The following is a 115,343-nucleotide window of genomic DNA, read 5'->3' on the forward strand; positions in this document are numbered from 1 at the left end:
GGAGCCTCATGAAATGGCCAACGTGTTTGGCCTGGACGGAGTAAAGGAAATGATCAAGGCGAGCCGGGAATGCGTAGCGGACATGTTCTACGCCATTCCGAGCTCGGTGCCTGCAACGGGAATGGAGACGACGGGCGGTTCGATTGAAATCGCGGACATGGATGAGCTGCTGCGCACGGAGCGCATCATTTGCCTCGGGGAGATCATGAATTATGTCGATGTGATCACCGATCCGGACTGCAAGACAAATCACATCCTGAGGCACATTCGAGAGAACTATCCTCAGCTGATCATTGAGGGGCATGTACCGAAGCTGCTGGATCTTGAGCTGCATCAGATGATCTTCAGTGGAGTGGACTCCGATCATACGCATCAAACGATTGAGGGGATGGAGGCGCGGATCGGCGCCGGCATGTTCATTGAGATCCAGGAAAAATCGATGACGCCGGAAGTCGTCGATTACTTGATCCAGCATGACGTTTCCGAGCATTTCTGCTTCGTGACCGACGATGTGATGCCCGACTCGTTCCAGCGGCGGGGACATCTCAACCATATCGTGCGTAAAGCGATCCGCATGGGCATGAAACCAGAGATGGCGATTTATGCCAGCACGTTCACGCCGGCCCGAAGAATGCGCATGCATGACCGGGGAGCTGTCGCGCCAGGGAAGATTGCCGATTTTTCACTTGTTTCCGATCTTCGGGAATTAACCGTGGAACAAGTTTATAAGCGCGGCCGCAAAGTGTATGACGTGACCGAGCCTTACGAGCCGAAAGCAAGCGAGCGCGCTTTCCCGCAGCACTTTTACGAAAGCGTGAAGCTGACGCAGCTTGCCGTAACCGATTTTGTGGTCCCGGCTGCAGAGGGCGGAGATGGGCGGTATACCGGCCGGGTCATGATGGTGAAGGATGGTTCGACCTTCATCGAGGAGCATCAAGCCGAAGTTGAGGTTCGGGGCGGGCATGTGATGTGGCAGGAAAGCGGCTGCGGTCTGATTGCCACGTTCGAACGTTATGGGAGAAACGGCAATCGCGCCTACGGCCTGATCGGTGGAGATACGATCCAGCGGGGAGCGGTGGCGACGACGTACTCCCATGATAATCATAATCTGCTTGTCGTCGGCCATAACCCGACGGATATGATGCTCGCGGCCAATGAGGTTATTGCCAATCAGGGCGGCTTTTGCGTGGTCGAAGGGGGAAAGGTGCTGGCCAGTCTACGGCTGCCTGTAGGCGGCATCTTGACCGAGGCTCCGCTTGAGCAGACGGCTGAAGAGGTAGAGCGGCTGCTCAGCGCTATGAAATCATTAGGTTATCGCCATTATAACCCGATTATGTCGCTCAGCACCCATTCCCTTGCGGTTAGCCCGGCGCTCAAAATTACCGATCACGGCTTAATCGATGTGAATAAAGGGAAGGTTATTCCTCTGCTTATTCAAGCTCTTTAATTGAATCTGATGACGACAAAGAAGCTAACCGAGCTGTTCACGCTCGAATTAGCTTCTTTTTCTTTTTGCAAGCAGGGGATGATTTTCAGAGCTGAAGGCGCGTTTAACCTCATCGGGCAACTTCATCCCCGTTTGTGGTTTTACTCCATCCCCGATTGCAGCGTCACTTCATGCCATGCCTGCTCTGCGAGCCGTTTCAAAACAAGGGCTTGCTGCCAACGGTCGGAGATTTCAGGCCCGGTCCCGTCCGGACCTTGAACAATCGCATAAGGCGGAGGACCAAGCTCGCTGACGAAAGGCAGGACGTCTCCGGGCTGCGCACCTTGAAGCCAGCATGACATTCCTTGCTTCCACCAGGCTGCGAAAGGTGATGCCATCGGGTGTTCAGCTTCTCCGATATCTGCTTGAATTTGTTGACCGCTGGACACTCTGCCATGGATGGAGGACGTACGCTGCAGCAGCACATCAAGAGCCGGGTTCAGCTCAGCCGCCATAGATGGCGACGATACTTCACATGAAAGCACATAGTGGGAAATATCGATTGTCAGCCGTAAATGGGGCAGTTGGTTTACATAATCGACAGTCCGAAGCAAATCTTGAGTGATACGCCCGCGATGCGTTTCCACAAAATAAGGAATCCCGGTTTCGGCCGCCGCTCCCAGTAAATCTTGCAGCAATTGCACGGCTGCTTCATCCCGCAGCATATTGCCCATCACTTGTGAATTTACGTACGCAACGCCAAAGTCTTTTGCTTCTTTCAGCAACGACTCCAAATCTGCCCGCGAAGAAGGGAAAGAATGAATACCGAAGCTGAGCTTATAGTCGCTTAACAGCCGATGCCATTGCTCGCGGTCACGAGGTTCGGGAAGACGGCCCAAAATCCCGGTGAACCCTGCTGCCGCAATTCGTTCCAGCTTTTGTTCCATGGACCATTCCACGCCGTTCTCGCCAATACCGATCATGCCCCACCACGATTGATGAGTTTCCAGGGCCGGAGGTCTGTCTGTTCCGTTATTTACTCTTGTGAGATCGTTCAATGGACTTCACCTTCCATTTCTATTAATCAGCCGTTCCATTCCGCAAGGGAATGTCTCGCCGCCTCAACCATTTGTATTGAATGTTGTCTATGTATAGATGACACAACTTATATGTAATATAGTAGATACAAACTATGGTGAACAAAATGCACTAAAAGCCTAATGATTTGCATTTTTCTACATTTGGTACCAATGCAAGTGAGGCCAACAAAAAAGCGGCAGTCAAGGATGGAAGCTGAAGTGCCTATCCCTGAACTGCCGCTCATTATTATGATGCGGATCTATAAGTGCTATTTCTGTTGAATCATCGATTTCCAAACGTCGGCAGGGTCGTAGCCGAGACGCCACATAGCTACGCCGGCCAAATTGTAGTTTTTGGCGAGCTCGACGCGAGCGTTAAGCGTGTCTTCGTTTTCCAGCCAGAATACGTAGCTGTAGCCGTCTTCGCTATAGTCCACACGGTACTGATTATGATTTTTGTCCCAAGTGAGAGTAGCTTTTTTGCTGCTGATCAACGCCGGGAGGTCTTTCATCAGCAGGGCTTTGTTACTTTCCAATTTACCGTTTGCATCTATTTTCCACTGACGAACGTACATCGGGATACCCATAATCAGTTTGTCGCGGGGGATGCCGTAACTCAGGAACTCCTGAACGCCTTCCTCCACCCACTTCAGGCCGGCTACCGGTCCGGCTTCCGTGCTGCCGCTCCAATATTGGTCGTATGTCATCGTCACGATATAATCGACGATATCGGCCAGCTTCTCATGGTCGAATGCGGTCTGCGCGTTCCACTTGATGCTGCCCCGCGGCAGGTCAACGGAAATGATCAGGTTTTTGGCATGTGCCGCATCGGTGAGATTTTTCATAAAAGCGGTGAAAGCCGCGCGGTCTTTCCCGTTTAAACTTTCGAAGTCAATGTTTAATCCGTCGACGCCAAGCTCGGAAGCCCGTTTGACCAGCGCTTGAATAAATTTGTTCTGCGCGTCTTTGTTCGCGAGAAATTGCGTCGTTAACGTCGCGTTAAACTGGTTGCTGACAAGCGGGTGAACGGCGTATCCTTGGCTTTTCAGCCAAGCGACGGTATCTTTATTTGATTTGTCCGTCAGATTGCCTGAATTGTCCGCCAGCTCGAAATAGGAAGGGGAGTCGACATCAAGCCCCGTCGTATTGTTGACGTGCCCGCGGATCGTCGTGTCACCCGAGCTGCCGTTCCAGCCCCAGAATTGCAGCTTGCGGAAATTGTCCCAGATGCTTGTGCCGTCCAAGAGACGGATCGAAGCGTTACTGTAGCCCATCGCGTAAGATAACGCGTCCGGAATCGTGTTGAAATCGTTGATCAGATTATCGCTCTGGTATACCTGATAGTAAGGTGAATTCGTCCATAAGCCGACACGGCCGGATGAACCCGGCTGCTGCAGATCGACGACTTTGGCATGCGCCCATTGCTTCGCGTATGCAACGGCATCGTCAAGACTGATGAATGATTGCAATAAAGCGTTGTTCTGATATACTCCGTAAGACGGAACATTGGTGAAGACGATCTGGCCGGCTTTGTCGTTATTGATGACAATGGAGTTGCCCCATTTCAAGCTTTCGGCGATAGCATCTTCCAAATAAGAGAATTTCCAGGCGTCCATCGTAGCCGTTCCTTGAAATACTTGATAGACTGCGCTGCCGGAGGAACGGGCTTCTTGCTTGGCCGCGGCAGAGATGTTATCCCATACCCAGCTGTGATCCTTCAAATCGATAATGTGAGCGTTGCCCCATTTTCGGGCTTCGGCCGTGGCCTGACTTAAGGTGGCGAATTCCCAGCCGCCCATGGTGCTATCGCCTTGGTATACTTGGTATCTCGGATAGTTGTTCCACACCCATCCGCTGGACTGCAGATCGCGGATGCTCGCATGAGTCCACTTGCTTGCTTCGCGCATCGCCTGATCGAGCGTGGCGAATTCCCAACTGGAGCTGCTGTAGTCGTTTTGATACAATTTATATCTGGGATAATTGTTCCATAGCCACTTTCTTGTGGCGATATCTTCTACGTGACTGGACGTAAATTGCTTCGCATAATTTTCAGCTGATTTATAATCCGAAGTTTCGAGCAAAATTTTATCGTCTTGGTACACGCGGTATTTCGTCGTCTTATCTGCGGCCATCGCCGACGGGGAAGCTGATAGCACAAGTGTCAGCAGGGATAATGCGATAACCGTTTTTTTCACAAACATGTATCACGCCTCTTTCTATGTAGTCTACTCTATTAAACGCTCGCGGCAATTAATAGTTGCGATAGATACATAGAGAAAAAGCGCAAAAAACCACTTTCCGGCTAGGAAAGTGGTGGGAATGGCGGAAATACTTTGGTTTTTAAGCGAATTTAAAGGATATCGGCGACAATTTCTTCCTCAAGGGAAAGTCTGATCTGGTCGCGGAACACGCGGAGCTGCTGTTCTGTAAGCAGATACCGCTCGATCGCTTCGAGAATGTTCGCTTCGATCAGAATTTGCGATCGGCCTTGAATATGAACCTCCGCCGAAAATCCGTAATCTTCGTCCCATTTCATTTCAACTTCGACATCCGTGGGGCGAAGCTGTTTACGCTGCGCCATATGGAGGCAGATCGCATTGACGATCTCTTGTTCCCCAAGCCTCATCCGTTACTCCTCCGTCCGTTAGTTGCGATGCGGTTCGTTGTTCAGCTTCTTACGGTCGCGGAAGTACACGTAAATACGGCGAATGAGCACAACGACTACAACGACGGCAAGCACATTGATGATTAGGCCGAGCAAGTTGCCAAGCATGCCCATGTTGCCGAACATACTGCCGAACAGAAGACCGGCCAGACCGCCCATAATCATGCCTTTCATAAATCCGCCGCCGCTGAATAATCCGCCGCGTTGTTGTTGAGGCGTATTGGTTGTTGCGCCTGGCGTTTTTGTTGCAGAAGAATTCGCGTCAGGTCTTGTCGTTTGCGAATCGGTCGGCGATTTCGACGGCGTTGAAGGCGAGAAGCTCTTCTTCGGCGAAGAATAGCCTTTTGCGTCGACGGCTGCAGGCAATGTCACAGCAAAGACAAGCAGCGCGGTCATGAGCAGAAGCGTAAATTTTTTGAGCAAATAAATCCCCTCCGTTATATACTTAAATGGATTCCGCACTTTTTAATACGGGCGGATATCGTCTTGGTTTCAGTTTTGGACGGAACTTGTTAAAATATACGATATACCAAGAAAAAAGAGGGAGACAAACGTGTCAAAGTATCCTCAAGCTTATGTAGAATATCTCGTTTTTTTTCACGCGCACCGCGATTACTTCGAATGTCATGAGGTTATGGAGGAGTATTGGAAAAACCACCCGGAAGATCCGCTGAGCCGTGCCTATGTCGGATTGATCCAAACGGCGGTTGCGATGTATCACCAGCGGCGGGGCAATTTCAAAGGCGCGGTCAAAATGCTGGACAGCGCGCGAGAACTGCTGACGAAGGATAGATTGGAGCGGCTTGGCATCGATGCTGACGCTTTTACCACTATCTTGGAGCAGCGTTCCAAGCAGCTTCACAGCAAAGAACCGGCACCGTTTACCGATCTGGACATCCCGCTGGCGGACGATGAGCTTTACCGCGAATGTCTGGAGCAATGCGGCAAGCAGCAGCTTATATGGAGCGCGCCGAGCAACGGGGACAATGAGTCTTTAATCCACAAGCATACGCTGCGAGACCGTTCCGATGTGATTGAGGCAAGAGCCCGAGAACTATATTTGCGCCAAAAGAGGGGTTAACTTGGAAAGGTCAGAAAAAATACTTGTCGTTGACGACGAGCTTAATATAGTAGAAGTCATCCGGTTATATTTGGAGCATGCCGATTTTGAGCCGGTCATTCTGTACCGGGGAGGGCAGGTTGTTGAAACGCTGCGGGAAACGAAACCGGCGCTTGTGCTGCTGGATGTGATGATGCCCGATTTGTCGGGCTTCGAGTTGTGTCAAATCATTCGTTCCATGGAAGACCCGTACCGGATGACACCGATTATTTTTTTAACGGCAAAAGGTGAAGCGATCGACAAGCTGCGCGGCTTTAATCTGGGGGTGGACGATTACATCGTCAAGCCGTTTGATCCCAATGAGCTGGTAGCGAGAATCAAGGCGGTGCTGAGACGGACCCAGCTGCCCCAGCAGCTTCCGGTGCCGAAGCCTTACGATGAGAAGAAAAAAGTGCTGCGCATCGGCTCGCTGATGATCGATCAGGAGCAGTACCGGGTCACGGTGCAGGGAACCAAAATTGATTTGACCCCCAAAGAAGTGGACCTGCTGTATTTTCTCGCCAGCAATCACGACAGGGTGTATACACGTGAAGATCTGCTCGGCTATGTGTGGAATTTCGATTTTAACGGCGGCACGCGGACGGTGGACGCTCATGTGAAAAATTTACGCAAAAAGTTGGGCGTACATAAGGAATGGACGATCCAGACATTATGGGGGATCGGTTATTCCTTCGAGGTGCACCATGGTTAAGCGCTGGCTTGGCAGCTTATATTTGAAAATCTTTTTATCTTTTTTGGCCACGTGCGTATTATTTTTTATTGGTCTGGCGGTATTTTGGAATTATTATTTTACGGAGCTGTTTTATAAGGATAAAAAAAATCTGCTGCAGTCGCGCTTCACGGAAATCACCAGAATCCTGCCTTCGTTTCAGGAGGGGACGATGTCCACACGGGAGCTTCGTTTCGGGTTGCGGATTATCGCCCGCAGCATCAACGGGCAAGTCTGGCTGGTCGATTCCAAAGGAAACATCCTGAACGGTTCCTCGGAGCTGGAAAATACGCTGATTCCCCAATCGATGGATCAGCTGTTCATCGAAGGATTGAAGGGACGCAGCGGATTTACGGGCAGTTCAAGCTTGTTCGGCGGCAAAACCCGTGACGGCACGCTTACGTTTTACGCGCCTGAGCGGTTGAACGGTCAGCCGATCGTGGTGTTTTTGCAAGCGCCTGCGGTGGAATTAAGCGATGCGATCGCCGCCGTCCGTGTGAATATTGTCGTGCCGCTCATATTTTCGCTTATTGCCGTGGCGGTCGTGCTGTACAGCTTGTCGCGGAAGCTAGCGGGTCCGCTGCAGCAGATGAATCAGGCGGCCATCGACTTGGCCAACGGCGACTTCACGACGCGGGTGCCCGTCACATCGACGGGAGAAATCGGCCAACTGGCGCGAAGCTTCAATTTCATGGTCGATCAGCTGGAAAATTGGGAGAACAGCCGGCAGGAATTTTTGGCCAACGTGTCTCATGAGCTGCGTTCTCCGCTGACCACACTCCGCGGCCTGATCGTGGCGATGAACGATAAAGTGATTCCCGAGGAGAAATACTCCTATTATTTAAAATTATGCGAGCACGAAATGCAGCGGCTGCAGCGGCTGGTCGTCGATTTGCTCGATTTGGCACGCATTCAGAACGGAAACGATGTTTTCCTGACCCGTCCTGTCCTGTTGAAGCATAAAATTGAAGAAGTGCTGGAAGTGATTCACAAGCGGGTGGAGGAAAAAGGCATTACCGTGCGAACCGAGCTGGGGGACGGTATCCATGGCCCGCTTCAGGCGCTGCTGGATCCTGATCGCTTTGCGCAAATTTTGCAAAACCTGCTGTATAATGCGATTCAATTTACACCTGCGGGCGGATATATCGATGTGCGTCTGTTCGAGGAGGAAGACAACGCCGTCATTGTGCTTAAAGACAGCGGTATCGGCATGACCAAAGAAGAGCTGGTGCGGATCTGGGAGCGCTTCTACAAAGCAGAACAGTCCCGCTTGTCGCAGTCTGACGGTACCGGGCTTGGGTTGACGATCGTGAAGCATTTGGTAGGAGGCATGGGCGGGCACATCTATGTAAACAGCGAAGTAGGGCACGGAACGGAATTTACAGTCGTTTTTCCGCAGTGGAGCGATGCGCACCTTCTCCATATGGAAGACTGAATTAACGAAGGTTTCACACTTTTTTTACAAACTATCCACAGTTTCATCAAGATTAGCCGTTATTGTTGATCTTAAGAAACACGGCAGCCTGAGAGTGGAGGGTTGGTGCGGATGTCTCTTGTGCGTTGGCTCATCCTAATGATAAATATGACTTTGTTGTTGACCGGCTGTGTCCAGCATGGGACCGTAACCGGCCCGGCCGCTCCCGAAACCGAGGCTGCGGATATGCAGACGTTAACCGAAAAGCAGCTTGTCTTCCTGTTTCAAACGTTAATGCAGATGGATAAGCGAGACGGGCTGGCGATTACAAGAAGCCAGGCACAGCAGCTGCTTCCGATTATCCGCAAAAACAGCACCGAGGGCGAACTGACCAGCGCGGATCAGAAAAAAATTATGGATTTGTTGTCCCCGGCGCAGAAACAAGCTTACGATGATTACCAGGAGCGGATGAGGAAGCGAATTCAATCGCTGGATAAAGACAAATCCCGATTGGATGAATTGTCGGAAAGCGATCGGGACCGGATCATCAATGAATTCAAGCAGCGCAGGACGGATAAGGAGAATGAACTTTCCGAACCTCCGATGCCGCCGCCGCGAAAGCCGGGATTTGACGAATTATCCGGCAAAAATGTGGAGCAGCAGCTGATTGAGCTGCTTGAGGCCCGCGCGGCCAAATAAATGAGGATAATAAAAGGAAGCGCCGGTTGCTGTGCATCACAGCGTCGGCGCTTCCTTTGTTTATGAATATGGCTCTTACTCCACAGCAGCCGTGGAGGCATAACCTTCAAGCACGATTTCCAGCTCGCCTGTTTCAGGGCTGATGATGAGCCCGTGGACCGGTAAGTTTCTGGGCAGCAGCGGGTGGTTTCTGATGATGTTGACACTGCCGATGACGCTGTCTCTGACATAATCGAAGCCGGTCAGCCAACGGTTCAAATCGATGCCGGCATGCTGCAGCGTTTCGATGGTGATGTCGGATACGCCGCGTTCTTTGGCTTTATGAACGACTTCGTCCGGGTTTAAGCCTGTCATCCCGCAGCCATGATGGCCGATGACGAATATTTCTTCCGCTTCGAGCTGGTACACAGCGACGAGAATACTCCGCATGACGCTCCCGAACGGGTGAGAGACGACCGCGCCGGCGTTTTTGATGATTTTGGCATCGCCATTGTGCAGATTGAGCGCTTTAGGCATCAGTTCGGTCAACCGGGCGTCCATACAAGTGATGATCGCCATTTTTTTATCCGGAAACTTGGTTGTTCGGTAAGGCTCGTAAGATTTGCTTTCCACAAATTTTTGGTTATAATCGATCAGTTCGGCTAGTAATGTCATCTATAAAGTCCCCTTCTTTATCGGTATCGTTGTTATCCAATTTTACTTGCAAAGGCTCCATGCCGGCGCTTAAGGCTGCGGAACGGATTCGTACAACTTCATATTGGTCGAATAAATTTGCTGGCTGCTTTTCAGTTCAAAGCTGCGCCGCGCATCATTGTAATCGATCTTCATCTTGTCCTCGAAAAATACTTCGTCTCTCGTTTTGTACGAAACGGCAAAAGGCTCCGATATCGCGGCGATATCGTCCGGATCGGCATGATGCGCAATGCGCAGGGCGGGCACTCCGTTAACGGCGCATCCGCAGCCCTCCGTGTCGTATACGAGCCTCAGCCGGGATCCGGGTTCCGCCAGCTTGGGGGCCAGCTCTTTAACGGCAGATTCCGTGAACGTAATATACATGGCACTTCACTCCTTTTTCTGAAAAATAGTATACCACAAATGGCGAACTATTTGCTTCTGTCCGAAGCGCAAAGTATCATCATAAGTAGTAAAATATCTCATTTGCGAAAGGAGCCGCAACGATGACCGAATACGATGCAAACAAACTTAAGGAGTTTCGCAGCTTTCTCAAAAAAATCAAAAGCTATGAAGAGGCCGTTGGCCTGATGTATTGGGATTTGCGGACCGGCGCCCCGAAAAAAGGCGTCGAGATGCGTTCGGAGGTGATCGGCGTATTGTCGGGAGAGGCATTCCGCCTTTCGACGTCGGAGCAAATGGCCGATTATCTCGACTATTTTTCCGAACCGGGACGCCTTGCCGAATTGGGCTCGATCGATCAGCGCATCGTAACGGAATCGAAAAAAGATTACGAGCGCAGCAAAAAAATCCCGCCCGAAAAATATGAAGCTTACGTGGTGCTGACTTCGCAAGCCGAATCCGTCTGGGAAGAAGCAAAAGAAGCCGGCGACTGGGACATGTTCAAACCGTATTTGGAAAAAGTGGTGGAAGTCAACCTGGAGTTTATCGAGTTATGGGGTTATGAGGGGCATAAATATAATACGCTGCTCGACATGTACGAGCCCGGCATGACGGTGGAGAAGCTGGATCAAGTGTTTGGCGCGCTGCGCGAGAAAGCGGTGCCGCTGCTCTCCGCTTTGCAGTCCTCGCCTGATCAGCCGGACACGTCTTTTATGCACCAGCAATTCGATAAGGAGAAGCAGCGCCAATTCAGCCTGTTTATTCTGGGCCAGATGGGCTACGATTTCAACGCGGGACGGCTTGACGAGACCGTACATCCGTTTGCGACGGGACTGAATCCGGGTGATGTGCGGATCACGACCCGTTTTCTGCCCGACGATGTGAACAGCGCGTTGTTTGGCACGATCCACGAAGGCGGACATGCGCTCTATGAGCAAAATATTTCGACCGAGCTGAACGGTACGCCGCTATCCACCGGCACATCGATGGGTATTCACGAATCGCAGTCGCGTTTCTGGGAAAACATGATCGGCCGCAGCAAGGAGTTTTGGAGCCGTTATTACGGCGATTTGCAGAAGAATTACCCGGGGCAATTCGATGATGTGTCGGTGGAGCAATTTTACCGTGCGACCAATCAGGTTCAGCCTTCGCTGATTCGTATTGAAGCCGACGAGCTTACATACAATTTGCATATCATGGTCCGTTATGAGATCGAGAAAGCGCTGTTCAGCGGCGCTGCCAAAGTCGCCGATCTGCCCGAGCTGTGGAATGCCAAATATAAAGAGTATCTCGGCGTAGAGCCGGCGAATAATGGGGAAGGCGTGCTCCAGGATGTCCATTGGTCGAGCGGCGCGTTTGGTTACTTTCCGTCCTATGCGCTGGGCAATATCTACGCGGCTCAGTTCATGAACACGATGAAAAAGGAACTGCCCAACCTGGATAAGTTAATTGCCGAAGGCAATCTGCTGCCGATCAAGGAATGGCTTACCGAGAAGGTATATCGTCACGGCAAAGCGCTGAATCCGGGCGAAATCATGCTGCAAGTCACCGGCGAAGAGCTGAATCCGGATTATTTGGTCCAATATTTGGAGCAAAAATATAAAGAGATCTATCGCTTATAATCGAATGGTTTAACTAACTAAACCGCAGCACCTGCACTTCCATGCGCAGGTGCTGCGGTTTTTTTGTATTCGCAACGCACTGAAGTCGAGCGTGTCCCGCCAATGCCAAGCGCCAGCGATGGCAAGGCGGGACAAACGCGGGCCAAGAGGCACGCAGGAGCTCCTCGCATCATCGCGCCGCAGTGAAGCGCAGTTGCGCCAAAGCCAAGCGCTAGCGATGGCAGGGCGCAACAATGCGCGAGCCCGAGGCACGTAGCTGCACCCACATCATCGCGCCGCAGTGAAGCGCAGTTGCACCAAAGCCAAGCGCCAGCGATGGCAAGGCGCAACAATGCGCGAGCCCGAGGCACACAGGAGCTCCCCACATCACCGCGCCGCAGTGAAGCGCAGTTGCGCCAAAGCCAAACGTCAGCGATGGCAAGGCGCAACAATGCGCGGGCTCGCGGCACACAGCCGCACCACCGACGGGCGGGTCCAGGGCGCAGCGCCTGGGGTCCCCCTGCTAGGGGGATTGAGGGGGTCACATCTGACTGGGCTCGCGCATACGCTATTACAACTCAAATACCAATTACAGGAGGGACTTGCATCATGAACAAACGGAAGTGGGCCGCATGGCTGGCCATATTGCTTGCGGTCATGGCGGTGTTGTCGGCGTGCGGTAACAACGCAGGCGGTGTAACCAAGGTGCGGATCGGAGAAGTGACACGGTCCATATTTTACGCTCCGGAGTACGTAGCGATCTCCCAGGGCTTTTTTAAAGAGCAAGGACTTGATGTTGAACTTAGCACCATCCCCGGCGGGGATAAAACGATGACAGCGCTGCTTACGAACAACATCGATGTGGCGCTGGTCGGCTCGGAAACGTCGATTTTTGTGTACCAGCAAGGCTCCGACGATCCGGTCATCAACTTCTCGCAGCTGACGCAAACCGACGGAACGTTCCTGGTGGCGCGCAAACAGGTGGCCAATTTTGACTGGAACTCGTTGAAAGGCTCGACTTTCTTGGGGCAACGCAAAGGCGGCATGCCGCAGATGGCCGGCGAATTCACGCTGAAGAAGAAAGGCATCAACCCGCAGAAGGATCTGAACCTGATCCAAAACGTCGATTTCGCCAACATTCCTTCGGCCTTCTTGTCCGGCACCGGCGATTATGTGCAGATGTTTGAACCCCAAGCCACCGTCATCGAGAAACAAGGCAAAGGTTTCGTTATCGCTTCTTTTGGCGTTGAAAGCGGGCATCTTCCTTATACGGTGTTTATGGCGAAGAAAAGTTTTATCGGCAAAAATCCCGATACGATTCAGAAGTTTGCCAACGCCATCCAGAAGGCTCAAAACTGGGTGCAAGCCAAAAGCGTAAACGAGATCAGCGACGCCATCGCGTCTTATTTTCAGGATACCGACAAAGAGATCATTCAAGGTGTCGTCAAGCGTTATAAGGACCAGGGCTCTTTCTCGACGGACGGGATCATCGAAGAGCAGGAATGGAACAACCTGCAGGATGTCATGCAGACGGCGGGAGAATTGAAGGAAAGAACGGATTATAAAGCACTGGTGAACAATCAATTTGCCGAAAAAGCGAAACAGTCGATCAAGTAGCCGCTGAGTTATAACCGAAACCGGATGTGAGGAGGGAACCAGATGAACAGTGCGGTGCAGCTGGAAGGGGTAACCCATGTGTATGTAGGGGACGGGGGCGCTTCATTGGCTGTGGAAAATGTGATGCTGGATGTGGCGCCCGGCGAGTTTGTCAGTCTGATCGGCCCAAGCGGCTGCGGCAAAACAACGATTCTTTCGCTGATTGCCGGACTGCTGGAGCCTACAGTGGGGACGGTGCGAATCGGCGGGGAAGTGATTAGCGAACCGACACGCAAGGTGGGATACATGCTGCAGCAGGATTATTTGTTCCCATGGCGCACCATTTATGAGAATTGCCTGATCGGTCTTGAGTTAACCGGCAAAATAACCGAGCAGCAGCAGTATTATGTCCTTCAGCTGCTTGAGGAAATGGGGCTGGCCGATGCCGCGCACAAATATCCTCATCAGTTATCGGGCGGCATGAGGCAGCGTGTCGCGCTCGTACGGACACTTGCGACCAGGCCGGATATTTTGCTGCTCGACGAACCGTTCTCCGCGCTGGACTACCAGACCAAGCTCACCCTGGAGGATCTTGTCTCGGAAACGCTCAAAGCGCATCACAAAACGGCGGTGCTGGTCACACACGACATTTCCGAAGCGATTGCAATGAGCGACAGGGTTATTGTGCTGCAGCCCAGTCCCGGCAAAATCCGCAAAGCCGTGTCCGTGCCGGCGACCATTCGTGCGGCTACGCCGTTTACGGCACGTGAGCTGGCGGGTTTCCACGATTTGTTCCACGTTTTGTGGAGCGAGTTCGAGCAGATGGAGCAGAAGGGAGGCAGGGAATTGTGAAAACCAATCCGCATGCTGCCCCTGCGGGACTGACGGCGCGGGTGTACAGCGAATACATGCAGGTACAGCGAAAATTAACGTGGAAAGTCCGAAGCGTGCAGTTATTGCTGCTGGTCGTTTTTCTCGCGGTATGGGAAGTGGCAGGCAGGCTCAAGTGGATTGATGTGCTGCTGTTCAGCTACCCAAGCAAAATCATGCAGCTGTTGATCGATAAAACGCTGGATGGCACATTGCTGCTGCACGTAGGGGTTACATTTTGGGAAACCGTTGTCGGTTTTGTGCTTGGCACGCTGCTTGGTACGGTCATCGCTATGGCTATCTGGTGGTTTCCATTTCTGTCGCGGGTGTTGGATCCGTATATCGTGGTCTTGAACAGCTTGCCGAAAGTGGCGCTGGGCCCGCTGTTTATCGTGGCGCTTGGACCGGGAATGATTTCGATTATTGCCACAACGCTTTCGATAACGGTCATCATTACGACACTTGTCGTATATAACAGCTTTAAGGAAGTGGACCCCAACTACACAAAGGTGATCCGGGTGTTCGGAGGCGGCAAGCCGGATATTTTCCGCAAGGTGGTGCTGCGGGCGTCTTATCCGACCATCGTTTCTACATTAAAAGTGAACGTCGGGTTGTCATGGGTCGGGGTGATCGTCGGCGAATTTCTCGTATCCAAGGAAGGACTGGGTTATTTAATCATTTACGGATTTCAAGTATTCAACTTTACGTTAGTCATCGGCAGCGTGTTTATCATCGCCATAGCGGCAACTCTTATGTACGAAGCGGTCGCTTATTTGGAAAAACGTTTGTTTGCTCGTAAATAACCGAATCCCGGGAACATGTTTGACACAAAAACCCCTGAAGCTGAGCTTTGCCGCAACCGGCAGCCGCGCCCCAGGGGTTTAAACATATTGAAAGAGATTGGGCAAATGGAGTACACTATCGGTACTGCCGATAGTTACTTACAGAAAGAGGTTTGCTCGTGGGCATTCGCATTCTAAAAACAGCATTAGCCGTCGTGCTCGCCATTTATATCGCCCAAGCGGTTCAGCTGCATTCACCGGTATCGGCCGGGCTGCTGGCCATTCTCGGAATTGAGGTCACGAAGAGAAAAGGGCTAAACAGCGTGTTCCAGCGGACCACCGCTTCGGTGCTCGGATTGTTATACGCTTCCTTGCTGTTCTGGATATTCGGCTTTCACGTTTGGGTGATTGCTATTTATATTCTCGGTTTGTATCCGATCTTGTCCAGGCTGAAGCTGCGCGACGGCGTCGTCACCAGTTCGGTGGTGATGTTCCATCTGTACCTCGCGGAATCGGTGGAGCCGTGGCTTATTTTTAACGAAATTGGCCTGTTAATTGTAGGTTTGGGCGTTTCCACGCTGATTAACATTATTTATATGCCTAATGCGGATAAAGATCTGACGCAGCTCAGGACGGAATTGGAAGCGTCGTTTTCCGTGATTTTCAAGGAGTTTTCCATGCATCTCAAAGAATCGGCTCATATTTGGTCCGGTCACGAGCTGCTGGACGCCCATCGGATCGTGGAGAAAGGCAAATTGCTTGCGCGGCGCTCGATTGAGAATGCGCTGTTTGGGGCGGATACGCAGTGGCTGATTTATTTTGAAATGCGCGACACCCAGCTGGACCAGGTCGACCGCATGCTTCAACTGATCGCCCAAATTTATGAAACGATGCCGTACGGCACGCTGCTTGCAGAAATTTTCGAAGAATTAAGCCATGACGTGAAGGTAGAATACTATACCGGAAGGTCCGAAGAAAGATTGATTGCGCTTGAGGCGCAGTACAGGCAGATGCCGCTTCCCGCAACCCGCGAGGAGTTTGAAATCCGCTCGGCCCTGCTGCAATTATGTATGGAGCTCAGTACATATTTGTCCGTATCTCGAAGAGACAAGAAAAAAATATTAAAGAAAAACGATTCTTAAAAAGTTTTTGTCACCCTAGACGAATGTCCTGCATACAAATGTAATGAATGATTGTATGGAGGAGGTTGAAAGGATGTCGTTAGATAAAGATTTACAGTGCAGAGAGATCTATACGAAAGCAGTATGCGGCAGAGGACGGCGATTTTCGCAAGTCAGCCACACGGTAACTCCGCCATATGCGCCATCCAGCATTTTAGGTGCCTGGATCATCAACAATCAATATGAAGCGGTGAAGTCCGGGGATAGCGTGGAAGTGGTGGGTACTTACGACATCAATATTTGGTATTCCTATGACAGAAATACTAAAACGGATGTTGCGAAAGAAACAGTTTCCTATGTAGAAGCCGTCCCTCTCTCTTTTCTCGACAAGAAACATAAGCCGGCTTCGGCCGAAGTTGCCGCTAACGCCACGCAAGAGCCCAACTGTGTGGAAGCGAGTGTTTCCTCCAACGGAAGCAGTGTCGTGATTCGTGTTGAGCGCGAGTTCAAGGTGGAGATGATCGCCGAAACAAAAGTTTGCGTTGTCGTTTGCCCGGGCGGATGCGGGGATGATGACGACAAATCGGTTGATTTTGCTTATGGCGGCGAAGAGGGCGATTTTGAAGATCTCGATCCGGATATGCTGGATGAGGACTTAAGTTAACCCGGCTGCTCTTTATCTTTACCACATTGTATGCCGAGAAGGGCTTTTCGGCAGGGGGCATTAGCCCTCTTTTTGCAACAAGCAACAATTTGGGCATAGGCGCGAAATTCATAACTTATTTTTAAAAAAGCAACCTCTAAATCGCGGCCGTCCTATGCCCTGCGGCCAAGTTAGAGGTTTTCTTGTTCATGTCGCCAAGTAGGGAGGCCTGTGATGACCGTAGCCTTTATTCATTCCAATGAACCCCGGCTCAGGCAATTTCTCAAGTGCCTTGCCATTCCGCATACGTCGCTTACGCCGGAGCCGGGTACCTACGAGACGCTTATCCAATGGGGCGGCTTCGTGCAGGAGCAGCCCGGCCAGCGCAGGCTTCAGCCCGTGCAAAGCGTTCTCCGCACGCGTAATGCCGCAAAGACGTCGCAGTTATTGCGATTGCACGGGATGAAGCCGGAGTTGGACAAGGAACCTTCGGCTGCCGGTTACGCTTATTTGTACCAGATTCCTGTGTTCCACCTGGAGCCGCTTGCCGTATTTGAAAGAAGACATACCGCCACCTTCTATCACAGCTCTAAGCCCCAACCGGTTCGCTACATCGAGATGGAGGGGGCTTCCGGTTTCCATGCCGGAAGAGCCAAACGGGAGGCGGTGAAGGCGATTTATGCGCTTGGGCTTGATTACGGTATCGTGACCGTCGGTGTACGGGATGCGATGGAGCCGGTGGATATTGTGCGTGTCGATGCCGAGCCGAAGCTGACGGGCCGGTGGGCTGAATTGTTCGCGGATGCCATGTTCAGGTACGGGGAGGAACTGCAGCGGGAGCGCGAACTGCGCGAGCGTCCGCTGACCATCGGGATGGACCCCGAGTTCCTGTTAAGGGACCATGCCGGTGAAGTCGTTTTTGCATCGCAATTTATGGACAAAGAAGGCAAGGCGGGCTGCGATTCGATTGTGCTGCCGGACCGGAGCAAGGTGTATCCGCTTGTCGAGCTGAGGCCGCTGCCAAGCCCCGATATCCGCGAATTGATCATCAACCTTCAGCGCACGATGCAGCTGGCTGCGCGCAAAATCGGCGACTCCTCGCTGGAGTGGCTTGCCGGAGGCATGCCTGTTAAAGGTTTTCCGCTGGGAGGCCATATTCATTTTGGCAATGTGCAGCTTAACGTGCATTTGCTGAGGGCGCTTGACAATTATGTGGCGCTGCCGCTGCTTTTGCTGGAGGACGTCACGACCGGACAAAGACGCCCGAAATACGGGTTTTTGGGCGATTTCCGCCGAAAGTCCTCTCTCAGGTTCGAATACCGGACGCTGCCAAGCTGGATCCTGTCGCCTGCCGTCACCAAGGGGACGTTGGCTTTGGCAAAGCTGGTCGCGACTCATTACCTGGAGCTTACGCGTCTGCCGCTGCAGTATGCGGATGTGCAAGTCTCTTATTATAACGGCGACAAAGCGGCCTTGCGGGACATCGTGACAGGTCTGTGGGGCGAGCTCGAGGCACTGCCTTCTTATGCGCAGTACCGGGCTTATCTTGAGCCTTTTAAAAAGCTGGTCATGGATATGAAGAGCTGGGACGAACAAGTTGATTTCCGCAAACGGTGGAAAATAACGCCCGCAAACGAGAAAAGCTCCGCGGACTATCAAATCATGGTATAATAGATGATATACGGCCGCGGGAAGTTGGCTGTGTCGGCAGTTGCTGCTGTTATTTTTTTGAACGTGCTGGAGGAAGTCGGATGGCTAAGTATACGCCTATGATAGAGCAATACCTTGGCGTCAAGGCCGAGGTGCCTGATGCTTTTTTGTTTTTCCGTTTAGGCGATTTCTATGAAATGTTTTTTGAGGATGCGGTTAACGCGTCCAGAGAGCTGGAAATTACGCTGACCGGCCGCGAAGGCGGGATGGAGGAACGCATTCCGATGTGCGGCGTACCCTATCATTCCGCGGAGAACTATATCGCCAAACTGGTAGAAAAAGGTTACAAGGTTGCGATATGCGAGCAGGTCGAGAATCCCGCCGAAGCCAAAGGAGTGGTCCGCCGGGAAATTGTGCGGATCGTAACGCCCGGCACGGTTATGGATGCGAGATCGCTGGGGGAAACCGCGAACAATTACATTATTGCCATCGCCGAGCAGGCCGGCAATTTCGGTTTGACCGCCTGCGACATATCGACCGGAGAGCTTCATACGACGCTGCTGGAAGGCTCGCTGGAGCTGCTGCTTGATGAAATCAACGTCTACAATCCGTCGGAGGTGCTTGGCTCCGAGCAGCTTCTGGAGACGATTCGCGGGCAAGCGGCGGCTTGGATGAAAGGCGTATCGTGGACGCCTTGGACTAAGCAGGAATTTAACGTGGACGGGCATTTTGCCGAAGGCGAGCGCCAGAGGGTCGAACCGCTGTCGCTGCATGCAATCAGTCTGCTGATGAGTTATTTGCAGGAGACGCAAAAACGGTCGCTTACGCATATTAAGCATATCCGGCGTTACGAGCAAAGCCAATACATGATTATGGACCCGTTTACCCGGCGCAATCTGGAGCTTGTCGAAACGGTATGGGACCGCGGCAAAAAAGGCACGCTGCTGTGGCTGCTCGACAAAACCGTCACCGCCATGGGGGGACGCTTGCTTCGCCGCTGGATCGAGAAACCGCTGATGAGCATGGTCAAAATCAATGAGCGGCTGGAAGCGGTGGATAAGCTGTACAGCCAGTTGATCGTACGCGAGGAGCTGCGGCAGCAGCTTAAGCTGGTGTATGATCTGGAGCGCCTTACGGCGCGGATCGCATACGGCAGCGCAAATGCGCGCGACCTGCTCGCTTTGAAGGTATCGCTGCTGCAGATGCCCGGGCTTAAGGAGCTGTGCGCAACGTCCGGCTCGGAAACGCTAGCCCGGCTGAGCGCCGGGATGGACGTCTGCGACGATATCGCCGGGTGGATTGAGACCGCCATTGTGGACGAGCCTCCGGTTTCCGTGCGCGACGGCGGGATGCTGAAGATGGGTTACCATGAACGTCTCGACCAATTAAAGGAAGCGAATATCAGCGGCAAAGTATGGATCGCCGAGCTGGAGCGGAAGGAACGTGAAGCGACCGGCGTCAAATCGCTCAAGATCGGGTTTAATAAGGTGTTTGGTTATTACATTGAAGTGACCCGGTCCAATCTTGGAGTGCTCCCGGAGGGGCGGTACGAGCGCAAGCAGACGCTCGCCGGCGCGGAACGGTTCGTCACACCCGAGCTGAAGGAAAAAGAAGCGCTGATTCTCGAAGCCGAAGATAAAATGGTCGATTTGGAATATGAGCTTTTCGTTGAGCTGCGGGACAAGCTGGCTTCACAAGTATCTCGCCTGCAGCAGTTGGCGGAAATCGTCGCTTCGATCGACGTGCTGCAATCGTTTGGCACTGTCAGCGCGTCGCATCAATTCAGAAAACCCGAGGTCGACGGCGGTTTCGAGCTGCTGATCGAAGAGGGCCGCCACCCGGTCGTCGAAGCGGTGATGACCGGCGGGTTATTTATCGCCAATGAAACCAAGCTGTCGCAAGAGGCGGGCAGCATGCTGCTGATCACCGGTCCCAACATGGCCGGTAAAAGCACCTACATGAGGCAGGTTGCGATTATATGCATCATGGCGCAAATCGGCTGCTTTGTCCCTTCCCTGAAGGCGCGAGTTCCGGTCATCGACCGCATCTTCACGCGTATTGGGGCGGCAGACGACTTGATCGGCGGGCAAAGCACGTTTATGGTCGAAATGATGGACATTCAAGTGATGTGCGAAAAAGCGACAGCGCGCAGTCTTGTCATTATCGACGAGCTGGGCCGGGGTACCTCGACCGGCGAAGGCATGGCGATCGCCCAGGCGGTTATCGAGCATCTTCACGATAAAGTCGGCTGCAAGACGCTTGTATCGACGCATTTTCACGAGCTGGCGCATCTGGAAGAGAGCCTCGGTCAACTGCGCAATTACTGTATGGCGGTCAAAGAAAGCGGCCGCCAGGTGACGTTCCTGCGCAAGCTGATTCCCGGCGCCGCAAGCACCAGCTACGGCATTTATTGCGCGCAAATCGCCGGGCTGCCGGACTCGATCATTCAGCGCTCGTATGACCTGCTGAATTCGTTCGAAGCGCGCGCCGAGCTGGCTGTCGCACAATCGCAGACGGCTGCCGCGGATAGCCAGGCGACCGCCGGGCTGTTATCGGCGGAGCCGGCGGTTTCGCCGCAGGCGCGGCATACGGCGCAAGAGCCGCCGCTCGCCTATAAGACGGACAGCAGCCAGACGACTGCGGCGGAAGCATCCGCACAGCAGCTGCACAATGCGGTGCAGCTGAGCTTGTTCAGCGACGAGCAGCCACCGGCCAAGGGGCAGCGCGGCAAGCACGATCCGGCGCGCGACCGCAAAGCGGACGAGCTGCTGGAGAAGGTGAAGATGGCCGATTTGATCAATATGACGCCACTTCAGGCAATGAACTTTTTATATGAACTGAAACAAAAAATATAAAGCGGCTTTTTGAACAACCTTTAAGAGTTAATGGCATTAATAATAAATCATATAAAGGATGACTTCCGATGAAAAAATTAACGATGGCTTCCCGATTGAAAAAATCGGTATCGGCTGCGATTGTATTGATGATGCTGACTCCTTTCTCCGCTTTTGCCGCGGATGCAAACGCCACCTCCAGTTCGGCGGACCAGGTGAAGGAAATCTTGGACATGCTGCAGCAAAACCATGTCAGCGCCCCAAGTGCGGACAATTTGTCGACGGCCGCGATTAAAGGCATGGTCGATTCGCTGAAAGACCCTTATACCGTTTACTTTACCAAAAACGAATGGCAGCAATTTACCGACAGCCTGGAGCAAAACTATGTCGGGATTGGTGTCCGCGTTGGTGAAGATAAAGACGGCATTCTGATCGTGCAAGTATTCGGCGGCTCCTCCGCCGAAGCAGCGGGCATCAAACGCGGCGATATTATTACCAAGGTGGAGGGCGCTGCTACCGCAGGGAAGAAGCTGGACGACGTCATCAGCACCATCTTGGGCACGGCCGGCACGGAAGTCAATTTGACAATCAAACGGGGAGACAGCAGCTTTGATGTAAAAACAACCCGCAAGCAGGTGCAAATTCCCGTCGTGACCAGCCATATGTTCGCTAACGGCGTTGGGTATATCAATGTGAGCAGCTTTTCGGCCGAAGCGGACGAGCTGTTTGCCAGCAATTTGGACACTTTGAAGCAGCAGGGCTTAAAGACGCTGCTTATCGATTTGCGTAACAATCCGGGTGGACTGCTCGATTCGGCGCTTAATATTTCCAAGCTGTTCATTAAAGAAGGCGTGTTGATTCATACCAAAGACCGCGACAACGTCGACGATCCGGTGCTGATCCAAGGAGGCGCAACACAGCCATTTCCGGTCGTCATGCTGGTTGACGAATACAGCGCCAGTGCTTCTGAAGTGCTGACCGGCGCGCTGCAGGATTACAATCATGTGAAAGTCGTCGGCACCAAAACGTTCGGCAAAGGCAGCGTGCAGTCCGTTTATCCGCTGGCGAACGGCGGCGCTCTGAAAGTAACGATCGAAGAGTATTTGACGCCAAATATGCGCAAGGTGAACAAAGTCGGCTTGACTCCGGACATTGAGTCTCAAGGAGAAGTGCCGCAGTTGATTACGGCCCTTCGCACTGCAGGGCTGACCAGCTTTACTTTGGAGCAGAACCGCAGAAACACGTCGCTAAATAGCTATGAATTAAACGACAGCTTTAATATCGTCAGCCAAAATGGACGCACTTATATTCCGTCACGCGTGCTGGCGGCGCTTGTGGGAGCGGACGTCAGCTGGAACGAAGCGGACAAGTCCGTGGTTGTTGCGGCTGGGGATATCAGCGCCGCATTTTCCACTGCCGAGTCCGGCGATTCGTTGAATCAGGAAGGCACCAGCTTTATTGACGTCAGCAAGTTCGCGGATACATTCAAGCAATTGAAATGGTCGCAGGACGGCGGAGTGCTGAAGTTATCCGTCCAGTAAGTTCTTAAGAAATTATTGGCGCGGGCGACTATTTTCGGAAAGGAAATGCTTCCGCTATGGGAAAAATTCAAATATTGGACGAGCATGTCGCCAACCAGATCGCGGCGGGCGAGGTGGTGGAACGCCCCTCGTCTGTCGTCAAGGAATTGGTCGAAAATGCGATCGACGCCGGCAGCACGAAAATTGACGTGGCCATTGAGGAAGGCGGACTTACGCTGATCCGCGTCACCGATAACGGGACAGGCATGGACGCGGCCGACAGCGAAGTGGCTTTCTTCCGCCATGCCACAAGCAAAATCGCCAGCGGCAAAGACTTGTTTTCGATCCGGACATTGGGATTCCGCGGCGAGGCTTTGCCCAGTATCGCAGCTGTCTCGAAGGTGGAATGTACGACTTCATCCGATCAATCGGGGCTTGGACGCAAAATCGTGATCGAAGGCGGAACGATTCGCAGCGTAGGGGAAACCGCTTCGCCGCGCGGGACCGATATCGCGGTGCGCGAGTTGTTCTACAACACTCCGGCGCGGTTGAAATATATGAAAACGATCCAGACGGAGTTAAGCCATGTCTCGGATTATATGTACCGGCTTGCGCTTGCCCATCCGGGTATTGCCTTCACTTTGCGCCACAATGGCAATACGCTGCTGCAGACGCTTGGCAACGGCGATGTCCTGCAGGTCATCGCTGCCGTGTACGGCACGTCCACTGCCAAAAACATGCTGCCCATACAAGGCGAAAACCTGGATTATACGATCCGGGGTTACATATCGAAACCGGAGTTTACCCGCGCAAGCCGCAGCGGCATCTCTACGGTCATCAACGGCAGATATATTCGCAATTACGCCGTCGCCCAGGCGCTGCTGACAGGGTATCACACCTTGCTGCCGATCAACCGGTTCCCGCTTGCGGTACTGCATGTGAACATGTCTCCCGAGCTCGTCGACGTCAACGTGCACCCGTCCAAACTGGAGGTGCGCTTCAGTAAAGAGCAGGAGCTGATTCAATTTATCAGCCAGCAGGCGCACGCGCTGCTGAACAAGCAGGTGCTTATACCCAGCGTGCAGCAAAAGCCAAAAGCGGCGGCGATACAAGAGCAGATGGAATTGTACCGTCCGCAGCAGATGGACTCTCCTCAAGGAGACGTGTTTGCGAACGGCAGGGCAGATCAGGAGCGGGGAACCGGAGGATACGCGGGTTCAGCTCCGTCTAAGCTTGCCGCCGAACAGCGGGACGAGCCGGTCTCGCCCCGGTCCTACAGTTCCTTCGGCCAGCAGGCGGGAGAGGGGCGGCAAGCCCCGGAGCAGCCGGGAGCGGCCGCTTCAAGCTTTGTCCGCAACGAAGGCAGCCGCGAGGGCAAGTTCAACGGCGATTCCTATCGGCAGTCAGGCCCAGGCAGAACAGCCGAGTCATTCGCTCGAAATACGGCGCCTGCTGCCGCGACATCGGCGGTTAGAGCTAACGAGGCGTTTCTGCAGGCGGTTGCGCCCGATCCGGAGGAAGCTCCTCCGGCATTGCCGGCTTTTCCCGTTCTGACTCCGATTGGTCAACTGCACGGAACGTATATCGTGGCGCAAAACGAAGAAGGCTTGTTTCTTATGGACCAGCATGCGGCCCATGAGCGGATCAATTATGAAAAGTATTACGAGCTGTTCGGCCGCCCGCAGACGGCCAGCCAGGAGCTGCTTGTGCCGATTACGCTGGAATTTACGTCGGCGGAAGCCGAACGGTTGAAAAGCAAATTGCAATTATTTGAGCAGGCCGGGGTTTACCTTGACTATTTCGGGGGCAATACCTTTATAGTGAGGGCTTATCCCCATTGGATGCCTCAAGGCGAAGAGCAGGCCATCATCGAAGAAATGGTGGAATGGGCGCTTTCGGAGCGGAAGTCGCTTGATATTGCCAAGCTGCGCGAGAAAGCGGCCATCATGTGCTCCTGCAAGGCTTCGATCAAAGCCAACTTCTCTTTAAGTTTATTGGAGATGGAGGCGCTGTTCGACAAGCTCGCAGCCTGCAAAAATCCTTATACTTGTCCTCACGGGAGGCCGATTGTGATCAGCTTCTCTACTTATGAGCTGGAAAAAATGTTTAAGCGGGTGATGTAAGACATGCTTGTTACAACATCTTCCGATCCGACGGAGCAAGTGACGGCTTCCGCCCAAGCGGCGGCAGCCGAACTGCATGCCAAGTGGGTCGCAAGAGGCCGCAATTCGCTTGCCAAGCTGATGGCCCATCATGATGACAGAGCCATCCTGCTTGTGTCGAGAGAGCGGTTAGAGTATCATCAGAATGATCAGCCGGTTTTTTATTTCCATCCGAGCATGGCCGCCGTTCGCGTAAAACGGCTGCTGCGCGGGGAAGGAGATACGCTGCTTACCGCCGCAGACGTCAGGAAGGGTGACACCGTGCTGGACTGCACGGCCGGTCTTGCTTCCGATTCCATCGTCTTAGCTCACGCGGTTGGCCCCGAAGGGCGCGTGACCGCGCTCGAAAGCGAGCAGGTGATTCAATATGTCGTGCGCGAAGGCTTGAAGCGGTACGTGTACGAAGTCAAGGCGTTGAACGAAGCGATGAGGCGGGTGGAGCTGCTGCATGCCAACCATGACGATTATTTGCGTCAGGCGGACAGCAAAAGCGTCGATATCGTCTATTTTGATCCGATGTTCAGACAGCCGATTCATGAATCCAGCTCGATTAGTCCGCTGCGCGGGCTGGCTAACGGCGGAGAACTGGCGAGCCGGACGCTGGAAGAGGCGTGCCGTGTCGCGCGCAAGGCGGTTGTGATGAAAGAGATCACCCGAAGCAGCGAATGGAAACGGCTGAATTTTACCGATTTTGTGAAAGCATCGCCGAAAATAGCATTTGGAGTGATCCGTCTTTGAGTAATGCAGCAAAACTTCTCGTATTGGTCGGTCCGACGGCCGTCGGGAAAACCAGATTGAGCCTGGAATTGGCGCAAACCTACAACTGTGAAATTATTTCCGGCGATTCGATGCAGGTGTACCGCGGAATGGATATCGGGACTGCCAAAGCGACCGAGGAAGAGCGCAGTCTTATTCCTCATCATCTGATCGACATTCATATGCCGGATTATCCGTTTTCGGTTGCCGAATTTCAGGAACGCGCGCGAACGCTGATTGACGAAATCAGCGGCCGAGGAAAGCTGCCATTTATTGTGGGCGGCACTGGCTTGTACGTCGAATCGGTATGTTACGATTACCAATTTGCCGAGCGCGGGATGGATGAGGCGTTTCGCGAGGAGCAGCGGCTGTATGCGCTTGAACATGGAGATGAGGCGCTGCACCGCAAGCTGCAGGAGATCGATCCGGAGACGGCGCAGCGGATTCATCCGAATGATCAGCGGCGCGTAATCCGCGCACTGGAAATGTTTCACACGACTGGAATGAAAATGTCGGAGCAGCTCGCCGGCCAGAAAAAAGAGTCTCCTTACGAACTATGTATCGTCGGGTTGACAATGGACCGCGATTTGCTATATAAACGTATTGAACAGCGCATTGACGGAATGCTGGAGCAAGGATTAGTCGGTGAAGTGAAGCAGCTTCTTGACCAGGGATACGGGATGGACCTGATCTCTATGCAAGGGCTAGGCTATAAGGAAATCGCCGCCTATTTACACGGAACGTATTCCCTGGAGGAAGCCGTGACACTGCTGAAACGCGATACGCGTCATTTTGCCAAAAGGCAGCTGTCCTGGTTTCGTCATATGAAGGATATACAGTGGGTGGATGTAACCGACCAGGCAAATTTTTCTGCCCATATCGAGGCGATACATGCTATAATAGCAGAAAAGCTGACATGACCAATTTGAAGGGGGCCCCTTTATTTATGAACAAATCGATCAATATTCAAGACACATTTTTGAACCAGCTGCGCAAAGACAATATACCGGTAACCGTTTACTTGACGAACGGTTTCCAAATTCGGGGCCTGATTCGCGCTTTTGATAACTTCACCATCATTATCGACAGTGAAGGACGTCAGCAAATGGTATACAAGCATGCGATTTCTACGTTTACACCGCAAAGACCCGTATCTTTGATGCAGCAGCAGGACAATTCTGATCATTAATGCGTTATCCTTGCGAGCCGCCATTTTAAGCAACTTTTTAATGCGTTGGCACGTCTATATTAGGCAAGAGCAGAGCAACCTTAAATCTTAGGGTTGTTCTTTTGCTTCAAGGGGAGCGCGGAGGGGAGTCTTGGATTATGGCGGAGAAGAAAAAACAGACAACCGCAAAGAAACCGAAGAAAAAAACGAAAATTACTGCAGGCAAGGTAGTTGCCGGTCTCGTCGTCGCAGGTGCGCTTGGCGTGATTGGCGCGCTTGGATTATATGCGGTCATCATTTATAACGGCAACACCATTCTGAAACAAAATATCGATAAGCTGGATATGGACGAAGCCTCGCATTTATATGATGTCAACGGAAATGAAATGACCGTGATGTACAGGGAGAACCGCGAGCTTGTGACGTTCAGCGAAATACCGGATAAATTGCAGCAGGCGTTCAAAGCGACCGAGGACCGCAGGTTCGATCAGCACTCCGGCATCGATTTTGTGGCGGTGGGCCGGGCGCTGGTCAAGGACGTTGTGAACCGCAGCGCCGTTGAAGGCGGCAGTACGATTACACAGCAGCTGGCCAAAAACGTATTTTTGAGTTCCAACAAAACGTTTTTCCGTAAAGCGACGGAAATGTCGATTGCGGTGGCGCTGGAGGGCAATTTTACCAAGGACGAGATATTGGAGAAATATTTGAACCGGATCTTTTTTGCCAATGGCGCTTATGGAGTGAAGGCGGCGGCGAAAAAGTATTTTGGCGTGTCCGATTTGAAGAAACTTGAGCTGTGGCAGATGGCGACGCTGGCCGCCATACCGAAATCTCCGGGCAATTTCAACCCGATCGACAGTCCGGAGAAGTCGAAGGAGCGGCGCGGGGTCGTGCTGAAGCTGATGTTCGATCAGGGATATATTACGGAGGACGAGAAAAACAAGGCCGCAGCTGTCGAATATGTGCCTCCGAAAGATACGGGCAAAAAGGATTATTTGACGGTCACTGATTATGTCCTGAAGGAAGCGACCGAACAGTATGGTCTGTCGGAGGACGATCTGCTGCGCAGCGGCTACAAAATCTATACGACGATCGATGCGAACGCCCAGAAAATCATGGAAACGACGTATGCAAACGAAAAGTTCTTTCAAAAGGACGGTCCGGAGCAAAAAATTCAAAGCTCCATGGCGATCGTCAATAACAAAGACGGCGGCATCGTGGCGATGATCGGCGGACGGGATTATGTGAAGAAGGGCCTGAACCGCGCGGCCGATCCGCGGGGAGCACGCCAGCCGGGATCTTCGTTTAAGCCGATCATCGATTACGGCCCGGCGCTGGAGAGCGGCAAGTACACGCCTTACAGCAAGCTGAAAGATGAAGAGACGACTTACGGCGGCAGTTATTCTCCGCGCAACTATGACGGGGTGTATCAAGGCGAAGTCGATATGTTCGAATCAGTGCGCCGTTCCATCAACGCGCCGGCGGTCTGGCTGCTGAACGAGATTAAGATCAGCACGGCCAAGGCGTTTGCCAGCAAGCTGGGCATCACGTTTGATCCGCAGGACAACAACCTCGCTATCGCGCTTGGCGGTATGACCAAAGGCGTAACCCCTCTGCAGTTGGCTGCGGCTTATGCCGCATTTCCCAATCAGGGGTATTACAACAAACCTCATGCCGTTCTGAAAATTGTCGACGGCGACGGTACGGAGGTTGCATCGTACAAGGCCAAACGCGATGCCCCGGCGATGAGCGCCAAAACGGCATGGTACATGACGCAGCTGCTGCAAGGGGTTGTCGAGCCGGGCGGCACCGGTACGGCGGCCAAATTCGACCGGCCGGTTGCGGGCAAGACGGGCACAACCCAGCTTGACCTGAAGGGTCTTGAGAAGTTCAACCGCGACGTCTGGTTTGCCGGCTATACGCCGGAGTGGAGCGCTGCGGTGTGGATGGGCTTTGAGAAGACGGATACGAAACATTACGTGCTGACAACCAGCGGTTCGATGCCGGCGGCGATTTTTAAAGAAGTGATGTCCAAGGCGCTGGCCGGGCGGCCGAAAACCCAGTTCGTCAAACCGGATGGCGTAGCGGATTTAACGGCGCCGCCGAAAGCGATCGGCGATTTGAAAGCCGAACTGGTGATAGAGCAGAAGCCTTCCGTGAAGCTGACCTGGTCGGGGCTTGGCGATAAATTAAGCTATAAGTTGTACCGCAAGGAAGAGAAAGAGAAAGATTTTCAACTGGTCACAACGACAACGGGAACCGAGATTCGCGATATTACGGTAAACCCGGGCTCCTACCAGTATTACGTAACGGCATTTAATCCCGAAAACAATACGGATAGCGATAAATCCAATGTGGAAAAGGTAGATGTGCCGCAAAACGCGCTTGATCCGTTAAATCCGGGTAACGGTGTACCGGGAGCCAACGGCCAGCCTGGCGGCGCCGGCAACACACAGCCCGGAGACGGGAAGAAACCGGGCAATGGCGCCGGCAATAACGGAGCGCAGCCGGGGACAATTGGTCCCGGTTCTGGAGCCGGCGCGGGTCAAGGAAACGGCAATGGCGGCAACGGTAACGGTGCCTCCGGAACGGGGCAACCGGCACCCGGCGGCGGGCCAGCGGGCGCCGGCCAGACTGCGCCTGGAGGCGGTGCAGGCGGCAACGGGACGGCTCAGCCTGGAGGCGGTTCGCCGAAACCCGGCGCCGGAGGGAACAACGGCAACGGCAGCGGGGCTAACGGGGCCGGGCATGGGACCGGTGGAGCAGGCAACGGTGCCAACAACGGCAATGGCGGCGGCAACACCGGTACGGCGCAGCCAGGCACCGGTGCGGGAGCAACGAATCCGCCTGCCGCAGGCAGCGGCACACCGGCTTCAACCCCCGCTACAACGCCGGGCGCCGGCGGCGCCACACAGCCGCAGACGGAGAAGCTGCCGCAGGCACAGCAGCCTGCCCGATAATTTCCGATTTTTTCTTGTCTGTTGTATAATGGAAATTACAAATCGACAGATTGGAGTTGACACTAGTTAGATGAAAGCAGTTCGATCATGGAAATTCATTGCAGCAGTTACGGTATTAGCGCTTGCGCTTTCGGCCTGCGGAACAAAAAACGCCGAAAAAAACCAGACGCTTGCCGGAGGAGGCGGCGCCTCAGGGCAAACTTCCGGCAGTCAAACAAGTACTCAAGGTCAGGCGGGCGGGGCCGCCAGCGGCGGTCAACAAACCGGCGCACAGTCCCAGCAGCCTGCAAACAATAATGCGCAAAGCCAGTCCAAAAGCTGGACTACACCGCCGGCGATGCAGATCGATGCGAATAAGACGTACCAGGCAACGGTCACGACATCCAAAGGCACGTTTAAAATCGATTTGTTTGCCAAAGATGCTCCTAAAACGGTTAACAACTTCGTGTTTTTATCGAAGGAAGGGTTCTATAACAACGTTGTGTTCCACCGCATCATCAAAACGTTTATGGTGCAAACGGGCGATCCTACGGGAACGGGCCGCGGCGGTCCCGGCTATAAATTCGAAGATGAGCTGAAAACAACGACCCATAAATACGAACCGGGCATCGTCGCGATGGCCAATGCAGGTCCGAACACCAACGGAAGCCAGTTTTTCATCTGTACCGGCGATGACAGCAAAAACTTGAACCAAATGCCGAACTACACGATTTTTGGCAAAGTGGTGGAAGGCATGGACGTTGTGCAGAAGATTGCGGAAACTCCGGTTGATCCTTCGGGAGAAGGCAGCACGCCAAAAGAAAAAGTAACCATTCAATCGGTCAGCATCGCTGAGAAATAAAACGGCAAGCCAAGAAGCAGCGCAGCTCATAGCGCTGCTTTTTTGCACCTGGATGGCGGACTAAACGGCCGCTGATACGAAAATCGCTAGCTTAGGTGATGCAACACAAGAGGCTGGGGAAAAAGCGAGCCAAGCGGCCGCTGACACGGACACGTCGTCCCGCCGATGAGGGATGGATTTTCGGGAAGTATTCTGTATCGGGCTGCAGAAGAATAAACTGCTTTTGACAGGAAACAGTGAGGTCAGCCAGGGAGAGGAGACTTGACTTAAGATGAATAACACGTTAACGCGTTCAGAAAGATACCGCGGTTGCTTGCTTGGCCTGGCTGTGGGGGACGCAGTCGGGACAACGCTGGAATTTCGCGAGCCGGGGAGTTTTGAGCCCATACGGGATATGATCGGCGGAGGGCCGTTTAATTTGCTCCCGGGACAATGGACGGACGATACGTCGATGGCGTTATGTTTGGCGGAGAGCTTGCTGGCATGCGGCGGTTTTCACCCGCTGGATCAAATGCAGCGCTACGTCAAATGGTATCGCGAAGGTTACCTAAGCAGCACCGGCGAGTGCTTCGACATTGGCAATACGGTACGTACCGCCTTGGAGCGCTTTGAACGGACCGGCGAGCCTTTCTGCGGCTCGCTCAGCCCGCTGACCGCAGGCAACGGCTCGTTGATGCGGCTTGCTCCGGCCGCTATGTTTTACGCGGCAGATCCGCACGCGGCGATTATCAAATGCGGCGACAGCTCGCTCACGACCCATGGCGCCGCCGCAGCTATCGATGCATGCCGGTTTTTCGGCGGCCTGCTGGTAGGGGCCTTGTCGGGGGAAAGCAAAGAAGAACTGCTGGCCGACCGGTACGCTCCGCTGCCGGGGATTTGGGATACATACAGGTTAGTGCCGGAAATCGGAGAGGTCGCTTCCGGTTCGTATAAACGCCGGAATCCGCCGGAGATTAAAGGTTCGGGTTATGTCGTTCAATCGCTGGAAGCGGCGTTATGGGCATTTTACAACAGCGGCGATTTCCGGGAAGGCTGCCATCTCGCGGCCAATCTGGGAGACGACGCGGATACGACGGCGGCAATCTACGGGCAATTGGCAGGCGCATATTATGGGGAAGCGGCGATTCCGGCCGATTGGATAGCCAAGCTGGCGAAACGCGAATTCATTGAACGGCTTGCCGACAGGCTGCTGGAAGGCGAGCAGGAGGCTGCGTTATGAACGGTTCGCAGACGCCTTGTTTGCTCATTCACGGATTTACCGGCGGTCCGTATGAAGTGGAGCCTTTGGCCCGTTATTTGGAAACAAACGGCACTTATTGCCGCTTGTACACATTGCCCGGCCACGACAGGCAGCTCCATGGGTTAAAAACGGCGGGATGGCAGGAATGGGTTCGCGCTTCGGAAATCGAAGCGGAGCAATTGAGCTTCCGTTACGGCCAGTTTGATGTCGTCGGTTTTTCGATGGGCGGTCTACTAGCCGCTTATTTGGCGAACCGCTATCCGGTGCGGAGGCTCGTTCTGCTGAACGCCGCCGTCATTTATGTAAGCCCGCGCCGCATGGTCAACGAGATCGGCAGCCGCATACTGCGCGGAGACCGCTTCCGCGATTGGAATAAAGCGACCCGAACGCCGCTGCGCGCGCTTCATCAATTTATGCAGCTTGGACATGCGCTGCGGCCTGAATTTGCCGAGGTGACGGTACCTACGCTGGTCGCTCAAGGGGAGCTGGACCCGATCATCCATCCGCGGAGCGCCCATTACATTATGAACAGGCTGGCAGGTCCGAAGCAGCTGTATATGTATCCGAACTCCAGGCATATGATTTGTTACGAGGCGGAAGCGGAATCGCTTTTTCGAACGGTAGGGTTGTTTTTGGGACAGGAGCGTGAATTACGCCGTGAAAGGTTTTAACCATGTTACGATCCGCGTGTCCGATTTGACCGCGTCTCTTGCATTTTACTGCGGTATACTTGGGATGGAACTCGTGCACCAAGGACGGACCGACGCTTACCTGGAGTGGGGTGCCGCATGGATTTGCTTGCTTGAGCGCAAGCAGCTGCAGCCGATGCCGGGGGAAGAGGCGTATGGAGTGGATCATGTCGCATTATCGATCGAGAACAGCGGGTTCGATGCCGCGGTAGAGAGGTTGAAGCAAGCGGCCGTTCCGATTGTTAGAGGGCCGATCGAACGGGGAGGCGGCCGTGTCGTCAACTTCTTGGACCCTGACGGAACACAGCTGGAGTGGAATACCGGCAGTTTAGCCGGGCGTATGAAAGTTTGGAACTAATTTTGAAACTAACCAGGGGTTTATGAAATGGAGAGCAGTCGCTGCTTTTAGGGGCGGGCTGTTCTTTTTTTTGCAAAAAAACCTTGCATTGAATATATGTATGCGATATATTGCATATAACAAATGAATCAGAAAGGATGATCATATGCCGATTCCTAAAAATTTTTCCACGCCGATTCGCATGTCTGCTAAGGAAAGAGCTTTTTCACAAATACAGAGATGGATCATCGACGGAACGCTTGGACCGGGGGAGAAGTTAATTGACGCCGAACTCGCGGAATCTTTGGCTGTCAGCCGGACCCCGATCCGTGAAGCGCTGCAGCTGCTCGAAGTGCAAGGACTAGTGACGATGCAGCCGGGCAAGGAAACCAAGGTCACCGGCATCGAGAAAGACGATGTGCTGCACATGTATCCGACACTGGCGGCTCTCCATTCGCTTGCTACCGAAAGCGCGGCGCCCGTTATCACGCCGGATCAAATTGAGACGCTGAAGCGGTTAAACGCGCAGTTTGCCCAGGCGATTGAAAACGCGCAGCCGTATCAGGCGATGGAGCTCGATGAGCAGTTTCATAACCTGATCGTGGAAGCATCGGACAATCCTTACGTTGCTTCATTCAGCGCGTCGCTGCAGATCCATATTCGGCGGTTCAAATACGTGTTCCTCAAGCAGGCGATGACGTCGACCCGAACGTCGGTCGAAGAACACGCTTTGATTATTCAAGCCTTGGAGAACAAAGATGGAGCTGCGGCTGCCGCCATGATGAAGCAAAATTTAATCAGGCCGATGCACGAATTGTACGCTTTGATCTGAAGGTGAAAGGGTGAGCGGGATGGAAGAAGATAAGGATTTGAGAATCCGCAGTAAAGTGATCAGCGAAGGGGTAAACCGGGTTCCGAACCGTGCGATGCTGCGTGCGGTCGGCTTCCAGGACGAAGACTTCAAAAAGCCGATGATCGGCGTGGCCAGCACCTGGAGCGAGGTAACCCCCTGCAATATGCATATCGACGGACTTGCTGTTGCGGCAAAAGAAGGCGTCAGGGAGCATAACGGGGCGCCGCTTATTTTTAATACGATTACGGTTTCCGACGGGATTTCGATGGGCCATGAAGGGATGTCCTATTCGCTGCCCAGCCGCGAGGCGATTGCGGACTCCATCGAAATTGTCACCCAGGCCGAACGTTTTGACGGGCTTGTGGCGATCGGCGGCTGCGATAAAAATACCCCGGCATGTTTAATGGCAATTGGGCGTATGAACATCCCTGCGGTGTATGTCTACGGAGGTACGATTCAACCCGGCCGGCTGGACGGGAAACAAGTGGATATTGTCAGCGCCTTCGAAGCGGTGGGTCAATACCATGAGGGCAAAATATCGGAGGAGCAGCTGCACAAGGTGGAATGTACGGCTTGTCCGGGAGCGGGAGCTTGCGGCGGGATGTATACGGCCAATACGATGGCCGCTGCGGCGGAGGCGATGGGAATCAGCCTTCCGGGTTCATCGTCGACACCAGCCATTTCGCCAGGCAAAGCAGTGGAATGTGCGGAAGCCGGTAAACGAGTCATGGAATTGCTTGCAAAAGGAATCCGTCCGCGGGATATTATGACCAAACAAGCTTTCGAAAACGCCATTACCGTAGTGATGGCTCTTGGAGGCTCCACCAACGCTTTTCTGCATCTGATCGCTATTGCGCATTCGGTGCAGGTGGAGTTAACGTATGACGATTTCGAGCGCATTCGCGTCAAAGTGCCGCATCTGGCCGATCTTAAGCCTAGCGGCAAATACGCGATGCAGGATCTAAACGATGTCGGCGGTGTCCCCGGTGTCATGAAGCTGCTTTTGGAACAAGGTTTTCTTCATGGGGACTGTTTAACCGTTACAGGCAAAACATTAGCAGAAAATTTGGCGGAAGCGGAACCTTTGCATAAAGGGCAAGATGTGATTCGTCCGTTGGACGCTCCACTGAAGCTGAATGGTCCGCTTGTCGTGCTGAAGGGCAATTTGGCGCCGGAAGGTGCGATCGCGAAAATGTCGGGCATGAAAAAGCTGCGTTTCACCGGACCCGCCCGTGTATATGACAGCGAAGAAGCGGCGACGGAAGCGATCATGCGAAATGACATTCGCAAAGGCGATGTGCTGGTAATCCGTTACTGTGGACCAAAGGGCGGACCCGGCATGCCGGAGATGTTGTCCGTAACGGCGCTCATTGTCGGCAAAGGGCTTGGCGGCGAAGTCGCGCTGCTCACTGACGGCAGATTTTCCGGCGGCTCTCATGGCTTCGTAGTAGGCCATGTTGCACCTGAGGCGCAGGTTGGCGGACCCATCGCTCTGCTGCAGGAAGGCGATAACGTAACCATCGACAGCGAAACGCAAGAGCTGTCGTTTCAAGTGACGCCGGAGGAGCTGCATCGCCGGCGCCAATCTTGGAGCGCACCTCCGCTTAAGGCCGCATCGGGGGTTCTGGCAAAGTATGCGAGGCTGGTTTCATCCGCTTCAAAAGGCGCGGTCACGGACTTGTTCGAATAAAGGCTGCATATAGAATAGCCAGACCGGAGCTTGACGACTAGGCTTCGGTCTGGCTTTTGTATTACATCATAGTTACTCTACCCGTTGACAATCGTGCCCCCGTTGACGTGCAAAATTTGCCCCGCCATATACGAGGAATCGTCGCAGGCCAGAAATACGTAGCTTGGCGCCAGCTCTTCCGGCTGGCCTGCCCGTTTCATCGGTGATGTCGAGCCGAAGACGGACACCTGCTGCTCATTAAAGGTGGAAGGGATGAGCGGCGTCCAAATCGGTCCCGGAGCGACTCCATTGACACGAATGCCTTGCCCGATCACCTGCTGCGATAACGAGCGGGTGAACGAAACAACAGCGCCTTTGGTCGCCGAATAATCGATTAACTGCTCGTTGCCCTCGTATGCCGTAATCGACGCCGTGTTAATAATGGCCGCACCTTGTCTCAAGTGGGGCAGCGCGGCTTTGGTCATGTAGAACATACCGAACACGTTGGTACGGAACGTGCGTTCAAGCTGAGCGGCCGTCACATCTTCCAGCTTCGGCTGCGGATGCTGTTCGGCGGCGTTATTGACCAGAATGTCGAGCCGGCCGAACTGTTTGACCGTCTGTTCGATCACCTGCTTGCAGAAGCTTTCGTCGCCGATGTCGCCGGCCATAGCGTGACATTTGCGCTGCTCTTCTTCGATTTGGCGTTTCGTTTCTTTGGCATCGTCATGTTCATTTAAATATACAATGACGACATCGGCGCCTTCCTTGGCATAAGTAACGGCAACTGCCCGTCCGATACCGCTGTCCCCTCCGGTAATGACGGCCACTTTGCCGAGCAGCTTGCCGGCCGGCTTATATTTGGCGTCCTCGAAGACGGGGGCCGGGTTCATCTGGGATTCGATACCGGGCTGCCGGTTTTGATGCTGGGCGGGAAAGGTCGGTTTTTCTTGTGTAGTTGTTGGCATAAGGCGAACTCCTCTTTTGCAAAATTGTACATTCTTGGTTAGCGTGTGCAAAAAGGGGAGGAAGTATCAGCCGGATCGGAAGAATTGAAGCCGACGTTTGAACGGAACGTTGTGTTCGACAGGCCGCTGCGCAGGCCGCAAAGCAGTGTTTGGGAATCACGCGTGTTGGGAAATGTTACCTGCCGCGGTATTTACCAATTACCTCGGAGTCTGTACAGCGGGTACAAACCAGCATTCGGCGGCAGGTTATGTAACGCTCTTGACCCGGTAATGATAGTCGTACGCCCAGGTGAAACCCAACTTTTGGTATAACGCAATAGCGGGTGCATTATCGGCGACCACTTGCAAATACAAACGTTGGGCCCCTAGCAAAAGCGCTTCTGCTGCGAGCTGTTGAACGATCTGTTTGCCGATGCCTTGTCCGCGGAATGCCGGATGGGTCACCACGTTGATAAAACCCGCCCAACCACGCTCGATGACTACGGTGCCGAGGCCGGCGGTGCGGCCGTCAGCAACAACGGTGATAAAGCGGGAACGGGGCGCGATACGTGCGAACAAGCCTTCATAGAAGGGCCGCCGCGCTTCGGGAAACCCCTCTGCCTCCAAAAAGCCGCCGATCCAAGCAGCATTGGGCTGATCCGAGATCAGCACTTCTATAGTCGTATTAAGCCGAGATGTCCCCGGCAATGATTCAGCGGCAGCCCGGCAATCGGCGATATACACCGATGTGACCGTATCTTTGTTGTAACCGCACCGTTCCAGCAATTCATCCAAGCCGACAGGGGATGCGGGACTTAAGTGGAATTGCGGCGGCAAATCCTGGCGCTTATAAAATGTTTCGATTTCCTCCAGCCAGCCGTCATGGCCGGGAAGCGGCCCGGCTGTGAATACGCTGTTGGCGCGTTTGGTGAACGCACCGGAACAGCGAACCGTCCAATCCCCATAACGCCACTGCATGGCGGCAGGCCAGGTGTTAAAAGCCAACTGCTCAAGCAATTGGACGGTGTTTGTATCGATACCGTTTGCTATCAAAGTCATAATCTCCTTTCCGTTTATAATAAAAATACATAATAATGAATAAATATACAACATAAATTTTGGCAAATAAAAAGCCTCAGGCACTGTAGTAAGCGCCTGAGGCTTGAATAACTGAAGGTTCCCCGTATTGTAGCGTCTTTTACACGCGGAAGTGATCGCCTTTCCAGTCTTTAACCGCACGTTTGATAGCGTCGGGGGCCATATTTTTGTTGGCGGCTTTTTCGCAAAGCGCGGGAAATTCCGCATCGCTTGCAAAACGCAGAGCGATCGCTTGTTTGTAAGTAATGCGCGCATCGAGCCAGCGCCCGGTCAGCTTGAAATGGCGTAAGTCTTCTTCCGTGCGGATCAGCCGGTCCTGTACCCGGATCGCCGAGGAGCGCGTTGTGATAATGCTCAGCACCATCAACACCGCTGAAACGAGCAGCAGCAGCGATATGAAGATCGGCCCGCCTTGTGCGATCGACATGATCGCATAAACGATGGATGCAAGTGCAGCAATGATGCTTAGCGGTAACATAAACTGATGAATGAGCGGAACAATTTGCTTATGATTGGCATAATTTTGCTGCTGTGGTTGACTCATGAACAGATCACCGGTCCTTTTTATTTGGTTCGGGTACTCCGGTTAGTCCGGCCCCGTTACTCCCATTTAAACGTAAAACTTGCGATGACAAACGCGACGATCATCCAGCCGCCGAGCAGCAGCGCTTCCGACCATAAGGCACTAAGGTCGGCGCCGACGTTCATGATTTGCCGCAGCGCGGTCGATAGATGAGTGATCGGCAGCAGCTTGACGAAAGGCTGAAGCAAATCGGGCATGTTTTTGACAGGGAAAAATACGCCGCCGAGAAACATCAGCGGGAAGGAAATAAAACCGGCGATCGGTCCGGCGCTTTCCGGCGTCTTCGCCAGTCCGGCGATAATAAAGCCGATCGACATAAACGTCAGTGTTCCGAGAATCAGGAAAGCAATCAGCAGCAGCCAGGAGCCGTTCACCTGGGTGCCAAAAAATAAATTGCCGATCACCAGCACAAGCAGCGCCTGAAAACCGTTTAAGATCAATCTTGCGGTAATTTGCGCGGCGATGAAGGTGGAAGCTTTCAGCGTCGTACTTTGCATCCGGCGTAAAATCCCGCGTTCCCGCCAAGCGGCGATTTGTCCGGCGACACCGTTGAGATTGGTGGACATAATCATCATGGCGACTACACCAGGAACCAGAAAGTCGATATACTTCAGCTTGATCGCTTGAATCCCCTTGGCGTCGACAGTGACAAGCTGCTTGTACTGGACCATCTTTTTGCTGATCGCATCCGCCACTTGATCGACGATGGTAAGCCCCATTTGTGATGCGGTCATGTTGGTCTCGTCGTAATAGACGGTCACTTTGGGAGCGGCTTCGGCCGATGTACCGGACGGATTGCCGCCTGCCGCTTGGATTGCGGCTCCGTAACCGGACGGGACGACGATCACCAGTTGGGTGTCGCCTTTTTTCAAATCGCTCATCGCTTGCTGCTCATCCGCATTTTCGGCAAATGTGATGATCTTAAGTTCGTTCAGCGTATCGGTAAATTGCTTGGAAGCTGCCGATCGGTCCTGATCGATGAGGGAGGCATTCAGCGATATGCCACCGCCGTTTCCGAGCAAAGAGCCCAGGCCAACCATCATCAATATCGGGAACAAAACGGTAAAAAAGATGACGGAGCGATTTCTGACAAATATGCGGAGCTGTGCAAGCGTTAGTTGAATATATGCGTTCATGCTTCCCGTAAGCTCCTTCCCGTCATATGTAAAAATACATCCTCCAGCGTGGCTGTTCTTGTCTGCAGGTCCGAAAATGACAGTTCCCGTTCCTTGGCGAACTGAATGAAATCGAGCAGGGAGGCCTGCAAATGATCCGTGTACAAGGTGAACACATCCTCGCGGCGGTCAGCCTGCTTTACTTCGTCCAGCTGTTCCAGCTGTCTGAGCAAATCATCGCTTGCGTCCTGCACGGTTTCGGCAGCCAGCCGGAATTCGATGGCGCTGTCGGACTGCAAGCTGCGCACCAGATTGCGCGGCGTATCGAGGGCGATGATGCGGCCTTGATCCATCAGGCAGATCCGGTCGCACAGCACATGCGCTTCATCCATATAATGCGTGGAAAGCACGATGGTTTTGCCTTGCTCTTTCATGCGCAGCACGATGTCCCATAAGGTGCGTCTTGCTTGCGGATCGAGGCCGGTGGTCGGTTCGTCGAGAAATACAACCTTCGGGTCGTTCAGCAGCGCCAGCGCAATCGCAAGTCTTTGTTTTTGGCCGCCGGATAAGCTTTTGACTCTTCCTTTGGCTTTGTCGGTCAGCAGCATCTGCTCCAGCAGCGGCTCTACCGGCAGCGACTTCTTGTAAAAGCTGGCGTACATGTTCATGATTTCCCGCACGGTCAGCAGCTCGAACAGCGATGTCGACTGCAGCTGCACGCCGATGACTTCCTTCACCTTGTTCAGCGACGTCAGCGTGTCGAAGCCGGCGACCTTGGCGAAGCCTTCATCGGGCTTGCGAAGCCCTTCAATCATTTCCATCGTTGTTGTTTTTCCAGCCCCGTTGGGACCGAGCAGTCCGAAGATTTCACCTTGCATAACGGTAAAATCGATGCCTTTCACCGCCGTATGGTCTTCATACCGCTTCAGCAATCCTTGAACTTCAATAATCGGCACATGATTGCCGTTGGGTGCCGTCTCATGCTGCAGTTGGCTTTCTGCCATCCCATCTCACCTCGTAATGCGATTTCATTTCTTTATAAAATAATTTCTATATGGTAGTATTTCGGATTATTCGGATCGGCTGATCATGGTGGCTTTCATCTTGGCAAACAGCTCCAGAAGGATCAGTCTTTCGGCTACGGTAAGCGAATCCAGCATTTCCAGAGCGATCTTGTTCATCTGAGCGGGGAACGTTTCAAGCATCCGCTCTGCGTCGGCGGTCAGCGTGATAATAAAGCTCCGCCGATCCTTCGGGTCCATATTGCGTTTGACATAGCCGGTCTGCTCCAAGCTGTCCAGAATGCGGGTCAGCGTGCTTAAACTGACTTCCAGCCGTGCGGCGATATCTTTGACGGCCAGCGGACCGTCCTGCATGAGCGCAAACAGCACGCTGCTTTCGTGGTGCGATAGCCGGCAGTCCTGTTCAAAGCTTTGCGAGCATTGTTTCACCCTGTCCCCGATGAACAAAATGAACTCGCGCACCCGGTCTGCCTGCACGTGATTCGTGAGTTCTTCCACTTGAACCTCCCTTTCTTTCAAGAATAAATATTTTCAAAATGGTAATAAATCGATTGTATCGATTTTCCAAATCAAAGTCAACCACAGACGTGTTCATTGAAAGTATGGTGCCCGGAAGGTATACTCAGTGATAATAACAATCGGCAAAAACGCTGCATTTTCGCCGATAATTTAAGTTTAGAAATTTTTTCTTAATGTTTCCGCTTTGGGCGGGGTATAATCAATCATGAAAATATTTTGGCATAATGGGCGAACCACTCACAAATATCTGGGCTCATGCGTATAATGCTATGACCAAGTAAAGAGGGAGTGGCGTGTAATGGCCGAATACATCAACATCACCAGAAATGCCCGCCAAATTAACGTGGTGCTGCGCAACCCCGAATCCGTTGCGGCGTCTGTCGAATCGGAAACGCCGTTTCCGGCAAAACCGCTTTCCCAGCAAGGGCAGTTCGGCGAAATTATGAAAGAGCTGGACCGGATGATCGGTTTGGATAACGTGAAAGAAATCGTTTTTGAAATTTACGCATTGCTGCAAATCGGCAGTTATCGTGCGGTGGCGGGACTTGCTTCGGGTTCGCAAGTTTACCATATGGTGTTTAAGGGCAATCCGGGAACCGGCAAGACGACGGTGGCGCGGATGATCGCCAAGCTGTTTCAGACGATGGGCGTGCTCAGCAAAGGGCATCTGATCGAGGTGGAGCGGGCCGATCTCGTCGGCGAATATATTGGGCACACCGCGCAAAAAACACGGGATATGGTGAAAAAAGCGCTCGGCGGCATTTTGTTCATCGATGAAGCTTACAGCTTAGCACGCGGCGGCGAAAAAGATTTCGGCAAAGAAGCGATCGATACGTTAGTGAAGGCAATGGAGGACCATAAAAATCAGTTCATTCTGATTTTGGCCGGCTACTCCGAGGAAATGGAGTTTTTTTTGCGGACCAATCCGGGGCTGCCTTCGCGTTTTCCGATCCAAATCGATTTTCCCGACTATACCGTCGACCAGCTGATGCAAATCGCCGAATTGATGATAAAGGAAAGGGAGTATGTGCTTGTGCCGCAGACGGAGATGAAGCTGCGCCAGCATATTACGCAGGAGAAGATGAACGATTCCATGTCGTTCAGCAATGCGCGGTATGTGCGCAATATTATCGAGAAAGCGATGCGGCATCACGCGGTGCGGTTGCTTAATCAGCATACGCAGCAGCCGTCAAGGCAGGAATTGATGACCATTCGTCCCGAGGACGTCCGATTTGACAAAAAATAAGGAGATCCGTTAACTTATATGAAAAAAACGAGCCACGAAACAAACGAAACGATGGAAGACAAAGCAATTTTGGTCAGCTTGATTACGAATAACTTGAGGTTGAGCGACGAGGAAGCGGCTTATTCACTGCACGAACTGATTAGCCTAGCCGAAACGGCGGGCGTAACGGTATTGGATACGATGTCGCAAAATAAAGAATCGCCGGATACGAAATGGTTTGTCGGCAAAGGGAAAGCAGAGGAGCTGAAGGCGAAGATTGGGGAGCTTGGGGCCACCACGGCGATTTTCGACCAAGAGCTTTCCGGCGCTCAGGTTCGCAACCTGGAGGCGTTCCTGGACGTCAAAATAATTGACCGCACCCAGCTGATTCTCGATATTTTTGCGCAGCGCGCCCGCACCCGCGAGGGGATTCTGCAGGTGGAACTAGCTCAGCTTAGCTACTTGCTGCCGCGGCTTTCGGGGCAAGGCAAAAACTTGTCGCGTCTGGGGGGCGGCATCGGTACCCGCGGTCCCGGCGAAACCAAGCTGGAAACCGACCGCCGGCACATCCGCGACCGCATCAGCGAGCTGAAACGCCAGCTCCAGGAAGTCAAACGCCACCGTACCTTACATAGGGAACGCCGTAAGAAAACGGGCATTTTTCAAGTCGCTTTGGTGGGCTACACCAATGCCGGCAAATCGACGCTGCTCAAGCAATTGACCCATGCCGACGTATACGTCGAAAACCAGCTGTTTGCGACGCTGGATCCGACCTCGCGTACGATGGAGCTGCCTAGCGGCAAAGAAATCGTGCTGACCGATACGGTCGGTTTTATCCAGAATTTACCTCATGACCTGATTGCGGCGTTTCGGGCGACGCTGGAAGAGGTGTGCGAAGCCGATCTGATTTTACACGTTGTTGACAGCTCGGCGGAAATGCGCCAAGTTCAGATGAAGGTGGTCGATCAAGTATTGGCCGAACTGGGTGCGCATCAGGAGCGGCTCACGTTGTTTAATAAACTCGATCTGTGCGATCCCGCGGAAGTGGAACTGCTGTCGACGGAGGGCGATTTCCTGAAAATATCGGCTTACGTTGCCGCGGATTTGGATAAGCTGAAGTTCGCCGTTCAGGAGAAGCTGATGGGGGACAATAAAACGTTCCGTATCCCGGCGGAAAAAGGCGATGTCATCTCCCTCGTATACCGCGTGGGCGACGTGCTGGAAAACGGGCTGGACGGCGACGACATGCTGTTTAAAGTCAGAGTCAATAACAAGGAATACGAAAAACATGGCTACATGTTAGCCAAATACGACGAATCGACGATACGAGATAAGGGAGAGCTAGTGGATCATGAAGTTTAATGAGCGCATCAGCTCGCTGCAGGAGCGGGCTGAGCGTTTGATCGAACCGAAATTGCGGGACATCGAACGCATTATTGATTTTAACCAGTGGAAGGTGATCCGCGCTTTCCAGCAGCATAAAGTGAGCGATTATCATTTCTCCGGGTCAACCGGATACGGATACAACGATCGCGGACGCGAAGTGCTCGACCTCGTCTACGCGGATGTTTTCGGGGCCGAAGCCGCTCTGGTGCGGCCTCATTTTGTTTCCGGCACTCATACGATAGGCACGGCTTTGTTTGGCGTGCTGCGTCCCGGCGACCAGCTGTTGTCCATAACGGGGCGGCCCTACGATACATTGCACAAGGTAATCGGTAAGCCGGGCGACGGGAAAGGCTCGCTGCAGGACTTTGGCATCCGTTACGACGAGGTGGCATTGCTTGCAGACGGAGCTCCCGATTACCCGGCTATTCAACGTGCGATCACGCCGCAAACGAAGGTAGTGGCGATTCAGCGTTCGCGCGGCTACTCTTGGCGGCCTTCTTTTACGGTGGAACAGATCGGTGAGATGGTCCGGTTTGTGAAGGAAATCAAATCCGATGTCATCGTGTTTGTCGACAACTGCTACGGCGAATTTACCGAACAGACGGAGCCGACAGAGGTTGGGGCGGATCTGATAGCAGGTTCGCTGATTAAAAATCCGGGAGGCGGTATCGCGCCTACCGGCGGTTATGTCGCCGGGAAAAGCCGCTATGTGGAGCTCGCCTCGTACAGGCTAACCGCGCCGGGAATCGGCGGCGAGGTCGGAGCCATGCTGGGCACGACCCGTTCTATGTTCCAGGGCTTGTTCCTGGCGCCGCATTTGGTTGGGCAAGCCGTGAAAGGTTCGGTGTTTGCCGCGGCTTTGTTTGAGCAGCTTGGTTTTGAAAGCCATCCCCGCTGGAACGATCCGCGCACCGACCTGATTCAGGCCGTCCGGTTTACCAGCGCGTCGCATCTGATCGCGTTCGTGCAGGGGATACAGCAAGCTGCGGCCGTTGATTCCCATGTTACACCGGAACCGTGGGACATGCCCGGTTACGAGCATCCTGTCATCATGGCGGCAGGAACGTTCATTCAAGGCGGCAGTCTTGAGCTTTCCGCGGACGCCCCGATTCGGGAGCCTTATATCGCATACATGCAAGGCGGGTTAACTTATTCCCATTGTAAGCTTGGGGTACTCACCGCGCTGCAAAAGTTGATTGACCGTGGCCTGCTGTAATTTTTACTATTGTAATTTAATATCACATAGTCCAAAAACCTAACATATGTTGACACGTTTTTGTGAGAGGGTTACAATAGGAATACGTTCTCACTACACAGGAGTGATAGGTTATGGGTGATGATATCCGCAGAAATATGGCGTTATTTCCGATTGGCATCGTAATGAAGCTGACGGACTTGACGGCCAGGCAAATCCGGTATTACGAGCAGCATGAATTGGTTATACCTGCCCGTACGGCAGGCAATCAACGCCTATACTCATTTAACGATGTCGAGCGTCTGCTCGAAATCAAAGATTTGATTGAAAAAGGCGTTAACATCGCGGGAATTAAGCAAGTGCTTCTGCCGGTATCCAAGGATTCGGAGGAAGCGACCGTCATTACCGAGCAAACGGAAGTCAAACGCAAGGAAATGACCGATTCCCAACTTCACAAGATGCTCAAGCAGCAACTGCTCGGCGGCGGCAAGCGTCCCGGCCAAGTTTCTCTCATCCAAGGGGAGCTATCCCGGTTCTTTCATTAAAAAAGCTCACGTGTTCATGAGGGCATGTACCTGCGGTTCGATTGCTTCGGGCATGCTCTCTATTGTACATACTTGCTAAGCCAATTCTTACAATTCTAGTGTTCATACCTTAAGTTTGACACAAGCGCATGTGCAATAATTCAGCGGCATCTACGCAGCTGTTTTTTTGACAGGCGCAGAGCACATTCATGCTTACACGGCCAGTTTTACTGGCGCAAAACTCAGCAACGCTTACGCAGCCAGTTTTGCTGGCGCAAAACTCTCAGGAGGAGATTTTACAATGAGTGACAAAAAGTTTACCAAAGAAGATATACTGCGCATCGCCAAGGAAGAGAACGTCAGATTTATTCGCCTTCAGTTTACCGACCTGTTGGGGACGATCAAAAACGTGGAAATTCCCGTAAGCCAGCTGGAGAAGGCAATCAACAACAAGATGATGTTTGACGGCTCCTCGATTGAAGGATACGTTCGTATCGAGGAATCCGATATGTATTTATATCCCGATCTGGACACATGGGTCATTTTCCCATGGGTTACTGAAGATCGCGTAGCCCGTCTGATCTGCGATATTTATATGCCGGACGGAAATCCTTTTGCCGGTGATCCCCGCGGTATCTTGAGAAATGCGCTCCGTGAAGCTGAAGCAATGGGCTATACGGCGATGAACGTTGGTCCTGAGCCGGAATTTTTCTTATTTAAAACCGACGAGAAGGGTAACCCGACGCTAGAGCTTAATGACCAGGGGGGATATTTTGACCTGGCGCCTACCGACCTTGGCGAAAATTGCCGCCGTGAAATCGTCTTGACCTTGGAAGAAATGGGCTTCGAAATCGAAGCTTCCCACCACGAAGTGGCTCCGGGCCAACACGAGATCGACTTTAAATATGCCGACGCTTTGAAGGCGGCGGACCAGATTCAAACATTCAAGCTTGTCGTCAAAACGATTGCCCGCAAGCACGGCTTGCATGCAACTTTTATGCCGAAGCCGCTGTTTGGCGTAAATGGTTCGGGCATGCACTGCCATCAGTCGCTTTTCCGCGGCAAAGTCAACGCTTTTTACGATGAAAGCGACAAGCTGGGCTTAAGCGCCGAAGCCAGATATTACATGGCGGGTATTTTGCGCCATGCGCGTGCTTTCGCGGCTGTGACGAACCCGACCGTCAACTCGTACAAGCGGCTTGTACCGGGCTACGAAGCTCCTTGTTACGTAGCTTGGTCGGCAAGCAACCGCAGTCCGATGATCCGTATTCCGGCATCCAGAGGCATCAGCACCCGTGTTGAAGTGCGCAATCCCGATCCTGCCGCCAACCCTTATTTGGCTTTGGCCGTTATGCTGAAAGCAGGACTGGACGGCATCAACAATAAAATGCATCTGCCGGCTCCTACGGACCGCAATATTTATGTGATGTCCGAAGAAGAACGCGAAGACCAGGGCATTCCGAGCCTTCCGCTTGATCTCAAGCAAGCGCTTGACGAAATGCTGCGCGACGATGTGATTTGCGATGCGCTTGGCGAACACGCTTTGGCTCATTTTATCGAGTTGAAAGAAATCGAATGGGATATTTACCGTACGCAAGTTCACACTTGGGAACGGGATCAGTACATGTCGCTTTATTAATTGGGCAAAACCAGTATGAATAAATGCAAAAAAGCAGGAGGGATTCCTCACTGCTTTTTTTTGTTCTGTAACTAATACATTTGAACACTAATCAATGTAAAGATTATCGCGCTTGGTATGGTTTGCTTTTGTGCGGTCATAAGACTTTACCTGCGTGCCATTTTTCTTTGTATACCCGCTTACTTTATGGGTGGGACCATGATTCGGGTTATACCGTTTAGCTTCAGCAGCTGTTGGTACGAGTAAAGAGGAAACAATCGCAATGCCTAATAAATATCCGATAGGCTTTTTCAATATAGTTCACCTCCAATCTTATAGCCTAGTTCAAATTATCCATATTTAGGTAAAAAAGTCTATATTAAATTATAGATAAAGTGAAGCTTCCTGTTCATCTAGCTCCGAGACAATTATTTTATGAAACTTTTAGCCTTTCTTGTCGTTTATAAATTATAATATATAGGAAAATATAACCAAACAAGGGAGTTGTAATCATTGAAAAAAATTATCGCAGTTGGACTTATTACATCTGTGGCTGTCGTCTCAATGTCGATAGGCGCTTTTGCTGCAACAAACTTGGAGGAAATTAGAGCTTATGTTAACAAAGGGCTGAATATTTCGCTTAACGGTAAATTGTGGACAGCTATCGACGAAGAAGGCAAGATACTTTATCCAATTACGTATAACGGCAGCACGTATTTGCCGGCAAGAGCGGTCGGGGAAGCATTTGGAGTCAAAGTAGGCTGGGATGATGTTACACAGACGATGTCCCTTGCTAGATCCGATGCGGCCACGAAAGCAGCCCCCCAGGAAACTAACATTAAAACGGATTCGAATACAGCAAAAACATCTCGGACAAATCCGGGGAAGATGGGGAGCGCTTTCAATTATGATGTGGATAGCTTGCTGGATAGCTATAAAGGCACTATTTCCATAGACGCAGTAATTCGTGGTGAAGAGGCTTGGAAAAAAGTTTATACCGACAACAAATTTAATAGCAAGCCAAAAGACGGTTACGAATATCTCCTCGCGAAAGTATCGATTAAAGTAGATGAGAATAAAAAGGAAGGCGCGAAAATCGATATATCCTCTGTAAACTTTACACTTGTATCTAGTGAGGGGAGAGACTATGAGCAGGTAATAGCAAGTTTAGAGCCTGGCATCAGAACAAGCTTGTATTCCGGTGCATCACATAGCGGTTGGGTGGCATTCCAGGTTAAAAAAGATGATGCAAGTCCAGTAATCACGTTTGGTCGAAAATACGACGGGACAGGTGGAGTATGGTTTTCTACTAAATAATTTTACCCTAAAGTTTCGGCGTCGGAGTGATTTTTCGTTTAAACAACAAAGCCCTCCACCGGAGCTTGTCCGGCCGAGGGCTTCTTGTAATTAGCGGTGGCTGATATTTAATGAATGTCTCTAAAAAGTCCGATGACTTTACCTAAAATCGTGACGTTCTTCAAAAGGATCGGTTGAAGGGAAGCGTTCTCCGGCTGCAATCTAAAATGATCCTTCTCCTTATAGAAGCGCTTAACCGTTGCTTCGTCATCTTCGGTCATGGCAACGACAATGTCTCCGTTATTGGCGGTTTGCTGCTGGCGTACGATCACGTAATCGCCGTTATGAATGCCTGCCTCAATCATACTGTCTCCGATAACACTGAGCATAAAGACGGTGTCGTCGTTCACGTAATGGTTAGGCAGCGGGAAATAATCTTCGATGTTCTCGGTGGCTGTGATAGGAATGCCCGCAGTAACTCGGCCGATAAGCGGCACTCTAGTTACCGACAGCGAGAAATCGACCAAACCGGAAGAATCGCTGTCCAAAATCTCGATCGCGCGGGGTTTAGTAGGGTCGCGCCGGATCAGCCCTTTCTTCTCCAGACGCTCCAAGTGACCGTGAACGGTCGAACTGGACGCAAGCCCTACAGCTTCTCCGATTTCCCTGACGGATGGCGGATAGCCCTTATCCTTAACCTCGGTTTTAATAAAGTCCAGGATTGCATGCTGACGATTAGAAAGCTTGCCCACGTTCATCACTCCACTGTTCAAATAATTATCCAAAGTATACCACAGAACCGGAGTTCGTACAAACATAAGTTCGAAAAAACCATTGACACAAACGTTTGTTCGCTATATGATGAAAACAGAACAAATGTTTGGGGGATGTGTAACATGGTATATCGGTCCGCATTTCAACAAGAAACGGTCAAAAATCGCGACAAACAATTCATTCGGTTTTTAGTTGTGTTTTGCTTTATCGCTGTGCTGTTTACCTTTTTCGCTATCGTTTCGGTATACGCCGGAAGCGACGGGCCGGAAGAAGCTTCTTCTTCCGCGAAACCTGCAAATACCGTTTCGGTTGAACAGGGCGATACGTTGTGGTCGATTGCTGCTATCAACAAACCGCAACACCAAGACATACGTCTATATATAGAGGAAATCAAGAAGCTGAACGGCATGAAGTCAAGCATGCTGCGCGAAGGGCAATCCTTACAATTGCCTTAACGTTATGATCATGCCCGATAGGAATACGACTATGCGATTACGAACATCATAATGGCTGAATGTGTGACACCATGTTGGGCAACTGTTAGATTCGCATATAACTGATTGAATTTTCATGGGGATTTTGGCCGTGGCATAGGAATTGCCCCTCGTTTCATATATAGAAGGCGACTCTCGATGTGAGGGTCTTTTTTGTTTTTGCAAGAGATCTTGACATTATGTATTCCAGATGTCAAAGTATAATCTGTATTTTGAAATTGCGGCTTATTGAAACTAAACTAAATGCATCAGGAGGATAGCATGAGCGAAGGCAATTTGGATTATATTGAACGGATCAACGAATTGGCAAGAAAAGCGAAAACCGTCGGGCTTACGGACGAAGAAATCGTTGAACGCAACGAGCTGAGAAAAAGATACATTAACGCTTTTAAAAATTCTTTGCGAGATCAGCTGGACAATATTAAGTTTGTCGATAAAGACGAGCCGGATTCCGATCCCAATTAAATCTTCGAATTAGAAGTTTATCTTAACTTAAAAAGTAGCAGGGGGAACATATGTCGCGTAAATGGGAGCGCATGGTTGAAAAAAACACGAAGCAATTAAACAAAACACGAGCCAAACAAGGGAAAAAGCCGATTTCCGAAACTTCCTCGGAGTCGGGATTTGTGATGAAGGGAAGAAGCTGGTTATTTCCGCTGCTTCTTATTTTTGTAGGTATTTTTTGCTTCATCTCGTTCCGCGGCGCCAATCAGGATGAGACGATGTATTGGGTCACCGGCGGGAGTTACGTCGCTTTAGGCGTGTTTACTTATTTTGTCCGCCGCCCCTATTTGAAAATATCTAAGAAAGCGTTGACTACTCGCCGTTTTTCAGGCAATCGCACACTGGAAGCCGAAGATGTAACGGCAATTACGATCTTAAAAGACGCAGTTGTGATTGAAGGCGCAAACAAGCAGCGTTGGATGTTTTCACGTATTTACCATCTAATGAACATTACCGAAGTAGGGGAGCGTCTTGCTGCTTTTGCCAAAACGCACAACATTACGGTGAAGGACAACTGACAGAGAGGGAGAACTCGACTAATGGCTATTCAAGCGGTGTTATTTGATCTTGACGATACTTTATTATGGGACGAGCGCAGCGTGAGAGAAGCTTTTCGCGCGACTTGCGAGGCAGCTTCCAAGCAAACTGGCGTCGACCCGGACAAGCTGGAGGAAGAAGTCCGCAAAACGGCGCGTTCATTATATGAATCGTATGAAACGTTTCCTTTCACCAAGATGATCGGCATCAATCCGTTCGAGGGACTGTGGGCCCGGTTTGAGGAAGGGAAGCAAGAGGAGTTTCGCAAGCTGCAAAGTTTGGTGCCAGCATACCGCAGCCAATCTTGGACCGGCGGCTTGAAAGCTCTTGGCGTTGACAACCCGGAGCTTGGACGGCAATTAGGCGAGCAGTTCGCTGCGGAGCGCCGTTCGCGTCCGATCGTATACGAAGAAACGTTCGAAGTGCTAGATCAATTGAAGAAGCGGTACAAGCTGCTGCTGCTGACCAACGGTTCACCCGATTTGCAAAAAGAAAAACTGGCAGGCGTCCCGCTGCTTGCGCCATATTTTGACCATATTGTCATTTCGGGCGATTTTGGCGAAGGGAAACCGGCCAGCTCGATTTTCCGCCATGCGGCGGAACTGCTGGGCATTGACGCTTCCGAAGGGGTTATGATCGGGGACAAGCTGACCACCGATATTCTCGGCTCCAATAATATCGGCATGCGGAACATGTGGATTAACCGCCACGGCATGCAGCGTACGGACGAAATCATTCCCGCTTACGAAATTCAAAACTTGCGTGAAATTCAAGGAATTATCGATACTTTATCTTAAGATAAAAAACCCGCCGGTTCGTTAACAGCCGCCGGGTTTTTGGTTGTATGAAGCTTTTTGAAAGGAAGAGATCGTTGGAAGGCTGAGCCGCCCAGCCGGCCGGTTCGATGAACAGTATACGAATTTCAGCCAAAGCCATCCGTACTTTTAATTGATAAGTATTTTTATCTGTATTATAGTAATTAAATTGTTGGTATCGATGAAAAATTGCCTTGTACTAGTTTACATTATTCGTTGAAAATCGCTATAATAAGCTGATAACAGCAATCGAAAGCGAAATGGTTGCAAGGGATGGAAAGGAATTGATTAACATTACTAAACCTTCAATACAAGAACAAATGAAGAACAAAATATTGATCCTTGACGGCGCTATGGGGACGATGATTCAGCAGGAGGATCTGACGGCCGATGACTTCGGCGGCGAAGATCTTGAAGGCTGCAACGAATATTTGTCCATCACGAGACCGGATGTCATCTCGAAAATTCATGAAGCTTATTTCGCCGCAGGCTGCGATATCGTAGAAACAAATACGTTTGGCTCGACGAGTGTAGTTTTGGCCGAATACGGGCTAGAGGACCGCTCAAGAGAGCTCAACTTGGTTGCGGCAAAGCTGGCGGTGGACGCAGCCAATAAGTACAGCACGCCGGAGTGGCCAAGATATGTGGCTGGTGCTCTGGGACCGACAACAAAGACCTTGTCCGTTACGGGCGGCGTTACATTTGACCAATTGGTGGATAGCTACTACGAGCAGGCGCTTGCATTGATGGAAGCCGACGTCGATGCGCTGCTGCTTGAAACGTCGCAGGATACGCTGAACGTGAAGGCGGGCAGCATTGGGATCCGCAAAGCTTTTGACACGCTTGGACGGAAACTTCCGATTATGATTTCGGGCACGATCGAGCCGATGGGCACTACGCTCGCGGGGCAAAACATCGAATCATTCTATATTTCGCTTGAGCATCTGGAGCCAATCTCGATTGGTTTGAACTGCGCAACGGGACCGGAATTTATGCGCGATCATATTCGCACATTGTCCGACATCGCCAAAACGGCGGTAAGCTGTTACCCCAATGCGGGATTGCCGGATGAGAACGGCAAATACCACGAGTCTCCCGAGTCTCTTGCCAAAAAAATGGCCGGGTTTGCCGAACAGGGCTGGTTGAATATTGCCGGCGGCTGCTGCGGTACAACACCTGCCCATATTCAAGCGATGGCCGAAACACTCAGCGAATACAAGCCGCGTACCCAGTTTGGCGATCACCCAGCTGCAGTGTCGGGGATCGAGACGGTATATATTGAAGATGCCAACCGTCCGTATATGGTGGGCGAGAGAACGAATGTACTCGGCTCGCGCAAGTTCAAGCGTTTGATTGCCGAAGGCAAATATGAAGAAGCTTCCGAGATCGCCAGAGCCCAGGTGAAAAATGGGGCCCATGTTATCGACGTCTGTCTGCAGGACCCGGACCGCGACGAAATCAGCGATATGCTGAATTTTTTGGGGCTGGTTGTCAAAAAAGTCAAAGTGCCTCTGATGGTCGATTCCACCGATATACGGGTTATTGAGCTTGGGCTGAAGCATTCTCAAGGCAAGGCGATTATTAACTCCATTAACCTTGAGGACGGGGAAGAGAAATTCGAGAAGGTCGTGCCGTTAATCCACAGATACGGCGCAGCTTCCGTCGTCGGAACGATCGACGAAAGAGGCCAGGCGATTACCCGCGAAGACAAGCTGGAAGTAGCGAAACGCTCGCACGATCTGCTTGTTCATAAGTACGGCATGAAGCCGTCGGATATTATTTTTGACCCGCTTGTATTTCCGGTAGGCACGGGTGACCAGCAGTACATTGGTTCGGCTAAAGAAACAATCGAAGGCATACGTCTGATTAAAGAAGCGATGCCGGAAACTAAGACGATTCTCGGATTAAGCAACGTTTCGTTTGGTCTGCCTACCGCAGGCCGCGAGGTGTTGAATGCCGTGTATTTGTATCATTGCACCAAAGCGGGACTGGACTATGCGATCGTCAACACGGAAGCGCTGGAGCGTTATGCATCCATTCCGGAGGAAGAACGCAAGCTGGCCGAAGATCTGATTTATGAAACAAACGACGACACATTAGCCGCTTTTGTTGCGCATTTCCGGGAAAAGAAAGTGGAGAAGAAAGAAAAGGTGTCCAACCTTTCTTTAGAGGAGAGACTTGCTTCCTACGTGGTTGAAGGAACCAAGGAAGGACTTGTCCCCGATCTTAACGCCATGCTGGAAAAAGCAGTGCCGCTGGACATTATCAACGGACCTCTGATGAAGGGTATGGCGGAAGTCGGCCGTTTGTTCAATAACAACGAGCTGATTGTGGCCGAAGTGCTGCAAAGCGCGGAAGTGATGAAGGCATCGGTAACCCACCTGGAGCAATTTATGGAGAAATCCGAATCGGCGGTTAAAGGGAAAATTATTTTGGCCACCGTCAAAGGTGATGTGCATGATATTGGGAAAAACCTGGTGGAAATCATTTTGTCCAACAACGGTTATCAGATCGTAAACTTGGGCATTAAAGTACCGCCGGAGCAGTTGATTGAAGCGTACCACCGGGAAAAACCGGATGCCATCGGCTTGTCCGGTCTGCTTGTCAAATCGGCTCAGCAAATGGTCGTTACCGCCCAGGATATGAAAAACGCCGGCATCGATGTGCCGATTCTGGTCGGTGGAGCGGCGTTGACGCGCAAATTTACGAAGACTCGTATTGCCCCTGAATACGAAGGGTTGGTGTTGTATGCGAAGGATGCCATGGATGGGCTGGATATTGCCAACAAGCTGAGCGATCCCGATCAACGCCAGAACTTGATTCGCGAGCTTCGTGAAAGCAAGGAGTCCGACGTTATGGAAGCGGGCAAAAAAGAAAGCATGCCGGCGCTGACCCGGGTCAAAACCTCATCCGTCAACCGCAGCCTCCCTGTTCAGCTGCCGCCGGATTGTGAACGCCATGTGCTCAGAGACTATCCGCTTGGCCATATTATGCCTTATATTAATATGCAAATGCTGCTTGGACACCATTTGGGGCTGAAAGGCAAAGTCGAGAAGCTGCTTGCGGATAAAGACGATAAAGCCGTTCAATTAAAAGAAACGGTGGATGATATTTTGCTGCAAGCGCAGCGTGACGGGATCATTAAAGCGCATGGCATGTACCAGTTCTTCCCGGCGCAATCCAGCGGCAACGAAATTTTCATCTACGATCCGCAGGATCATAGCAAGGTGCTGCAAACATTTGCTTTCCCGCGGCAGGATACGGAGCCGTTCTTATGTTTGGCTGACTATCTCAAGTCGGTGGAAAGCGGCGAGATGGATTATGTCGGTTTCTTGGTCGTCACGGCCGGACATCACATCAGCGAGAAAGCGGCCGAGTGGCGCGCCAAAGGAGATTATTTGCGTTCCCACGCTCTGCAGGCGACGGCCTTGGAAACGGCTGAAGCGTTCGCCGAACGGATACACCAGATGATGCGCGATACGTGGGGGTTCCCGGATCCTGCCGAAATGACGATGCAGGAACGCTTTGGCGCCAAATACAGAGGACAGCGGTTCTCGTTTGGTTATCCGGCTTGCCCGAATCTGGACGACCAGCAGCAGCTTTTCGCTTTGCTGAAACCGGAGGATATCGGTGTCGAACTGACTGAAGGCAGTATGATGGAACCGGAAGCGTCCGTATCCGCGATTGTGTTCGCACATCCGGAGGCGCGGTATTTTAACGTGGATAAAGCATAAGGTACGTTGAATAAAAAGGTGCGGGCATGTGCCACGCGCCTTTTTTTCGGCGCTTCCTCATCAAGGCGCAAGGTTTTGGCAAAACTAACAAATAAAGCGGTTTGAGTGGTTTAGGGCACATAGTTGAGGAGGGATCGGTTTGGAAGTTTATTTTCTCGGAACAGGGGCCGGTATGCCTTCGCGTGAACGGAATGTAACTGCGATCATCTTAAATTTGCTGGTTGAACGCGGAGTTTATTGGCTGTTTGATTGCGGGGAAGGGACACAACATCAAATTTTAAAATCTCCGGTGCGCATCGGCAAGGTGGAAAAGTTGTTCATCACGCATCTGCACGGGGACCATATATACGGTATCCCCGGCCTACTGACAAGCCGCTCGTATCAAGGCGGGGATACGCCGCTGACGATCTACGGACCCAGAGGAATCAAGCAGCTCGTCGAGCTGCTGCTTGAAACAAGCGGCGCCCACTTATCGTATGAGCTTCATATCGTTGAACAAGCGGACGGGGTTATTTTTGAAGATGATCAATTTAAGGTGGAGACGGCCGTACTGGATCATCGCATCACCAGTTATGGTTTCCGTGTTACCGAAAAAGATCAGGCAGGCAAACTGCAAGCGGATAAACTAAAGCAGCTGGGCATCGAATCCGGTCCGTTATTCGGCCGGCTTAAGCGAGGCGAAACCGTCGAACTGCCGGATGGGCGCGTGTTGAACGGCGCTGATTATCTCGGTCCCCCTTGTAAGGGGCGAATCGTCACCATTCTTGGCGATACGAAACCGTGTCCCAATGTGGCGCCGCTGTCGCTGCATGCCCATGTGCTGGTCCATGAGGCGACATTCGCAGAGGATCGGAAAGAACTTGCCATGCAATACGATCATTCGACTACGATGGATGCGGCGCGAGCCGCAGAAGAAGCCGGGGCGGATGCGCTGATCCTCACCCACATCAGCTCCAGATATCAAGGTGACGATACGGATATGCTGTTAGAAGAAGCCAAGAAGCTGCACCATCATACGTACATTGCACGCGATTTCTGGGGATATGTGGTGCCGCGGCCGGTCAGCTAATAAAAGGTTGGAGAATAAGGTTTCGCTGGAAACTAAAAAAGCCGCCTTCCTGTAAGAAGGAAGGGGCTTGAAATAAAAGTTCAAATATCGCCGTCGGTCGCTTCGTCTTCAAGTTCGCTGCGGAACGATTGAAGGCTGCTGCGCCGGCCTGCATTTTTTTGCTGGATGTCTTCTTTTTCCTGAGTGCTGATTTCGTCGGCATGCTCATCGAGATAATCTTCAGCTTCTTCCAGGTTCTCCAAAGTATTGTTGATATGCTGCTGAAGATGTTCCGCATTGTCTGCGCGATTGTCCGGTTTAGCCATCGTGATAGTTCCTCCTTAAGGACATAGGTATTGTACGGATTGGCATAAGATGCCTCCTTTAAAGTCCCACGGAACGCAGGCGAATATACATGCTTTTCATGGATTAAACGCTTTTGACACGACTATAGCGCTCGGGAAAGGCATAATGATTAACCACAGAACGAAGGTTTTGGGGGGATCATATGCCGATCGCGGCCGAACTGCTCATTTCGCTATTTATCGCAACGGTGCTGTTTATTTGGATTAAGGAGCTTTTTTCTTCCGGATCTTAACCAACTGTCATAAATTCGATTTATTGAACAAACCTCATGAAGGGGGCTCATCATGCTTGGGTTTGCTATATTGCTCGCCTTTCATCTTGTAGGATTAGCTTTTCAGCATTTGCTGCATGTGCCATTGCCTGCTAATGTGATCGGATTGGCGTTGTTTACGTTGTCGTTATTTTTAAAATGGATTAAGCTCGAATGGGTGGAAAATACGGCTATGTTCTTCAATAAACATATGCTGCTGTTTTTTGCCCCCGTCGTCGTTGGAACGATGGCGGTGTTTCCGATGATCCGAGAACAGGCGCTCACGATCATTGTAACCACGTTTGTGAGTTGGATATCGGTTTTGCTTGCCACCGGATGGACGGTTAAGCTGCTCGGCAAGAAGGAAACGTCATCCTCCGCGCAGCGGACATGGCCGTCGTCAGGGAGGGAACGAAGCTTATGAATGTGTCGGAATTTGTGCAAAATCCGTTATTTGGCATTGCTCTGACCGTGCTTGCTTACGTGCTGGCGCTTGGTTTGCAGCGCCGCTGGCGGTGGCTCCATCCTTTATTTGTTTGCGCGGGAGTGGTCATCGTCATTTTGCTTGTATCGGGCGTGTCGTATAGCGATTATCATATCGGCGGCAGTTATATTGAATTTTTTCTGGGGCCGGCGACGGTCGCATTGGGTGTTCCCTTATATAAAAATGCGCAAAAAATTAAAAAAGGCATCGGTTCGATTTTGGCGGGAATTACCGTCGGTTCCGTAGCCGGAATTGCCAGCAGCGCGGCGTTGGTTTGGGCGTTTGGCGGCACCCGAGAATTGATGCTGACGATGATGCCTAAATCGGTCTCCACGCCGATTTCCATTGAAATCGTGAGGGCCGCCGGAGGCATTCCCGAGCTGGGGGCGGTGCTGACGGTGTTAACCGGGCTGATTGGCAGCATGATCGGTCCGGAAGTGCTCAAATGGTTTGGCATAAGCGGCGATATGGCGATCGGCACAGCCATCGGCACGTCGGCACACGGCATCGGTACGGCGCGTCTGATCCGCGAATCGGAGCTGAAAGGCGGGATCAGCGGATTTTCCATGGGACTGGCAGGCATCATTACGTCGATTTTGTTTATCCCGTTGTACCGGCTGTTCCATTAACTTGAATGCAAGCGGCGGCGCAAGTCTGTTTCGGCAGATTGCGTCTTTTTTGCATGCAGCGCGGCCCCGCGAATAACACAAAACCTTAACACCGCGAAAACGCCATCTTAATACTTGTTTGTTACCGTGGAGGTAGTAAACAAGAAAACGGTATCAACCGTAGCGAAAGGGTGGATTCAAGGTGATGCAAACAGCCGCGCAAATGAATCAACAGGTAAACCTTTCTGTCAGTTTGGCAGCGACCGCCGCTGAAATCGAGCAGGCAATGAAGCTGCGGTACGAAGTATTTGTGGAAGAAGAAAAAAATATGAGGATGCTGAATGAAAACGGCTTGGAGAAAGACCAATTCGACGTTTACTGCGATCATTTAATTGTCAAAGATCTTGATACCGAATGTGTAGTGGGCACTTATCGGATGCTTCCCGGCGATCGGGCACTCACCAGCGAAGGATTTTATTCCGAAACCGAATTTGACTTGACGTTTTTTGCGCCGTTCAAACCCCAAGCGCTTGAGCTGGGACGCAGCTGTGTGGCACGCGAGTACCGCGGCGGCAAAGCGATCCAGTTGTTGTGGGAAGGCATCGCCGCTTATATTCAGGAGAGGGATTACCGGTATTTGATCGGCTGTGCCAGTCTTCATCTGAACAGCATGGAAGAACTGAACCGGATTTACACCATGCTGTTGAACAAACAAATCATTTCTCATCGTTATGGCGTCCAGCCGCTTGCAACCCACCGTGTTCAAGGATTGTCCCGGGTAGAGGAAGACATCAACGAAAAAGAAGTGTTCCGCAACCTGCCCCCACTCATGAAGGGTTACCAATGGCTAGGCGCAGAAATCGGCGGAGATCCGGCATACGATGAAATATTTAACACCGTTGATTTTTTTATCGTATTGGAAAAAGACCGGGTAACACGCCGTTATAAGCGGCACTTTTTGAACGGGTAGGTGGATTGCGCTTGTACGAATGGATAGGCAAAATATCAGGCGACAGCGCGGCCTTAAACCGGATCGCCAAATGGTGCGGAATGCTGCCCAGACCGATGATGTTCGGGTTGTGCAGAGCCGCCGCGGCACTGCTATACCTCATGGCCGGAAAAACGGTAAAATCACGCATATGCGCCAATATGCAGGACGTGATGCCGGATAAAAATAAACGGCAGCTTAAAGCTTATTGCAAAAATTATATAAGCAATGTCGTGATGAGTTTATACGAGATTATGATTGATTCGTCTTCCCTGGATACCCATCCCCAAAATGTGTTTTCCGTTCACGGCGAACGGCATTTGGAAGCTGCATTAAAGTTGGGGCGAGGCGTCATTGTGTATACCCCCCATGTGGGCAACTTCTTTTATTACTATTGGTATTTGGCGCAAAAATATCGTTGTCTCACCGTGGCGACAGGGAGCAGCCCCGAACTGAGGCCACTCTACTTGAAATTTCAAGAGATGGGCTGCGAAGGACTGGACTATGACAGCACCCCGCCGATTGAGCTGCTGCGGAAATTAAGAAAACATTTGGCCGGCAACGGCATCGTGTTTATTTTAGGGGATTTTTACCGTCCCGCTTTTCCGCGCAGCACATTTTTTGGAAGGATGACCCGCATGCCGGAAGGAGCGGCCATGTTGTCGATCGAATATGGCGCACCGGTGGTGCCTTTTTCCGGAAGGAGGCTGAATGGGGAGCATCATAAACTCGTATTTGAGCAGCCGCTCCGTTTATACGAGTTATATGATCGTTCGCAGCGGGAACGCGCGAGCCGCCACCTCAGCTTGTTTATGGAAAAAGTGATCTGCAGACATCCAGAACAATGGTTTTATTGGTTTAATATGGATGAGCGCTGGGAATCTTCGTCAGAAACAGGCTAAATGTGATGTGTTTACAGCTTGTTAATGTTGTTTTTAACAAAAGTTTAGATTATTTTAATACAAAACGGTTCAATACAGTTATTGACCGTATTGAAAATAATATAAATAATATGATTAAATAGGTTTGTCGAAAATTCGATCGTAACTGAATCAGGTGGTAATGATCCGCTGTCTGTAATGTGGGCACTTGGGCAGCGGGGAACCAGTAGTGCAACCGACCTTCTCTTTCTGATAAGGTCTTTTTCCTTTTTTTAACAATTCGATCCGGGGGGACGCTCGCCAATATGGTTGTACGTAAGCGGATAGGCGATTTGCTTGTGGAAGCGGGATTGCTCACGGATGAGCAACTGAAAACCGCACTCAAGGAACAGCGGGAGACGAAAATGCGTCTTGGTGAGTTTCTCATTGAGCGCAATTATATTACGGAACAGCAGTTCATTGAGGTGCTGGAGTTTCAGCTGGGCATACCGCATGTTCAGCTGTACAGGCAGAAAATCGACCAGAAGGTTATCAACATTATTCCCCAGCGGCTTGCCGAACAACATCAGGTACTGCCGATTCGCACCGAAGGCAATAAGCTGATCTTGGCCATGGCCGATCCGCTTGATTATTTTGCGATTGACGAACTCCGAATGAGCACCGGCTTCCGGATTGAGCCGACTATTGCGGCTCGCGAAGAGCTCGGCCGTGCCATTAAACGTTATTATGGGCTGCAGGAGACCGTCGAGCAGATCAGCCAAATTTTACAGACACGTGAAACGGAAGAAACGAAACCGCAGCAAGAGGAAGAAGATTCGCCTGTCGTCAAGACGGTCAACCAGATCATTATCCAAGCCGTGCAGATGGGCGCAAGCGACATCCACTTTGACCCGCAGGAAGACAGCTTGCGCATACGTTATAGGGTGGACGGCGTGATGCGGACCGAACGTTCGCTGCCGCCGCATATGCAAAGCGTGATCGTTGCGCGGATTAAAGTGATGGGCAATCTGAACGTGGCGGAACGCAGGCTTCCGCAGGACGGCCGGGTGGAAATGGATGTCGAGTTCCGCAAAATCGATATCCGGATCTCGACGCTTCCCACGATTTATGGGGAAAAGGTCGTCATGCGTGTGCTGGATCTCGGGAACACCTTAAAAGAAATCGAAAAGCTCGGTTTATCCGAACACAACCAGCAGCAATTTCTCAGAGGCATTCACAGCTCGCATGGCGTCGTGCTCATTACCGGACCGACCGGCAGCGGGAAAACAACCACATTGTATTCCGCTTTATCCAGATTAAACAGTGAGGATGTTAACATCATTACCGTCGAAGATCCGGTAGAGTATCAATTGCAGGGGATCAATCAGGTGCAGGTTAATCCGGTGACGGGCCTGACCTTTGCCCGCGGGCTACGGACGATTCTGCGGCAGGACCCAAATATTGTCATGATCGGAGAAATCCGCGACAATGAAACTGCGGAAATCGCTGTCCGCGCGGCTATGACAGGGCATCTGGTGCTTAGCACGCTGCATACGAACAGTGCGGTGAACGCGATCACGCGGTTGATCGATATGGGGGTCGAGCCGTTCCTGGTCTCCTCATCGGTTCATTGTATTGTTGCGCAGCGGCTGGTCAGAAAAATATGTTCCGCCTGTTCGGGCGAATATGTACCTTCGGAAGAAGAGTCGAAGCTGCTGCAGCTTCACGGACTGCATGTTCATAAGCTGAAAAGAGGAGCAGGCTGCAGCGAATGCGGCCGAAGCGGCTACAAAGGGCGTTTGGCCGTTCATGAGGTACTGATGATCGACGACACGTTGCGGACGATGATTTTGCAGCGGCGATCGGATAGCGAATATAAGGCGTATGCGGTTCAGAACGGGTACATTCCGATGATGCAGGATGGTTTGGCGAAGGTGGCGGCGGGTCAGACGACGTTTGCCGAGGTGTTCCGGGTAACAAGTAAAGATATTTGACATTTAATGCAATTAAATGGGACTTTTGTATTATAATTCACATAAAATGTAGGTCTAATTAACTGAAAATGCCTATATTTTCTTGTTTTCCTATTGTATAATCAAAGAAAATATCGTTGCAGATCAAGGATAAGCTGCAAGCGGAAGGGGCTGTTATTGCACGTTGGACATGATCGAATTGCTCAAATTCGCGTTTCAGCAAAAAGCTTCGGACATACATATTACGGCTCATTCCCCCGCGATGCTCCGCATCCACGGCAGCTTGAAGGCGGTCGGCGACCAGCCTTTAGCGCCTCTTGATACGCTGGACATGGCAAAGCAGCTTACGACAAGCGAGCAATATGAAACTTTTATGGAGAAAGGCGATCTCGACTTCTCTTACGGAATTCCGGATGTATCGCGTTATCGGGTCAATATTTTCCGCCAAAAGGGGAATGTGAGTCTGACGATCCGGCTTATTCCGACTAAAGTACCGGCCATGGAATCGCTCGGATTGCCGCCGATCGCGGAAGAGTTCGCCAAAAAGCCGCAAGGCCTGCTGCTTGTCACCGGACCGACGGGAAGCGGGAAATCGACGACGCTTGCCGCCATGCTGGATTACATCAACCGCACACGCCACGATCACATTATCACGCTTGAAGATCCGATCGAGTTTGTTCACAGCCATAAGTCCTGCATCGTGAATCAACGCGAAATCGGCGTAGACACGAATTCTTTCGGAACGGGCTTACGAGCGGCGCTGCGTCAAGACCCGGATGTGATATTGGTCGGGGAAATGCGCGATCTGGAGACGATCAGCACAGCGATCACGGCGGCCGAGACGGGGCATCTGGTGTTTGGCACGCTGCACACCGCCGATGCGCCGCAAACGATCGATCGTGTCATCGACGTGTTCCCTCCCGAAGCGCAGCAGCAGATTCGCGTACAGCTGGCATCGGTATTGCTTGGCGTTATGGCCCAGAGGTTGCTCCCGACGGTAGACGGAAACGGCAGGGTAGCTGCGATCGAGGTTATGGTCAATACGCCCGCTGTCGCCAATCTGATCCGCTCCGAGAAGGTGCATCAAGTTCGCTCGGCCATGCAGACAGGCAAAGCTCAAGGCATGCAGACGATGGAGATGTCGCTGCGTGAACTGCTGCAGCAGCGGAAAATTACGGTGGAAGCAGCAAAAGAAGCGTTGTTTGGGTTTGCCGATCTGCAGTAATGAAGCCGTGCCGGCATCTAAGAATAATCTATCAAGCTGTCGGAGTTGATGATCCATGCCCAAGTTTATATACAAGGCCGTCGACGACTACGGCAAGTTTACCAAAGGCACGCTGGAAGCGCAGACGTTTCAGCAGGCGGTTGAAGAGCTGAAAAACAACGGATTGTGGGTCATGCAGCTGTTCGATAAGAACAGCAGTCTGCTGCATAAGGAGTTAACTTTTGGCGGATCCCGGGTGAAGACGGAGCATTTTACGGTGTTCTGCCGGCAGCTCGCGACTTTATACAAGGCCGGCGTTAATCTTGTCGAGTCCATTCGTGTATTAAGCGAGCAGGCCGCCAGCAAGGAATTTAAAAAAATCCTTGCCGAAATGTCCAATGAAATGCAGCGTGGCACCCAGCTTTCCATGGCGGCAGCTCAATACCCAACGGTGTTTTCCAATATTTTTATCAATATGATTCGAGCAGGGGAAGCCAGCGGCAACTTGGATGAAATGCTGGCCCGGATTGCGATTTTTTACGAGAAAGAATACTACACGAAGCAAAAAGTCAAATCGGCCATGGTGTACCCGACCATTATGGGGATAGTGACCGTGATCGTTGTCATTATTTTAATGACCTTTGTCGTACCACGGCTTGCCGGTAATTTTTCCTCCATGGGCCTCGAGCTTCCGCTTCCCACCCTGATCGTTATCGCTGTCAGCGATTGGATGAAGATCTATTGGTTTCTCGTGTTGATTTCATTATTTATTCCTCCAGTCGTGCTGAAGATGATCAAGCGAAATCCCAAAGGGCTGTATTATCTTGATTACGTGAAGCTGAAAATTCCGGTTTTCGGGATGCTCTGGCATAAGCAGGCGTTATCCCGTTTCAGCCGCACTTTCTGTTCGCTGTTTGCAGCCGCCATTCCGATGCTGCAGACGATGACGATTGTATCTTCCGTCGTGGGTAATGAGGTAATGGCCAAGCTGATTCAGCAGTCGCGCGAAGGACTCCGGGGAGGCAACTCGATCGCCGAGCCGTTCAAGAACAGTTGGCTGTTTCCGCCGATGGTCGTGCAAATGCTAGCGGTCGGCGAACGCACCGGGGCGCTGGATACGATGCTGGAGAAAGTAGCCGACTTTTACGAAGCCGATGTGGACGCCATGGCCGACAGGCTGAAGGCGCTGCTGGAGCCGATCATGATTTTGATCCTGGCTGTGATTGTAGGCACGATTGTGCTGGCGGTTATGCTGCCGTCGTTTAAACTTATCGAAAATCTGCATTAATACACGGTTTTAACGGTGTTAAAACATAAATAAAACAACATTTCGGGGAGGAAATGCGATGCAAGCAATCATGAGAACAAAGCTGAAGTTGTCGAAAAATCAAAAAGGGATGACGTTGATCGAGTTAATGGCGGTGGTCGTGATTTTGGGGATTTTGGCTGCCGTGGCAGGGGCGGCAGTGACGAAGGGATTTGATGCTTCCAAAACGAATGCGGATGCAGCTTCCAAAAAGATTATTATTGATGCCGCTCAAAGATACATTATGGATAAATCAACGACTCCGGCAATGGCGGATTTGGTATCAGGAGGATATTTAAACTCAGAACCACTTCCACAAGTTTCCCCAACCACTAATAAGCATTTTACTATTTCGGTGGATGCATCTACGGGGGCAGTTACAGTAGCCTACTCTGCTTCATAATAAATAAAACATAAGCTCATTAAACCTAGAAAGGTAACTCCTGCCGAGTTACCTTTCTTATAACATCATAAAATGCGCGTTTTTAATTTTCATACAATCATCGAGGGGAGCGCTCTATGAGCCTGCTAAAAGATATCTACATCATGTACCGAGACCTCTTCATTAGTGCTCCTTACTTTTTCGTACTTGCCAACTTCATATTCGGGCTATTGGTCGGCAGCTTTCTCAACGTCGTTGCCATCCGTGTTCCGCTGAAACGGTCGGTCATTACGCCTCCGTCTCATTGTACGAGCTGCAAACATCGGCTTGGCATCATCGATTTAATTCCGGTTATAAGTTATTTGCTGTTAGGCCGCAAATGCCGTTATTGCGGGCAGCCGATATCGGCACAATACGCGGTTTGGGAGGCGGCTGCAGGGTTGCTTTTTGCCGTCGTTTCACTCGCATATGGCCCAAGCAAGGAATGGCTGGTAGCTTTATTTTTCGTATCGATTCTTATTGTGATTACGCAAACGGACTTGCGACATATGCTGATTCCTGATAAAGTGGTTTTTTTCGGGGTCGCCGTCTCGTTTATGTTAAGAATTTGGAACCATCCGCTGCCATTCAGTCAATACATCTGGGGCATGGTGACAGGGTTCGGATTGCTGTTTTTGATCGCTCTGGTCAGCGTCGCGATTGTAAAGAAAGAAGCGATGGGCGGGGGAGATATTAAGCTTTTTGCATTTATTGGGCTCACTTTGGGGCTAAAGTTAACGTTATTAACCTTATTTTTTGCCTGCTTGATAGGCACACTGTTTGGTATGGTGCTGCTTTCGAGCGGTGTTTGGAAAAGAGATCAATATATTCCGTTTGGACCGTATATCGCTTTGGGGGCTCTCCTATCATTGCTTGCCGGGGACCGGCTGATTGACTGGTATATGGGATTGCTCGTTTAACGTGTGAATACCGCTGCAATTCACTTTTGTAAACTGAATTGTGTTACTATAAATAGAGACAGATTGGGATTTAAGGGGGACAACTGGCATAATGTCGAAACATGTATACACACTTCTAAGTCGGTTCATGCCAGACCGTTACTCCATTGGAATCGAAATTACGGACCACGCGGTGAAAACCGTTGAGATGGAGCTTAAGTCCAGAAGAAATCCTCATATCCTGTGTTACGGCTCCGAGTCGCTGCCTCTGAACTGTGTCGACGACGGAAAAATCATTGAGCCATACAAGGTCATACAGTCGATTCAAACGCTGTTTGCGCGCTTAAATATAAAGTCGAAAAGGGTTCATCTCGTCGTTCCCAGCCAATCGATCATGGTTCGCTTTTTGAAATTGCCGGACATTCCTCTCAAAGATTTAAGGAAGCTGATCGATTTTGAGGTGAAGCATAATATTCATCTTCCGTTTGAAAATCCGGTATACGATTTCGTGAAACTAAACGGGTCGGAAAGACCGGCGAAGAAAAGCTCCAAACCGCCTAAAAAAGACAGCGGGGCGGCCTCATTGGCGGAGCCGGACCTGTTAGGACTAAGAGAAGCGGCTTCTACTTCCAACTTCGGTTTGGATCTGAAAGGGATTAACTTGTTTGGCGAAGATACTTCAGCGCCCGAGGAAACGCCGGAAGCGGTTCAATGCGATGTTATGCTGGTGGCCGGCCCGAAAGAGCTGATTGAACAATATTTGGAAATCATTCGTTCGGCTGGTCTAAAGCCGATTTCGATGGAGTTTAAAGCGCTAAGCTTATATAGATTGATGGAAAAAACGGAGTTTGCCGATCCCAAGGCTACTTGCCTTGTTGTGGATATCAATGAGAATGTAACGGATATCAGCATCTTTCACGATTGTTTGTTGAAGATCACCCGTACGGTTCCGATCCATTTCAAGAAACCTGCGGATCCGCAGCAGACTTCGGACACACCCATACCGCCGGAAGAGGAAGTCAGTTTGTTTTCGCTGTTTCAATCCAACGATAAAGAAAGCGAGTTTACCGCCTCGTGCAGCGATTTGGCGCATGAGCTGGAGCGGTTGATGAACTTTTACCGGTATACATTAAACAACCGGAATCAAGAATTTTCGCGTATTGTATTATCGGGAGATGTCGTGCGGCTTCACGATATCGAGGTTTATTTGCGGGAACGGTTAAATATGGAAGTGACGGTTGCTTATTCTCCCGGCATCAAGACGGATGACGGCTTGCTCGAACATGCTTTTCCTGCTATGGCTGTGCCGATCGGCCTTGCCTTAAGGGGGAGAGAGACATGAAGAACATCAATCTGATTCCCCGCGTACCGTTTGTTCAGAAGCATGTATTGTCGTTAGCCGTTTCCGTAGCCGGACTGTTTGTCGTCATTTCCGCGGTTATCGTAGCTTACAGCTATGAAGCGCGTTTTGACCGGGCGGCCAATGAAAACACGATCTCGCAATTGGAAGCGCAAATCCAGTTTCTTTCCAAACAAAAAGCCGAAGATCCGTTAGTCAAGCCGTTTACCAGTTTTACCAACCAAGTGAATGTTCTAAAAACGTCACGTCGTAATTGGACGCCCGTTATCGAGCAGTTGACGGCCAACTTGCCGAATACGGCAAGACTGCTTACGGCGGAGGCAGGGCCAAATAACGATCAACAGGGGCAGCCGGGGGCCAAGGAACAACTGACCGTCACTTATGAATTCGCCGATTTTATACAATCTGCAGATTATATCCTGCTGCTGCAAAAGTCGGATTTCATCGAGAACATAACGATCAATTATGTCAATCGCATGGAAACGACACCGGCCCCAAAAGCAGATCCGGCCGTTGCGGGGGCAGCTGCCGGTCAACCCGGGAATTTGTCCGGCGTATCAGCCGGTACCGATCCGGCAAAGCCAAAAACAGGCAAAACAAAGGAAGATCTTATCAATGAGCTGGAGAAGCAGATGCCTGCAACCGAAAATAAGTCGGATGAACTGCTGAACCAGCTTCGCTGGAGTATGTCGCAGCAGCTGCTGGAGAGAAATTTCGGCATTAAAGTGCCGGATAAAAATTTTGTTTCCCCTGAAAGCCGCAAGCTCCCGCCGGGCTCTGCCATTACGCAGGAAGAGTATGACAGCGCGAAGTCGCTATATAATACATTGAAACAACAAAAGGCTCCTGTTTCGCCGGATTCGCCTGAAGGAAACGGGAAGGTGCCGGACGAACCGCCTGTCATCTCTTATCAAATCTCGCTGCAAATGACTTTAAAGCCGGCCGGCAAAGAAAAGTAGGGATTGTTCATAATGAAAAAACTGCAGCTCGCGCACTGTTCGAATTTCTTGAAAAATCCTGCAACGATCATTGTAATGATCGCCTTGGCCGGGATTATCGTCAATATGATGCTGTATTCGGTGCTAATTGCTCCCCAATTGCTGGAGAAGTCGTCCGTTATGTCCACTCTGGCAAACCTTGAAGGGCAAAAGCAACTGCTGGATGCCAAGCCGATTCCGGCTAAAGTCACCGATCAAGATATTGAAACGCTCGTCAAGCAGGTTCCGGTAAACGAGGAGTCGGCCAGAGTTGTGAGTTCCCTAAAAGAAATTGAAAAAAGTACGGGTGCGACGGTCTCCAACATTAATTTCGGGGATCAAAAGACCAACCAGGATAATTTAACGAATATATTAAGCAATGCAGCCAAGCAGGGAGCATCGGCGGCAAACCCCGGTACCGCAAACTCTCAAGGTTCCCAAACCTCTCAGGGGCAAGGAACCGGCGGCCCGCAGCAAGCTCCCGCACCGGTAACCGGAGCAGCGGGGCAAAATGCCGCAGGACAAGGTATTTCCGAAAATAATTGGAATGTGGTCGTGACAGGCACTTACCCGCAGGTTGTCGATTTTATGAATCGGCTGTATCAAATGGACCGGTTGATCAATATCAAACAATGGAGCTTGCGTGCGACTCCGGCGGCAAGCAATACGCAAGAGCCTGCACAGTCCGAGAAAATGACGCTGAATCTCGTCTTATCGATGTATACGGCTGCCGCCTACGCAGGGCAATTCCGCAGTCTCCCGCCGTTGCCGGTGAATGCGCCGGAGAAACGCCAAGACCCTACGATGACCAATGAACAATTTATTAATATGCTTAAGGAATTGGCGGGAGCGAAATAATGATAAGTTGCTTCAGCCAGGCAAGGAGGAATTGGGATGAAAAAAAAGCTGCTCATCGCATTTGTCGGCTTAAGTATGTTGTGGTTAAGCAACTTCGCTTGGGCCGAAAGCAAGTTGTCGCAAATTGATGTTATGTTCGGACGGATCAATGTGGCGATTAACGGCCAGCAGGCCGATTTAAATAAAGATTCGATTGTATACAACGGTTCTATTTATGTTCCGCTGCGCAGTTTATCGGAAATGCTGGGAGCGGAGGTCAGCTGGAACGATAAAACGCAAACAGTTAATCTCGATTTTCTGAACGATAAACGGGATTTGCTGTTTAGCGCCACGCAAAAAGGACTGTACCAATACGTTGCTCTCCAAAACAATCAAATTATGAGCGATATGATTACTTTTTTTAAAACGGATGATATGAATGGCATTAAACAATCCGTTGACAGGTATGAACGGCTGCGCGTGCTTGCGGATAACATGAACGATAACGAAATGGCGCAGCTATTCGATAAGCTGAAGTCGGCAACCGAGCTGATCCGCAGCGGATGGGAAACCAAAAGCATGGATGATTATTACATCGCTTGGAACATCTTTTCCTCGAATGCCGATAAGCTGAATAAGCTTTTAAAAAGCAAGCTGGCCGGTTAACTTCTCTAAGACCGGGAAGGCGAAGAAAGCGGGTATGGATTTATGTTCAAAAACGAGAGGGGAGTTACGTTAGTCGAGGTTCTCGCCGCCGTCGTATTATTGGGTATTGCAGTTATTATTTTTGTGAATTTATCCGGTTATACCCTGCTGGCCGGCAAAAAAAGCGACTACAAAACCGCAGCTTTACGCATCGGGGAAAAAGTATTAAACGAAAAAAGGGCGGAAATAGCCGCCTCCGCGCCTGCGCTTCCTTGGACGGTCAGTTCTTCCACTGCCGATGACGGATCACTGCATTTTAAAGTGTTTGTCCAGCAGACCGATATGGCTTCTCCTGCCTACAGCAAGACGGGATTCGGCAGCCACTATCTTTCTCTGAATGCGGTGGCCTTGTTTAAGACGAGCTCGGCCAGCTCCGATCTTGTGCCCCGATTGTTAACCGTGACCGTATCATGGGAGGAATGAGGAGGATGGCGTCAAACGAGAAAGGAATTTCTCTAGTCGAGGTTATGGCCGCCGTCACCTTGACGGCAATTATTATTGGGGTTGCCATTATGCTGTTTAACTCGGTAAATCTGGAATGGAACGCAACCGTCAACAAATTTACCGACGATTCGCGGATCCGTCTGACAACAAACGCTTTAACCAAATATTTGTCCGATGCCAACGCCGGTTATCGTACCAATAACGAGCTGAGATTTACGACATATGCGGATGGAGCAGCGAAAAAAAAGTCGCTGTACTTGAACGGCGCCAACTTATATTTGTACGATTTCAACTCGGCGAATTTAACCGATAATGTATCCATCGGCTCACCAGGCGTGTATACAAACGGCGTTTTGCTCGCCGGGGGAGTCAACAGCATCAAGTTTATGAATAACACGGGAACCGCTGAGATCGCTAACCCCAATACTTATAGCGCTGGATCACTCGTCAAGCTGGACATCAGTTTTCAAACGGCTCGTACGACCGTAACCGGTAAATCAAACAAAGATATCGTAAAAAGCATGACATTTAAGCTGCTTCAGATCTGAAGCAGCTTTGTTATCTGTATGGAGATAAGGGGGAAAGTATTGAGCATTCAGCCCGGCTTGCGGATCGGATTCCAGTCGGAAGAAGTGGAGCCCCCGCCGCCGGTGGAGGTGCCGTTTTGCAGTGCGGTCATGCCGCCTTGGCCGGCTTTGATATATTGGCCTGGATTGTTTTGCATGTTTTGTATCACGATAGAACCTCCGACAGCAAAGTAACCGCCTGCATTCACATACGCTTGGGTTCGAGCCTCGAAATTTCCCTTAACGAAGATGTCACCGCCGGTTATATTCAAAGTCGCGTTGTTAGGAATCAGAACGGAACCTGCCGTGAATTCGCCGGGCACAATGTTCATGGCTGTGCTGGTGTTTAAAGTGAGTGCCCCTTCGACGGTCATATCTTTGGCGTTAATCGTTAAATTGTTAATCCCTGTAAAGCTCTTCATATATATTTGATTGGCGACATTTAAGGTGCCCTGATTTAAAGATACATCGCCAAGCGACCAGAAATTGCCGTATACATCATTACCCGAAGTGTCTTTTACCTGTTTGATCGCAAACGAGCTGACATTTTGGCTATAAGGGTTGCCGATACCGGTATTGGTCGTATTAAGTATCAGGTTGCCGTAAACAGTGAGACCGCTGTTGTTTAAATTTAACGATTCGGTAATTAATATGACGGCTTTGCCGTTAGGATAATTGCTGGTGCCCGGAGCATAACCAAAAGTCGTTGTTTTGTTTGCCAAATCCAAGGTTCCCGGTCTTATAATAATGACGGGGTTTCTGGAGCTGTTATCAATTTGTGTCTGTATTTGATCAACACTGCAGCCTGTGCAAGTAATTGCGTACGGTGAAGATTTAAAAGCCGAGATTTGGCTTATCACTTTGGCTTTTGTGTCATTGATATACCAATCTACCGCATTGGCAATTGTAGTATTTTGAGTGGCAAAATTTGCATTGCTCCCATTGCTTGTATTCATGGTAATGGAGCCGCCGTAGAGCACCTTATTGCCGGTAATGGCCACCTTGTGCTCAGGATCAATGGGAACGGATGTACTCCCGTCTTTCGCCGAGACCTGAAAGCGGATATTTTTACTGCGGCCGCCGGCGGTTGCTGAGATAAGAACCTCGTAATCGTCGTCGGTAGTAAGCGGAAGAGCGATTTCCACAGTGGTATCTTTTTTAACCAGTTTCTGGCTAAATGTAACGGAAACACCTTCGGGGGTTGCAAACGTCTTTGCCCCCCATCCGGCTCCAACAGATCCGCTGCCTCCGCCATAGGCGCTCAGAAACGCTTTTCGCGTAACCGAACCGCTCGGATTATACGTTTTCAAATAAGCGAGAAACGATTCCATGCCGCTTAACGCCAAATCGGTTACCCGCTTATCATTTTCGGTCATTTTATTGGCATACGAGGTGGTTGACGTCATCTGCAGCAGAACCGGGACGAATATCATAAGCAGAGTGATAATAAAAATAACGTATAGAAAAACGCCGCCCCGCTCATTGTTTACTTTTTTCAAGGCAGAGCCTCCTTACTGAATACAATTGAAACAAGCTCATCGAAGATAAAACCCGCTTCCAGCCAAACGGCCAATTAACAGCGTCAGGTTGTCATAGATTGCTCCTGTTTTCTGAAAACCGGGACTTTATTACTATTTTACAATAAAAACAACGGTTTGTGTTTATCCAGACTGTATATTTTAATCTATCTTAAGGCATAAAAAGCAGAATGAATCGGCTTTGAATTGGATAAAATAAGTAAATGAAAGACTTCTTAAGGAGGAAACCCATGGACTTTACGAGCCAGGATATTGCCGTGATCGAACAAGCGCTGCGCATCGCCATCCAATCGGAAGGCAGCAATATGAAACAAAGCGACTACCGCGAAGTATTGTGGAAGCTGCAAAACAACTCGGCGGAAGCAATCGAACGGGAACCGTCGGCCGATAATAGAATCGTTTCCTCGGACGGGCTGCGGTTCGATTATGATGACTCTTCCGAAATGCTGTAAAAAAACTTTTCCCGGGAAAGCGCAGGAAGCGACAGATTATAACTTGATTCTGTAATCGAAAAAGCTCTTCATTCAACAATGTTCGAGCTGCTTTGTGCTGTTTAGCTTGCCTGAAAGGCCATTCTGACAACTTAAACGACGTAAATGTCGAACCGATAGCCCTGACTCTGTTTCGGAGTTCAGGGCTTTTTGCGCGGAAAAAACGTTTGATACCCGAACATATATTCTATATAATAAAGGAAAGATTGGTGCAAGGAGAGCGGAACATTAATGAATCCTTTAACAGGCAAAGTCGCATCCATAGATGAATTAATCGAATTGGTCAGGGACACACCCGAGATCATGAGCCAAGTGACATACTGGCATACGATACCGCCGCGCGACGCTTCTTATAGCGATGTGCCGCCGCAGCTGCATCCTGCGATCCGGGAGGCGCTGAGCGGGAAAGGCATATTCAAGCTGTATGCGCATCAAGCCCAGGCGTTTAGCGAAGCTGTGCAGGGGCGGCATGTCGTAACGGTGACGCCGACGGCATCGGGCAAGACGTTGTGCTACAACCTGCCTGTGCTGCAATCGATTGTAGAAGATGACGCCGCGCGGGCGTTATACTTATTTCCGACCAAGGCGCTTGCCCAGGATCAGGTGGCCGAGCTGCAGCAGTTCGTCGATCTGATGGAAATGGATATCAAGACACATACATACGATGGAGATACGCCGCCGGCCGTACGCCAGGCGATCCGCAATGCGGGTCATATTGTCGTCACGAATCCGGATATGCTGCATTCGGCGATTTTGCCTCACCATACGAAATGGGTTAAATTATTCGAAAATATCAAATACATCGTCATTGACGAGGTGCATTCTTACCGCGGCGTTTTTGGCAGCCATGTCGCTAATGTGATCCGCAGATTGAAGCGGATATGCAAATTTTACGGTTCTTCCCCGCAGTTTATATGCGCTTCGGCAACAATAGATAACCCGAAAGAACATGCGGAGCGGCTGATCGGCGAGCAGGTAGCGCTTGTCGATAGGAACGGAGCCCCCGCCGGAGAGAAGCATTTTGTATTTTACAATCCGCCGGTGGTTAACCAGCAGCTTGGGATACGCCGCAGCAGCGTGCTGGAGACACGCAAGTTGGCCGGCCTGCTGCTCAAACAGAGCATTCAAACAATTGTGTTTGCCCGCAGCCGGGTGCGCGTGGAGCTGCTGTTGACCTATTTGCAGGAGCTGGTAAGCCACGAGCTGGGTTCCAAGTCGATTCGCGGATACCGCGGCGGCTATTTGCCGAAGCTGCGGAGGGAAATCGAGCGTGGCTTGCGCAGCGGCGAAATCCGCGGCGTCGTCAGCACGAATGCGCTGGAGCTCGGCATCGATATCGGGCAGCTGCAGGCGTGTGTGCTGAACGGTTACCCGGGCACGATCGCCAGTACGTGGCAGCAGTCCGGGCGGGCGGGCAGACGGCAGGAAAGCTCGATTACGTTTATGGTGGCGAGCAGCAACCCGCTGGATCAATATTTGGTGAACAACCCGCGGTACTTCTTCGAACGTCCGCCGGAGAGAGCGCTGATTCATCCCGATAATCTGATTATTTTAGTCGACCATGTCAAATGCGCCTCTTATGAGCTGCCCTTTGAATTAAACGAGAAATTCGGCGACGAGTCGCTGAAAGACATATTGGAATTTTTGACGGAGGAACGAATACTTCACCACGTTAAGGATCGCTGGTATTGGATGGAGCAATCGTTTCCGGCGCATGATATATCGCTGCGTTCGGCGGCTCAGGAAAATTTTATTATTATTGATATGACCAACGGCAGCCGGGTGCTTGGCGAAGTTGACCGTTTCAGCGCGCCAACGCTGATCCATGAAGAAGCGATCTACATCCACGAAGGCGTCCAATTTCAGGTGGAGAAGCTGGATTATGAGGAAAAAAAGGCCTACGTGCGCGAGGTCGACGTCGATTATTACACCGATGCCAACATGGCCGTGCAGCTGAAAGTGCTGCATACGCAGCGCGAGAGCGAGGAAAGCGGTCTGCAGCGGCAGTACGGCGAAGTTACGGTGAATGCCAAAGCGACGATTTTTAAAAAAATCAAGCTGCGCACGCATGAAAATATCGGCTCGGGTCCGATTCATCTGCCGGAGGAGGAGCTGCATACAAGCTCCTATTGGTTTACATTCTCGGAGAAGCTGACGGAATCGATGTCCGCAAACGATGTCCAATACGCGCTGCTGGGCATTGCGAACGTGCTTGTACATATCGCGCCGCTGTATTTAATGTGCGATCCGCTCGACATCCGTGTCGTGCCGCAGGTGAAAGCGGTGCATAACAAGCTGCCGACCGTATTTTTTTATGACCGTTATCCGGGCGGGGTCGGCTTAAGCGAACGGTTGTACGAGGTGCACGGGAAGCTGTTGGATCAGGCGTCGCGGATCATCTCGGAATGCGGCTGCATTAGCGGTTGCCCGGCGTGTGTAGGGCCGATCGAAGAAGTCGGACTGACGGGCAAGCAATTGGCGCTGAAGCTGATGGCCAGGCTGGAGGGAGCGGGATGAGCGGATTAAGGGAACGGCTGCAACGGTTGAAAAAGAACGACGAACCTGCGCCATCCAAGCCGGTAGAACCGGAGAACGGCGAATGGGATGCGCTTGATGCGCGTCTGGAGCACAATGAGTGGGGTTCGTTTATCATACGCCGGAAGGTGTATCCGTCACAGCACAAACATGGCATGTTTGAGTTACACGAGCTGTTTGGTCAAGCGGGGGCGCTTGCTGCGCTGCAAGAGACGGCCCATGAGGCCCGGAAAAGCTTGAAAAAAACAGCCGCCGCCAAACGCTCCCCGCTGCGCCCCGCCGCCAGGATGAAATCGGCTTCGCTGCCGGTGCTTGAGCATCACGAGCAGCTGCTTTTTTTCGATACCGAAACGACGGGGCTGGGGATTGGTGCGGGCAATGTGCCTTTTATGACCGGAATCGGATACTACGAAGGAGATTTGTTTATCGTCGAGCAGATGTTCATCCGTAATCCCGCCGAAGAGCTGGCGATGCTGGCGCATCTGAACGAACGTCTGCAGCGGCACACCCATCTTGTGTCTTATAACGGAAAATCGTTTGATTGGCCGATTGTCAAAAACCGGTTTATTTTGAACCGTCTTGCGCTGAAAGACGAAACGCTTGCTCATCTCGACTATTTGCATCCGTCGCGCAGCTTATGGAAGCACACGCTGCCGACATGCCGATTGGGACAAGTGGAAGAGGACCGGCTTGGATTTAAACGGCTGGACGATGTGCCGGGTTCTTTGGCGCCGACCTTGTATTTCCAATATTTGGCGGAAGGTGACCCGTTGAAGATGCTAGGCGTGTTTGTTCATAACGAGCTCGATATTTTATCGCTGGCGGGATTGTCCGTTTATTTGTCGCATGCGCTGCAAGGGAAACTTGACCCGGACACGCTAACGATGGAAGAGCAGTTCCGAACAGCTTTGTGGCTGGAGAAATACGGCTTGCGTCAAGGCGCGGATCATATGCTGGAACGGCTGCTCGGAGCCGGCGCGGAGGAAACGGGCGATTATTTGCTGCCGCTGGCCCAGCTTTATAAAAAAAGAGGGGACGCTGCAGCTTCCGCGGCATTATGGCAGAAGTACGTAGATTTGCGCGGCAACCGGGCAACGGCTTCGATGGAGCCGTTTATCGAGTTGGCGATGCATTACGAGCATCGGGAGAAAGATTATGCGCTGGCGCTCCATTATGCCGAAGAAGGGCTGAACAAGGCATGGAAGCGGAGGGCGCTCAAGCGTATGGGGACAAGTCAAGAGCAGGAGCGGGAAGAGCAGTTGCTGCGGGATTTCGAAAAAAGAATCGACCGTCTCCGGAAGAAGGTGTCCGCCGTCAAGCGGGCTCCCAAACCGGCCAAACTGCGGCCTGTTGAAATGCATCGCCAAACCGCCAGCGCGGTGCCGGGCGAAGCCGCGGGTTCTTCGCAAGCTGAGCGCAAATCGCGCAAAATCAGGCCCGAATATGCCATGGACAGTTTGCTTCCGTTATAACCTGCCAAACGAGGGAATAATTTTACCTCAAAATTGGCAATATGGAAATAACAAGTCATTGTGGAGGGAAACGATGCCTGAACTGCCGGAGATGGAAACGTATAAAAGACTGCTTAGCCCGCGAGTTGTCGGGAAGCTGATTACTGCCGTTCAAGTGGAGCGCGAAAAGTCGCTGAACGTGCCCGCTGCGCTGTTCGAGCGCGAAGTGACGGGGCAAGCGATTGTCCGGATCGAACGGAGAGCCAAACATCTGCTGTTCCATCTGTCGTCGTCCAAGGTGCTGCTGCTGCACTTGATGCTGGGCGGCTCGATGTTTTACGGGACAAGCGAGCAAAAACCGAACAGGACCGCACAGGTTACGCTGCAATTTGGAGCAAATCATCTGTACTTTATCGGGCTTCGCTTAGGATATCTTCATCTGCACGATCCGGCCGAGGCGGAGCAACTGCTGCGCAAGCTGGGTCCCGAGCCGCTGGAGCCGGATTTTACGCTGAGGGCGTTTGCCGAAACGTTGGAGCCGCGCAGAGGAAACTTAAAGGTTACGCTTGTCGACCAAGCGGTATTTTCCGGGATCGGCAACTGTTACTCCGACGAAATCTGTTTTGAAGCGGGCCTGCTTCCATCGCGTTTGGTCGGCAGCTTGTCCGGGGACGAGTTGGAACGTTTGTACCATGCGATGCATAAAGTGCTTCAAGAGGCCATCCGCTACGGAGGTTATATGGACATGCCGCTTTATGCCGGAGACGAGCTGACGGGATCGTTCGACAGCCGCTGCCTTGTGTATGACCGGGAAGGCGAACCTTGCGCCCGCTGCGGACAGCCGCTTGAACGCCGCGAATTGTCTTCGAAAAAATGTTTTTATTGCACAAACTGCCAGCACTAGAGTTTTGGGCTTACGAAGCGAATTTCACGTTGTAACATTTTTAGGAGGGTGCGTTATGCGGGTAGGCTGCCATATCAGCATACGGGGAGGCTATTTGGAGGCCGCCAAGACGGCTTTGCGGATCGGCGCGCAGTCGTTTCAGTATTTCCCGAAAAATCCGCGAAGCTTATCCGTGAAAGCGTTTAACCGCGGCGATGCCGAAAGCTGCGCGTTGTTTTGCAAGGAACATCGGCTGGCTTCGATTGCGCATACGCCGTACCCAACCAACTTAGCCGCTGATGAACCGGGGCTGCGCGAAGCGACCCGGCTTTCGCTGTTGAACGATTTGGAAATCGCGGAAGCATGCGGTTCGGTCGGCATTATCGTCCATTTTGGAAAATATAAAGGCACGGATGCGTTACAAGGCTACAAAAATATTATACAATTACTTAATGACGTAACCGCCGGGTGGAATGGCAGGACACTTCTGCTTATTGAAAATCAGGCGGGTGAAGGAACTTTCATGGGGACGACATTCGAAGAGCATATGCAGATCAGAAGCCTGGTGAATGAACCGGAGAAGGTGGGCTTTTGTCTGGATACGTGCCATGCGTTCGCCAGCGGGTTATGGCGCGGGGACAATTGGCGCGATGTCGCGGCCAAGGGAGCTGCTCTTGGCTACTTTAGCCATCTGAAGGCGGTTCATCTGAACGACTCCCAGTATGGCACCGGTTCCCACAAGGACCGGCACGCGGGCATTGGCCAAGGTGCCATCGGTTTGCAGCATATGGCGCAATTTCTGCAGTCGGACCGGATCGCAAGCGGGCTTCCCGTTGTGCTGGAAACGCCTGTTCCGCGGGGCGGAACGCATGCGGAGGAGATCGCACTTGTGCGAAAGCTGGCGGAAATACCGCATCCATGAAGGAGTAACATTACATACGAATGGGAGAGGGACCGATGATTGAACTTAACGGCATTCATTTTATTCGCGAAGAACGCCATATTTTAAAAGATGTGAATGTAACGGTATCTCCAGGAGAGCATTGGGTCATTCTAGGCCGCAACGGCTCAGGTAAAACGACGCTGCTTGAGTTGATTACCGCGTATCAGTTTCCGAGCAAAGGAAAGGTGCATGTGCTCGGCAATACGTACGGGCAGGTCGATATCCGCGAGGTGCGTAAGCAAATCGGCTATATCAGCCAATCGCTGTTCGAAAAAATGACGCTGCGCGATCCGGTTTGGGAAGTAGTGGCAACCGGCGAGTACAGCTTTTTGCGTTTTTATCAGGAAATTCCCGAAGAAGTGAAAGCTAAGGCGATTTCCATGCTGGAGCGGGTCAATTTGGCCCATGTGCAGAACCAAACGCTGGGAACGTTGTCGCAAGGCGAACGGAAAAAAATTATGCTGGCCCGCGCGCTCATGCAAAGTCCGCAAATTTTAATTATGGATGAGCCGTGTTCCGGCCTTGATCTATACGAACGCGAGAAATTACTTCATGACATTAATGAATTGCAATCGCAAAAAATTTGCGTCATTTATGTGACCCACCATATCGAAGAAATTATGCCGATGTTTACTCATGTGCTGCTGATCGAACAAGGCGAGGTAATCGCCGCCGGTCCGAAACACGAAGTGGTGACGCCGGAGCATTTATACCAGGCTTTCCAAGTGAAGCTGGATATCGACTGGCATCTCGACAGGCCTTGGATCAAGGTGCAATAAGCAATAAAGCAGCAGCGGCTGAATTGAAGGAGAAATCATGGATAGTTTGAAACATACGGAGCCGGATCAAGGCACCACATTTATCGGCACGTCGAATCACGGCTTTGGCACGCAAGCGCAGGAAGAACTGCGCCGATTGTTCCCTAAAGCAGCGTTTACGACGATTGTGCCGACCGAAATTTATATGTTCACCGTGCCGGAGAGCAAGAAGACCGTTACGGATCATATAAAGCTAAACGAGCCGGTTTTTGTCAGACATATACAGCCGGTGGATGCGCAGTTCGAGCTTGACGGCACGGCAGCGGACTTGTCCAAGCTGCAGGAAACGGTACGTTCGCAGCTGCATATCCCGCAGGGCTTCAAAATAGCCGTTCAGGCGCGCAAGCTGGACGGGGCCTCCTTGGCGTACACGCCGTTTAACTGCAAAGAAGCCATCGACGAAGTGATTGTCCGCGAGTGCAAGTCCGAGCCTGTCGTAAAGGACCCGGACTTTATTGTTTCGGTTTTTTTAACGGACCGGGCAGCTTACGTCGGAGTTTCGGCGCCGGAGGATAACTTGTCCGATTGGGCGGGCGGCGCCATTCGTTTTCAAAAAGAAGAAGGCCAAATATCGCGGGCCAAGTTCAAGCTGCTTGAAGCGGAGCGCCGCTTCGGCCTTGATTACAGCCGGTATCGCACGGCTTTGGACATTGGAGCCGCACCGGGCGGCTGGACCTCGCTGCTGCTCGAACGAGGCTGCAGCGTAACGGCCGTGGACCCGGCTCGCCTTGACGCACAACTGCTAAAGCACCCGAAGCTGACGTACCTGGCGAAAAATGCCGGAGACGTTACGTTTAAACAGGATGCTTTCGAGCTGCTTGTGTGTGATATGAGCTGGAGTCCGCGGCAAATGGCGCAACTGGTAAAGCAGCTGTTATATGCTTTGAAATCCGGCGGCACGGCGATTATCACGATCAAGCTGATGCATAAGAAAGCTTTCCAAACGATGCGCGACATCGTGGAGGCACTGTCACCGGAATTGCAGCTGCAGCAGGCGAAACAGCTGTTTCACAACCGTGAGGAGCTGACGATGTTTTTCATAAAGCTGTAGAAAGGGACTGGTGTGGAACGTATGGACCCGAAGACGAGATGGGAGCAAATATACGCCGGGCTTTCGATTGGGATTCCTGTATACGACGACTGGCTGGAAAAACACCAAAGTTTGCTGCGTCTGTCGGCGGATCTTCCGGTTATCGATCTTGGCTGCGGTTACGGCTGCGATACGCTGTATTTGGTTGAACGAGGCTACCGGGTGATCGCCTGCGATTTTTCCCAAGAAGCGCTCAAAAAAATAGCCGATTATATCCCGGAAGCGGCAACGCTGCAGCTGGATTTGCGCGAATCACTTCCTTTTGCGGATGGCAGCGCGATGGTGATCGTCGCCGATTTGAGCCTCCACTATTTTAGCTGGGCGGACACGCAGCGGATTGTGAGTGAAATCGGCAGGGTGCTGCAGCCTGGCGGCGTGCTGTTGTGCCGGGTTAACTCGGTCGGCGACGTGCTGTTCGGGGCCGGTCAAGGCAAGATGATCGAACCTGACTATTACGAGACGGAAGCGGGAAATAAACGATTTTTTACTAAGGAAAGTCTGGAATTATTGTTTCAACAATGGGATATTGAGTATATGCAAGAGGCGGAAATGCACCGATACGGCAAAAAGAAACTGCTGTGGGAGGCGGTATTCCGCAAACTATAAAAAAACGAGGAGGAGCAGTTATGCAGCAAATCGTTGAAAGTTACGCCAAAGGTTACGAACTGCTGACGGCGGCGCTGGAAGGCGCATCTGCCGAGCTGATGAACTTCAAGCCCGGTCCGGAGAAATGGAGCATTAAGGAAGTGATCGTACACGTCTGCGATGCCGAGATGGTAGCGATTTACCGGATGAAAAAAGTGATCTCCGAAGAAAATCCGCTGCTTTTCAAATTCGATCCCGATGCCTGGGCATCCAGGCAGGATTACGTGTCGCTGGATCACGAGGCTTACTTGCAGCTGTTTCGCTCCTTGAGAGCTTCGATGGTGCCGGTATTGTCGGCTTTAAAGCCGGAGGACTGGGAACGGACCGGGGTTCATAATGTAACCGGCAAACAGACGCTTCACGATATTGTCAAAATGTTTGTCGGTCATGTGGACCGGCATATTGCGCAAATTGAACGCAACAAAAAGGCGTTTGCCGACACGTTTGCTTAACCGGTTCACTTTCGAAGCTTACACAATGGACAAATCGATGTAAAATACAGTTGATTTCATAACGAGTCATGGTATAATATGGGTAATAATTTTATATTGACCGGACAAGCGGAAGCACCGCTGACGAATGAGTTTGATCGTCAGCGGTGCTTTTTGTTTTGTCCGGTAATTTTTTAATAAAGGAGGGAACATCTTGCTGCTCGTTTTAATGGATGAGGACCCGGAGTACATTGGCATGGTTTCCGCATATGTCCGCACCACGGAGCATATTGAACGCTTCGAGATGAAGTCGTACACGAGCCGTGAGCAAGGTTTTGCGTTTTTGCAGCAGGTGCGGGAGCCGTATTTGCTGCTGGTAACTAATGCATTTTTTCCGCTGCCGGAATGGGCGTTTCAACATTCACGAGGTTATCTGCTGCTGCTCAGCGATTCACCGGCTGTCTCCGAAGTGCTGGAATTTCCGATTTTATTTAAATATCAGCCGTTACATGCATTGTTTGCGCAAATCATCGCACACTACAACGCTTATTGCGCCGGTTCGCTGCTGCGGGGGCGGCATGAAGCAGAGGTAATTGCCGTATACTCAGCGTCGGGCGGCACGGGGAAAACCGTTTTTTCGCTGAATCTGGCCAAGCAGTCGGCTTTTCTTGGCCAAGACGCGTTTTATTTGAATCTGGAGTGGCTGAACTCGGCTTCGTGTGTGCTGCCGCAAACGGGAAACGATACGTTTGCCCGGGTGATATATTATGCCAAATCCAATCCCAAGCAGCTCCCGGCCAAAATCGGACAGCTCATTCATTACCATCCGACATATAAGTTCAGTTATTTCGAACCGCTTGCGTGTATTGACGAAGCGGATGAGATGACCAAAGATGACGTTTCCGCCATTCTTGATGCGGTATTGTCGCTGGGCAGTTTTAAACGGATTGTCATCGACTTGGATTCGAATCTCCATCCGCGTATGGTCTCGGCGTTGGAACGCTGCCATACGTTGTATTGGCTTATCGTAGACGATCCGCAGCATGTATCCAAAGCGGAAATGCTGCTGAACCGCTTGCGCCAGAAACATTCGCTGCTGCGTCCGGATGTATTGTCGAAGGCCCGGCTGATCGTGAACAAACATACCGGGACAACAGTGCATGCGATGGATGCGCTGGGACTGCACTTGGCCGAACCGCTGCCGTACATTCCCCAGTGGAAATCGCTTCATAAAGCGGATCAGCTGCTGCACGCTTCCGATTTTCAAGATCAGGTGATGAAACTGCTGAAAGAAGAGGACAGCGGCTCCGCGGTAAAACACGGTGTTTGAGCTGGAGTCGGCCGCAGCCGGATTAAAGGCGGACATTGCCGAGCGGATCGATTTTTCCCAATCGATTTCCGACGACGATTTGCTTGTGTTGATTGAAGACGCGGTTTTCGCGCGTGCGGACAAAGCTGTTTTAACCGCGACGCAAAAACGCCGGCTTATTCAGCGGGTCTATCACTCTTTTCGCGGTTATGATGTGCTGCAGCCGCTGATCGACGATCCAACGATCACGGAGATTATGGTGAACAGCCATGAAGAAATTTTTATCGAGCGGGAAGGGCAAGTAAGTTTATGTCCCGTCCGTTTTGAAAGCAAGGAAAAGCTGGAGGACGTCATTCAAGCGATTGTGGCAAAAGTAAACCGTGTCGTCAATGAAGCAAGTCCGATCGTAGATGCCAGACTGAAGGACGGCTCGCGCGTTAATGTTGTGCTGCCGCCAATCGCCTTGAAAGGACCGGCGATGACGATTCGTAAATTTCCCGAGCAGCCCTTAACGATGGAAGGGCTTGTCCGAAGAGGGGCGATTAGCGAAGAAGCGGTCCGCTTTCTGGAGACGCTGGTACGGGCGAAATACAACATTTTCATCAGCGGCGGGACGGGATCGGGGAAAACGACGTTTTTAAACGCGCTTTCCCAGTGCATTCCACCCGATGAGCGGGTCATTACAATCGAAGATTCCGCCGAGCTGCAGCTAAAGACGGTGCCCAATCTGATCAGTCTGGAAACAAGAAATGCCAACACGGAAGGCCGGGGCGAGATGCCGATGCGGGAGCTGATCAAGTCGTCGCTGCGGATGCGGCCGAATCGGATTATCGTTGGCGAGGTGCGCGGCGCCGAGGCGCTTGACATGCTGCAGGCGATGAATACGGGGCATGACGGTTCTTTATCCACGGGGCATGCCAATTCCGCGGCAGATATGATGAGCCGGCTGGAGACGATGGTGCTGAGCGGTATTGGGCTTGATGTCGGGGTCATCCGGAAGCAAATTTTCTCTGCCATTGACATATTGGTTCATTTAAGCAGGCTGCGGGACAAGTCGCGCAAAGTGATGGAAATCAGCGAAATCGCCGGTGTGGCGGATGGAGAGATGGTGCTTAATCCGCTGTTTCGTTTCATGGAAACCGCGGATTCAAGCGGAGGCAGGGTGTCCGGAAAGCTGATGCCTACGGGCAATCGGCTGCAGCGGACATTTAAGCTGCAGTTGGCCGGGCTCTCGCCCGATATCTGAAAGCCGAGACATGTACTAGGCGACGCAGTAACGCATTTGGAAAGGAGTGTTTACCATACAAGAGAAAAGCCGGCATCCGCTTGATTATTCAGTGTATGTGATGTCTGTTAAGGAAAAGGTGTGGACGATCGCGGTTACGGCAGCGATGCTCGCTTGTATCGGGGTGGTGTTTTATAAAAGCATTTGGGCCTCGCTGCTCATCGCTGCCATCAGTCTGGCGTATCCCAAACTGCGGGCCAAGGAATTGGCGGTTAGGCGCAAGCAGCATTTAAACATCCAATTCAAGCAGGCGTTGTCTTCCATCTCCTCTTCGCTTGGCGCCGGGAAATCGGTGGAAATGTCGTTCCGCGAAGCGGTAGACGATTTGAAGCTGCTGTATCCCGATCCGAACACACATATTATCCGCGAACTGGAATGGATTCAGCATAAGCTTGAGAGCGGCGTGACGATTGAGGCGGCGTTAAGCGATTTCAGTCTGCGTGCGGGAACCGACGATATCGGCAATTTCGTCGATGTGTTTGTCACATGCAAACGGACGGGAGGCAATCTGGTACAGGTTATCCGCCGTACGGCTACGATTATTCAAGAAAAGCTGGAAATTCAGCAGGAAATTGGCGTCATGATATCCCAGAAAAGATTCGAATCGCGTATGCTGACCTTTGCTCCGCTTGCCGTGATCGGCTTGCTCGCATTTTCTTCGCCGGACTATATGGAGCCGCTGTATCACGGCTTTGGGATTGTGATTATGTCCGGATGTTTGCTTGTGCTGATCGCTTGTTTTTTCATCACCAAACGGATTATGGACATTAAGGTGTGACGCTATGGTGACGGTGTATGTGTTTTTGTTCGAAGTAGCCGTATTGGCCGTCTTATATGCGCTGGGAAGGAGGAGGTACACGCCGATTGCCGCAGATAGCAAAAAGGAAATGAAGTTAAGTGCGCTCGGGCCGATTTCCATGTATATCATCGAAACGTTGAGGTTGGCCGAGCGAATGCCGGAGCTGATTGCCAAAGTGCAGTTTACGTTAGCCGGGCTGTACGGCCGGAAGCAGGCGATGTTTCGCACCAAGCTGTTTTTAACCGATTTGATGAGTTTATGCCTGCTTGTCGTTGTATTGGCTACTTTAGCCGGGTATGCGGCAGGCGACGACCCTTATTTTATTTTGTACGGGGTGGCGATCGCCATCATGCTGCCGCCGCTTCAGTATAAGGAACTGCAAAATAAACTGGCGCGAAAAAAACGCGACATGCTGATCGAGCTGCCTGAGATTTTGAACCGCATCACATTGCTGCTTGGCGCCGGAGAAACGCTGCAGCGCGCGATCATACGTTGTGTCGAAGCAAGAAGGGATTCGCTGGACAGCCCGCTGATGCAGGAGCTTGCCCTTATGTCGCGCGAACTGCAAATGAATGCCTCCTTCGGCAAGTCGCTTGAAGATTTCAGCAAAAGGTGCGGTTTGCAGGAAATATCGGTATTTACAACGACGGTGCTGCTGCATTATAAACGGGGCGGCGACGATTTGATGCTGGCTTTAAAGGAGCTGTCCGCGGCATTATGGGATAAACGAAAATCGGTAGCCCGTACGCTGGGGGAAGAAGCGGCTTCGAAGATGGTATTTCCGATGGTGCTGATTTTTTTTGTAGTGATGGTTGTTGTAGGCGCCCCGGCTTTATTTATGATGGGCAGCCCTTAATATGAGGAAACGGAAGGGGATAACAAGATGAAGATGTTAGTTCAATTCGGCAGAAAACTTTGGAAAGACGAGGATGGTCTGGGCACTTTGGAAATTTTGCTCATTGTCGCCGTGCTTGTCATTATCGCGATCATGTTCCGCAAATGGATTATTCATTATATCGAGGAATTGTTCGGCCAATCCAACAACGAGTTAAAGGATGCAGGGAAGGCCAGCGAAGCTTGCAGAACAAATCCGGCTTCTTGCGGTACGGCTTCGCCATAAAACGAACAATGAAAAACTTGTTCAGGAAAGAAACCGGCACCTTCAGTATCGAAGCTACTTTAACGTTTCCGCTGATTGTGCTGCTTACGTTTTCCGTCGTATTTGCCTGCCTGTTTTTTTATCAAAAGGTGACGGTTTACCACACGGCTTCCGTCGCCGTACAGCGCGCCGCATTTGTTTGGGATAACAGCGCCAAAGACCCGGTCACCGGGCAGTTTGACGTTCAGCATAACGACGGCTTGTATTGGCGGTTATTTCAAGACGACGCATTGGATATATTCAAGCTGATGTTTGGGGTCAAAAAAGCGGAGGTTACTTTGCCGGCTTCATCAAACGCTGGTTCAACCGGAGTGGCTGCTAAAAAACTGCTGACGGTATCCGGCGGCATGGCCCCTTCGGTGACCGGGCAGCTGATCTACACGAACCGGCTGCTGCTGCGGACGGTGGAAGCGCATCTAAGCCAGCCCTTTCGCGCCCCCGCGCAAGTGCAGGGCTGGCTGCATCTTCACCGCGTGACGGCGGAAGAAGCTGCTTATGTCGTCGAACCGGTCGAACTGATTCGCACGGTTGATTTAATCCGCACCTTTATACAAGAAGTCAAAGGGCTGATTAGCCCGAAAGCGGCGGCGGAGCTGCTGCAGGAGCCTGGGAAACTGGAACAGCAAGCTCCTGTTTTCAGCAGCCATGAGCAAGCTGCGGCCTATTTGCGCAAGCTCGTCACCGGCACGGAGCAAAAAATCATTATTGCCGCCGCACCGGAACGGGTTCGTTTGGTAGACGCATTGGATGCGAATGGAATCGCCCATCAAGCCTATTATTCATTTACGGAAAAACAGCTGCTGGAGGAGCAGTTGGTCAAAGATGTGGACATGTTGAAACAAGGCAAAGTGCAAGGTGTGGTGTGGCATTTTTTTAAACAAAAAAGTAAAGATAAGGTCTTAATTTCAGACTCGCTGCGCAGCGAGCTGCTCAAGAAAGGGATCAGCGTGGTCATTCATGAGTGAGGCTGAATGCGGCACTTTGCATTTTTGGCAAAAAGGAAGGAGGCGGAGGCACCTGCTGCTGCGGCTTGTGTTTGACGAAAAGGGAACTGTTTCGCTTTATCTCATTTTGATCATTGTACCGATCTTTTTATTTTGTACGGTGTTCATCGATTATGCCCGCGTCAAAGCGGCGGAGAAGGAATCCGAACAGGCAGTGAAAACGGCGCTGCGGTCCACTTTATCGGCTTTTAGCGTGCCGCTCCATGATTATGGGCTGTACGCGCTGGATCCATCGCTTGCAGATAGCTCGGAAATTTACAGGAAGACGCTGGAAAACAATTTATCCGGTCAACTCGAAACAAGCTCTTTTCGGTATATCGATACAAGGCTTGCCGACGGCAGCGATCGGCTGCTTCCGATGTATTCGCTGGCCAATCATCAAGTGCTCAGGCAGCAAATTCTCGAAGAAATGAAGTACCGCGCGCCGATCATATTTGGTTTGGAGCTCAAGGATAAGTTCATGTCGTCCGGCATCTCCTCCAAGCTTCAGAGCACGGTACAATTCGCGGATCATGCCCAAAAAGTCGAGCAACTGCTTGATGAACGCGACGAGGCTCTGGACGAAGCGTGGAGTTATTTTGAAAAAATGCATCTGAAAGCCGGGACGGACTATCCTTTCTATGAAACCAATCTGAATGCTCTTCATGAGCTGAGCGGCAAAGTCGGCATTCATACGGCGGATGAGGTCAGGAAAACGATTGCCGACGGCAAGCAGCAGTTGGAACGGCTCAAGGATCAAATCGAAGGCATCGACGATTCGATTAATTCCTTGGCTCGCGCCGGTGCAGCTTATGAGGCATTCCAGTCATTGCTGGAAACGCGCGGCAAGTTATCTGCGCAAGTGAGCGAGCTGTCGGCCAAAATCACCGAATGGGAGCAGCTTTTAAAGGATGTGCTGGAATATGTGAAGCTGCTGGCGGCTTTAAAACTGAAATCGGCAAGCGATTATACGGTATTGGCGGGATATTTGGAGGATTATAACACAGCGTTAAACAAGGCCAAACGCGCCAATGAAGCGCTGAATGCCGAACTGAAGCTGGTCGCTTCCGAGCAGTCGGGCGGCTCGATGGCTTCCAATGAAGTGTTTAAGAGCATTTACACCATTTCGCCGCAAGATTTGGACGATTACGCCAGTCAGACGGCAGCCGTTGCCGCGTTATTTGGCGGGCTTAAAAGTCAACTGCAGGCGGTTGTATTTTTTACGGCTGAGAACTATACAAGCACATCAGGTGCGAACAGCCAATATTACACATCCGCCAATGCGCTTTATGGGCAGCAAAATGGGAAAGAAACCGCCCGCAACCGGAATAAAGGTGCCGTCTCCAGCGGGAAAAAAGAGCAGCGCAATAAAGCGCATCCGGCGCTGGATCAAGCGGTCAAAGCGATGGGCGGCTGCAGCGTGCTGGCCCCGGATGCTCTGGGTACGGTCTATAACGAATTGCAGCGCAATTACGGCGCTTATATGGACACCAATAAAGCGATGCCCGGCGTTGACGCGGTGGGGGGCATGAAATTCGACAAACTGGACAATGCCGGGACCGGAGCTTTGGCGCTGATTGATAAACTGGGAGAACTGCTGGTATCCGCCCGGGATTATATGTTTATCAACGAATATGCTCTCGATAAATTCAATTATCGCACGTTTGGTATCGAGAAAGACCAAGCCGGCAATATCAAGCCAAGCCGCAGCTTATCCGATCCGTCATCACATGCGCTGCCAAGCCAGGAGGCGGAATATGTGATATATGGCTCAAGTTCGTGTGCGGGCAATTACGGCAGGGCGTACGCGGAGCTTTTTGCAATCCGTCTTGCGATTGGCACGATGGAAGCATTAACCGATCCTGCGATCGAAGCGCTTAACTTGGGATCGCCTGTGCTGGTACTGTTGGCGGCGCTAGCCGAAGGCGCAGTAAAAGCGGCCCTGGATATGGTGAAGCTGCTGGATGGCGAAACGGTTCCTTTGTCGAATAAATTCACCAAAAATATAACGCTGACCTATAAAGATTACTTGCGCTTATTTTTACTGCTTCACGGTTCGGAGCAAGAGAAGATGGCGCGTATGCAAGCTCTAATCCAGCAAAATACAGGGGATGATTTAAAGAAAAAAACGACCTATGTGCAGGGTTCGGCAACAACGACCGTAAGGCTTTGGTTTATTCCGGGTTTGATGCAGATGGTCAAATCCATTGGCGTCCATGACTGCACTCCGGCGGGAAACCGTTGTGAAATAACGAAGACGGCTTATATGGCTTATTAATTTCAGGGGGCGTCTGATGAGACACGCAAAGAGGCTATGCCGTACTAGGCGCAGTACGAGATTGCTGAAGCGCCAAGATGGCAGCATTGTGCTGGAGGCGGCGCTTGTTTTACCGTTATTTGTTTCTTTTGTCATCGCCATCATTGCGTTTATTCAAATTGCCGTCACGGAAATGGCCGTGCAATCGGCAGTGTCCGAAACGACCAAGCTCATTGCTACGGGTATGTACCCGGTCGATCTGCTGTACCGGGAAGCAAAAACGCAATGGACGCAAAGCAAGCCGTATGCCGCTTACAGCAGCGTGCTTGATAAAATCACGGGTTTTCGTTCCAAGGTGGAAACAGCGGAAACTTTTGTGGATGATTATGCGGCATTTATACCCGATCCCGTGGTGAGCATCGTGGAATGGGAAAAGGAGAAACGCGAGCATGTGGAAACGATGGCTCAAGACAAGGCCGAAGAATATGTAACCAGCATATATAAACCGCTCCTCAACCAGGCGTTTACGGCTGTTGTATCGGCAAGCGTCAATAAGACGGTTCTCGACCCGGCGCGCTTGCGGGTTGTTGAGGTGACGCTGCCGAATTTGGAGTCAAAAGATGAGGCGGTAATCAGCATCGAAGCGGAGTATGAGCTGAATTTGCTGATTCCTTTTTACCACAAAACGGTTCATATCCGCAAAAAGGCGTATGAACGGGCTTGGGTCGGCGCAGCTTAACCCATCCGGAAAGGAGAAGGGCGGTGGTTTATACGGTTTTGTTTGCATTTTTGACAGGGGCGTGCTTCACGGATTTAAGACGAAACGTGATTCCAAATTGGCTTACTATGTCCGGGGCTGCTGCGGGACTGTCGCTTCATTTACTGCTGCACGGCTGGGAAGGTTTGGTATATGCCGCATGCGGGCTGGCCGCGGGATTTGGGTGTTTGCTTGTGTTGTATATGCTTAAAGCGCTTGGAGCGGGGGACGTCAAGTTGTTTGCGGCAATCGGAGCGATTGCCGGGACGGAGTTTGTGCTCAGCTGCTTAGTGTACTCGATCCTTTATGCGGGCGTTTCAGGTTTGCTGCTTTTTATGTGGCGCAGACAAATCATCGAAACATGGAGGGAAAGTTTGCTGCTGCTCTTTAATATACGGACGGAACGCATCGGCAAAGCATGGGAGGAATATGCCGCATCCGATAACCGCATCCGCTTTCCGTTTATGATCGCCGTCGCACCGGGAGCGCTGACTGCGGCGTTTTTCTGGATACCGTGAGCAGGATTTGGGTAACACCGGCACAATTCCAAGCAAACCTTATGTTATGGATTACGAAGTTCGCTTTCCTGCGGAAAATTCAAAACTGCGGAAAGCTTAAAGCGAATGCCCGCGATACTTTTTTTTGGCTACACGAAAAAATGTTTAGGAGGTAACTATCGTGAATACGGCTCTGCATGGATTAAAGGTCGATTATGTAAACCGTCACGGGCATTTTCTGGTGCTTTCCGGCGAGCCTGCATTGACGGAAGCGGATATGTCGGCCATTCCGCTGCATATGCTGAGGTCCAATGATATTCCCGGCCTGCTGCCCGTAACAATAGAGGAGCTGAATGGACAGATTACGCTCTATTATCCGGTTTCGGGAAAAAAGCCGTTGTCCCAGGTGATGCGGCAATCGAATCTCCGTTTTTCCCGGTATGTACAGATCATGCTGCATATCTTAAACATGCTGGACGAAAGCAAAACCTACATGTTATTCGAACGCCAATATGTGCTTAACGCGGATTACATTTTTGTCGGAGAGTCGGGCGATCTTAGCGATTTGTACGTCGTGTATATCCCCGTTGTCGCGTTGAAGGATAAAAAGCCGGTAGAAACCGAGCTGCAGCAGTTGGCCGCCACATTGCTGCGAAAAACGGACAGGCTGGACGGGATTCATGCCCACAAATTGACTTCTTATTTGCTGGAAGATCATTTTCAAGCCCCCGGTTTCAAAAAAATGCTGCTTGAGCAGGTGCTGGAGGAACGGCCGGAAAAACCGCCCGTCGCGCAATTCTCTTCACAAGAGTTCGCGGGTGGGCGCGAACCTTCGTTTTCAGGATTAAGCGCAATAAGCGCTGCCGCGCCGTCCGTATCGTCCGACATATTTGCGAATCTGCCAAAGGTAGCAGCGTCAAAATCGGATATCTCGCCGCCATTTATTCCACCGCCGCAGCCACCGGACGTTCACTCGGCAAAACAGCTTGCGGCAGAAGCTCCAGTCGCTGCCGCCGGCAGTCCGCTGAATCTGCGAATCCCGATACTTGTTTCGGGCGGCTTAGGTTCCGCCATCGTCTGGAAATGGTACATGGATCGTCCGCAGGGGAACGCGCTATATGTTGCGGCAGGCGCTACAGCGGTGATCACTGCCGCTGTCATAGGACTGTTGTTATTTTTTAAAAAACGGCGTTCCAGGGGAAAAAACAACCAGCCTCAGCATGATGCTTTTTCTGGCGGGCTTAGTTTGAATACAACAGATCCTGCCTCAGCGTTTCCGCCGGCCCGATTGACCCAATCGGCAAATCCCTTCAGTGCCGCCGGGATTGGACCAGCGAATGTAAGGCCGTCGTCGGCATCCCCGAGGAACAATGCTTCGTCAGGCGTCTGGCCCGGGTTTCCGGCAGATATGGCTGACATCGGTCCGGGTGCGTCCGCCAGGAACGCAGAGCAGTATACAACGCTGCTCGCTGCGCCCGCAGATGCCACCGTGCTGCTGGATGGCGGCCATCCGCAGGGCCGCTCGGGGGCGTATTTGCTGGAACAGGACAAGTCCGGTGCAACGAAACGGATTGCCGTTTCGGCAGAGCCTTTTGTCATTGGAAGAGGGGGGACGGAGGCGGGAGTGCAGCATACGCAAGAAGTGGCCGGCGTATCGCGGCAGCATGTGGAAATCGGAAAAAGTGACGGGGAATATACCGTCAAAGATTTAGGCTCCAAAAACGGGACTGTGCTTAATGGTCAGCAGATGATTCCTTTTAAGGTGTATTCTTTGCGGGAAGGTGATATATTTAAAGTAGTACAAACGGAATATACGTTTAAAATGGGGTTGTAACCATGAAAAAGACGGTTGCCGTCAATTGGCAGTACGGCACTTTTACACATTCAGGCTGGTATCAGGCTGATAATGAAGACCGGTCGCTGCTGCGCATCGGCACATCGGAGCAAGGGGATCCTTACGCCGTGGCGATCATTGCCGACGGTATGGGGGGCTACGGCTCAGGCGCCGAAGCGAGCGAATTGGCACTGACGATGACCAAGGAATGGATGGATCATGTGCTGCCGATCGTTTTTGCCAAAGAAAACCCGCTGGATGAGCTTGATCACATCCTGGGGCTGCTCTTTCATCGCATTAACGAGCATCTCGTGCAGACAGGCGTAAATAACGAAAGCAAGCTGGGTACGACGTTATCCATATTGATTTTATACAAGGAAGTATATTTGCTGCATCATACCGGCGATTGCCGGATTTACTACCGCAAGCAAACCGGCCGGATCCAGCAGTTGACCGAAGACCAGACCTGGGTGGCGGAACAGGTAAGGCTTAAAAAGCTGTCTCCGCTGCAAGCGGTTAAACACCCTAACCGCAGCGTGCTGCTGCATTGTCTTGGCATTAATCCGCAGCTGTCGGTTTTCCGGAAGAAAGGTTATTACGATCCTTATTCGTTGTTTATGTTGTGTAGCGACGGGTTGTATACCCGTTTTCGCGAAGATGAGCTTGACCGGCTGTTATTGATCGTCGGACGCGGACAGCTTGATCTGCCGGACATTTGCAGCGAGCTTGTCAATCAGGCGCTCAGCCGGGGGGCCAACGACAACTTGACGGTAATGCTGCTCAGGCCGATGACGGTATACAGCACGGAAAAAGAGCGGCTTGTCAGGCAGCTAAACAGCTTCTACCGGGAGAAGCTGCCGGAAACGGGCAAAAAGATGGCCAGCGACTTAAACGAATGGGTCCGCAAGTGGCGCAAATAAATATAAAATAATTAGCCTATTTCCCACTTCCGCTGCAGGATGATATAATATACTGTCGCATTTTGTATATTATCATGAATGGCAGGAGACTTGGGGTTTCATGAGTTTATTAACTGTAGAAGAAGTAAGTCACACATTCGGAGACCGTGTTCTCTTTAAAAATGTTTCGTTCCGCCTGCTTGCAGGCGAACATGTCGGTTTGGTCGGAGCCAACGGGGTTGGCAAATCGACATTGATGAATATTTTGACCGGCAAGCTGCTTAAGGATTCGGGCAAGGTGGAATGGACGCCCCGGATCCGTTACGGCTATCTTGACCAGCACTCGGTGCTGACGCCGGGTAAAACGATCCGCGATATCCTGCGGGATGCGTTCCTTCCGCTGTTTGAGCTGGAGAAGGAAATGATGCAAATTACCGATAAGATGGGCGAAGCGGACCCGGACGAATTGGAGTTGCTGCTGGAGCAGATGGGCGAAATCCAGGATCAGCTGGAAAACAGCGGTTTTTACATGCTCGATGTGAAAGTGGAGGAGATGGCGAACGGTCTTGGCATTGACGCCATCGGTCTGGACCGTGACGTCGCATCGCTTAGCGGCGGCCAAAGAACCAAAGTGCTGCTTGCCAAGTTGCTGCTGGAGAAGCCGACCGTGCTGCTGCTCGACGAGCCGACCAACTACCTTGACGTTGAGCATATCGCATGGCTGACCACCTATTTGCAGGAATATCCGTATGCGTTTATGCTGATTTCCCATGATACGGAATTTATGAACAAGGTGGTTAATGTCGTTTACCATCTGGAGTTCAGCAAGCTGAACCGATATACGGCCAACTACGAGAAATTCCTGATGATGGCCGATATCAATAAACAGCAGCACATCGACGCTTACGAGAAGCAGCAGGAATATATCAAGAAAACGGAAGACTTCATTCAGCGCAATAAGGCCAGAGCTTCGACCTCCGGCCGCGCGAAGAGCCGCCTGAAGCAGCTGGATCGGGTCGAGCGGATCGACCGTCCGGAAACGGCGCCGAAGCCGACGTTTATATTCAAGGAATCCAGAGCAAGCGGCAAGCTGGTGTTCGAAGGCGAAAATCTCGAAATTGGCTACAATTCGGTGCTTTTGCCTAAAATGGATATTAAGATCGAACGTGGCGAAAAAATCGCCATTGTCGGTTGCAACGGCGTCGGCAAATCGACGCTGCTGAAAACGATGCTTGGCAAAATCGAGCCTTTCGGCGGCAAAACGTACCGCGGCGATTTTCTGTACCCGGCGTATTTTGAGCAGGAAGCCAAAGCTCCGAATATAACGCCCATTGACGATGTATGGAACGAGTTCTCGACGATGAACCAGAATGAAGTGCGCGGCGCTCTTGCCCGCTGCGGTTTGAAGAACGAGCACATCACACGCCAAATGAGCATGCTGAGCGGCGGCGAGCAGGCCAAAGTGCGTCTGTGCAAGCTGCTGATGCGGGAAAGCAACTGGATTGCGTTCGACGAACCTACGAACCATTTGGACGTTGTCGCCAAAGAAGAGCTGAAACGTGCGCTGCAGGAGTACAAAGGCACTATCGTGCTTGTGTGCCATGAACCGGATTTTTACGAGGATTGGGTTACCAAGGTGTGGAACGTGGAAGAATGGGCTGCGGCAAGCAAGGTGCGCTCGTAGTTTTATGGAAAGAGGAACGCAGGTTCGTTCCGTCGTAACGTTTGAATGAGCAAAACCTACCCGAAAGCAGGTTTTGCCACCATAAACCACATCATCAAAAACAATAAAAGTAAATATAAGTACAATGACCGTGCCAGCTTCCGCACCAATGGTTCACGGTCGGTCACCGCAAGTTCGCTGCTGCGCAGCTTGCGGATGGTCGGGGAGAACGCGCGGGCAAAAAAATAAAGCGACGTTGCCAAAACGATCCAGGTGGCAAGGATCCATGATGTTGTCCAAGGCCAACTGCCGAGCCACATCAGCAGCAGTCCGGTTGCGATCAGCACATGTCCGGAGTGTTTGGACAATTGAACTGCAAAGCGGAACGAGTCCAGGTGTACCTGCAGCTCCGCGTCGGCGGCCTTGCGGATTTTGCCGAGCAGCGGGATCAGCAGGAAAAAAGGTCCGATCGCCACGACAGTGCTGACGATATGCAAATATACCAATGTCACATACATGCGGCTTTTTCACTCCTCGCCGTGTTACAATAAACAGTGTAGGCTCCGGACGCGCCGGGTCTACACTGTTTACTCTTTTTGTTGCCTAGAATCATATGTGCAGCGCATTTCCATGCTGAATGAAGCTGTGGCTGCGTTGTTCCTGCCGGCACACGGTCAAATCGCTTTAAATTCGTGTACCCATACTTGCATTTGCGGCAGCCAAGGCATTCCGGCATGCATCGATAAGATGTAGTTTTTGTACGCTTCCAAATCGGCAAAACCTTCACTTTGCACGTGTTCGTCGCTAAGTTCGCCGAGGGATTGCCGGTATACGCGGGTGACCTCGAATTGTTTGCCGCTTAACTCCATAATTTCGCCGGGGTCGGCGTAACGCCCGTTGCGGCGGGTAGCGGTTTTGCTGCCGGCCAGCACCTTGGCAATGTCGTCTTCTTTGGTAACCAGACGATCAATGGAGCATGTTTTGGGTGGTAAAGCTTCTGTCATACAGGTTCCTCCTGTTTCTTGAGTGTAGTCCATTTCGTAGACTACCCCATTTTTCGGTAAAAATCAAACAAGGAGTGGGTTTAAGTTGAACTACAGTTTCAATCGAAGGTATATGTTGGAGCTGCTTGAAACCCTGCTGTTAACGCCAAGTCCGAGCGGGTATTGTCATCACATTATGAGCAAAGTGGAGGCGGAAGCGGGAAAACTCGGCTTCGTCATGACATACACCAACAAAGGCAACGGGATCATTACCGTCCCAGGACTGAACCAGGACCGCGTGATAGGATTGTCGGCTCACGTCGATACATTAGGCGCCATGGTCCGCTCTATCAAGGAAACCGGCAAGCTGCGGTTTACCCCTGTGGGCGGTTATATGATGGGCGCTATAGAAAATGAATACTGCCAGATACATACGCGGGATGGGCGTGTCTACGACGGCACCATCCTAACGACGAAGCCGTCGGTGCACGTGTTCACGGATGCTAGAGAGCTGAAGCGGGAAGAAGCCGTGATGGAAATTCGCCTCGATGAGCCGGTAACGTCAAAAGCGGAAGTGGAGCGGCTTGGCATTGGCGTGGGCGACTTTGTTTCTTTTGACCCGCGGGCGCAAATCAAAGCGAATGGATTCGTCAAATCGCGCCATCTCGACGATAAAGCGAGTGTCGCCGCGTTATTCGGACTGCTGGAGCTGATCGCGCGCGAACGTCTGGTTCCGCAGCATACGCTGAAGTTTGTCATCACCACATACGAGGAGGTCGGTCACGGGGCGGCTTATTTGCCGGACGATATGACCGAGCTGATTGCCGTTGACATGGGGGCGATCGGCGACGATCTAAGCTGCACCGAATTCGACGTATCGATATGCGCCAAGGATTCGTCAGGCCCCTATGACTATGGAATGACCTCAAAGCTCATTGAACTGGCCAAACGAGAAGGGCTCAGCTACGCCGTCGACATCTATCCTCAGTACGGCTCCGATGCTTCAGCGGCGCTGCGAGGCGGGCAAAATATCCGCGCCGCGCTGGTCGGACCGGGCGTTCATTCCTCGCATGGCATGGAACGCACGCATGTGCAGGCCATTGAGCATACCGCCGCGCTGCTAGCGGCGTATATCATGGAGCCTTAAACCAAATCGAGAAGCAAGAGAAAGGTCGGTACGGCATACGATGCAAATATTATCCGCAGAACAAATACATAAAAGCTACGGCGAAAAGGTGCTGTTCGACGACATCACGTTTGGCGTCAACGAAAAGGAGCGGATCGGTTTAATCGGTGTCAATGGCACCGGCAAATCGACGCTGCTGCAAATATTGGCGGGAATCGAAACGGCCGATTCCGGCAAGCTGCTGCATGCCAACCATTTCCGGGTCGAATATTTGCCGCAAAATCCCGAGTTTGATCCGCTCTCTACCGTAATGGATCAGGTGTTTTACGGAGATAGTCCGCTCATGAAGACTCTTCGCGAATACGAAGCGGCGCTGCAGGCGCTAGAAGCGGATCCGCACGATGAGCGAAAGCAGAACGCGCTGTTCAAGGCCCAGCAGATGATGGATACAACCGATGCATGGGAAGCGAGCACAACGGCCAAAACGGTGCTGACCCAGCTCGGCATCCGCGACTTCGACAAGCCGGTCTACCTGCTGTCCGGCGGACAGCGCAAACGGGTGGCGATGGCGCGGGTGCTGATCCAGCCTGCGGACCTGCTCATTTTGGACGAACCGACAAACCATATCGACAACGAAACGGTCGAATGGCTGGAGCAATTTTTGTCCAAGTGGAAAGGCGCGCTGCTGCTGGTGACGCATGACCGCTATTTTCTCGATCGGGTGACCAACCGGATCATAGAGCTGGACCATGGCAAGCTGTACAGCTATGAAGGCAATTATGCAGCATATTTGGAGAAAAAGGCCGACCGCATGGAACGCGAAGCCGCGATGGAGGATAAACGGCAAAATTTGCTGCGGCGCGAGCTGGCCTGGCTGCGCCGTGGCGCCAAAGCGCGGACAACCAAGCAAAAGGCGCGCATCGACCGGGCGAATGAACTGATGGAGCGCAAGGTCGACGGTCCTGCGGATAAGCTGGATATCGCCTTGGGCGCAAGCCGGCTGGGCAAGAAGGTCATTGAACTGGAGCATGTCTCGAAAACGTTCGAAGATCGTCCTTTGGTGCGGGATCTCAGTTATATCGTCATGCCGGACGACAGACTGGGCATCATCGGACCGAACGGCAGCGGCAAGTCGACGCTGCTGAATATGATCGCAGGCCGAATAACGCCTGACGAAGGTACGATCGAGACGGGGACAACGGTCAAAATCGCCTATTACACCCAAGAAAGCGCCGAGATGAACGAATCGCTGCGGGTGATCGAATATATCAAAGAAGCAGCCGAGGTCGTGCGGACGGCAAACGGAGAATCCATTACGGCGGCGCAAATGCTGGAGCGTTTCCTGTTCCCTCCGAATCAGCAGTGGACGCCTATAGCCAAGCTGTCGGGCGGCGAACGCCGCAGATTGTACTTGCTGCGGACGCTGATGGGCGGCCCCAATGTGCTGCTGCTCGACGAACCGACAAACGATCTCGATATTCAGACGCTGACCATCTTGGAGGACTACCTCGAATCGTTCCCCGGCGCGGTGATCACCGTATCCCATGACCGTTATTTTCTCGATAAAACGGCGGAGCGGCTGTTTGCTTTTGAGCAGGGGGCATTGCGGCGCTTCGAGGGCAGCTACAGCGAATATTTGGAGCAGCGGCAGCTGGAGCAAGCGGAGGAAGAAAGCGAACGCAAGCGGCAAGCCGCCGCAAAGTCGAATGTAGCGGCTGCCGGAGCCGGAGCAGCGCAAGCACCCGGCCAAGCGGCGGAAGGCAGTGCCGGCAAAAACGCGCGGCCGCTGCGCAAGCTTTCTTTTAAAGATCAGAAAGATTGGGATGAGATCGAAGGAAAAATCGCCGACCTGGAGCAGCGTCTCGAGCAGGTGAAAATGGATATCGGGCAGGCGGGCAGCGATGTCGGCAAGGTGCAGCAGCTGTACGCTGAAGAGCAGTCGCTGACGGAGCAGCTGGAGCAGGCAATGGACCGCTGGGCGGAGCTGTCCGAGCTGGTGGAGGAAATCGAGCGCAACCGCTAAGGGAGTGCCCCCGGAGATGCGGTTTTCGCAGCCCATGGGCATTTTTCCTAGATTTATGCTATAATGTTGATCGGTATGGGAAAAATCCAGAAAGTAGGTCGTTTTTGTTATGATTACCGTTACTAATGTATCCTTACGATATGGCAAGCGGGCTTTGTTTGAAGACGTTAATATTAAATTTACGCCGGGCAACTGCTACGGCTTGATCGGAGCGAACGGAGCCGGGAAGTCGACGTTTCTGAAAATTATGTCCGGCGAGCTGGAGCCTAACAAAGGCGAAGTAAGCATTACGCCGGGTGAGCGCCTGGCGGTGCTGAAGCAGAACCATTTTGAATACGATGAAGTGGAAGTGCTGAAAACGGTTGTAATGGGCCACCAGAAGCTGTTTTCGATTATGCAGGAAAAAGACGCGTTGTATGCGAAGCCGGACTTCTCCGAAGACGACGGCATGCGCGCGGCGGAACTGGAAGGCGAATTCCAGGAGCTGGACGGCTGGCAAGCGGAGTCGGACGCGGCGGAGCTGCTGATTGGTCTTGGCATTCCAACCTCCCTGCACGATGTAAAAATGAAAGAGCTGAGCGGCAATGAGAAAGTTCGCGTATTGCTTGCGCAAGCGCTGTTCGGCACACCGAACAATCTGCTGCTTGACGAACCTACGAACCATTTGGACATCGAATCGATCAATTGGCTGATCCATTTCCTCAGCAGATTCGAAGGCACCGTCATCGTCGTATCCCATGACCGTCACTTCCTGAACCAGGTTTGTACGCACATTGCGGATATCGACTTCGGCAAAATCCAAATGTATGTCGGCAACTACGACTTCTGGTACGAGTCCAGCCAACTGGCGCTGAAGCTCGTTAGAGAGCAAAATAAGAAAACGGAAGAAAAACGCAAGGAATTGGAGGCGTTTATTCAGCGATTCAGCGCCAACGCATCCAAGTCCAAGCAGGCGACTTCCCGTAAGAAGACGTTGGAGAAGCTTACGCTTGAAGATATTAAACCGTCGACGCGGAAATATCCGTTTATTAAGTTTACGCCGGAACGCGAAGCGGGCAAACAGCTGCTTACTGTGAACGGGCTGAGCAAAACCATCGATGGCGAAGTGGTATTCAAGGACCTGAGCTTTATTATCAATAAAGGCGACAAAATCGCGCTGGTCGGTCCGAACGGCAACGCCAAAACTACGCTGTTCCGCGTCCTGATGGGTGAAGTGGAAGCCGACGCAGGCGAATTCAGTTGGGGCATCACGACAACGCAAGCTTATTTTCCGAAGGACAACTCGGATTATTTCAACACCGATATGAATCTTGTGGATTGGCTGCGCCAATACTCGAAGGATCAGGACGAATCGTATCTTCGCGGTTTCTTGGGCCGGATGCTGTTCTCGGGGGAAGAGGCGCTGAAGAAAGCAAGCGTGTTGTCCGGGGGAGAGAAAGTCCGCTGCATGTTGTCCAAAATGATGATGAGCGGAGCGAACGTGCTGCTGCTTGACGAGCCGACGAACCACTTGGATCTTGAATCGATTACGGCGCTGAACAACGGCATGATCGATTTTGACGGCACGATGCTGTTTGTATCCCATGACCATCAGTTCATCCAAACGGTGGCCAATCGGATTATGGAAATTACGCCGAACGGCATCATCGATAAAGTGATCACTTATGACGAGTATTTGGAGAACGATGACATACAGAAGCAGCGCGAAAAGCTGTACGTTTAAGTTGACACATGACTTGCCTTGTCCGATAAGAAAAGCTTCTGATCGCAGCCTTTCCGATGAAGGACATTCGTGCCTTAGCGGAAGCTTTTCTTGCAATATCAGAAAGGTGAACCTGCGGTTCAAATATATCTTTCTGATATTAAAAAAACAAAGGATGAGCCTGTAAAGCGGGGCTCATCCTTGTTTTGCATATTCGAGCTGCATGCCCGGCAAGAAAAAATCTGACGGTCAGCTGCCTCCGGTTCTGCGGCGTTGATTGTTCGGTTTTTTATTGTTCTGGCTTTTCATTACGGCGCTGTTGCCGCCTCTTTGTTTGCCATCCGCTTTATCGTTAGCCTGGTCTTGTTTTTTTTGCGCCAGCTTTTGCTTCATCGCTTCAGCCAAGCTGATTTTGCGGGGCTCTTCGGCGGAGCCGGCGGGTTCGTTTGTTTCGTTGGACATCAACGGACACCTTCCTTAAATTGTTGGTACTTGTGGTTATGTACATGCCTATTGTACAAGTTCGCGGCCTTTCAAGCAATGCGAAGTTTGATTTTTTGCGGGTCCGGTAAAAGGAGGCTGATGAATTGTTTGATCCGACGGTTTACGATAATTTAAAAGTAGTGCTGGAGGGGGCTTTATACGACCTCGATTTGGCCGGGCAGCTCGAGATTATAGGCCGCTCCGACCGGGTAGAGCTGTCGACCATGTCGCGTTTTTTTCAGCTCGATTGCAAGGTGAAACCTGATGGGATCGCTGTCGCTTCGGTATCGCTGGATGCGGGACTTGCCGATCTTGCCGCGGAAATACTGGAGCAGGAAGGTAAGCAGCCGGGCTGCCACTGTTATATTACGTTTCAAATTCCCGTCGATGAGCCGCTGGCGGCCGCGGAGGCGGTCAAAACGCAAATCCGTGAAATTTGGGGGGAGCGCCCGCTGCTGAAAATGACGGTGAGTTACAGCCCCGATACGGAGCAGCCTGACTTTATGCTGCTGGCTTCGATGCATTTCGGAAGAAAGCTGGATGAAGGTCAGATGGAGGATATTCCCAGTATGATCGATCACGTCGCTTTGACTTTACAGACACTGGACGGCTACATCGGACAGCGGGGCTGATTTTTTTCAAGAAGGGGTTCGTGTGATGCGCAAGCTGATCGAATGCACGGAACGCGAGTTGCTGCAAGCCTTGGAGAGCGGAGAGAGCAGGACGGTTTTCTTCTATACGCCGTTTTGCGGCACATGCAAGCTGACGGAGCGCATGCTGGACATTATATTGCAGATGGAGCCGCCGCGCGAAATATGGAAGTGTAATGTCAATTTCAGTCCGCAATTATGCCGCGAGTGGCAAATTGCCAGCGTGCCTTGTCTATTACAAATCGTAAACGGGGAGCCCGGCGGGAGGTTATACCGGGTTCAGTCCGTCGACGCATTATATGCTTGGCTGGAAGCCGCATCATTCGGCAATAAACGATAAGAGGCAGTTCAAAAAGTCGACTTTAAGGGAGTGTATACATATGAACGCAACGTACCAGATCGGAGACCTCGTAACGGCATCGTACAAAACCGGCGGGTATATCGGCGAAATCGCCGAAGCGCCGTCCGTGCATAAAGCAGCCGTTCGGATACTGGCGGTGATCAAGCACCCGACGCAAGGCGATCTTCATCATCCGATGGATGCCGATGTGCCGTTTTTCCATCAGCGCCGGGCGCTCAGCTTTCAGGAAATCGCCTTAATGCCCCTGCACACCATTGAACCGTATTCGGGAGAAGTGCCGGAATATAAGCAATCGCTGCGACAGGCGCTGCAGGCGGATATCGAGCAACTGCAAGCCCAAAACAACCGCTTTTCCCAGCGTTGTCTGGAAGAGCTGCGGTTGTTGGAGCAGGAATACTCGCTATAGGAGCAATGGCGGCGAGACGACTTAATAGCGGCGAATTTGCTCGGTGTATCCCGCGTAATTACGGCTGATTTCCTCCAAGGAGTCGCCGCCGAACTTGTCAAGAAAAGCGCAGGCCACTTCCCAGGCGACGACGCTTTCCATCACGACGGCGGCAGCGGGCACGGCACAGCTGTCGGAGCGCTCGATTTGCGCGGTGAAGCGCTCCTTGGTGGCGATATCGACGCTGTGCAGCGGTTTGTACAGCGTAGGAATCGGCTTCATGACCGCACGCGCGACAATCGGCTCGCCGGTCGTCATGCCTCCTTCGAAGCCCCCGGCGCGGTTGCTGGCCCGGCGGAAGCCGTTGTCCGCGCTGTACACGATTTCATCGTGCACCTGCGAACCGCGCCTTGACGCCGCTTCGAAGCCGATGCCGAACTCTACGCCTTTAAACGCCTGAATGGACATGACGGCATGCGCGATCCTTGCGTCCAACTTGCGGTCCCATTGGACATGACTGCCGAGTCCCGCGGGACAGCCGTCAACGGCGACTTCGATCAAGCCTCCGACGGAATCGCCGGAGGCTTTGATTTCGTCGATATGGCGCATCATATATTCCTCGCTGTTCGGGTCTGCCACCCGCAGCGGGGAGCGCTCGGTGACCTGCATTAACTGCTCCGCCGGCAGTTCGGAGCGAACCGCTGTGATCTCGCCGATCCGCAGCACCTGGCTGGCCAGCCGGATGCCGAAGTGAGCGAGAAGCCGTTTGGCCACAGCGCCGCAAGCGACACGGATTGCCGTTTCCCGGGCGCTGGAGCGCTCCAAAATATTGCGCAAATCCGACTGATTGTATTTCAACCCCCCGTTCAGGTCGGCATGGCCGGGACGCGGACGTGTTACCGTACGCTTGGCGGCTTCCTCCGCGTTCACCGGTTCCGCACCCATCACGCCTTGCCAATGGGTCCAGTCCTTGTTTTCTACGACAAGCGCGATGGGAGCGCCGGTCGTCCGTCCATGGCGGACACCTGCGGCCAGCCGTACCCGGTCCGTCTCGATTTGCATGCGCCGACCTCTGCCGTATCCGGACTGTCTGCGGATAAGTTCCGCGTCGATATCCTCTGCGGTCAGAAGCACATTGCTGGGCATTCCTTCAATAATCGCAGTCAGCTGCGGGCCATGCGATTCTCCTGCGGTTAACATTCTCATTGCTCATCACACCTTATTTAAGATTAGTTTGATTATATAGGCGGCAAGTAGTATAAATGAAATAAATAGTTTCGATATTCACCATAGATAGGGGCTATATTTCAAGCCGATGCAAAGTATGGATTTATATCGCATTTTTTATTACGTCGCCCGTTCGGGGAGCATATCCGGTGCCGCGCACGAGTTGTTTTTGACCCAACCCAGCATCAGCTACGCGATCAAGCAGCTGGAGCAGAAGCTGGAGCTGCAGCTCCTGCACCGCAGCTCGAAGGGCGTTACGCTGACCGGCGAAGGGGAAATGCTGTTTGCTTATGTACGTGACGCATACGAAACGTTGCAGGCAGCCGAGCAGAAAATCGCCGAGCTTAAACGGCTGGATACCGGCGAATTAAAGCTGGGGGTCAGCGGCTCGCTTGTCCGTTACTTTTTGCTGCCTTATTTGGAGGCATTCCACCGCCAATTCCCGCACATTCAGCTGCGGCTTGTTCACGGCAGAACGCCGGACCTCGCCCGCAAGCTGCACGAGGGAGCGATTGATGTAGGGATCGTACATTTGCCGCTTGAAGACGACAAATTGTCGGTAAGCCCGCTGCGCCAAATCCAGGACTGCTTTATCGCCGGGGGAGATTTCAGCAGCTTGACCGCGATGGAAATGCCGCTGCGCGACTTGCTGGAGCTGCCGCTCATCCTGCTTTCGGCGGAAAGCAGGATGAGCGCTTTTTTGGCGAATCTGGCCGCCGCTCACGGCACCACCTTGCATCCTGCGATGGAACTGGGCAGCGTCGATTTGTGCGTCGAATTCGCCAGACTTGGTTTTGGCATCGCTTTTGTGCCGGAGCTTGCCGCGGAGTCCGAGCTGCAATCCGGCCGCATTGTGCGTCTGCGGACTCAAGAAACGGTTCCGCCGCGGCATATCGGAATCGCTGCGGTCAAGAACGCGCCTCTGCCCCGGGTCGCGCAAAAGTTTATGGAATTGCTGGCGTCCGGGCAGGAAATGGACCTTGACGAGTCTAATAATACATAGTCTGCATTGTTACGAAGGGGAGAAGTGAATCGGCATGCTTTTCGTATGGATCGGCCTATGGACGGTCGGCCTGCTGCTCATCCTAACGGATCCGAAACGGTCCACGACACGCTGGATCAGCAGCATTGCTTTTACCGGTGGGTCGGGAGGATTGTCGGCCGTGCTCGGCGACAGCATCATTCCTTACTTGGCGGCCCATGCAGGGTACACAGAACAAACGCTGCACATATGGCAGCTTATCGAGATTGCGCTTTCGAAGGTTTGTTATTATGGCTTGCCTTATACGTTTCTGATGTTTACTTTGGTTTATTATCCGCAGCCAATACCACGCAAGCTTCTGACTGCCGCCCCTTATGCGCTGCTTGCGCCGATTGCGGTTTCATTTGCTTTTCAGCCGAAGGATACGGCGCCGATTCCATACAGCTACGTTATGTTATGGACGACGCCTTATATTTTGCTTGGCGTTGCGCTGCTGGCGGTTGCCGCTTTTCGCGAGCGCAACACGTATTTGCGGCTCAACCGGATGCTGACGATGATTGCCGCTGCGCCAACGCTGATGTTCGCGATGTTTACGATGTATATTTTACCGGCGTATTACGGCGTTTATGATTTTTGGCGTTACAACCTTTGGGTAATTATTTTTACGCTTGCCGTCATTTTGGTATCAAGTCTCCGGTATGGATTTATGGGATTGCAAATTTCGATTCAAAACCAGAAACGCGATTATACGCTGCGGGCGATTACGTCCGGGACGGCGATTTTGAACCACGCGATCAAAAATGACGTAGGCAAAATCAAGCTGTTCAGCCAAAAGCTGAAAATGGATGCGCGGGCGTCAGGCAATGTTTCGGCAGAAGCGGATATTGAAGTGATTATGTCGGCGACACAGCATATTTATGAAATGATGTCGCGGATTCAAGGACAAACGCAAGAGGTGGATCTGCAGCTGGAAGAACACCGGTTGGATGCGATTATCCGCGATACGTTATCCGCGCTGGAACCTGAATTTTCCGCAGGGCAAGTTGAAGTTGCCGCAGACTTGCGTTACGAGAAGCCGTTTGTGTGCGATAGCGCGCAGCTGACCGAGGTGTTCACGAATTTGTTCACCAACGCGGCGGAAGCGATGCCCGGCGGGGGAAAGCTGCACGTGAAATTGTTCGAGACGAAACGGACGATCGTGGCCGAGGTGCAGGATACCGGGGCGGGTATGGATAAAAAGCAGCTGAAGCGTGTTTTTGACCCTTTTTATACGACCAAGGCGGGGAAGAAATTAAACTTCGGTCTGGGATTGTCCTATTGTTATCATGTGATTCAAAAACATAAAGGCAGGATGAATATCGACAGTAAGCCGGGAAAAGGCACAACGGTTTATATTAGTTTTTCCAAACGGCATCACGCGTTAAAATGATGAAAAAGTAAAGGCGGGAGCGGATGGACTACATACGGGTCGTAATTGTGGAGGACGATGCGGATTGGCTGCGCGGGCTAACCGCTTATTTGTCCGCGCAGGAGGATCTGCACATTGCCGGCACGGCGGAAAACGGCGGGCAAGCCGTAGAGCTGATGGAGCGTATCGCTGCGGACGTCGTGCTGATGGATATGATGATGGCGGGCAGCCCGGAAGGCTTGTGGGCGACAGCGGAGATCGCTCAATGCACCGATGCGAAGGTGATCATGTTATCTTCGATGGAGGATCAAGAGCTGATCTTTCAGGCATTTCAGGCGGGAGCGGTGGATTATATCGTCAAATCGAACTTTGAAGAGATTCCCGAGGCCGTCAGAGGGGCTTATCGCAACCGCAGTGCCATACACCCCAGCGTAGCCGAGAAAATGCGCCGGGAATTCCGCAGACTGAAAGCGTTGGAGCAAGAGGTGCGGGTCAAGGAGATGCGCAATTTGCTCACTCCGACCGAGCTGCAGGTGCTGGATTTGATTGAAAAAGGGCTCACCCAACCGCAAATCGCCGAGCAATTTTTCGTGTCGATCCGCACGGTGAAGGTGCATGTCGGCAACATCCTGCGCAAGCTGGAGAGCAAAAGCAGCAAGGAAGCGGCGCAAAAAGCCAAAGCGCTGGGCATTCTATAGGCCGCCAATTTGCATAGGGATAGGGCATATTTGCGCATAGCGATGCCAACGTTTCTTGTGATATATTGAAATCGTTGTTTTTATTAGGTAGTTCCAAATTAACATATCACCTACTAGCGGAGGCTGAATTTCTACATGGTCAATAATGAGCAGATCCGGTTTGGCATCATCGGAGCCGGCAACATTGCAGGCGTGCATATTCAAACGCTGGCGCATATACCCGAAGCCGCGATTACGGCAATTACGGACGTCTATCAGCCGCTTGCCGAGCAGCGGGCGCGGGAACACGGCATCCCCGTTGTCCATCCGTCCTACGAAAAGCTGCTGGAAGACCCGGATGTCGACGCAGTCATTGTTGCTGTGCCTAACAAATATCATGCAACGATCGCGGTTGCCGCATTGCAGGCGGGAAAACATGTGCTGCTGGAGAAACCGATGGCGCTGAACGCCGCGGAAGCTAAGAAGATTTTGCTAACGCACCGCCAGACGAATTTGACGCTGATGATGGCGCATCAACAACGCTGGGAATGGTCATCCTTACAAGTGAAAGAACAGGTCGACAAAGGCGCGCTTGGACATATTTACAATGCCAAGACCGGCTGGATGCGGCGCAAAGGCATTCCCGGCTGGGGAACCTGGTTTACCCGGATGGACCAATCGGGAGGCGGGCCTCTGATTGATCTCGGCGTGCATATGATCGATTTGTCCTTGCATTTGATGGGCAATCCGAAGCCGCTTACCGTGTTCGGCACAACATTTGCCGAGTTTGGACCGAAAAAACGCGGAATCGGCACATGGGGCACCCCGAACTGGGAAGGTTTTTACGATGTGGAGGATTTGTCAACAGCCTTAATTAAATGCGACAACGGCAGCACGTTGTCTTTGGATGTAAGCTGGGCGGCTCATGCGGAATATATGGACGGTAAACCTTTCGTATATTTGATGGGCTCGGAAGGCGGCGCTTCGCTGCGTGATGCGAAGGGGATGTTGTTCAGCGAGGTCGACGACCAGAAACACGAAGTGCAGCTGGCTGTGCCGGAGAACGACGAAGGCTCGCGAGTGCGGATGGCGCGTCATTTTATCGAATGTGTAAGAGAAGGCAAAGAACCGCTCACTTCGGCCTTGTCGGGTTATACGAACAGCCTGATCCTTGAGGCAATTTACGAATCGTCCCGCACCGGAGCGGCCGTTACGCTGGAGTGGGATATCTAGGTCATGGAACTGCTGGAGCTTAATTTGCAATTATTCAGTATTATTGGCACTGTGGCATTTGCGGTCAGCGGCGCGGTTGTCGCTATGGAAGAGGAATACGACATCCTTGGCGTATTCGTGCTGGGACTTGTTACTGCGTTTGGCGGCGGCGTCATTCGTAATTTATTGATCGGTGTGCCTGTGACAACGCTGTGGGAGCAAGGGCTGTTTCTGAAAACAGCGCTTATTTCCACAGCCCTTGTGTTTTTTCTGCCTGTCAGCTGGATTAACCGGTGGAAATCGTGGGAAGCGTTATTTGATGCGATTGGTTTGGCGGCCTTTTCCATTCAAGGGGCTCTGTACGCCGTCAATATGCATCATCCGCTGAGTGCGGTCATCGTGGCGGCCGTAATGACGGGCATCGGCGGCGGCATCATTCGCGACGTGCTGGCCGGCCGTAAACCGCTTGTGCTGCGCGATGAAATTTATGCCGTATGGGGCATGCTGGCCGGCCTGGCCATCGGTCTGGGCTGGTTCCAAGGGTATATGCCTCTGTTAGTGCTGTTCGCGTGGATCGTGCTGCTTCGAATGCTTTCGGTTTACTTCAAATGGAGACTGCCGCGGCGCTCGTTAAAATCGGACCAAGCGCTGCCGCAGCTGGCCGTATTCCGCAGAAAGAAGGAGGAAAACGTATGAGCGGATCATTTCAACAAATGAAACGGGTGCCTTCGGCTTTGCTGCAGGAAAGGCTGGAAACCGTCAAAGACCTGTCGGACGACGGCATGGAGATGTACGAGATCGCCAAAGACCGGGAAACAGGCGAGCATTACCTGCATTATTCGTATCTGCATAAGGATATCGCTCAAGGGGGAGCGGAAGAAATTTTCCATCAGCTGCAGCCGCTGGAAAGCGACGACGTGCTGGGGATTATGTTCAGCGGCCAGCCATATGATTATCCGGACAGCTGGGCAAAACCTTTTTTGCGCAATGGCCCTGACGGAGATTTTGTATGGTTCGATCCGGGCAACCCGAATGATGAGCAATCCAGCCTTGAACTGGGACAACAGCTCAGCGAACTGCTGATGCGCTTTAAGCAAGGAGGCGAGTTGGATCCCGAACAGGTGAGGATGCTGCTGAACGAGACCGACAAGCTTCGCAAAGACGACAACGAGAGCGGTAATAAGTAAAATTTAAAATAAACTGCAAATAGGACGCCTTCTCTTTTATATAAAAGGGAGGGCGTTGTTTTTTCTGCAAAAAAACCTATTGACACATAAATGAACATAACGTAATATACTTACATAAAGTAAGTAAATAATTTTAATTTTAAGGGAGTTGTTCGGTTATGGGTTTGAGTTTAGGGTTGTTAATTATTCGTCTTATTGTCGGTATTACGTTTGCGGGGCATGGCGCACAAAAGCTGTTTGGCTGGTTCGGCGGACCGGGGCTTAAAGGCACGGCAGGCTGGTTTGATTCGATTGGCATGAAACCGGGATATGCGCTTGCCGTACTTGCGGGCTTAAGCGAGCTGGTCGGGGGGCTGCTGTTTGCCGCAGGTGTCTTTACTTGGCTTGGCGCTGCTGCTATTATTGTGACGATGCTTATCGCGATCGTAAAAGTTCATGGCGCAAACGGCTATTGGATTACGAAAGGCGGCGCCGAATACAATGTCATGCTGATCGCTGTGGCACTGGGCGTTGCACTGATCGGTCCGGGAGCATACGTGCTGTTCTAATCTGGCTTCGTACACTTATATTATGAGCGGGTTAAGTACAAAATAATTGTTGCAAAGGGGAAGATCCTTATGATCCGAATGATTCGATCCAATGAACGCGGCGCGGCGAATCATGACTGGCTGCAAAGCCGGTTCAGTTTTTCTTTCGCCGAGTATTATGACCCGTCCAACCGCAATTTCGGCGCCTTGCGCGTTTTTAATGACGACACAATTCAGCCGGGTACCGGATTCGGTATGCACCCACATGCGGATATGGAAATTGTAACTTATGTGATCGAGGGCACTTTGGAGCATAAGGACAGTTTGGGCAATACGGGGCTTATCGAAGCCGGCGAAGTGCAGCGGATGACCGCCGGTACGGGGATCTTCCATTCGGAATACAATCATTCGCAAACAGAACCCGTGCATTTGCTGCAGCTGTGGTTTTTGCCGAAACATAAGGATCTCGAACCCTCGTGGGAGCAGATTAGATTTACGAAAGAGGAGCAGCGCAATGTGCTGCTGCCGGTCATATCGGGGACGCCGCAAGGCAAGACATTGTCCATCCATCAGGATATAACCCTATATATGTCGTCATTGGAACAGGGCAAATCCGTATCCCACCAACAGGGCGATATGCGCGGCATGTATGTGTTTGTCATCAAAGGCGCTTTGATGTTGGATGGCGAACATAAGCTGGAAGAAGGCGATACCGCTCGCATTACCCAGCAAAAAGAGTTGTCGATCCGCGCGGAAAGCGACTCCGAATTTATGCTGATTGATTTGTCGTAATCGAGAGCATCATCCAGAGCAGACTGAATTTCATTTCCCTCAGGAAATGGAAACGGTTTGCTCTTTGTTTGTGAAACCGGAAGATGCGGTTTCCTTTTGTGGAGAAATCAGAGAGGAAATATTTGCTCTGACCGTCCAATCCGGATAGAATACTAATGTATGAGGGTTATCTCACTTATCATCCATTCATAAGGAAGGACTATGACAAATGTACGGACCCCCACTTTCAAAAACAGCCCGCAAAATGATGCTGCTCGGCTCAGGCGAGCTGGGCAAAGAAGTCATCATCGAAGCGCAGCGGCTCGGCATTGAAACCATAGCCGTAGACCGGTACGCGCATGCGCCGGCCATGCAGGTGGCGCATCGTTCTTACGTTATCAATATGCTCGATGAAACCGAGCTGAGGGCATTGATCGAAACCGAGAAGCCCGATCTGATCGTGCCGGAGATCGAAGCGATTGCGACCCCCGAGCTTGTCCGGCTGGAGCAGGAAGGCTACCGGGTTATTCCGACGGCGACGGCGTCGCGGCTGACGATGGATCGTGAAGGCATCCGCCGGCTTGCTGCAGAAACGCTGGGGCTGCCGACGGCGAAATACGCCTTTGCCGACAGTTTGGACGAACTTCGGCAGGCTGTCGCTGAAATCGGCACGCCTTGCGTCATTAAACCGATCATGAGTTCCTCTGGCAAAGGGCAAAGCGTCTGCCGTACCCCGGACGATGTGGACACATGCTGGAGTTATGCGATGGAAGGCGGACGGGCCAAAAAATCGCGAGTTATCGTCGAAGAATTCATCCGCTTCGAATCGGAAATAACGCTGCTGACCGTTCGCTCCGTCTCCGGAACGACGTTCTGTGCGCCGATCGGACATGTTCAGAAGGACGGCGATTACATCGAGTCCTGGCAGCCGCATGAAATGTCCGAGAGCCAGATCGCTGATGCCCGGCACATCGCCAAAACGATTACCGACGCGCTTGGCGGAGCGGGGATCTACGGGGTAGAGCTGTTCCTTGGGCAAGATAAAGTGTATTTCAGCGAGGTATCGCCGCGTCCTCACGATACGGGGATGGTCACGATGGCTACGCAAGACTTGTCCGAGTTTGCGCTCCACGTGAGGGCCATCCTAGGGTTTCCCATTCCTACGGTCCGCTTGCTTACTCCCGGCGCCAGCCACACGTTAAAGGCATGGCGGGAAAGTGCGGATTTTGCCGTGGGCGGGCTCGAGAAGGCTTTAGCGGTGCCGAATACGCAAGTTCGCGTATTTGGCAAACCGGAGACAAAAGCAGGCCGCAGAATGGCCGTTGCCTTAAGCACGGCAGATACGGCCGAGGAGGCGCGCCGCCTTGCAGCGGAGGCTGCCGATGCGCTGACAATGGAATACCGCGGCTGACCATTGGCAGAATCAGCCAGACGAAGCTTGACGCGGGCCATGAAAATCGCTATGATTCTTGTATCGCATTTCGGATTTTTATCATGTAAAAGAGGTGTGCAATAAATGGCTTACCAACCGCAAGTTGTTGATGCGCGTGTTGTCAGCAACAACCCGAAGAACGGTTTGTTCGAAATTGTAGTTAAATTAAAAGATCGTACCGAATGCCGTCTGATGTATGACAAGGAAGCGAACGGCGGAGCAAAAGTCACGCATATTAACCGGCTGTATAAAGAGCCGTGCCCGATATGCCGCAAAGACTTTTTGTGCAATTGCATGTCCCGGTTCATCGACGATATTTCAGCGCAGGCGTTAGCGAAGACCGGTACTCCGGAATAAAGCGCGGCAAGAACCTCCCCAGCGTGTGAACGCACCTGCAGGGAGGTTTTTTTGCGTCTTCTGCAGCAGCGGCTATAAAAAGGGTTATGGGTGTTTGATGTCGAATGAACAAGAACGGCTAAAGTGCCACACTCAAACCCATTCCTATTTCCCGGAGTTTTTGAACATGAAGAAGTTGTTCTCCATTCGGCTCGGCAGTCTGCAAGCGAAGCTGCTTGTGTATTTGCTGCTTGTCGGCTCAATACCGCTTGTTTGCGCTACGGTGCTCTTTTACAAGCATTCCAACGAATACGCCGAACGTGAGCTGGCGGGACACGTCAAGATGGCTCATGAGCAAATGCTGCTTGGCGTAAAGCAAGCATTTGCCGAAGTGGATCGTATGACCCGATCGCTTGCAGGCGATTACGCCGTTCAACGTTACATGGAAACATCGCCGCTTCGCGAGTTGGATGAACGGGCGATGAAGGAATATATCGACGACAAGCTGCGTGAACTGCCCAGGCAGTTGAAGTATGTATCCGATTTATGTATTTCGATGACCGCGCCCGGCCTAATGTTATGCACGAATGAAAACGGTATGCTCCCGGACCTGGTGTCTCAGGCTCCGGAGACGCTGAACCGGAATGACCGGCTGATCGAACCTGTCGATGCCGGAGATCGCGATCATCCAAGTGATATGGTGAGATATACGATTCCGCTGCTCGACCGCAAAACAAATACATCAAAAGGCTACATCACGGTGCTGTTGAACATGAACCGGCTGATCTCGGCTGTGCAAGGCAAATGGACTGTGGACAGCCATGTTGTTTTTGACGCAAAAGGGAGCGTGATGTACCGGCAAACCGGCGATTCTGCCGAAACGGAGGCTGCCGCAGCGTTGGATTTTGGCCGCACAGAGCCATTTACGCTCGTTCGCGGAGAGACGATCATTTCTCAGAACAAGCTGGATGTCGACGGCGTCGATTGGTATTCCCGCATCCAGGTTCGCGGGCAATTTCCGTTCTCCGCATTCCGTTCGCTGCGGACCACGCTGATCATTATTTTTGCCAGCATGGCTGTCTTGTCTTTGCTTAGTTCTTTCATTTTCACCCGAATCGTAACCGGGCCGCTGCACCGTTTGCGCGGATTGATGAAACGTGCCGAACTCGGGGATCTGAAAGCATATTGGCTTGGCGGGGGCACCGGCGAGATGAACGATCTGGGGGAAAGCTACAACCAGATGCTCAACCGGCTGGAGGAACTGATCAAGCAAGTCAAACGCGAGGAATCGCTGAAGAAGGAAGCGGAAATCGACGCGCTGCAATATCAGCTGAATCCGCACTTTTTGTACAATACGCTGAATACGATCAAATGGGTGGCCAAGCTGCACAAAACGCCGCAAATATCCGAAGTTGTCAGCTCGCTTGTGCGGCTGCTGCAAGCGAGCCTTGGGAAAAAAGGAGATTTTCTGGAAATTCGCGAGGAAATCGGATTGATTCAAGACTATATGGAAATTCAACATTTCCGTTACGGCGATAAGGTCAAAATGTTTTATGAAATCGATCCGTTTGCCGCAAGCTGCCTGGTTCCAAGAATGATCCTGCAGCCGCTCGTGGAAAATGCGATCATTCACGGCATCGAACCGAGCGGACGCGAAGGAAAGATTCATATTAAAGCTTGGACGGAACGGGATCTTTTGTTTTGCCAAGTGGAGGACAACGGGACGGGCCTGACCGAGCAGACACGTGATATGCTGCGTGAAACACGCGAGCTGAAGGAGCGGATGAGCGGCATCGGATTGCGTCATATCCGCGAAAAAATCAAGCTGTATTACGGGGATGACGGCAAATTGTACGTGAACGGCAAGGAATCCGAAGGGACTACGGTGCGCCTCACGCTGCCGATCCATAGAAATGAGGGATGACAGATGAATGTGCTGATCGTTGACGATGAACCGATTGTCCGCACGGGGTTGTCGTCTTTTATCGAGTGGGAAAGGCATGGGTTGCGGCTGGCCGGTACGGCCAATGACGGCATGGATGCTTGGGAAAGGCTTCAACGCGAACCCGTGGATATCGTTGTGACCGATATTCTGATGCCGCGTATGGACGGGCTGGAGCTCGTCCGCAGATTGCACCAAGCTTCCGCGGATATGGCCGTCATCGTGCTCAGCTGCCTCGACGATTTTGTGTACGTTAAGCAGGCGATGAAGCTTGGTGCCAGAGATTACGTGCTGAAACCAACGATGGAGCCGGAGGAGCTTGTCGCCATCTTGCTTGAGGCGAAAAATGCGCTGGAGCTGGCCCGCCATGAAAAGGAGCAGCTTGCCGCATGGCGGAAGGAGCTGGAGATGAGCAAACTTTCGCAGCTCAGCATGAAACTGGAAAAATATATTTCCGGCGGTCATACGGATGACTCTGCGATTGATCTGCCGCTGGCGGAAGGGCATATGCTGTACAGCGTGGGCGTTCGTACCGCAGCGCCGCAGCTGGCTTATATGGACTGGTCGGCACAAGGCGCGCTGGCGGCGGTCCGCTGCGGCGAGCAGTCGGTGCTGCTGCTGTATGCCGGGGCCTGCGCGCTCTCGCAGCATCAGCAATATACAGCCGCCTACGAACGATCTAGCGACCTGGAGCGCTTTATTCGGCGTGAAGCAGGGCTGGCGGCCGGCGATTATTTTATTGGCGTCGGGGAACCCGTTCGTCATCCAAGACAGGTTGCAGAAGCGGTGCAGCGGTTTGAGCGGCAGCAGCAGCATGCATTTTACGCTGCGGATTTTACGCCTGTCGGGAGTGCTGCGGCAGAGCCTTCTACAGCCGCGAAATTACCGCTGGAGGAGAAAATCGACTTGCTGCGGGCGGTTGCCGCTGGCAATATGGAGGCCGTACGCGATGCGGCGAAGCGAATCATGCTGGCGATTGCCGCCGAACAGCCCCCTGTAACCAAAGTTCACGGCTTCATTTTTGAACTGTTTGGGATGGCCGCGGGTTATGCGAGAGAACGAGGGGACAAGTCGATCGACGAATTCGAAGCCCGCTTCGTGAATCAGCAGCGTATTCAAGCGCTGCTTAACCTGCAGGCATTGGGAGCATTTATGCAGGAAGCGCTGGAGCAGTTGAGCCGGCCGGGGATGGATGAACACGCGGGATGGAATTCCAAGAACCCGTTTATCCGCAAAGTGATTCAATATATGCGCGCCAACTACCAGCAAAATATCGGAACGGCGGATATCGCCGAGCATGTGCGGTTAAGCCGCAGTTATTTAAGCGACCTGTTCAGCAAAGAGATGGGAGAATCGTTAAGCGAGGCGTTAACGCGAATTCGTATGGACGAAGCCAAACGGCTGCTGAGCGGCGGAGAGAAAAAAGTATACGAGGTAGCGGAGGCGGTTGGTTTCCAAGACGCCAAAACGTTTGCCAAAACGTTTAAACGCGTGGTTGGCTG

General features: G+C 51.8%; 111 protein-coding genes and 1 riboswitch (2 of these 112 running past the window's edge). Of the genes, 91 read left to right on the forward strand and 20 right to left on the reverse strand.

All coding sequences use genetic code 11. The features are described 5' to 3' along the window. Nucleotides 1-1,447, forward strand: the 3' portion of a protein-coding gene (locus EYB31_RS07050) for an adenine deaminase (protein ID WP_131012586.1). Its footprint begins 272 nt before the window's first position; the window shows 1,447 of its 1,719 coding nt (coding positions 273-1,719); the start codon falls outside the window, past its left edge; its stop codon occupies nt 1,445-1,447. 140 nt (nt 1,448-1,587) lie between these two features. Here the strand turns inward: EYB31_RS07050 and EYB31_RS07055 are convergent, their stop codons facing one another. From EYB31_RS07055 to EYB31_RS07070, 4 genes are all read right to left on the reverse strand, one after another. Next, complete coding sequence (locus tag EYB31_RS07055) at nt 1,588-2,484, reverse strand: sugar phosphate isomerase/epimerase family protein (RefSeq protein WP_131012587.1); 897 nt, start codon at nt 2,482-2,484, stop codon at nt 1,588-1,590. A 290-nt stretch (nt 2,485-2,774) separates the two neighbouring features. Continuing rightward, nucleotides 2,775-4,706, reverse strand: coding sequence for a glycosyl hydrolase family 18 protein (locus EYB31_RS07060; RefSeq protein WP_131012588.1), 1,932 nt, complete (start codon nt 4,704-4,706; stop codon nt 2,775-2,777). Between the two features lie 149 nt (nt 4,707-4,855). Then, entirely contained in the window at nt 4,856-5,131 is a 276-nt protein-coding gene (locus tag EYB31_RS07065) for a YxcD family protein (RefSeq protein WP_131012589.1), read from the reverse strand. Between the two features lie 18 nt (nt 5,132-5,149). Next, on the reverse strand, nt 5,150-5,593 hold the full coding sequence (locus tag EYB31_RS07070) for a hypothetical protein (RefSeq protein WP_240762170.1): 444 nt from the start codon (nt 5,591-5,593) through the stop codon (nt 5,150-5,152). 130 nt (nt 5,594-5,723) lie between these two features. Between EYB31_RS07070 and EYB31_RS07075 the strand changes: the two genes are divergently transcribed. The 4 genes from EYB31_RS07075 (at nt 5,724) to EYB31_RS07090 (ending at nt 9,112) form a co-directional block, all read left to right on the forward strand. Then, nucleotides 5,724-6,251, forward strand: coding sequence for a DUF309 domain-containing protein (locus EYB31_RS07075; protein WP_131012590.1), 528 nt, complete (start codon nt 5,724-5,726; stop codon nt 6,249-6,251). A 1-nt stretch (nt 6,252) separates the two neighbouring features. Continuing rightward, complete coding sequence (locus EYB31_RS07080) at nt 6,253-6,981, forward strand: response regulator transcription factor (protein ID WP_131012591.1); 729 nt, start codon at nt 6,253-6,255, stop codon at nt 6,979-6,981. Continuing rightward, the gene (locus EYB31_RS07085) at nt 6,974-8,434 is read left to right on the forward strand and encodes a sensor histidine kinase (RefSeq protein ID WP_131012592.1); all 1,461 of its coding nucleotides are present in this window, start codon (nt 6,974-6,976) and stop codon (nt 8,432-8,434) included. The genes EYB31_RS07080 and EYB31_RS07085 overlap by 8 nt, the downstream gene beginning before the upstream one ends. Before the next feature lie 138 nt (nt 8,435-8,572). Further along, the gene (locus EYB31_RS07090) at nt 8,573-9,112 is read left to right on the forward strand and encodes a hypothetical protein (RefSeq protein WP_165452278.1); all 540 of its coding nucleotides are present in this window, start codon (nt 8,573-8,575) and stop codon (nt 9,110-9,112) included. Between the two features lie 75 nt (nt 9,113-9,187). Here EYB31_RS07090 and EYB31_RS07095 read toward each other — a convergent pair whose 3' ends face one another. Further along, nucleotides 9,188-9,766: a beta-class carbonic anhydrase gene (locus EYB31_RS07095; RefSeq protein ID WP_131012594.1), complete on the reverse strand. Its 579-nt coding sequence runs from the start codon at nt 9,764-9,766 to the stop codon at nt 9,188-9,190. A gap of 69 nt (nt 9,767-9,835) precedes the next feature. Continuing rightward, nucleotides 9,836-10,168, reverse strand: a complete 333-nt coding sequence (locus EYB31_RS07100; RefSeq protein ID WP_131012595.1) for an iron-sulfur cluster biosynthesis family protein — start codon at nt 10,166-10,168, stop codon at nt 9,836-9,838. 122 nt (nt 10,169-10,290) lie between these two features. Between EYB31_RS07100 and EYB31_RS07105 the strand changes: the two genes are divergently transcribed. From EYB31_RS07105 to ilvD, 20 genes are all read left to right on the forward strand, one after another. Next, on the forward strand, nt 10,291-11,808 hold the full coding sequence (locus EYB31_RS07105) for a carboxypeptidase M32 (protein WP_131012596.1): 1,518 nt from the start codon (nt 10,291-10,293) through the stop codon (nt 11,806-11,808). A 588-nt stretch (nt 11,809-12,396) separates the two neighbouring features. Next, a complete protein-coding gene (locus EYB31_RS07110) occupies nt 12,397-13,404 on the forward strand; it encodes an ABC transporter substrate-binding protein (protein WP_131012597.1) in 1,008 nt (335 codons plus the stop codon). 42 nt (nt 13,405-13,446) lie between these two features. Then, nucleotides 13,447-14,235, forward strand: a complete 789-nt coding sequence (locus EYB31_RS07115) for an ABC transporter ATP-binding protein (RefSeq protein WP_131012598.1) — start codon at nt 13,447-13,449, stop codon at nt 14,233-14,235. Between the two features lie 56 nt (nt 14,236-14,291). Then, a complete protein-coding gene (locus EYB31_RS07120) occupies nt 14,292-15,056 on the forward strand; it encodes an ABC transporter permease (RefSeq protein ID WP_131012897.1) in 765 nt (254 codons plus the stop codon). 158 nt (nt 15,057-15,214) lie between these two features. Then, nucleotides 15,215-16,177, forward strand: a complete 963-nt coding sequence (locus tag EYB31_RS07125) for an aromatic acid exporter family protein (protein ID WP_131012599.1) — start codon at nt 15,215-15,217, stop codon at nt 16,175-16,177. A gap of 73 nt (nt 16,178-16,250) precedes the next feature. After that, a complete protein-coding gene (locus tag EYB31_RS07130; RefSeq protein WP_131012600.1) occupies nt 16,251-16,820 on the forward strand; it encodes an outer spore coat protein CotE in 570 nt (189 codons plus the stop codon). A gap of 213 nt (nt 16,821-17,033) precedes the next feature. After that, nucleotides 17,034-18,470 carry a putative amidoligase domain-containing protein gene (locus tag EYB31_RS07135; protein WP_131012601.1) on the forward strand — a complete coding sequence of 479 codons (1,437 nt, stop codon included), beginning with the start codon at nt 17,034-17,036 and terminating at the stop codon, nt 18,468-18,470. 80 nt (nt 18,471-18,550) lie between these two features. After that, entirely contained in the window at nt 18,551-21,304 is a 2,754-nt protein-coding gene (mutS, locus tag EYB31_RS07140; RefSeq protein WP_131012602.1) for a DNA mismatch repair protein MutS, read from the forward strand. Between the two features lie 68 nt (nt 21,305-21,372). Then, on the forward strand, nt 21,373-22,824 hold the full coding sequence (locus tag EYB31_RS07145; protein ID WP_131012603.1) for a S41 family peptidase: 1,452 nt from the start codon (nt 21,373-21,375) through the stop codon (nt 22,822-22,824). Between the two features lie 56 nt (nt 22,825-22,880). Further along, the gene (mutL, locus tag EYB31_RS07150; protein ID WP_131012604.1) at nt 22,881-24,926 is read left to right on the forward strand and encodes a DNA mismatch repair endonuclease MutL; all 2,046 of its coding nucleotides are present in this window, start codon (nt 22,881-22,883) and stop codon (nt 24,924-24,926) included. Between the two features lie 3 nt (nt 24,927-24,929). Continuing rightward, on the forward strand, nt 24,930-25,703 hold the full coding sequence (locus tag EYB31_RS07155; RefSeq protein ID WP_131012605.1) for a class I SAM-dependent methyltransferase: 774 nt from the start codon (nt 24,930-24,932) through the stop codon (nt 25,701-25,703). After that, nucleotides 25,700-26,641, forward strand: a complete 942-nt coding sequence (gene miaA, locus EYB31_RS07160) for a tRNA (adenosine(37)-N6)-dimethylallyltransferase MiaA (RefSeq protein WP_240762173.1) — start codon at nt 25,700-25,702, stop codon at nt 26,639-26,641. Before EYB31_RS07155 ends, miaA begins: the two co-directional genes overlap by 4 nt. Before the next feature lie 26 nt (nt 26,642-26,667). Further along, nucleotides 26,668-26,910, forward strand: coding sequence for an RNA chaperone Hfq (hfq, locus tag EYB31_RS07165; protein ID WP_131012607.1), 243 nt, complete (start codon nt 26,668-26,670; stop codon nt 26,908-26,910). 137 nt (nt 26,911-27,047) lie between these two features. Next, complete coding sequence (locus EYB31_RS07170; RefSeq protein ID WP_131012608.1) at nt 27,048-29,849, forward strand: transglycosylase domain-containing protein; 2,802 nt, start codon at nt 27,048-27,050, stop codon at nt 29,847-29,849. Nucleotides 29,850-29,919: 70 nt separating this feature from the next. Continuing rightward, nucleotides 29,920-30,690 carry a peptidylprolyl isomerase gene (locus EYB31_RS07175; protein WP_131012609.1) on the forward strand — a complete coding sequence of 257 codons (771 nt, stop codon included), beginning with the start codon at nt 29,920-29,922 and terminating at the stop codon, nt 30,688-30,690. 271 nt (nt 30,691-30,961) lie between these two features. Continuing rightward, on the forward strand, nt 30,962-31,909 hold the full coding sequence (locus tag EYB31_RS07180) for an ADP-ribosylglycohydrolase family protein (RefSeq protein ID WP_131012610.1): 948 nt from the start codon (nt 30,962-30,964) through the stop codon (nt 31,907-31,909). Next, a complete protein-coding gene (locus EYB31_RS07185) occupies nt 31,906-32,601 on the forward strand; it encodes an alpha/beta hydrolase (protein ID WP_131012611.1) in 696 nt (231 codons plus the stop codon). Before EYB31_RS07180 ends, EYB31_RS07185 begins: the two co-directional genes overlap by 4 nt. Next, nucleotides 32,588-32,977, forward strand: coding sequence for a VOC family protein (locus tag EYB31_RS07190; RefSeq protein WP_131012612.1), 390 nt, complete (start codon nt 32,588-32,590; stop codon nt 32,975-32,977). The genes EYB31_RS07185 and EYB31_RS07190 overlap by 14 nt, the downstream gene beginning before the upstream one ends. A gap of 145 nt (nt 32,978-33,122) precedes the next feature. Continuing rightward, on the forward strand, nt 33,123-33,788 hold the full coding sequence (locus EYB31_RS07195) for a GntR family transcriptional regulator (protein ID WP_131012613.1): 666 nt from the start codon (nt 33,123-33,125) through the stop codon (nt 33,786-33,788). A gap of 19 nt (nt 33,789-33,807) precedes the next feature. After that, nucleotides 33,808-35,499 carry a dihydroxy-acid dehydratase gene (ilvD, locus tag EYB31_RS07200; RefSeq protein WP_131012614.1) on the forward strand — a complete coding sequence of 564 codons (1,692 nt, stop codon included), beginning with the start codon at nt 33,808-33,810 and terminating at the stop codon, nt 35,497-35,499. A 77-nt stretch (nt 35,500-35,576) separates the two neighbouring features. Here ilvD and EYB31_RS07205 read toward each other — a convergent pair whose 3' ends face one another. The 6 genes from EYB31_RS07205 to EYB31_RS07230 form a co-directional block, all read right to left on the reverse strand. Beyond that, complete coding sequence (locus tag EYB31_RS07205) at nt 35,577-36,446, reverse strand: SDR family oxidoreductase (RefSeq protein ID WP_131012615.1); 870 nt, start codon at nt 36,444-36,446, stop codon at nt 35,577-35,579. Nucleotides 36,447-36,692: 246 nt separating this feature from the next. Beyond that, entirely contained in the window at nt 36,693-37,484 is a 792-nt protein-coding gene (locus EYB31_RS07210; protein WP_165452279.1) for a GNAT family N-acetyltransferase, read from the reverse strand. 139 nt (nt 37,485-37,623) lie between these two features. Continuing rightward, nucleotides 37,624-38,067 (reverse strand): DUF6526 family protein, encoded by a 444-nt coding sequence (locus tag EYB31_RS07215; RefSeq protein ID WP_131012617.1) that lies wholly within the window; start codon nt 38,065-38,067, stop codon nt 37,624-37,626. A gap of 56 nt (nt 38,068-38,123) precedes the next feature. Beyond that, nucleotides 38,124-39,242 (reverse strand): ABC transporter permease, encoded by a 1,119-nt coding sequence (locus EYB31_RS07220; protein WP_131012618.1) that lies wholly within the window; start codon nt 39,240-39,242, stop codon nt 38,124-38,126. Beyond that, complete coding sequence (locus EYB31_RS07225) at nt 39,239-40,225, reverse strand: ABC transporter ATP-binding protein (protein ID WP_131012619.1); 987 nt, start codon at nt 40,223-40,225, stop codon at nt 39,239-39,241. The genes EYB31_RS07220 and EYB31_RS07225 overlap by 4 nt, the downstream gene beginning before the upstream one ends. Before the next feature lie 66 nt (nt 40,226-40,291). Beyond that, entirely contained in the window at nt 40,292-40,741 is a 450-nt protein-coding gene (locus EYB31_RS07230; protein WP_131012620.1) for a MarR family winged helix-turn-helix transcriptional regulator, read from the reverse strand. Nucleotides 40,742-41,060: 319 nt separating this feature from the next. On the opposite strand from EYB31_RS07230, the gene spoVK reads away from it, so the two are divergent. The 5 genes from spoVK to glnA all read left to right on the forward strand — a co-directional run bounded on the left by spoVK (nt 41,061) and on the right by glnA (nt 46,731). Then, nucleotides 41,061-42,008: a stage V sporulation protein K gene (gene spoVK, locus EYB31_RS07235; protein ID WP_131012621.1), complete on the forward strand. Its 948-nt coding sequence runs from the start codon at nt 41,061-41,063 to the stop codon at nt 42,006-42,008. 18 nt (nt 42,009-42,026) lie between these two features. Next, complete coding sequence (hflX, locus tag EYB31_RS07240; RefSeq protein WP_131012622.1) at nt 42,027-43,349, forward strand: GTPase HflX; 1,323 nt, start codon at nt 42,027-42,029, stop codon at nt 43,347-43,349. Next, on the forward strand, nt 43,339-44,589 hold the full coding sequence (locus EYB31_RS07245; RefSeq protein ID WP_131012623.1) for a methionine gamma-lyase family protein: 1,251 nt from the start codon (nt 43,339-43,341) through the stop codon (nt 44,587-44,589). Before hflX ends, EYB31_RS07245 begins: the two co-directional genes overlap by 11 nt. A gap of 113 nt (nt 44,590-44,702) precedes the next feature. Next, nucleotides 44,703-45,113, forward strand: a complete 411-nt coding sequence (locus EYB31_RS07250) for a MerR family transcriptional regulator (protein ID WP_131012624.1) — start codon at nt 44,703-44,705, stop codon at nt 45,111-45,113. A 280-nt stretch (nt 45,114-45,393) separates the two neighbouring features. Further along, nucleotides 45,394-46,731 carry a type I glutamate--ammonia ligase gene (glnA, locus tag EYB31_RS07255; RefSeq protein WP_131012625.1) on the forward strand — a complete coding sequence of 446 codons (1,338 nt, stop codon included), beginning with the start codon at nt 45,394-45,396 and terminating at the stop codon, nt 46,729-46,731. Nucleotides 46,732-46,818: 87 nt separating this feature from the next. On the opposite strand, the gene EYB31_RS07260 is transcribed toward glnA, so the two are convergent. Further along, nucleotides 46,819-47,025: a hypothetical protein gene (locus EYB31_RS07260; RefSeq protein ID WP_131012626.1), complete on the reverse strand. Its 207-nt coding sequence runs from the start codon at nt 47,023-47,025 to the stop codon at nt 46,819-46,821. 198 nt (nt 47,026-47,223) lie between these two features. Between EYB31_RS07260 and EYB31_RS07265 the strand changes: the two genes are divergently transcribed. After that, the gene (locus EYB31_RS07265) at nt 47,224-48,027 is read left to right on the forward strand and encodes a DUF4352 domain-containing protein (protein ID WP_131012627.1); all 804 of its coding nucleotides are present in this window, start codon (nt 47,224-47,226) and stop codon (nt 48,025-48,027) included. Between the two features lie 107 nt (nt 48,028-48,134). Here EYB31_RS07265 and lexA read toward each other — a convergent pair whose 3' ends face one another. Next, nucleotides 48,135-48,758: a transcriptional repressor LexA gene (lexA, locus tag EYB31_RS07270; protein ID WP_131012898.1), complete on the reverse strand. Its 624-nt coding sequence runs from the start codon at nt 48,756-48,758 to the stop codon at nt 48,135-48,137. A gap of 144 nt (nt 48,759-48,902) precedes the next feature. Between lexA and EYB31_RS07275 the strand changes: the two genes are divergently transcribed. The 6 genes from EYB31_RS07275 to rnz all read left to right on the forward strand — a co-directional run bounded on the left by EYB31_RS07275 (nt 48,903) and on the right by rnz (nt 55,933). Then, nucleotides 48,903-49,235, forward strand: a complete 333-nt coding sequence (locus EYB31_RS07275) for a LysM peptidoglycan-binding domain-containing protein (RefSeq protein WP_131012628.1) — start codon at nt 48,903-48,905, stop codon at nt 49,233-49,235. 300 nt (nt 49,236-49,535) lie between these two features. Next, nucleotides 49,536-49,739, forward strand: a complete 204-nt coding sequence (locus EYB31_RS07280) for a DUF896 domain-containing protein (RefSeq protein ID WP_131012629.1) — start codon at nt 49,536-49,538, stop codon at nt 49,737-49,739. A gap of 50 nt (nt 49,740-49,789) precedes the next feature. Then, nucleotides 49,790-50,296 (forward strand): hypothetical protein, encoded by a 507-nt coding sequence (locus EYB31_RS07285; protein ID WP_131012630.1) that lies wholly within the window; start codon nt 49,790-49,792, stop codon nt 50,294-50,296. A gap of 21 nt (nt 50,297-50,317) precedes the next feature. Further along, entirely contained in the window at nt 50,318-51,112 is a 795-nt protein-coding gene (locus tag EYB31_RS07290; protein ID WP_131012631.1) for an HAD family hydrolase, read from the forward strand. A 311-nt stretch (nt 51,113-51,423) separates the two neighbouring features. After that, nucleotides 51,424-54,864 carry a methionine synthase gene (gene metH, locus EYB31_RS07295; RefSeq protein WP_131012899.1) on the forward strand — a complete coding sequence of 1,147 codons (3,441 nt, stop codon included), beginning with the start codon at nt 51,424-51,426 and terminating at the stop codon, nt 54,862-54,864. Between the two features lie 139 nt (nt 54,865-55,003). Continuing rightward, nucleotides 55,004-55,933 (forward strand): ribonuclease Z, encoded by a 930-nt coding sequence (rnz, locus tag EYB31_RS07300; protein ID WP_131012632.1) that lies wholly within the window; start codon nt 55,004-55,006, stop codon nt 55,931-55,933. A gap of 80 nt (nt 55,934-56,013) precedes the next feature. On the opposite strand, the gene tlp is transcribed toward rnz, so the two are convergent. Beyond that, a complete protein-coding gene (tlp, locus tag EYB31_RS07305) occupies nt 56,014-56,238 on the reverse strand; it encodes a small acid-soluble spore protein Tlp (RefSeq protein WP_131012633.1) in 225 nt (74 codons plus the stop codon). Nucleotides 56,239-56,562: 324 nt separating this feature from the next. Here tlp and EYB31_RS07310 point away from each other — a divergent pair, with 324 nt between their 5' ends. The 15 genes from EYB31_RS07310 to EYB31_RS07380 all read left to right on the forward strand — a co-directional run bounded on the left by EYB31_RS07310 (nt 56,563) and on the right by EYB31_RS07380 (nt 70,142). Continuing rightward, nucleotides 56,563-56,952, forward strand: coding sequence for a CidA/LrgA family protein (locus EYB31_RS07310; protein ID WP_131012634.1), 390 nt, complete (start codon nt 56,563-56,565; stop codon nt 56,950-56,952). Then, nucleotides 56,949-57,641, forward strand: coding sequence for an LrgB family protein (locus EYB31_RS07315; RefSeq protein ID WP_131012635.1), 693 nt, complete (start codon nt 56,949-56,951; stop codon nt 57,639-57,641). The genes EYB31_RS07310 and EYB31_RS07315 overlap by 4 nt, the downstream gene beginning before the upstream one ends. Nucleotides 57,642-57,843: 202 nt before the next feature. Continuing rightward, nucleotides 57,844-58,590, forward strand: a complete 747-nt coding sequence (locus tag EYB31_RS07320) for a GNAT family N-acetyltransferase (protein WP_240762176.1) — start codon at nt 57,844-57,846, stop codon at nt 58,588-58,590. Nucleotides 58,591-58,601: 11 nt separating this feature from the next. Then, nucleotides 58,602-59,510 carry a lysophospholipid acyltransferase family protein gene (locus EYB31_RS07325; protein WP_240762179.1) on the forward strand — a complete coding sequence of 303 codons (909 nt, stop codon included), beginning with the start codon at nt 58,602-58,604 and terminating at the stop codon, nt 59,508-59,510. Between the two features lie 144 nt (nt 59,511-59,654). Beyond that, nucleotides 59,655-59,738: riboswitch (cyclic di-GMP riboswitch) on the forward strand. A gap of 56 nt (nt 59,739-59,794) precedes the next feature. Beyond that, the gene (locus EYB31_RS07330) at nt 59,795-61,462 is read left to right on the forward strand and encodes a GspE/PulE family protein (protein ID WP_131012636.1); all 1,668 of its coding nucleotides are present in this window, start codon (nt 59,795-59,797) and stop codon (nt 61,460-61,462) included. A 169-nt stretch (nt 61,463-61,631) separates the two neighbouring features. Continuing rightward, on the forward strand, nt 61,632-62,666 hold the full coding sequence (locus EYB31_RS07335; protein WP_131012637.1) for a type IV pilus twitching motility protein PilT: 1,035 nt from the start codon (nt 61,632-61,634) through the stop codon (nt 62,664-62,666). A 55-nt stretch (nt 62,667-62,721) separates the two neighbouring features. Then, nucleotides 62,722-63,933, forward strand: a complete 1,212-nt coding sequence (locus EYB31_RS07340; protein WP_131012638.1) for a type II secretion system F family protein — start codon at nt 62,722-62,724, stop codon at nt 63,931-63,933. Nucleotides 63,934-63,991: 58 nt separating this feature from the next. Next, on the forward strand, nt 63,992-64,354 hold the full coding sequence (locus EYB31_RS07345) for a competence type IV pilus major pilin ComGC (protein ID WP_131012639.1): 363 nt from the start codon (nt 63,992-63,994) through the stop codon (nt 64,352-64,354). Nucleotides 64,355-64,470: 116 nt separating this feature from the next. Then, a complete protein-coding gene (locus EYB31_RS07350) occupies nt 64,471-65,292 on the forward strand; it encodes a prepilin peptidase (protein ID WP_240762182.1) in 822 nt (273 codons plus the stop codon). Nucleotides 65,293-65,419: 127 nt separating this feature from the next. Then, nucleotides 65,420-66,613 (forward strand): type IV pilus biogenesis protein PilM, encoded by a 1,194-nt coding sequence (gene pilM, locus EYB31_RS07355; protein ID WP_165452280.1) that lies wholly within the window; start codon nt 65,420-65,422, stop codon nt 66,611-66,613. Further along, the gene (locus EYB31_RS07360) at nt 66,610-67,590 is read left to right on the forward strand and encodes a hypothetical protein (RefSeq protein WP_131012641.1); all 981 of its coding nucleotides are present in this window, start codon (nt 66,610-66,612) and stop codon (nt 67,588-67,590) included. Before pilM ends, EYB31_RS07360 begins: the two co-directional genes overlap by 4 nt. Before the next feature lie 48 nt (nt 67,591-67,638). Continuing rightward, nucleotides 67,639-68,466 carry a hypothetical protein gene (locus tag EYB31_RS07365; RefSeq protein ID WP_165452281.1) on the forward strand — a complete coding sequence of 276 codons (828 nt, stop codon included), beginning with the start codon at nt 67,639-67,641 and terminating at the stop codon, nt 68,464-68,466. A 36-nt stretch (nt 68,467-68,502) separates the two neighbouring features. After that, the gene (locus EYB31_RS07370) at nt 68,503-69,111 is read left to right on the forward strand and encodes a stalk domain-containing protein (RefSeq protein WP_131012643.1); all 609 of its coding nucleotides are present in this window, start codon (nt 68,503-68,505) and stop codon (nt 69,109-69,111) included. Nucleotides 69,112-69,153: 42 nt separating this feature from the next. Further along, a complete protein-coding gene (locus EYB31_RS07375) occupies nt 69,154-69,573 on the forward strand; it encodes a type IV pilus modification PilV family protein (RefSeq protein WP_131012644.1) in 420 nt (139 codons plus the stop codon). Between the two features lie 5 nt (nt 69,574-69,578). After that, entirely contained in the window at nt 69,579-70,142 is a 564-nt protein-coding gene (locus tag EYB31_RS07380) for a PilW family protein (RefSeq protein WP_165452282.1), read from the forward strand. Nucleotides 70,143-70,189: 47 nt separating this feature from the next. Here EYB31_RS07380 and EYB31_RS07385 read toward each other — a convergent pair whose 3' ends face one another. Next, nucleotides 70,190-71,659, reverse strand: a complete 1,470-nt coding sequence (locus EYB31_RS07385; protein WP_131012646.1) for a hypothetical protein — start codon at nt 71,657-71,659, stop codon at nt 70,190-70,192. A gap of 269 nt (nt 71,660-71,928) precedes the next feature. Here EYB31_RS07385 and EYB31_RS07390 point away from each other — a divergent pair, with 269 nt between their 5' ends. From EYB31_RS07390 to EYB31_RS07490, 21 genes are all read left to right on the forward strand, one after another. After that, complete coding sequence (locus EYB31_RS07390; RefSeq protein ID WP_131012647.1) at nt 71,929-72,150, forward strand: hypothetical protein; 222 nt, start codon at nt 71,929-71,931, stop codon at nt 72,148-72,150. 270 nt (nt 72,151-72,420) lie between these two features. Next, nucleotides 72,421-74,706 carry a DEAD/DEAH box helicase gene (locus tag EYB31_RS07395; RefSeq protein WP_131012648.1) on the forward strand — a complete coding sequence of 762 codons (2,286 nt, stop codon included), beginning with the start codon at nt 72,421-72,423 and terminating at the stop codon, nt 74,704-74,706. Beyond that, nucleotides 74,703-76,196 (forward strand): ribonuclease H-like domain-containing protein, encoded by a 1,494-nt coding sequence (locus tag EYB31_RS07400; RefSeq protein WP_131012649.1) that lies wholly within the window; start codon nt 74,703-74,705, stop codon nt 76,194-76,196. Before EYB31_RS07395 ends, EYB31_RS07400 begins: the two co-directional genes overlap by 4 nt. Before the next feature lie 73 nt (nt 76,197-76,269). Then, nucleotides 76,270-77,079 carry a bifunctional DNA-formamidopyrimidine glycosylase/DNA-(apurinic or apyrimidinic site) lyase gene (gene mutM / locus EYB31_RS07405; RefSeq protein ID WP_131012650.1) on the forward strand — a complete coding sequence of 270 codons (810 nt, stop codon included), beginning with the start codon at nt 76,270-76,272 and terminating at the stop codon, nt 77,077-77,079. Between the two features lie 55 nt (nt 77,080-77,134). Continuing rightward, the gene (locus tag EYB31_RS07410) at nt 77,135-77,980 is read left to right on the forward strand and encodes a deoxyribonuclease IV (protein ID WP_131012651.1); all 846 of its coding nucleotides are present in this window, start codon (nt 77,135-77,137) and stop codon (nt 77,978-77,980) included. Nucleotides 77,981-78,015: 35 nt separating this feature from the next. Further along, on the forward strand, nt 78,016-78,780 hold the full coding sequence (locus tag EYB31_RS07415) for an ABC transporter ATP-binding protein (protein ID WP_131012652.1): 765 nt from the start codon (nt 78,016-78,018) through the stop codon (nt 78,778-78,780). Nucleotides 78,781-78,817: 37 nt separating this feature from the next. Next, on the forward strand, nt 78,818-79,870 hold the full coding sequence (locus EYB31_RS07420) for an SAM-dependent methyltransferase (protein ID WP_131012653.1): 1,053 nt from the start codon (nt 78,818-78,820) through the stop codon (nt 79,868-79,870). 21 nt (nt 79,871-79,891) lie between these two features. After that, a complete protein-coding gene (locus tag EYB31_RS07425; protein WP_131012903.1) occupies nt 79,892-80,515 on the forward strand; it encodes a class I SAM-dependent methyltransferase in 624 nt (207 codons plus the stop codon). Nucleotides 80,516-80,535: 20 nt separating this feature from the next. Then, on the forward strand, nt 80,536-81,006 hold the full coding sequence (locus EYB31_RS07430; protein ID WP_131012654.1) for a DinB family protein: 471 nt from the start codon (nt 80,536-80,538) through the stop codon (nt 81,004-81,006). A 193-nt stretch (nt 81,007-81,199) separates the two neighbouring features. Beyond that, a complete protein-coding gene (locus tag EYB31_RS07435; RefSeq protein WP_131012655.1) occupies nt 81,200-82,315 on the forward strand; it encodes a P-loop NTPase family protein in 1,116 nt (371 codons plus the stop codon). Then, nucleotides 82,308-83,540 carry a TadA family conjugal transfer-associated ATPase gene (locus tag EYB31_RS07440; RefSeq protein WP_131012656.1) on the forward strand — a complete coding sequence of 411 codons (1,233 nt, stop codon included), beginning with the start codon at nt 82,308-82,310 and terminating at the stop codon, nt 83,538-83,540. The genes EYB31_RS07435 and EYB31_RS07440 overlap by 8 nt, the downstream gene beginning before the upstream one ends. Before the next feature lie 100 nt (nt 83,541-83,640). Beyond that, complete coding sequence (locus tag EYB31_RS07445) at nt 83,641-84,357, forward strand: type II secretion system F family protein (protein ID WP_165452283.1); 717 nt, start codon at nt 83,641-83,643, stop codon at nt 84,355-84,357. 4 nt (nt 84,358-84,361) lie between these two features. Then, nucleotides 84,362-85,234 (forward strand): type II secretion system F family protein, encoded by an 873-nt coding sequence (locus EYB31_RS07450; RefSeq protein ID WP_131012658.1) that lies wholly within the window; start codon nt 84,362-84,364, stop codon nt 85,232-85,234. Nucleotides 85,235-85,261: 27 nt separating this feature from the next. After that, complete coding sequence (locus EYB31_RS07455) at nt 85,262-85,498, forward strand: Flp1 family type IVb pilin (protein WP_131012659.1); 237 nt, start codon at nt 85,262-85,264, stop codon at nt 85,496-85,498. Nucleotides 85,499-85,506: 8 nt separating this feature from the next. Further along, a complete protein-coding gene (locus EYB31_RS07460) occupies nt 85,507-86,502 on the forward strand; it encodes a TadE/TadG family type IV pilus assembly protein (RefSeq protein WP_165452284.1) in 996 nt (331 codons plus the stop codon). A gap of 67 nt (nt 86,503-86,569) precedes the next feature. After that, on the forward strand, nt 86,570-88,798 hold the full coding sequence (locus EYB31_RS07465; protein ID WP_165452285.1) for a hypothetical protein: 2,229 nt from the start codon (nt 86,570-86,572) through the stop codon (nt 88,796-88,798). Between the two features lie 16 nt (nt 88,799-88,814). Next, the gene (locus tag EYB31_RS07470; protein ID WP_131012662.1) at nt 88,815-89,516 is read left to right on the forward strand and encodes a TadE/TadG family type IV pilus assembly protein; all 702 of its coding nucleotides are present in this window, start codon (nt 88,815-88,817) and stop codon (nt 89,514-89,516) included. Between the two features lie 23 nt (nt 89,517-89,539). Beyond that, nucleotides 89,540-90,052 carry an A24 family peptidase gene (locus EYB31_RS07475; protein WP_165452286.1) on the forward strand — a complete coding sequence of 171 codons (513 nt, stop codon included), beginning with the start codon at nt 89,540-89,542 and terminating at the stop codon, nt 90,050-90,052. A gap of 160 nt (nt 90,053-90,212) precedes the next feature. Continuing rightward, nucleotides 90,213-91,865, forward strand: coding sequence for a DUF6382 domain-containing protein (locus EYB31_RS07480; RefSeq protein ID WP_131012664.1), 1,653 nt, complete (start codon nt 90,213-90,215; stop codon nt 91,863-91,865). A 2-nt stretch (nt 91,866-91,867) separates the two neighbouring features. Continuing rightward, nucleotides 91,868-92,785 (forward strand): PP2C family protein-serine/threonine phosphatase, encoded by a 918-nt coding sequence (locus EYB31_RS07485; protein WP_131012665.1) that lies wholly within the window; start codon nt 91,868-91,870, stop codon nt 92,783-92,785. 100 nt (nt 92,786-92,885) lie between these two features. Continuing rightward, on the forward strand, nt 92,886-94,448 hold the full coding sequence (locus EYB31_RS07490; protein WP_131012666.1) for an ABC-F family ATP-binding cassette domain-containing protein: 1,563 nt from the start codon (nt 92,886-92,888) through the stop codon (nt 94,446-94,448). A gap of 56 nt (nt 94,449-94,504) precedes the next feature. On the opposite strand, the gene EYB31_RS07495 is transcribed toward EYB31_RS07490, so the two are convergent. Both EYB31_RS07495 and EYB31_RS07500 read right to left on the reverse strand, forming a co-directional pair. Next, nucleotides 94,505-94,945 carry a DUF2269 family protein gene (locus EYB31_RS07495; RefSeq protein WP_131012667.1) on the reverse strand — a complete coding sequence of 147 codons (441 nt, stop codon included), beginning with the start codon at nt 94,943-94,945 and terminating at the stop codon, nt 94,505-94,507. A gap of 156 nt (nt 94,946-95,101) precedes the next feature. Further along, nucleotides 95,102-95,431, reverse strand: a complete 330-nt coding sequence (locus EYB31_RS07500; protein WP_131012668.1) for an ASCH domain-containing protein — start codon at nt 95,429-95,431, stop codon at nt 95,102-95,104. Nucleotides 95,432-95,543: 112 nt separating this feature from the next. Between EYB31_RS07500 and EYB31_RS07505 the strand changes: the two genes are divergently transcribed. The 3 genes from EYB31_RS07505 (at nt 95,544) to EYB31_RS07515 (ending at nt 100,282) form a co-directional block, all read left to right on the forward strand. Beyond that, a complete protein-coding gene (locus EYB31_RS07505; protein ID WP_131012904.1) occupies nt 95,544-96,557 on the forward strand; it encodes a M42 family metallopeptidase in 1,014 nt (337 codons plus the stop codon). 40 nt (nt 96,558-96,597) lie between these two features. Next, nucleotides 96,598-98,559: an ABC-F family ATP-binding cassette domain-containing protein gene (locus EYB31_RS07510; RefSeq protein ID WP_131012669.1), complete on the forward strand. Its 1,962-nt coding sequence runs from the start codon at nt 96,598-96,600 to the stop codon at nt 98,557-98,559. Between the two features lie 109 nt (nt 98,560-98,668). Further along, on the forward strand, nt 98,669-100,282 hold the full coding sequence (locus EYB31_RS07515; RefSeq protein ID WP_131012670.1) for an ABC-F family ATP-binding cassette domain-containing protein: 1,614 nt from the start codon (nt 98,669-98,671) through the stop codon (nt 100,280-100,282). A gap of 228 nt (nt 100,283-100,510) precedes the next feature. On the opposite strand, the gene EYB31_RS07520 is transcribed toward EYB31_RS07515, so the two are convergent. Then, nucleotides 100,511-100,723, reverse strand: a complete 213-nt coding sequence (locus EYB31_RS07520; protein WP_131012671.1) for a hypothetical protein — start codon at nt 100,721-100,723, stop codon at nt 100,511-100,513. A 125-nt stretch (nt 100,724-100,848) separates the two neighbouring features. Between EYB31_RS07520 and EYB31_RS07525 the strand changes: the two genes are divergently transcribed. Genes EYB31_RS07525 through kapB form a run of 3 tightly spaced genes read left to right on the forward strand, consistent with a single transcriptional unit; the run spans nt 100,849 to nt 102,161 of the window. Then, nucleotides 100,849-101,376, forward strand: coding sequence for a C2 domain-containing protein (locus tag EYB31_RS07525; RefSeq protein WP_131012672.1), 528 nt, complete (start codon nt 100,849-100,851; stop codon nt 101,374-101,376). Between the two features lie 25 nt (nt 101,377-101,401). Beyond that, nucleotides 101,402-101,734 carry a thioredoxin family protein gene (locus EYB31_RS07530; RefSeq protein ID WP_131012673.1) on the forward strand — a complete coding sequence of 111 codons (333 nt, stop codon included), beginning with the start codon at nt 101,402-101,404 and terminating at the stop codon, nt 101,732-101,734. Between the two features lie 40 nt (nt 101,735-101,774). Continuing rightward, nucleotides 101,775-102,161, forward strand: coding sequence for a kinase-associated lipoprotein KapB (gene kapB, locus EYB31_RS07535; protein WP_131012674.1), 387 nt, complete (start codon nt 101,775-101,777; stop codon nt 102,159-102,161). A gap of 21 nt (nt 102,162-102,182) precedes the next feature. Here kapB and aroC read toward each other — a convergent pair whose 3' ends face one another. Continuing rightward, on the reverse strand, nt 102,183-103,346 hold the full coding sequence (gene aroC / locus EYB31_RS07540; RefSeq protein ID WP_131012675.1) for a chorismate synthase: 1,164 nt from the start codon (nt 103,344-103,346) through the stop codon (nt 102,183-102,185). Nucleotides 103,347-103,464: 118 nt separating this feature from the next. Between aroC and EYB31_RS07545 the strand changes: the two genes are divergently transcribed. The 12 genes from EYB31_RS07545 to EYB31_RS07600 form a co-directional block, all read left to right on the forward strand. Continuing rightward, the gene (locus tag EYB31_RS07545) at nt 103,465-104,370 is read left to right on the forward strand and encodes a LysR family transcriptional regulator (protein ID WP_165452287.1); all 906 of its coding nucleotides are present in this window, start codon (nt 103,465-103,467) and stop codon (nt 104,368-104,370) included. A gap of 34 nt (nt 104,371-104,404) precedes the next feature. Then, a complete protein-coding gene (locus tag EYB31_RS07550; protein WP_131012677.1) occupies nt 104,405-105,778 on the forward strand; it encodes a sensor histidine kinase in 1,374 nt (457 codons plus the stop codon). 23 nt (nt 105,779-105,801) lie between these two features. After that, nucleotides 105,802-106,455 (forward strand): response regulator transcription factor, encoded by a 654-nt coding sequence (locus EYB31_RS07555; protein ID WP_131012678.1) that lies wholly within the window; start codon nt 105,802-105,804, stop codon nt 106,453-106,455. Between the two features lie 135 nt (nt 106,456-106,590). After that, nucleotides 106,591-107,667 carry a Gfo/Idh/MocA family protein gene (locus EYB31_RS07560; RefSeq protein WP_131012679.1) on the forward strand — a complete coding sequence of 359 codons (1,077 nt, stop codon included), beginning with the start codon at nt 106,591-106,593 and terminating at the stop codon, nt 107,665-107,667. Between the two features lie 3 nt (nt 107,668-107,670). After that, nucleotides 107,671-108,342, forward strand: coding sequence for a trimeric intracellular cation channel family protein (locus tag EYB31_RS07565; protein ID WP_131012680.1), 672 nt, complete (start codon nt 107,671-107,673; stop codon nt 108,340-108,342). After that, nucleotides 108,339-108,833, forward strand: coding sequence for a hypothetical protein (locus EYB31_RS07570; protein ID WP_131012681.1), 495 nt, complete (start codon nt 108,339-108,341; stop codon nt 108,831-108,833). The genes EYB31_RS07565 and EYB31_RS07570 overlap by 4 nt, the downstream gene beginning before the upstream one ends. Nucleotides 108,834-108,991: 158 nt before the next feature. Then, nucleotides 108,992-109,381 (forward strand): DoxX family protein, encoded by a 390-nt coding sequence (locus EYB31_RS07575; RefSeq protein WP_131012682.1) that lies wholly within the window; start codon nt 108,992-108,994, stop codon nt 109,379-109,381. Between the two features lie 69 nt (nt 109,382-109,450). Next, nucleotides 109,451-110,152: a pirin family protein gene (locus EYB31_RS07580; protein ID WP_131012683.1), complete on the forward strand. Its 702-nt coding sequence runs from the start codon at nt 109,451-109,453 to the stop codon at nt 110,150-110,152. Nucleotides 110,153-110,360: 208 nt separating this feature from the next. Next, the gene (gene purT / locus EYB31_RS07585) at nt 110,361-111,542 is read left to right on the forward strand and encodes a formate-dependent phosphoribosylglycinamide formyltransferase (RefSeq protein WP_131012684.1); all 1,182 of its coding nucleotides are present in this window, start codon (nt 110,361-110,363) and stop codon (nt 111,540-111,542) included. Between the two features lie 105 nt (nt 111,543-111,647). Beyond that, the gene (locus tag EYB31_RS07590) at nt 111,648-111,920 is read left to right on the forward strand and encodes a hypothetical protein (protein WP_131012685.1); all 273 of its coding nucleotides are present in this window, start codon (nt 111,648-111,650) and stop codon (nt 111,918-111,920) included. 166 nt (nt 111,921-112,086) lie between these two features. Next, on the forward strand, nt 112,087-113,823 hold the full coding sequence (locus EYB31_RS07595; RefSeq protein ID WP_165452288.1) for a sensor histidine kinase: 1,737 nt from the start codon (nt 112,087-112,089) through the stop codon (nt 113,821-113,823). Between the two features lie 3 nt (nt 113,824-113,826). Then, nucleotides 113,827-115,343 carry the 5' portion of a response regulator gene (locus EYB31_RS07600; protein WP_131012687.1) on the forward strand. 28 nt of this gene lie beyond the right edge of the window, so only the first 1,517 of its 1,545 coding nucleotides appear in the window; the start codon lies at nt 113,827-113,829; its stop codon lies beyond the right edge, outside the window.

Source organism: Paenibacillus thalictri, from assembly GCF_004307995.1.
Lineage (GTDB): Bacteria > Bacillota > Bacilli > Paenibacillales > NBRC-103111 > Paenibacillus_AF > Paenibacillus_AF thalictri.

Excerpts from the sequence above, each read along its gene's own strand:
- EYB31_RS07060 (WP_131012588.1), bottom strand. The coding sequence starts at position 4,706 with ATGTTTGTGAAAAAAACGGTTATCGCATTATCCCTGCTGACACTTGTG.
- EYB31_RS07065 (WP_131012589.1), bottom strand. The coding sequence starts at position 5,131 with ATGAGGCTTGGGGAACAAGAGATCGTCAATGCGATCTGCCTCCATATG.
- EYB31_RS07085 (WP_131012592.1), top strand. The coding sequence starts at position 6,974 with ATGGTTAAGCGCTGGCTTGGCAGCTTATATTTGAAAATCTTTTTATCT.
- EYB31_RS07090 (WP_165452278.1), top strand. The coding sequence starts at position 8,573 with ATGATAAATATGACTTTGTTGTTGACCGGCTGTGTCCAGCATGGGACC.
- EYB31_RS07095 (WP_131012594.1), bottom strand. The coding sequence starts at position 9,766 with ATGACATTACTAGCCGAACTGATCGATTATAACCAAAAATTTGTGGAA.
- EYB31_RS07100 (WP_131012595.1), bottom strand. The coding sequence starts at position 10,168 with ATGTATATTACGTTCACGGAATCTGCCGTTAAAGAGCTGGCCCCCAAG.
- EYB31_RS07105 (WP_131012596.1), top strand. The coding sequence starts at position 10,291 with ATGACCGAATACGATGCAAACAAACTTAAGGAGTTTCGCAGCTTTCTC.
- EYB31_RS07110 (WP_131012597.1), top strand. The coding sequence starts at position 12,397 with ATGAACAAACGGAAGTGGGCCGCATGGCTGGCCATATTGCTTGCGGTC.
- EYB31_RS07115 (WP_131012598.1), top strand. The coding sequence starts at position 13,447 with ATGAACAGTGCGGTGCAGCTGGAAGGGGTAACCCATGTGTATGTAGGG.
- EYB31_RS07120 (WP_131012897.1), top strand. The coding sequence starts at position 14,292 with ATGCAGGTACAGCGAAAATTAACGTGGAAAGTCCGAAGCGTGCAGTTA.
- EYB31_RS07130 (WP_131012600.1), top strand. The coding sequence starts at position 16,251 with ATGTCGTTAGATAAAGATTTACAGTGCAGAGAGATCTATACGAAAGCA.
- EYB31_RS07135 (WP_131012601.1), top strand. The coding sequence starts at position 17,034 with ATGACCGTAGCCTTTATTCATTCCAATGAACCCCGGCTCAGGCAATTT.
- mutS (WP_131012602.1), top strand. The coding sequence starts at position 18,551 with ATGGCTAAGTATACGCCTATGATAGAGCAATACCTTGGCGTCAAGGCC.
- EYB31_RS07145 (WP_131012603.1), top strand. The coding sequence starts at position 21,373 with ATGAAAAAATTAACGATGGCTTCCCGATTGAAAAAATCGGTATCGGCT.
- mutL (WP_131012604.1), top strand. The coding sequence starts at position 22,881 with ATGGGAAAAATTCAAATATTGGACGAGCATGTCGCCAACCAGATCGCG.
- EYB31_RS07155 (WP_131012605.1), top strand. The coding sequence starts at position 24,930 with ATGCTTGTTACAACATCTTCCGATCCGACGGAGCAAGTGACGGCTTCC.
- hfq (WP_131012607.1), top strand. The coding sequence starts at position 26,668 with ATGAACAAATCGATCAATATTCAAGACACATTTTTGAACCAGCTGCGC.
- EYB31_RS07170 (WP_131012608.1), top strand. The coding sequence starts at position 27,048 with ATGGCGGAGAAGAAAAAACAGACAACCGCAAAGAAACCGAAGAAAAAA.
- EYB31_RS07175 (WP_131012609.1), top strand. The coding sequence starts at position 29,920 with ATGAAAGCAGTTCGATCATGGAAATTCATTGCAGCAGTTACGGTATTA.
- EYB31_RS07180 (WP_131012610.1), top strand. The coding sequence starts at position 30,962 with ATGAATAACACGTTAACGCGTTCAGAAAGATACCGCGGTTGCTTGCTT.
- EYB31_RS07185 (WP_131012611.1), top strand. The coding sequence starts at position 31,906 with ATGAACGGTTCGCAGACGCCTTGTTTGCTCATTCACGGATTTACCGGC.
- EYB31_RS07195 (WP_131012613.1), top strand. The coding sequence starts at position 33,123 with ATGCCGATTCCTAAAAATTTTTCCACGCCGATTCGCATGTCTGCTAAG.
- ilvD (WP_131012614.1), top strand. The coding sequence starts at position 33,808 with ATGGAAGAAGATAAGGATTTGAGAATCCGCAGTAAAGTGATCAGCGAA.
- EYB31_RS07205 (WP_131012615.1), bottom strand. The coding sequence starts at position 36,446 with ATGCCAACAACTACACAAGAAAAACCGACCTTTCCCGCCCAGCATCAA.
- EYB31_RS07210 (WP_165452279.1), bottom strand. The coding sequence starts at position 37,484 with ATGACTTTGATAGCAAACGGTATCGATACAAACACCGTCCAATTGCTT.
- EYB31_RS07215 (WP_131012617.1), bottom strand. The coding sequence starts at position 38,067 with ATGAGTCAACCACAGCAGCAAAATTATGCCAATCATAAGCAAATTGTT.
- EYB31_RS07220 (WP_131012618.1), bottom strand. The coding sequence starts at position 39,242 with ATGAACGCATATATTCAACTAACGCTTGCACAGCTCCGCATATTTGTC.
- EYB31_RS07225 (WP_131012619.1), bottom strand. The coding sequence starts at position 40,225 with ATGGCAGAAAGCCAACTGCAGCATGAGACGGCACCCAACGGCAATCAT.
- spoVK (WP_131012621.1), top strand. The coding sequence starts at position 41,061 with ATGGCCGAATACATCAACATCACCAGAAATGCCCGCCAAATTAACGTG.
- hflX (WP_131012622.1), top strand. The coding sequence starts at position 42,027 with ATGAAAAAAACGAGCCACGAAACAAACGAAACGATGGAAGACAAAGCA.
- EYB31_RS07245 (WP_131012623.1), top strand. The coding sequence starts at position 43,339 with ATGAAGTTTAATGAGCGCATCAGCTCGCTGCAGGAGCGGGCTGAGCGT.
- EYB31_RS07250 (WP_131012624.1), top strand. The coding sequence starts at position 44,703 with ATGGGTGATGATATCCGCAGAAATATGGCGTTATTTCCGATTGGCATC.
- glnA (WP_131012625.1), top strand. The coding sequence starts at position 45,394 with ATGAGTGACAAAAAGTTTACCAAAGAAGATATACTGCGCATCGCCAAG.
- EYB31_RS07275 (WP_131012628.1), top strand. The coding sequence starts at position 48,903 with ATGGTATATCGGTCCGCATTTCAACAAGAAACGGTCAAAAATCGCGAC.
- EYB31_RS07280 (WP_131012629.1), top strand. The coding sequence starts at position 49,536 with ATGAGCGAAGGCAATTTGGATTATATTGAACGGATCAACGAATTGGCA.
- EYB31_RS07285 (WP_131012630.1), top strand. The coding sequence starts at position 49,790 with ATGTCGCGTAAATGGGAGCGCATGGTTGAAAAAAACACGAAGCAATTA.
- EYB31_RS07290 (WP_131012631.1), top strand. The coding sequence starts at position 50,318 with ATGGCTATTCAAGCGGTGTTATTTGATCTTGACGATACTTTATTATGG.
- tlp (WP_131012633.1), bottom strand. The coding sequence starts at position 56,238 with ATGGCTAAACCGGACAATCGCGCAGACAATGCGGAACATCTTCAGCAG.
- EYB31_RS07310 (WP_131012634.1), top strand. The coding sequence starts at position 56,563 with ATGCTTGGGTTTGCTATATTGCTCGCCTTTCATCTTGTAGGATTAGCT.
- EYB31_RS07315 (WP_131012635.1), top strand. The coding sequence starts at position 56,949 with ATGAATGTGTCGGAATTTGTGCAAAATCCGTTATTTGGCATTGCTCTG.
- EYB31_RS07320 (WP_240762176.1), top strand. The coding sequence starts at position 57,844 with ATGAATCAACAGGTAAACCTTTCTGTCAGTTTGGCAGCGACCGCCGCT.
- EYB31_RS07330 (WP_131012636.1), top strand. The coding sequence starts at position 59,795 with ATGGTTGTACGTAAGCGGATAGGCGATTTGCTTGTGGAAGCGGGATTG.
- EYB31_RS07335 (WP_131012637.1), top strand. The coding sequence starts at position 61,632 with ATGATCGAATTGCTCAAATTCGCGTTTCAGCAAAAAGCTTCGGACATA.
- EYB31_RS07340 (WP_131012638.1), top strand. The coding sequence starts at position 62,722 with ATGCCCAAGTTTATATACAAGGCCGTCGACGACTACGGCAAGTTTACC.
- EYB31_RS07345 (WP_131012639.1), top strand. The coding sequence starts at position 63,992 with ATGCAAGCAATCATGAGAACAAAGCTGAAGTTGTCGAAAAATCAAAAA.
- EYB31_RS07350 (WP_240762182.1), top strand. The coding sequence starts at position 64,471 with ATGAGCCTGCTAAAAGATATCTACATCATGTACCGAGACCTCTTCATT.
- pilM (WP_165452280.1), top strand. The coding sequence starts at position 65,420 with ATGCCAGACCGTTACTCCATTGGAATCGAAATTACGGACCACGCGGTG.
- EYB31_RS07360 (WP_131012641.1), top strand. The coding sequence starts at position 66,610 with ATGAAGAACATCAATCTGATTCCCCGCGTACCGTTTGTTCAGAAGCAT.
- EYB31_RS07370 (WP_131012643.1), top strand. The coding sequence starts at position 68,503 with ATGAAAAAAAAGCTGCTCATCGCATTTGTCGGCTTAAGTATGTTGTGG.
- EYB31_RS07375 (WP_131012644.1), top strand. The coding sequence starts at position 69,154 with ATGTTCAAAAACGAGAGGGGAGTTACGTTAGTCGAGGTTCTCGCCGCC.
- EYB31_RS07380 (WP_165452282.1), top strand. The coding sequence starts at position 69,579 with ATGGCGTCAAACGAGAAAGGAATTTCTCTAGTCGAGGTTATGGCCGCC.
- EYB31_RS07390 (WP_131012647.1), top strand. The coding sequence starts at position 71,929 with ATGGACTTTACGAGCCAGGATATTGCCGTGATCGAACAAGCGCTGCGC.
- EYB31_RS07395 (WP_131012648.1), top strand. The coding sequence starts at position 72,421 with ATGAATCCTTTAACAGGCAAAGTCGCATCCATAGATGAATTAATCGAA.
- EYB31_RS07400 (WP_131012649.1), top strand. The coding sequence starts at position 74,703 with ATGAGCGGATTAAGGGAACGGCTGCAACGGTTGAAAAAGAACGACGAA.
- mutM (WP_131012650.1), top strand. The coding sequence starts at position 76,270 with ATGCCTGAACTGCCGGAGATGGAAACGTATAAAAGACTGCTTAGCCCG.
- EYB31_RS07410 (WP_131012651.1), top strand. The coding sequence starts at position 77,135 with ATGCGGGTAGGCTGCCATATCAGCATACGGGGAGGCTATTTGGAGGCC.
- EYB31_RS07415 (WP_131012652.1), top strand. The coding sequence starts at position 78,016 with ATGATTGAACTTAACGGCATTCATTTTATTCGCGAAGAACGCCATATT.
- EYB31_RS07420 (WP_131012653.1), top strand. The coding sequence starts at position 78,818 with ATGGATAGTTTGAAACATACGGAGCCGGATCAAGGCACCACATTTATC.
- EYB31_RS07425 (WP_131012903.1), top strand. The coding sequence starts at position 79,892 with ATGGACCCGAAGACGAGATGGGAGCAAATATACGCCGGGCTTTCGATT.
- EYB31_RS07430 (WP_131012654.1), top strand. The coding sequence starts at position 80,536 with ATGCAGCAAATCGTTGAAAGTTACGCCAAAGGTTACGAACTGCTGACG.
- EYB31_RS07445 (WP_165452283.1), top strand. The coding sequence starts at position 83,641 with ATGTCTGTTAAGGAAAAGGTGTGGACGATCGCGGTTACGGCAGCGATG.
- EYB31_RS07450 (WP_131012658.1), top strand. The coding sequence starts at position 84,362 with ATGGTGACGGTGTATGTGTTTTTGTTCGAAGTAGCCGTATTGGCCGTC.
- EYB31_RS07455 (WP_131012659.1), top strand. The coding sequence starts at position 85,262 with ATGAAGATGTTAGTTCAATTCGGCAGAAAACTTTGGAAAGACGAGGAT.
- EYB31_RS07460 (WP_165452284.1), top strand. The coding sequence starts at position 85,507 with ATGAAAAACTTGTTCAGGAAAGAAACCGGCACCTTCAGTATCGAAGCT.
- EYB31_RS07470 (WP_131012662.1), top strand. The coding sequence starts at position 88,815 with ATGAGACACGCAAAGAGGCTATGCCGTACTAGGCGCAGTACGAGATTG.
- EYB31_RS07485 (WP_131012665.1), top strand. The coding sequence starts at position 91,868 with ATGAAAAAGACGGTTGCCGTCAATTGGCAGTACGGCACTTTTACACAT.
- EYB31_RS07490 (WP_131012666.1), top strand. The coding sequence starts at position 92,886 with ATGAGTTTATTAACTGTAGAAGAAGTAAGTCACACATTCGGAGACCGT.
- EYB31_RS07495 (WP_131012667.1), bottom strand. The coding sequence starts at position 94,945 with ATGTATGTGACATTGGTATATTTGCATATCGTCAGCACTGTCGTGGCG.
- EYB31_RS07500 (WP_131012668.1), bottom strand. The coding sequence starts at position 95,431 with ATGACAGAAGCTTTACCACCCAAAACATGCTCCATTGATCGTCTGGTT.
- EYB31_RS07505 (WP_131012904.1), top strand. The coding sequence starts at position 95,544 with ATGTTGGAGCTGCTTGAAACCCTGCTGTTAACGCCAAGTCCGAGCGGG.
- EYB31_RS07510 (WP_131012669.1), top strand. The coding sequence starts at position 96,598 with ATGCAAATATTATCCGCAGAACAAATACATAAAAGCTACGGCGAAAAG.
- EYB31_RS07515 (WP_131012670.1), top strand. The coding sequence starts at position 98,669 with ATGATTACCGTTACTAATGTATCCTTACGATATGGCAAGCGGGCTTTG.
- EYB31_RS07520 (WP_131012671.1), bottom strand. The coding sequence starts at position 100,723 with ATGTCCAACGAAACAAACGAACCCGCCGGCTCCGCCGAAGAGCCCCGC.
- EYB31_RS07530 (WP_131012673.1), top strand. The coding sequence starts at position 101,402 with ATGCGCAAGCTGATCGAATGCACGGAACGCGAGTTGCTGCAAGCCTTG.
- kapB (WP_131012674.1), top strand. The coding sequence starts at position 101,775 with ATGAACGCAACGTACCAGATCGGAGACCTCGTAACGGCATCGTACAAA.
- aroC (WP_131012675.1), bottom strand. The coding sequence starts at position 103,346 with ATGAGAATGTTAACCGCAGGAGAATCGCATGGCCCGCAGCTGACTGCG.
- EYB31_RS07545 (WP_165452287.1), top strand. The coding sequence starts at position 103,465 with ATGGATTTATATCGCATTTTTTATTACGTCGCCCGTTCGGGGAGCATA.
- EYB31_RS07550 (WP_131012677.1), top strand. The coding sequence starts at position 104,405 with ATGCTTTTCGTATGGATCGGCCTATGGACGGTCGGCCTGCTGCTCATC.
- EYB31_RS07555 (WP_131012678.1), top strand. The coding sequence starts at position 105,802 with ATGGACTACATACGGGTCGTAATTGTGGAGGACGATGCGGATTGGCTG.
- EYB31_RS07560 (WP_131012679.1), top strand. The coding sequence starts at position 106,591 with ATGGTCAATAATGAGCAGATCCGGTTTGGCATCATCGGAGCCGGCAAC.
- EYB31_RS07565 (WP_131012680.1), top strand. The coding sequence starts at position 107,671 with ATGGAACTGCTGGAGCTTAATTTGCAATTATTCAGTATTATTGGCACT.
- EYB31_RS07570 (WP_131012681.1), top strand. The coding sequence starts at position 108,339 with ATGAGCGGATCATTTCAACAAATGAAACGGGTGCCTTCGGCTTTGCTG.
- EYB31_RS07575 (WP_131012682.1), top strand. The coding sequence starts at position 108,992 with ATGGGTTTGAGTTTAGGGTTGTTAATTATTCGTCTTATTGTCGGTATT.
- EYB31_RS07580 (WP_131012683.1), top strand. The coding sequence starts at position 109,451 with ATGATCCGAATGATTCGATCCAATGAACGCGGCGCGGCGAATCATGAC.
- purT (WP_131012684.1), top strand. The coding sequence starts at position 110,361 with ATGTACGGACCCCCACTTTCAAAAACAGCCCGCAAAATGATGCTGCTC.
- EYB31_RS07590 (WP_131012685.1), top strand. The coding sequence starts at position 111,648 with ATGGCTTACCAACCGCAAGTTGTTGATGCGCGTGTTGTCAGCAACAAC.
- EYB31_RS07595 (WP_165452288.1), top strand. The coding sequence starts at position 112,087 with ATGAAGAAGTTGTTCTCCATTCGGCTCGGCAGTCTGCAAGCGAAGCTG.